Origin of the sequence: Amycolatopsis sp. NPDC004169 (assembly GCF_040610315.1) — a bacterium.
Taxonomy (GTDB): Bacteria; Actinomycetota; Actinomycetes; order Mycobacteriales; family Pseudonocardiaceae; genus Amycolatopsis.
In genome coordinates this window covers 1-99,382 of record NZ_JBEXMD010000039.1, presented here as the reverse complement: position 1 = coordinate 99,382, position 99,382 = coordinate 1, and the positions used below count along the sequence as shown (strand labels likewise).

Annotated in this window: 99 protein-coding genes and 1 pseudogene; 42 read left to right on the top strand and 58 right to left on the bottom strand. The window is 72.6% G+C overall.

Annotated features, from left to right (window positions below):
- Window positions 1-419: 419 nt before the first annotated feature.
- Window positions 420-1,103: an envelope integrity protein Cei gene (gene cei / locus ABZX11_RS37610; RefSeq protein WP_176176103.1), complete on the bottom strand. Its 684-nt coding sequence runs from the start codon at window positions 1,101-1,103 to the stop codon at window positions 420-422.
- A gap of 520 nt (window positions 1,104-1,623) precedes the next feature.
- Between cei and ABZX11_RS37605 the strand changes: the two genes are divergently transcribed.
- Complete coding sequence (locus tag ABZX11_RS37605; protein WP_013224476.1) at window positions 1,624-1,932, top strand: DUF4193 domain-containing protein; 309 nt, start codon at window positions 1,624-1,626, stop codon at window positions 1,930-1,932.
- 136 nt (window positions 1,933-2,068) lie between these two features.
- On the opposite strand, the gene ABZX11_RS37600 is transcribed toward ABZX11_RS37605, so the two are convergent.
- A complete protein-coding gene (locus ABZX11_RS37600) occupies window positions 2,069-2,551 on the bottom strand; it encodes a DUF3093 domain-containing protein (protein WP_354922493.1) in 483 nt (160 codons plus the stop codon).
- 24 nt (window positions 2,552-2,575) lie between these two features.
- On the opposite strand from ABZX11_RS37600, the gene dut reads away from it, so the two are divergent.
- On the top strand, window positions 2,576-3,079 hold the full coding sequence (gene dut, locus ABZX11_RS37595) for a dUTP diphosphatase (protein WP_176176105.1): 504 nt from the start codon (window positions 2,576-2,578) through the stop codon (window positions 3,077-3,079).
- Window positions 3,079-3,741 carry a DUF3710 domain-containing protein gene (locus ABZX11_RS37590; RefSeq protein WP_176176106.1) on the top strand — a complete coding sequence of 221 codons (663 nt, stop codon included), beginning with the start codon at window positions 3,079-3,081 and terminating at the stop codon, window positions 3,739-3,741. The genes dut and ABZX11_RS37590 overlap by 1 nt, the downstream gene beginning before the upstream one ends.
- Window positions 3,742-3,783: 42 nt before the next feature.
- Here the strand turns inward: ABZX11_RS37590 and ABZX11_RS37585 are convergent, their stop codons facing one another.
- The gene (locus ABZX11_RS37585; RefSeq protein ID WP_354922490.1) at window positions 3,784-4,497 is read right to left on the bottom strand and encodes an alpha/beta hydrolase; all 714 of its coding nucleotides are present in this window, start codon (window positions 4,495-4,497) and stop codon (window positions 3,784-3,786) included.
- A gap of 105 nt (window positions 4,498-4,602) precedes the next feature.
- Here ABZX11_RS37585 and ABZX11_RS37580 point away from each other — a divergent pair, with 105 nt between their 5' ends.
- Together ABZX11_RS37580 and ABZX11_RS37575 are read left to right on the top strand one after the other, a co-directional pair.
- Window positions 4,603-4,983, top strand: a complete 381-nt coding sequence (locus tag ABZX11_RS37580; protein WP_003074944.1) for an OB-fold nucleic acid binding domain-containing protein — start codon at window positions 4,603-4,605, stop codon at window positions 4,981-4,983.
- Window positions 4,984-4,992: 9 nt separating this feature from the next.
- A complete protein-coding gene (locus ABZX11_RS37575; protein WP_176176107.1) occupies window positions 4,993-5,712 on the top strand; it encodes a DUF3159 domain-containing protein in 720 nt (239 codons plus the stop codon).
- 539 nt (window positions 5,713-6,251) lie between these two features.
- Here the strand turns inward: ABZX11_RS37575 and ABZX11_RS37570 are convergent.
- Window positions 6,252-6,908: a TrkA family potassium uptake protein gene (locus ABZX11_RS37570; protein ID WP_354922486.1), complete on the bottom strand. Its 657-nt coding sequence runs from the start codon at window positions 6,906-6,908 to the stop codon at window positions 6,252-6,254.
- The gene (locus ABZX11_RS37565) at window positions 6,905-7,570 is read right to left on the bottom strand and encodes a TrkA family potassium uptake protein (RefSeq protein ID WP_254897245.1); all 666 of its coding nucleotides are present in this window, start codon (window positions 7,568-7,570) and stop codon (window positions 6,905-6,907) included. Before ABZX11_RS37565 ends, ABZX11_RS37570 begins: the two co-directional genes overlap by 4 nt.
- A gap of 93 nt (window positions 7,571-7,663) precedes the next feature.
- Between ABZX11_RS37565 and ABZX11_RS37560 the strand changes: the two genes are divergently transcribed.
- Genes ABZX11_RS37560 through ABZX11_RS37550 form a run of 3 tightly spaced genes read left to right on the top strand, consistent with a single transcriptional unit; the run spans window position 7,664 to window position 11,478 of the window.
- Complete coding sequence (locus ABZX11_RS37560) at window positions 7,664-9,697, top strand: APC family permease (protein ID WP_176176109.1); 2,034 nt, start codon at window positions 7,664-7,666, stop codon at window positions 9,695-9,697.
- On the top strand, window positions 9,694-10,881 hold the full coding sequence (locus tag ABZX11_RS37555; RefSeq protein WP_354922483.1) for a class I SAM-dependent RNA methyltransferase: 1,188 nt from the start codon (window positions 9,694-9,696) through the stop codon (window positions 10,879-10,881). Before ABZX11_RS37560 ends, ABZX11_RS37555 begins: the two co-directional genes overlap by 4 nt.
- Window positions 10,882-10,914: 33 nt before the next feature.
- On the top strand, window positions 10,915-11,478 hold the full coding sequence (locus tag ABZX11_RS37550; protein WP_354922480.1) for a TIGR03086 family metal-binding protein: 564 nt from the start codon (window positions 10,915-10,917) through the stop codon (window positions 11,476-11,478).
- 268 nt (window positions 11,479-11,746) lie between these two features.
- Here ABZX11_RS37550 and ABZX11_RS37545 read toward each other — a convergent pair whose 3' ends face one another.
- A complete protein-coding gene (locus ABZX11_RS37545) occupies window positions 11,747-12,184 on the bottom strand; it encodes a hypothetical protein (RefSeq protein WP_176176112.1) in 438 nt (145 codons plus the stop codon).
- Window positions 12,185-12,229: 45 nt separating this feature from the next.
- Complete coding sequence (locus ABZX11_RS37540; protein WP_354922476.1) at window positions 12,230-13,699, bottom strand: aldehyde dehydrogenase family protein; 1,470 nt, start codon at window positions 13,697-13,699, stop codon at window positions 12,230-12,232.
- A 175-nt stretch (window positions 13,700-13,874) separates the two neighbouring features.
- On the opposite strand from ABZX11_RS37540, the gene dxs reads away from it, so the two are divergent.
- Entirely contained in the window at window positions 13,875-15,785 is a 1,911-nt protein-coding gene (dxs, locus tag ABZX11_RS37535) for a 1-deoxy-D-xylulose-5-phosphate synthase (RefSeq protein WP_354922473.1), read from the top strand.
- 212 nt (window positions 15,786-15,997) lie between these two features.
- Here the strand turns inward: dxs and ABZX11_RS37530 are convergent, their stop codons facing one another.
- The 5 genes and pseudogenes from ABZX11_RS37530 to ABZX11_RS37510 form a co-directional block, all read right to left on the bottom strand.
- Entirely contained in the window at window positions 15,998-17,449 is a 1,452-nt protein-coding gene (locus ABZX11_RS37530; protein ID WP_354922470.1) for a cytosine permease, read from the bottom strand.
- The gene (locus ABZX11_RS37525; RefSeq protein WP_354922467.1) at window positions 17,446-18,804 is read right to left on the bottom strand and encodes an aminobutyraldehyde dehydrogenase; all 1,359 of its coding nucleotides are present in this window, start codon (window positions 18,802-18,804) and stop codon (window positions 17,446-17,448) included. Before ABZX11_RS37525 ends, ABZX11_RS37530 begins: the two co-directional genes overlap by 4 nt.
- Window positions 18,801-20,444, bottom strand: a complete 1,644-nt coding sequence (locus tag ABZX11_RS37520; protein ID WP_354922464.1) for a thiamine pyrophosphate-binding protein — start codon at window positions 20,442-20,444, stop codon at window positions 18,801-18,803. The genes ABZX11_RS37525 and ABZX11_RS37520 overlap by 4 nt, the downstream gene beginning before the upstream one ends.
- A complete protein-coding gene (gene speB / locus ABZX11_RS37515; RefSeq protein WP_176176118.1) occupies window positions 20,441-21,385 on the bottom strand; it encodes an agmatinase in 945 nt (314 codons plus the stop codon). Before speB ends, ABZX11_RS37520 begins: the two co-directional genes overlap by 4 nt.
- Window positions 21,378-22,824, bottom strand: a pseudogene (locus tag ABZX11_RS37510) (sodium:solute symporter). Before ABZX11_RS37510 ends, speB begins: the two are co-directional and overlap by 8 nt.
- 152 nt (window positions 22,825-22,976) lie before the next feature.
- Between ABZX11_RS37510 and ABZX11_RS37505 the strand changes: the two are divergent.
- From ABZX11_RS37505 to ABZX11_RS37495, 3 genes are read left to right on the top strand one after another with little or no spacing between them, the layout of a single operon-like run.
- Window positions 22,977-24,419, top strand: coding sequence for a PucR family transcriptional regulator (locus tag ABZX11_RS37505; RefSeq protein ID WP_354922460.1), 1,443 nt, complete (start codon window positions 22,977-22,979; stop codon window positions 24,417-24,419).
- Between the two features lie 35 nt (window positions 24,420-24,454).
- The gene (locus ABZX11_RS37500; protein ID WP_167441650.1) at window positions 24,455-25,132 is read left to right on the top strand and encodes a response regulator transcription factor; all 678 of its coding nucleotides are present in this window, start codon (window positions 24,455-24,457) and stop codon (window positions 25,130-25,132) included.
- Complete coding sequence (locus ABZX11_RS37495; RefSeq protein WP_354922457.1) at window positions 25,129-26,253, top strand: HAMP domain-containing sensor histidine kinase; 1,125 nt, start codon at window positions 25,129-25,131, stop codon at window positions 26,251-26,253. Before ABZX11_RS37500 ends, ABZX11_RS37495 begins: the two co-directional genes overlap by 4 nt.
- 92 nt (window positions 26,254-26,345) lie before the next feature.
- Here the strand turns inward: ABZX11_RS37495 and ABZX11_RS37490 are convergent, their stop codons facing one another.
- Complete coding sequence (locus ABZX11_RS37490; protein ID WP_354922454.1) at window positions 26,346-27,422, bottom strand: alpha/beta hydrolase; 1,077 nt, start codon at window positions 27,420-27,422, stop codon at window positions 26,346-26,348.
- On the bottom strand, window positions 27,416-28,945 hold the full coding sequence (locus ABZX11_RS37485) for a PHP domain-containing protein (RefSeq protein ID WP_354922451.1): 1,530 nt from the start codon (window positions 28,943-28,945) through the stop codon (window positions 27,416-27,418). Before ABZX11_RS37485 ends, ABZX11_RS37490 begins: the two co-directional genes overlap by 7 nt.
- Before the next feature lie 70 nt (window positions 28,946-29,015).
- Here ABZX11_RS37485 and ABZX11_RS37480 point away from each other — a divergent pair, with 70 nt between their 5' ends.
- Complete coding sequence (locus ABZX11_RS37480; protein WP_254897246.1) at window positions 29,016-29,444, top strand: hypothetical protein; 429 nt, start codon at window positions 29,016-29,018, stop codon at window positions 29,442-29,444.
- Here the strand turns inward: ABZX11_RS37480 and ABZX11_RS37475 are convergent.
- The 11 genes from ABZX11_RS37475 to ABZX11_RS37425 all read right to left on the bottom strand — a co-directional run bounded on the left by ABZX11_RS37475 (window position 29,441) and on the right by ABZX11_RS37425 (window position 45,125).
- Window positions 29,441-31,552, bottom strand: a complete 2,112-nt coding sequence (locus ABZX11_RS37475; protein WP_354922448.1) for a 3-hydroxyacyl-CoA dehydrogenase NAD-binding domain-containing protein — start codon at window positions 31,550-31,552, stop codon at window positions 29,441-29,443. The two genes, ABZX11_RS37480 and ABZX11_RS37475, sit on opposite strands and share 4 nt — an antisense overlap.
- Window positions 31,552-32,742 (bottom strand): thiolase family protein, encoded by a 1,191-nt coding sequence (locus ABZX11_RS37470; protein WP_176178276.1) that lies wholly within the window; start codon window positions 32,740-32,742, stop codon window positions 31,552-31,554. Before ABZX11_RS37470 ends, ABZX11_RS37475 begins: the two co-directional genes overlap by 1 nt.
- Window positions 32,743-32,869: 127 nt before the next feature.
- Window positions 32,870-33,499, bottom strand: coding sequence for a DUF998 domain-containing protein (locus ABZX11_RS37465; protein ID WP_354922445.1), 630 nt, complete (start codon window positions 33,497-33,499; stop codon window positions 32,870-32,872).
- Between the two features lie 60 nt (window positions 33,500-33,559).
- Window positions 33,560-34,546, bottom strand: coding sequence for a hypothetical protein (locus ABZX11_RS37460; protein WP_354922442.1), 987 nt, complete (start codon window positions 34,544-34,546; stop codon window positions 33,560-33,562).
- Complete coding sequence (locus ABZX11_RS37455; RefSeq protein ID WP_354922439.1) at window positions 34,543-35,703, bottom strand: hypothetical protein; 1,161 nt, start codon at window positions 35,701-35,703, stop codon at window positions 34,543-34,545. Before ABZX11_RS37455 ends, ABZX11_RS37460 begins: the two co-directional genes overlap by 4 nt.
- Window positions 35,704-35,804: 101 nt before the next feature.
- A complete protein-coding gene (locus ABZX11_RS37450) occupies window positions 35,805-37,016 on the bottom strand; it encodes a hypothetical protein (protein ID WP_354922436.1) in 1,212 nt (403 codons plus the stop codon).
- 30 nt (window positions 37,017-37,046) lie between these two features.
- Window positions 37,047-38,651 (bottom strand): allophanate hydrolase, encoded by a 1,605-nt coding sequence (locus ABZX11_RS37445; protein WP_354922433.1) that lies wholly within the window; start codon window positions 38,649-38,651, stop codon window positions 37,047-37,049.
- A complete protein-coding gene (gene uca, locus ABZX11_RS37440; RefSeq protein ID WP_354922430.1) occupies window positions 38,648-42,181 on the bottom strand; it encodes an urea carboxylase in 3,534 nt (1,177 codons plus the stop codon). The genes ABZX11_RS37445 and uca overlap by 4 nt, the downstream gene beginning before the upstream one ends.
- Window positions 42,178-42,813, bottom strand: a complete 636-nt coding sequence (locus ABZX11_RS37435; protein WP_176176130.1) for an urea amidolyase associated protein UAAP2 — start codon at window positions 42,811-42,813, stop codon at window positions 42,178-42,180. The genes uca and ABZX11_RS37435 overlap by 4 nt, the downstream gene beginning before the upstream one ends.
- Complete coding sequence (locus tag ABZX11_RS37430; protein WP_176176131.1) at window positions 42,810-43,643, bottom strand: urea amidolyase associated protein UAAP1; 834 nt, start codon at window positions 43,641-43,643, stop codon at window positions 42,810-42,812. Before ABZX11_RS37430 ends, ABZX11_RS37435 begins: the two co-directional genes overlap by 4 nt.
- A 12-nt stretch (window positions 43,644-43,655) precedes the next feature.
- Window positions 43,656-45,125, bottom strand: a complete 1,470-nt coding sequence (locus ABZX11_RS37425; protein WP_354922425.1) for an amino acid permease — start codon at window positions 45,123-45,125, stop codon at window positions 43,656-43,658.
- Between the two features lie 175 nt (window positions 45,126-45,300).
- Here ABZX11_RS37425 and ABZX11_RS37420 point away from each other — a divergent pair, with 175 nt between their 5' ends.
- Together ABZX11_RS37420 and ABZX11_RS37415 are read left to right on the top strand one after the other, a co-directional pair.
- Window positions 45,301-45,966, top strand: a complete 666-nt coding sequence (locus tag ABZX11_RS37420) for a helix-turn-helix domain-containing protein (RefSeq protein WP_354922422.1) — start codon at window positions 45,301-45,303, stop codon at window positions 45,964-45,966.
- Complete coding sequence (locus ABZX11_RS37415) at window positions 45,963-46,997, top strand: hypothetical protein (protein ID WP_354922419.1); 1,035 nt, start codon at window positions 45,963-45,965, stop codon at window positions 46,995-46,997. Before ABZX11_RS37420 ends, ABZX11_RS37415 begins: the two co-directional genes overlap by 4 nt.
- 55 nt (window positions 46,998-47,052) lie before the next feature.
- On the opposite strand, the gene ABZX11_RS37410 is transcribed toward ABZX11_RS37415, so the two are convergent.
- From ABZX11_RS37410 to ABZX11_RS37395, 4 genes are all read right to left on the bottom strand, one after another.
- On the bottom strand, window positions 47,053-48,207 hold the full coding sequence (locus ABZX11_RS37410; RefSeq protein WP_354922416.1) for a toll/interleukin-1 receptor domain-containing protein: 1,155 nt from the start codon (window positions 48,205-48,207) through the stop codon (window positions 47,053-47,055).
- A 103-nt stretch (window positions 48,208-48,310) separates the two neighbouring features.
- Window positions 48,311-49,564 carry a ribonuclease D gene (locus tag ABZX11_RS37405; protein WP_354922413.1) on the bottom strand — a complete coding sequence of 418 codons (1,254 nt, stop codon included), beginning with the start codon at window positions 49,562-49,564 and terminating at the stop codon, window positions 48,311-48,313.
- Between the two features lie 68 nt (window positions 49,565-49,632).
- Window positions 49,633-50,349 carry a response regulator transcription factor gene (locus tag ABZX11_RS37400; RefSeq protein ID WP_033261886.1) on the bottom strand — a complete coding sequence of 239 codons (717 nt, stop codon included), beginning with the start codon at window positions 50,347-50,349 and terminating at the stop codon, window positions 49,633-49,635.
- A 726-nt stretch (window positions 50,350-51,075) separates the two neighbouring features.
- Complete coding sequence (locus ABZX11_RS37395; RefSeq protein WP_176176135.1) at window positions 51,076-51,639, bottom strand: DUF3000 domain-containing protein; 564 nt, start codon at window positions 51,637-51,639, stop codon at window positions 51,076-51,078.
- A gap of 88 nt (window positions 51,640-51,727) precedes the next feature.
- Here ABZX11_RS37395 and hemE point away from each other — a divergent pair, with 88 nt between their 5' ends.
- The 5 genes from hemE to ABZX11_RS37370 all read left to right on the top strand — a co-directional run bounded on the left by hemE (window position 51,728) and on the right by ABZX11_RS37370 (window position 56,770).
- Window positions 51,728-52,798: a uroporphyrinogen decarboxylase gene (gene hemE, locus ABZX11_RS37390; protein ID WP_176176136.1), complete on the top strand. Its 1,071-nt coding sequence runs from the start codon at window positions 51,728-51,730 to the stop codon at window positions 52,796-52,798.
- A complete protein-coding gene (gene hemG / locus ABZX11_RS37385; protein WP_354922408.1) occupies window positions 52,795-54,195 on the top strand; it encodes a protoporphyrinogen oxidase in 1,401 nt (466 codons plus the stop codon). Before hemE ends, hemG begins: the two co-directional genes overlap by 4 nt.
- Window positions 54,196-54,252: 57 nt before the next feature.
- A complete protein-coding gene (hemQ, locus tag ABZX11_RS37380; RefSeq protein WP_176176138.1) occupies window positions 54,253-54,945 on the top strand; it encodes a hydrogen peroxide-dependent heme synthase in 693 nt (230 codons plus the stop codon).
- Complete coding sequence (locus ABZX11_RS37375) at window positions 54,945-56,288, top strand: CoA transferase (RefSeq protein ID WP_354922404.1); 1,344 nt, start codon at window positions 54,945-54,947, stop codon at window positions 56,286-56,288. Before hemQ ends, ABZX11_RS37375 begins: the two co-directional genes overlap by 1 nt.
- A gap of 200 nt (window positions 56,289-56,488) precedes the next feature.
- Window positions 56,489-56,770 carry a hypothetical protein gene (locus tag ABZX11_RS37370; protein WP_354922401.1) on the top strand — a complete coding sequence of 94 codons (282 nt, stop codon included), beginning with the start codon at window positions 56,489-56,491 and terminating at the stop codon, window positions 56,768-56,770.
- A gap of 3 nt (window positions 56,771-56,773) precedes the next feature.
- On the opposite strand, the gene ABZX11_RS37365 is transcribed toward ABZX11_RS37370, so the two are convergent.
- Window positions 56,774-57,130 carry a VOC family protein gene (locus tag ABZX11_RS37365; protein WP_354922398.1) on the bottom strand — a complete coding sequence of 119 codons (357 nt, stop codon included), beginning with the start codon at window positions 57,128-57,130 and terminating at the stop codon, window positions 56,774-56,776.
- Between the two features lie 118 nt (window positions 57,131-57,248).
- On the opposite strand from ABZX11_RS37365, the gene ABZX11_RS37360 reads away from it, so the two are divergent.
- Entirely contained in the window at window positions 57,249-57,431 is a 183-nt protein-coding gene (locus tag ABZX11_RS37360) for a hypothetical protein (protein WP_354922395.1), read from the top strand.
- Here the strand turns inward: ABZX11_RS37360 and ABZX11_RS37355 are convergent.
- From ABZX11_RS37355 to ABZX11_RS37320, 8 genes are all read right to left on the bottom strand, one after another.
- Window positions 57,428-57,766, bottom strand: a complete 339-nt coding sequence (locus ABZX11_RS37355) for a hypothetical protein (protein WP_354922392.1) — start codon at window positions 57,764-57,766, stop codon at window positions 57,428-57,430. The genes ABZX11_RS37360 and ABZX11_RS37355 overlap by 4 nt on opposite strands.
- Window positions 57,763-58,563, bottom strand: a complete 801-nt coding sequence (locus ABZX11_RS37350; RefSeq protein WP_176176143.1) for a DUF692 domain-containing protein — start codon at window positions 58,561-58,563, stop codon at window positions 57,763-57,765. The genes ABZX11_RS37355 and ABZX11_RS37350 overlap by 4 nt, the downstream gene beginning before the upstream one ends.
- Entirely contained in the window at window positions 58,556-59,476 is a 921-nt protein-coding gene (locus ABZX11_RS37345; protein ID WP_354922389.1) for a TIGR04222 domain-containing membrane protein, read from the bottom strand. Before ABZX11_RS37345 ends, ABZX11_RS37350 begins: the two co-directional genes overlap by 8 nt.
- Before the next feature lie 66 nt (window positions 59,477-59,542).
- The gene (locus ABZX11_RS37340; RefSeq protein ID WP_354922386.1) at window positions 59,543-60,439 is read right to left on the bottom strand and encodes a TIGR04222 domain-containing membrane protein; all 897 of its coding nucleotides are present in this window, start codon (window positions 60,437-60,439) and stop codon (window positions 59,543-59,545) included.
- An 89-nt stretch (window positions 60,440-60,528) separates the two neighbouring features.
- Entirely contained in the window at window positions 60,529-60,951 is a 423-nt protein-coding gene (gene msrB / locus ABZX11_RS37335) for a peptide-methionine (R)-S-oxide reductase MsrB (protein WP_176176146.1), read from the bottom strand.
- Between the two features lie 19 nt (window positions 60,952-60,970).
- Window positions 60,971-61,276 (bottom strand): hypothetical protein, encoded by a 306-nt coding sequence (locus tag ABZX11_RS37330; RefSeq protein ID WP_176176147.1) that lies wholly within the window; start codon window positions 61,274-61,276, stop codon window positions 60,971-60,973.
- Window positions 61,277-61,329: 53 nt separating this feature from the next.
- Window positions 61,330-63,003 carry a protein kinase gene (locus ABZX11_RS37325; RefSeq protein WP_354922500.1) on the bottom strand — a complete coding sequence of 558 codons (1,674 nt, stop codon included), beginning with the start codon at window positions 63,001-63,003 and terminating at the stop codon, window positions 61,330-61,332.
- Between the two features lie 118 nt (window positions 63,004-63,121).
- On the bottom strand, window positions 63,122-63,784 hold the full coding sequence (locus tag ABZX11_RS37320; RefSeq protein ID WP_176176148.1) for a TVP38/TMEM64 family protein: 663 nt from the start codon (window positions 63,782-63,784) through the stop codon (window positions 63,122-63,124).
- 45 nt (window positions 63,785-63,829) lie between these two features.
- Between ABZX11_RS37320 and ABZX11_RS37315 the strand changes: the two genes are divergently transcribed.
- The 4 genes from ABZX11_RS37315 (at window position 63,830) to ABZX11_RS37300 (ending at window position 67,018) form a co-directional block, all read left to right on the top strand.
- On the top strand, window positions 63,830-64,846 hold the full coding sequence (locus tag ABZX11_RS37315) for a DNA polymerase domain-containing protein (RefSeq protein WP_354922381.1): 1,017 nt from the start codon (window positions 63,830-63,832) through the stop codon (window positions 64,844-64,846).
- Between the two features lie 336 nt (window positions 64,847-65,182).
- Entirely contained in the window at window positions 65,183-65,575 is a 393-nt protein-coding gene (locus tag ABZX11_RS37310; RefSeq protein ID WP_003068867.1) for a DUF6221 family protein, read from the top strand.
- A gap of 36 nt (window positions 65,576-65,611) precedes the next feature.
- Complete coding sequence (locus ABZX11_RS37305) at window positions 65,612-66,607, top strand: LLM class flavin-dependent oxidoreductase (protein WP_354922378.1); 996 nt, start codon at window positions 65,612-65,614, stop codon at window positions 66,605-66,607.
- Between the two features lie 192 nt (window positions 66,608-66,799).
- Complete coding sequence (locus tag ABZX11_RS37300) at window positions 66,800-67,018, top strand: S1 RNA-binding domain-containing protein (protein WP_176176151.1); 219 nt, start codon at window positions 66,800-66,802, stop codon at window positions 67,016-67,018.
- A 30-nt stretch (window positions 67,019-67,048) separates the two neighbouring features.
- Here ABZX11_RS37300 and ABZX11_RS37295 read toward each other — a convergent pair whose 3' ends face one another.
- The gene (locus ABZX11_RS37295; RefSeq protein ID WP_354922374.1) at window positions 67,049-67,705 is read right to left on the bottom strand and encodes a maleylpyruvate isomerase N-terminal domain-containing protein; all 657 of its coding nucleotides are present in this window, start codon (window positions 67,703-67,705) and stop codon (window positions 67,049-67,051) included.
- Window positions 67,706-67,724: 19 nt separating this feature from the next.
- Window positions 67,725-69,278, bottom strand: coding sequence for a helix-turn-helix domain-containing protein (locus tag ABZX11_RS37290; RefSeq protein ID WP_354922371.1), 1,554 nt, complete (start codon window positions 69,276-69,278; stop codon window positions 67,725-67,727).
- 118 nt (window positions 69,279-69,396) lie between these two features.
- Here ABZX11_RS37290 and pruA point away from each other — a divergent pair, with 118 nt between their 5' ends.
- Both pruA and ABZX11_RS37280 read left to right on the top strand, forming a co-directional pair.
- Window positions 69,397-71,025: an L-glutamate gamma-semialdehyde dehydrogenase gene (gene pruA / locus ABZX11_RS37285; protein ID WP_354922368.1), complete on the top strand. Its 1,629-nt coding sequence runs from the start codon at window positions 69,397-69,399 to the stop codon at window positions 71,023-71,025.
- A 13-nt stretch (window positions 71,026-71,038) separates the two neighbouring features.
- Entirely contained in the window at window positions 71,039-71,968 is a 930-nt protein-coding gene (locus tag ABZX11_RS37280; protein ID WP_354922365.1) for a proline dehydrogenase family protein, read from the top strand.
- Window positions 71,969-72,041: 73 nt separating this feature from the next.
- On the opposite strand, the gene trxA is transcribed toward ABZX11_RS37280, so the two are convergent.
- The gene (trxA, locus tag ABZX11_RS37275) at window positions 72,042-72,413 is read right to left on the bottom strand and encodes a thioredoxin (RefSeq protein ID WP_176176156.1); all 372 of its coding nucleotides are present in this window, start codon (window positions 72,411-72,413) and stop codon (window positions 72,042-72,044) included.
- A gap of 85 nt (window positions 72,414-72,498) precedes the next feature.
- Between trxA and ABZX11_RS37270 the strand changes: the two genes are divergently transcribed.
- The 3 genes from ABZX11_RS37270 to ABZX11_RS37260 all read left to right on the top strand — a co-directional run bounded on the left by ABZX11_RS37270 (window position 72,499) and on the right by ABZX11_RS37260 (window position 74,507).
- A complete protein-coding gene (locus ABZX11_RS37270) occupies window positions 72,499-72,741 on the top strand; it encodes a DUF2630 family protein (protein ID WP_176176157.1) in 243 nt (80 codons plus the stop codon).
- Window positions 72,742-72,878: 137 nt separating this feature from the next.
- On the top strand, window positions 72,879-73,289 hold the full coding sequence (locus ABZX11_RS37265) for a YciI family protein (protein WP_176176158.1): 411 nt from the start codon (window positions 72,879-72,881) through the stop codon (window positions 73,287-73,289).
- A gap of 78 nt (window positions 73,290-73,367) precedes the next feature.
- The gene (locus ABZX11_RS37260) at window positions 73,368-74,507 is read left to right on the top strand and encodes a DUF6596 domain-containing protein (protein WP_354922360.1); all 1,140 of its coding nucleotides are present in this window, start codon (window positions 73,368-73,370) and stop codon (window positions 74,505-74,507) included.
- 126 nt (window positions 74,508-74,633) lie between these two features.
- Here ABZX11_RS37260 and ABZX11_RS37255 read toward each other — a convergent pair whose 3' ends face one another.
- The 11 genes from ABZX11_RS37255 to ABZX11_RS37205 all read right to left on the bottom strand — a co-directional run bounded on the left by ABZX11_RS37255 (window position 74,634) and on the right by ABZX11_RS37205 (window position 81,501).
- Window positions 74,634-76,181, bottom strand: a complete 1,548-nt coding sequence (locus tag ABZX11_RS37255; protein WP_354922357.1) for an alpha/beta hydrolase — start codon at window positions 76,179-76,181, stop codon at window positions 74,634-74,636.
- A 72-nt stretch (window positions 76,182-76,253) separates the two neighbouring features.
- Window positions 76,254-77,333 carry an ATP-dependent DNA ligase gene (locus ABZX11_RS37250; protein WP_176176161.1) on the bottom strand — a complete coding sequence of 360 codons (1,080 nt, stop codon included), beginning with the start codon at window positions 77,331-77,333 and terminating at the stop codon, window positions 76,254-76,256.
- A gap of 26 nt (window positions 77,334-77,359) precedes the next feature.
- A complete protein-coding gene (locus tag ABZX11_RS37245; protein ID WP_354922353.1) occupies window positions 77,360-77,959 on the bottom strand; it encodes an alkaline shock response membrane anchor protein AmaP in 600 nt (199 codons plus the stop codon).
- On the bottom strand, window positions 77,956-78,492 hold the full coding sequence (locus ABZX11_RS37240; protein WP_354922350.1) for a DUF6286 domain-containing protein: 537 nt from the start codon (window positions 78,490-78,492) through the stop codon (window positions 77,956-77,958). The genes ABZX11_RS37245 and ABZX11_RS37240 overlap by 4 nt, the downstream gene beginning before the upstream one ends.
- Before the next feature lie 2 nt (window positions 78,493-78,494).
- Entirely contained in the window at window positions 78,495-78,845 is a 351-nt protein-coding gene (locus tag ABZX11_RS37235; RefSeq protein ID WP_176176164.1) for an Asp23/Gls24 family envelope stress response protein, read from the bottom strand.
- Complete coding sequence (locus ABZX11_RS37230) at window positions 78,842-79,018, bottom strand: hypothetical protein (protein WP_013224542.1); 177 nt, start codon at window positions 79,016-79,018, stop codon at window positions 78,842-78,844. The genes ABZX11_RS37235 and ABZX11_RS37230 overlap by 4 nt, the downstream gene beginning before the upstream one ends.
- 29 nt (window positions 79,019-79,047) lie before the next feature.
- The gene (locus tag ABZX11_RS37225; protein WP_176176165.1) at window positions 79,048-79,281 is read right to left on the bottom strand and encodes a hypothetical protein; all 234 of its coding nucleotides are present in this window, start codon (window positions 79,279-79,281) and stop codon (window positions 79,048-79,050) included.
- Entirely contained in the window at window positions 79,278-79,715 is a 438-nt protein-coding gene (locus tag ABZX11_RS37220; protein ID WP_176176166.1) for an Asp23/Gls24 family envelope stress response protein, read from the bottom strand. The genes ABZX11_RS37225 and ABZX11_RS37220 overlap by 4 nt, the downstream gene beginning before the upstream one ends.
- Window positions 79,716-79,796: 81 nt before the next feature.
- Complete coding sequence (locus ABZX11_RS37215; protein ID WP_176176167.1) at window positions 79,797-80,210, bottom strand: hypothetical protein; 414 nt, start codon at window positions 80,208-80,210, stop codon at window positions 79,797-79,799.
- Window positions 80,210-80,764, bottom strand: coding sequence for a sigma-70 family RNA polymerase sigma factor (locus ABZX11_RS37210; RefSeq protein ID WP_176176168.1), 555 nt, complete (start codon window positions 80,762-80,764; stop codon window positions 80,210-80,212). The genes ABZX11_RS37215 and ABZX11_RS37210 overlap by 1 nt, the downstream gene beginning before the upstream one ends.
- Window positions 80,761-81,501 (bottom strand): pyrimidine reductase family protein, encoded by a 741-nt coding sequence (locus ABZX11_RS37205; RefSeq protein WP_354922343.1) that lies wholly within the window; start codon window positions 81,499-81,501, stop codon window positions 80,761-80,763. The genes ABZX11_RS37210 and ABZX11_RS37205 overlap by 4 nt, the downstream gene beginning before the upstream one ends.
- An 89-nt stretch (window positions 81,502-81,590) precedes the next feature.
- On the opposite strand from ABZX11_RS37205, the gene zapE reads away from it, so the two are divergent.
- Complete coding sequence (gene zapE, locus ABZX11_RS37200; protein WP_354922340.1) at window positions 81,591-82,610, top strand: cell division protein ZapE; 1,020 nt, start codon at window positions 81,591-81,593, stop codon at window positions 82,608-82,610.
- Here the strand turns inward: zapE and ABZX11_RS37195 are convergent.
- Window positions 82,564-83,121 (bottom strand): phosphatase PAP2 family protein, encoded by a 558-nt coding sequence (locus ABZX11_RS37195; RefSeq protein WP_354922337.1) that lies wholly within the window; start codon window positions 83,119-83,121, stop codon window positions 82,564-82,566. The genes zapE and ABZX11_RS37195 overlap by 47 nt on opposite strands.
- A gap of 83 nt (window positions 83,122-83,204) precedes the next feature.
- On the opposite strand from ABZX11_RS37195, the gene ABZX11_RS37190 reads away from it, so the two are divergent.
- A complete protein-coding gene (locus tag ABZX11_RS37190; protein WP_354922334.1) occupies window positions 83,205-84,086 on the top strand; it encodes an FAD-dependent oxidoreductase in 882 nt (293 codons plus the stop codon).
- Window positions 84,087-84,094: 8 nt separating this feature from the next.
- Here ABZX11_RS37190 and ABZX11_RS37185 read toward each other — a convergent pair whose 3' ends face one another.
- Both ABZX11_RS37185 and rocD read right to left on the bottom strand, forming a co-directional pair.
- Complete coding sequence (locus ABZX11_RS37185; protein WP_354922331.1) at window positions 84,095-85,453, bottom strand: DUF2252 domain-containing protein; 1,359 nt, start codon at window positions 85,451-85,453, stop codon at window positions 84,095-84,097.
- Between the two features lie 181 nt (window positions 85,454-85,634).
- Complete coding sequence (rocD, locus tag ABZX11_RS37180) at window positions 85,635-86,867, bottom strand: ornithine--oxo-acid transaminase (RefSeq protein ID WP_354922328.1); 1,233 nt, start codon at window positions 86,865-86,867, stop codon at window positions 85,635-85,637.
- A 144-nt stretch (window positions 86,868-87,011) separates the two neighbouring features.
- On the opposite strand from rocD, the gene ABZX11_RS37175 reads away from it, so the two are divergent.
- From ABZX11_RS37175 to ABZX11_RS37150, 6 genes are read left to right on the top strand one after another with little or no spacing between them, the layout of a single operon-like run.
- A complete protein-coding gene (locus tag ABZX11_RS37175) occupies window positions 87,012-87,332 on the top strand; it encodes a metalloregulator ArsR/SmtB family transcription factor (protein ID WP_354922325.1) in 321 nt (106 codons plus the stop codon).
- Window positions 87,329-87,796, top strand: coding sequence for an SRPBCC family protein (locus tag ABZX11_RS37170; protein WP_354922322.1), 468 nt, complete (start codon window positions 87,329-87,331; stop codon window positions 87,794-87,796). Before ABZX11_RS37175 ends, ABZX11_RS37170 begins: the two co-directional genes overlap by 4 nt.
- 17 nt (window positions 87,797-87,813) lie before the next feature.
- Complete coding sequence (locus ABZX11_RS37165; RefSeq protein ID WP_354922319.1) at window positions 87,814-88,665, top strand: PPK2 family polyphosphate kinase; 852 nt, start codon at window positions 87,814-87,816, stop codon at window positions 88,663-88,665.
- 20 nt (window positions 88,666-88,685) lie between these two features.
- Window positions 88,686-90,785, top strand: coding sequence for a prolyl oligopeptidase family serine peptidase (locus ABZX11_RS37160; protein WP_354922316.1), 2,100 nt, complete (start codon window positions 88,686-88,688; stop codon window positions 90,783-90,785).
- On the top strand, window positions 90,782-91,732 hold the full coding sequence (locus ABZX11_RS37155; protein ID WP_354922313.1) for an LLM class F420-dependent oxidoreductase: 951 nt from the start codon (window positions 90,782-90,784) through the stop codon (window positions 91,730-91,732). The genes ABZX11_RS37160 and ABZX11_RS37155 overlap by 4 nt, the downstream gene beginning before the upstream one ends.
- Before the next feature lie 55 nt (window positions 91,733-91,787).
- Window positions 91,788-92,165, top strand: coding sequence for a hypothetical protein (locus ABZX11_RS37150; RefSeq protein WP_354922310.1), 378 nt, complete (start codon window positions 91,788-91,790; stop codon window positions 92,163-92,165).
- Here ABZX11_RS37150 and crcB read toward each other — a convergent pair.
- The 3 genes from crcB to ABZX11_RS37135 are packed head-to-tail and all read right to left on the bottom strand — an operon-like array spanning window position 92,162 to window position 93,266.
- Entirely contained in the window at window positions 92,162-92,536 is a 375-nt protein-coding gene (gene crcB, locus ABZX11_RS37145; RefSeq protein ID WP_354922307.1) for a fluoride efflux transporter CrcB, read from the bottom strand. The two genes, ABZX11_RS37150 and crcB, sit on opposite strands and share 4 nt — an antisense overlap.
- Window positions 92,533-92,865 carry a DUF190 domain-containing protein gene (locus tag ABZX11_RS37140; protein ID WP_354922304.1) on the bottom strand — a complete coding sequence of 111 codons (333 nt, stop codon included), beginning with the start codon at window positions 92,863-92,865 and terminating at the stop codon, window positions 92,533-92,535. Before ABZX11_RS37140 ends, crcB begins: the two co-directional genes overlap by 4 nt.
- Entirely contained in the window at window positions 92,865-93,266 is a 402-nt protein-coding gene (locus tag ABZX11_RS37135) for a CrcB family protein (protein WP_354922301.1), read from the bottom strand. The genes ABZX11_RS37140 and ABZX11_RS37135 overlap by 1 nt, the downstream gene beginning before the upstream one ends.
- Window positions 93,267-93,409: 143 nt before the next feature.
- Between ABZX11_RS37135 and ABZX11_RS37130 the strand changes: the two genes are divergently transcribed.
- From ABZX11_RS37130 to ABZX11_RS37115, 4 genes are read left to right on the top strand one after another with little or no spacing between them, the layout of a single operon-like run.
- Entirely contained in the window at window positions 93,410-94,978 is a 1,569-nt protein-coding gene (locus tag ABZX11_RS37130; protein WP_354922298.1) for an aminotransferase class V-fold PLP-dependent enzyme, read from the top strand.
- Window positions 94,975-96,252, top strand: coding sequence for a SidA/IucD/PvdA family monooxygenase (locus tag ABZX11_RS37125; RefSeq protein WP_354922295.1), 1,278 nt, complete (start codon window positions 94,975-94,977; stop codon window positions 96,250-96,252). The genes ABZX11_RS37130 and ABZX11_RS37125 overlap by 4 nt, the downstream gene beginning before the upstream one ends.
- On the top strand, window positions 96,249-97,979 hold the full coding sequence (locus ABZX11_RS37120; RefSeq protein WP_354922292.1) for an IucA/IucC family protein: 1,731 nt from the start codon (window positions 96,249-96,251) through the stop codon (window positions 97,977-97,979). Before ABZX11_RS37125 ends, ABZX11_RS37120 begins: the two co-directional genes overlap by 4 nt.
- The gene (locus tag ABZX11_RS37115; RefSeq protein ID WP_354922497.1) at window positions 97,976-99,283 is read left to right on the top strand and encodes a glutamine synthetase; all 1,308 of its coding nucleotides are present in this window, start codon (window positions 97,976-97,978) and stop codon (window positions 99,281-99,283) included. The genes ABZX11_RS37120 and ABZX11_RS37115 overlap by 4 nt, the downstream gene beginning before the upstream one ends.
- Window positions 99,284-99,382 lie beyond the last annotated feature (99 nt).

The window sequence follows — 99,382 nt, the reverse complement described above, 5'->3', positions numbered from 1 at the left end:
GTCTGGCCGGCGAGGAACCGGCAGACGCGGATGAGGAAACCGCGGTTCTCGAACGCGAGGTCCTGCGCCTCCGGGGAGGCACGCAGACCGACCCTTCGAGTACGCGGGCCGACCCTCCGAGTACGTGAACGGCCCCTTCCGGACGAGGCCCGCGACATGCGGGACCGCCGGTCCCGGCGGCGAGGATCTACCTCGGGCGGCCAAAACTGTCGGTGGCTGCCGGTAACGTAAGAACCGGGGGTCCCCTACGCGCGGGGGTTGTGGCGCTTCGCGAGCACGCGCGGAGGGCGGCGGGAAGAGCCGATCACGGCTGTGCCGGCGAGGCGGCAGCGTCCGGCCGGCCGAAACTGTCGGTGCTCTCCGGTAGCATGGAAAACGGGGGGCGCCCCCGCGGCCGGGGTGCGAAACAGCGGGCCGGGTCAGCAGGCGACGTCGCGGGCGGAGGCCAGCAGTGTCTGGTCCACCACCGGTGCCTTCGCGCCCGCCGACTGCTCGTTCCCGCCGCCGCCCTGGTGGGTCTTCGACCAGTCCGCCAGCTGCGTGATGATCTGCCGGGCCTCCGCGCGGGGCCGGAGGTCGCCGAAGAGCGTGCCCGTCACCACGTCCACGCTCGCGTCCTTGCGGTTGTCCTGGACCAGCTCCGCGCACGGCACCACGAGGCTGAGCGTCCGGGCCGCGGTGACGCCGTTCTCGCCGAAGCGGATCTGGCCGCGGCACTTGGCTTCGCGGTTCTCGTACGCCGGGTCGTTGGCCGGGTCGGCCGCGCTGGTGAAGCCGAGTTCGCGCAGCGCCGTCGTGGTGATGCCGCCCTGGCCGCGGCTGCCCGAGGCGTTGAGGACCCGGTAGGCGACCTTGTCCGGCGGGATCGGCGCGCGGTCGTCGAGCGCGTTGTGGGGCAGGCTGCTGAACGTCACGCCCGGCGGCGGGCTCGCGGGCGGGTCGCACTTGACCGCCTCGTCGATGTCGCCCTTGCCGACGGCGGCGTTCACCCAGACGACGATCGCGCCGATGGCGAGCACCCCGATGACGATCAGCGCCGGGAGCGGTTTGTGCTTGCGATACGGCCGCGCCCCACGGTCCCCGATGCCGTTCCCCGACGCCACCTGCCCGTCCCTTCCCGAACACCGAACCCGGCCGGTGCGGACCCGAGCACCGTCGTGGCCGCTCAGCCTAGGCGCTGCAGCCGGCGCGCGTCGTCCAGGGTCACCCGGCCGGTTCCCCGTGCTCAACCAGTGGTCCGCGGGCCCCGCCCGGGACCGATCCCCGTGGCAGCGATCGCACCACGCGGGGGCCGGCCGGGGCAAGCGGACACGGGTCGCGCGTGAGGTTCTCCACCCGCGGGCAACCCGAACGGACGACAACGCGTCTTACCTGCGGGTTCCCCCTGTCGGGTGACGATTCCCCGGCAATGTCTGACTCGTTGCAGAACCCGGACAGCGGTGAGCTACCCTTCCCGGGCTCCGGCCGCAGGAAGAGGCCCATAAAGAAGAGACCTCGGTCACTTCGGCCGTCGGGCACAAACAGGGGCCCTGGAACGTTGACCAGCGGCACGGCGGACTCACGGGCGTATCCGGGAGTCCGGGAAAACGACTACACAAGCTGATCGCAGGGGTGAGGGACAACATGGCTACCGACTACGACGCTCCGCGCCGCAGCGAAGCCGACGAGCTGGCCGAAGACTCGTTGGAGGAGCTCAAGGCCCGGCGGAACGAGAACCAGTCCGGCGTCGTCGACGTCGACGAGGACGCGACCGCCGAGAACTTCGAGCTGCCGGGTGCCGACCTTTCCGGGCTTTCCGGTGAGGACATGACCGTGAAGGTGGTGCCGAAGCAGGCGGACGAGTTCACCTGCTCCGTGTGCTTCCTGGTGCACCACCGCAGCCGGCTGGCCGAGGACAACGGCGGACGCCTGATCTGCCGCGACTGCGCCTGACAAGCGCGGAGGGGTTCTCGGACAGGGGACGAACAGACGCGACGGAGAGCCTCGAGGGCGACGACGGGGAGGCTCGAAGCGCGCTGGGGACAAGGGGGCCGGCCGGCAGGCCGGCCCCCTTCCACATGTCCGGGGTTCAGGCGCCCTTGAGCAGCTCGGCGACCTTTTCCGGGTGCCGGGTGCTGAACAGCCAGTACGGCGTCGGGTCGTTCGCGTCCGTGAGGTGCACCTTCACGACCGGGCCGACCCAGCCGCGGTGCAGCACGTACGCGGCTGGGTCGCCGTCGCGGCCCAGCGCCTTGCGCTTGGCCTCCTTGTCGAAGACCTCCACCTCGCCGGCGAACCGCAGCGGCAGGTGGGCGTCGCCGACCCACAGTTCCGGCTCGTCGCCGCCGGTGATCCGGACCTTCGACCGGCCCAGCGACAGCAGCAGCGCCGCGACGACCGGCAGCGCGATCACGTACGGCAGCCACGCCCGGACCCCCGGGTACCCGAGGTCGATCTCGGCCGCCAGCAGGACCGCTCCCAGCACCGGCAGCAGCCAGCCCCACCACGGGACGTACAGCCGTTCGGAGTGCCGGACCGCGGCGTTCGCGGCCGTCTTCGCTGATTCACCCACGGGTAGAGAGTAATCTCGCCGCCCGTGTCCAGCGTTCAGGTACTCCTCTCCCGGCTCGATCCGGATGTCCCGCTGCCCGCCTACGCCCGACCGGGCGACGCGGGGGCCGATCTCGTCACCACCTCGGATATCGTCCTCGGACCCGGGGAACGCGGCGTCGTCGGCACCGGCGTCGCGATCGCGCTCCCGCCCGGGTACGCGGGGTTCGTCCACCCGCGGTCGGGTCTGGCCGCCCGGGCCGGCCTCTCGGTGGTGAACACCCCGGGCACGATCGACTCGGGCTACCGCGGCGAGATCAAGGTCTGCCTGATCAACCACGATCCGGTGCACCCGCTGGAGCTGACGCGCGGCGACCGCATCGCCCAGCTGGTCGTCCAGCGGGTCGAGCACGCGGAGTTCGTCGAGGTCGCTCGGCTGGACGCGACCGAGCGGGGCGACGGAGGCTACGGCTCCACGGGTGGACACGCCACACTGGGAGCACCGGCGCTCGCCGCGAGCGCCGCCACGGGGGAAGGAACGGAGAAGTAGTGGGGATTTTCGGACGCAAGCGGCGGACCGAGGGCGGGTCCGCCGGACGGCACGCCGCGCCCGAGGCCGAAGACACTTTCGAGGACGACGCGTACGACGAGGAATCGGAGCTTTCGGACGTCTCCGACGGCCCGTTCGACGTCGCGGACTTCGAAGACGACGGCATCCCGCGGATCGACCTCGGCTCGGTGAAGGTGCCGGTGCCCGACGGGTCCCAGGTCCAGGTCGAGATGGACCCGGAGGCCGGTGGCGTGCGCGCCGTGCACGTCGTCACCGAGCAGGGCCAGATCACGGTCAGCGCGTACGCCGCGCCGCGGTCGGGTGGCCTGTGGCGGGAGGTCAGCTCCGAGCTGGCCGACCAGCTGCGCTCCGACGGCGCCAAGGTCACCATCGGCCGCGGTGTGTGGGGCCTGGAGATCTCGGCGATCATCGGCGACGTCGCCCTGCGCTTCGTCGGCGTCGACCGGCCCCGCTGGATGCTGCGCGGCGTCATCGCCGGCCCCCAGTCGGAGGCCGCGGCGGCGGTCGAGGTGCTGCGCGAGATCGTCCGGCGGACCATCGTCGACCGCGGCGACGCGCCGATGCCGGTCCGGACCCCGCTGACCATCACGCTGCCCGAGGCGGTCGCCGAGCACATCGCGGCCCAGCAGCAACAGGGCTGACCCCGCCCGCCGAAGGCCGCCACCGGCACCCGGTGGCGGCCTTCAGCGCGTCCGGAGGGCCTTGAGGAAGGCGAGGACGGTCGCCCGGCCGAGTGATTCGCGGTCGGTGCCCAGCGCCGCGAGCGTCGTCTCGCCGAGGGCCGCGCGGGGGAGCGCGCCCGCCCACTCCGCTGCGACTTTCGTCGGGTGTACCGGATCGTCGGTGCACGTGCCGACCCCGGCCGGGACGGCCAGTCCCGCGAGTTCGGCGAGGGTGGGTGACGGCCGCCCCGCCGCGACGCGCAGGCCGTCCGCCAGCCGGCCGCCGTGGCGGCGCCACGCCCGGTCCAGTTCGGCCCGCAGCCAGTCCGGGCTGCCCGCGGTCTGCGCCAGCGCGGCGTCGACGCCGGAACGGGCCACCAGATCCGCTGTCAGCGTCGCGGCGAGCGCGGCGGGTGCCGGGCCCGGGTCGCCGTTCCAGGCCGGGAGGGCGGCCAGCAGGCCCCCGCAACGGGCCGGGTGGCGGACCGCCCACTCCGCGGCGAGGTGGGCGCCGAAGGAGATGCCGCCGACGAGGAGGGTGCCGTGCTCGTCCGCGAGCGTGTCCAGGGCCGCCAGGTAGCCGTCCGCGAGCGCCCCGCCCGGGGGCGGCGGTGGCGCGATGAGCGGGACGCCGATGGCGCGCAGGGGGCCCTCGAAGACGGACCGGACGAACACCTCGTCCGAGCCGGTACCGGGCAGCAGGACCGCGGCGGGAACTCTGATTGCGGACGTCACGTTGCGATCTTTGCGCAAAGGCGTTTCCCTGGCGGGGACCGCAGCTACGCTGGAAATCGCACGGGCCGCATGCACAGTCGGGGGCCCCGGAGCACAGGAGCACCTATGTCCGCCAAAGACGGCGGCTACTTCAGCCGGTTGGTTCGCAAGCTGACCAGCGACGTCGAGGACCTCGACGCCGACGAGATGTCGATGAGGTCGGGCGCCGAGGGGGCGCAGCGGGCCTGTGACTGCCGATCCGGCGAAGAGGTCACCGTGATGGGGCGGCTCCGCAGCGTCGAGCTCTGCCCGACCAACGAGGCCGCCACGCTGGAGGCCGAGCTGTTCGACGGAACACAGGGCGTGACGCTAATCTGGCTCGGCCGCCGCCGGATCCCGGGCATCGAGCCTGGCCGGACGATCAAGGTGCGCGGCCGGATGGCCGAGCGTGACGGCCAGAAGGTGCTGTACAACCCCTATTACGAGCTCCAGAGCCCAGTGAGTTGATCACCCATCGTGACTGAACCCGCCCCGAGCGAGAAGAAGACCGACGGCGAAGAGCCGCAGCCGACCCTGCTCGAGCAGATGGGCGGGGTGTCCGGCCTGATCTACTCGTCGGTCCCGGTGATCGTGTTCGTGCTGGCGAACTCGTTCTTCGGCCTGACCGCGGCCATCTGGACCTCGATCGGCAGCGCGGTGGCCATCACCGTGCTGCGCCTGGTCCGCAAGGAGCCCCTGCAGCCGGCGATCTCGGGGTTCTTCGGCGTCGCGATCGCGGCGTTCATCGCCTACCGCACGGGGTCGGCGAAGGGGTTCTTCCTGTTCGGGATCTACGCGAGCCTGATCTACTGCGGCATCTTCGTGCTGTCGGTGGTGGTCCGCTGGCCGATCGCGGGCGTGGTCTGGAACATGCTCAACGGCACCGGCCAGGCGTGGCGGCGCGACAAGCCCTCCCGCTACGGCTACGACATCGCCACGCTGGCGATGGCGGCGATCTTCGCGGCGCGGTTCGTGGTGCAGCGCTGGCTGTACCAGGAGGACTACACGGGCTGGCTGGCCTTCGCGAAGATCGCGATGGGGTACCCGCTGTACGCGCTGGGCCTGCTGGTGGTCGTGTGGGCGGTGCGGCGGTCGGACAAGCGCCTGAAGGCGATGGCCGAGGCCGAGCCGGCCCCGGAGACCGACGCGGAGGTCGAGGCCCGGCTGCGCGAGAAGTACGCGGCCCCGGAAGCCTGACAACCCGCGCGCGTGGGGGCGCCCCCCGTTTTCGACTCTACCGGCAGGCACCGACAGTTTCGCCACACCGGCGCTCGGGACGCTGTGATGCCCCCGCAGTCACGCGTGATGCCCCGCTGATCACGCTTGATGCCCCACCAGTCACGGGTGATGCCCCGCCGGTCACGCGAGATGCCTTTCCCGTCACGTCAGATCCGGTTCTGATCACGCGAGTTCCGGGCTGAATCACGCGAGGTACGTGCTCGATCACGCGAGCCGCGCCCCTGAGCGCATGGGGCCCGCGCTGGATCAGCGCCGTCGCCGCCCGGGGCGCGCGAAATCCATGCCGTCTTCGGGCGCAGAGGGATTCCGGGCGCAGGCATGCCGGCTGCGAAGCGACACAACCCGCGCGCGAAGGGGACCCCCCCGGTTTTTACGCTACCGGCCACCACCGACAATTTCGGCCACCGCAAGCCGCGAAAAGGGCATCCGAGCCCGCGAAAGTCCCAAAATCTCGCCACGGAAAAGGCCCCCGGCGCACGCCAGGGGCCCATCCGGGCTCAGTAACCCAAAGCCGTCCGGATCTCCGGTTCCACGTCCGCCGTAGCCACGAACAGCAGCTCGTCCCCGGGCTCCAGCGGGTCCTCCGGCTGCGGCACGATCACCCGGTCACCCCGCAGGATCGTCACCAGCGCCGCATCCCGCGGCAGCGTCAGCTCGCTCACCGGCTTCCCGGCCAGCGGGGTCTCCGCCGGCAGCGTCAGCTCGACCAGGTTCGCGTTGCTCTGCCGGAACGTCATCAGCCGCACCAGGTCGCCGACGCTCACCGCTTCCTCGACCATCGCCGCCAGCATGCGGGGGGTCGAGACCGCCACGTCGACGCCCCACGCGTCGGTGAACAGCCACTCGTTGGCCGGGTTGTTCACCCGGGCCACCACGCGCCGGACCGCGAACTCCGTCTTGGCCAGCAGCGAAACCACCAGGTTCGCCTTGTCGTCGCCGGTGGCGGCGATGACGACGTCGCACTGCTCGATCCCGGACTCCTCCAGGATCGACACCTCGCAGGCGTCGCCGAGCACCCAGTCGGCCTGCTCGACCGTGTGCGGGTCGAACTGGTCGGCCTCGCGCTCGATGAGCATCACCTGGTGCCTGCCGTCGATCAGCTCGGCGGCGATGGAGCGGCCGACCGCCCCGGCGCCCGCAATCGCGACCCTCATGCCTCGTCCTCCGGTTCGCGGTGGGCCACACTGGTGACGTCGGTGACGGTGCCCGAGCGCGCGGCCACCCACACGACGTCGTCGGCCTGCAGCACCGTCTTCGTGTCGGGCAGCACGCCGGTGCCGAAGCGCATGATGAACGCCACCCGTGCGCCGGTCGCCTCCTGCAGCGACTTCACCGAGTGCCCGACCCAGCCCTCGTGCAGCGGCAGCTGCAGCAGCGCCACGTTGCCCGACGGGTCCCGCCACGCCGACGCCACGCCGTCCGGCAGCAGGGTGCGCAGGAACCGGTCGGTCGTCCACGGCACGGTCGCCACCGTCGGGATGCCCAGCCGCTCGTACACCGCCGCGCGCTTGTGGTCGTAAATGCGCGCGACGACGTGCTCGACGCCGAAGTTCTCGCGCGCGACCCGGGCCGAGATGATGTTCGAGTTGTCGCCGCTGGACACCGCCGCGAACGCGCCCGCCCGCTCGATGCCGGCCTCGACCAGCACCCGGCGGTCGAAGCCGACGCCGACGACCTGCTGGCCGTGGAAGTCGCTGCCGAGCCGGCGGAACGCCTGCTGGTTCTTGTCGATGACGGCCACCTCGTGGCCGAGCCGCTCCAGCGCAGCGGCCAGGGACGCGCCGACCCGGCCGCATCCCATGATCACCACGTGCACGCCCTGCCTCCTCCTCGGCGGTTCACCCGTCCGTCTTACCCCCGACATACCAGCGCCGAACCTACCGTGCGCCCCGACCGTTACGCTTCCGTGGTGTCGAAGTTCCCGACCGTGCTGAAACGCCTGGTCCTCGGACGTCCGTTCCGCAGTGACCGGCTCTCTCACACGCTCCTGCCCAAGCGCATCGCGCTGCCGATCTTCGCGTCCGACGCGCTCTCGAGCGTGGCGTACGCACCCGAAGAGATCTTCCTGACACTGAGCGTGGCGGGCCTCTCGGCGTACGCGCTCGCGCCGTGGATCGGCGTCATGGTCGCCCTGGTCATGCTGGTCGTGGTCGCGTCCTACCGGCAGAACGTGCACGCCTACCCGAGCGGCGGCGGCGACTACGAGGTCGCCAACACGAACCTCGGCGGCAAGTTCGGCCTGACCGTCGCCAGCGCCCTGCTCGTCGACTACGTCCTGACCGTCGCGGTGTCCACTTCGTCCGGTGTGGCCAACATCGGCTCGGCCGTCCCGTGGGTCGCGCAACACAAAGTGCTCGCGTCGATCGTCATCGTGGTCGTGCTGACGTCGCTGAACCTGCGCGGCATCCGCGAGTCCGGCAAGGCCTTCGCGATCCCGACGTACGGGTTCATCCTGGGCATTCTGGTCATGGTCGCCTGGGGCCTGGTGCAGGCGGCCACCGGCACCGAGATGAAGGCCGAAAGCGCCGGCTTCACGCTGACCGCCGAAGGCACCTTCGCCGGTGTCGGGTACGCGTTCCTGGTGCTGCGGGCGTTCTCCTCCGGCGCGGCGGCGCTGACCGGGGTCGAGGCGATCAGCAACGGCGTCCCGGCGTTCCAGAAGCCGAAGTCGAAGAACGCGGCCACCACGCTGCTGATGATGGGCCTGCTCGCGGTCACCATGCTGGTCGGCATCATCACGCTGGCCACCATCACCGACGTCAAGTTCGCCGAGGACCCGGCGCGGCAGCTCGAAGGCGCGCCCGCCGGCTACGAGCAGAAGACGATCGTCGCGCAGATCGCGCACGCGGTGTTCGCCGACTTCCCGCCGGCGTTCTACTACATCTCCTTCTCCACCGGCATCATCCTGCTGCTGGCCGCGAACACCGCGTTCAACGGCTTCCCGGTGCTGGGCTCGATCCTGGCGCAGGACCGCTACCTGCCGCGCCAGCTGCACACCCGCGGCGACCGGCTGGCGTTCTCCAACGGCATCCTGTTCCTGGCCGCGTTCGCGCTGGTCCTGATCATCGCCTTCGACGCCGAGGTCACCCGGCTCATCCAGCTCTACATCGTGGGCGTGTTCGTGTCGTTCACGGTGAGCCAGGCGGGCATGATCCGGCACTGGAACCGGTTGCTGGCCAGGGAAACCGACCCGGGCGCGCGGCGGCGGATGCGGCGCTCGCAGACCGTCAACGCCATCGGCCTGACCATGACCGCGACCGTCCTGGTGATCGTGCTCATCACCAAGTTCCTGCTCGGCGCGTGGATCGCGATCGCCGCGATGGTGGCCATCTTCGCGCTGATGACGGCGATCCGGCGACACTACGACCGCGTCGCCGACGAGCTGAAGGAGCTCGGCGACACCCCGACCGTGCTGCCGTCGCGCAACCACGCGATCGTGCTCGTGTCCAAACTGCACCGTCCGACGCTGCGCGCGCTGGCCTACGCCAAGGCGATGCGCCCGGACGTCCTCGAGGCCGTGACGGTCAATGTGGACGATGCCGACACGCGGAGGCTCACCGCCGAGTGGGACGCGCACAACTTCAAGGTGCCGCTCAAGGTCGTCGAGTCCCCCTACCGCGAAATCACGAAGCCCGTGCTCGACTACGTGAAGCGCGTGCGCGGTGACAACCCGCGCAACGTGGTCACCGTGTTCATCCCGGAGTACGTGGTCGGCCACTGGTGGGAGCAGGTGCTGCACAACCAGAGCGCGCTGCGGCTCAAGGGCAGGCTGCTGTTCCAGTCCGGGGTGATCGTGGCGAGCGTGCCGTGGCAGCTGCAGTCGTCGGCCAAGGCGGCCGCGCGGGTCCGCAACGAGCGCCCCGCCGCCGGCGACGTCCGCCGCGGGTTCTCGCCCAACGGGCAGCCGGTCGCGGCGCCGAAGCCCAAGGAGCCTGCCGAATGACCAGCTGGCTGGGCCGTGTTCTCGAAGTCGAGGTCGGGGCGGTGGCGCACGGCGGCCACTGCGTCGCCCGCGCGGAGGGCCGGGTCGTGTTCGTCCGGCACGCACTGCCGGGTGAGCAGGTCCGGGTCGAGGTCACCGAGGACAACGGCGGTTCGTTCTGCCGCGGGGACGCCGTCGAGGTGCTGTCGCCGTCCCCGCACCGGGTGGAGCCGCCGTGCCCGCTGGCGGTCCCGGGAGGCTGCGGCGGCTGCGACTGGCAGCACGCCTCGCCGGACTACCAGCGTTCGCTGAAGGCGTCGGTCGTGGCGGAGCAGCTGCAGCGGCTGGCCGGCATTGAGCGGGACGTCGTCGTGGAGGCACTGGACGGCGGGCCGCTGGACTGGCGCAGCCGCGTCCGGCTGGTCGCCGGGCGCGACGGGCGTGCCGGGCTGCGTGCCCACCACAGCCACCGGGTGGTGGCACTGGACGACTGCCCGATCGCGGTGCCCGGCGAGCTCGACGACGTCCTGGCGCGGCGCTGGCGGCCGGGCAGCGAGCTGGAGGTGACGACCGACGGCGACGGCGACGTGCACGTCCGCGAGCTGTCGACGGTGCGCGGCAAGGTCCGCGCCCGGCAGCTGACGGGCGGCGTCGCGGTCCAGCACGCGGCGGGCCGCGACTGGCGCCTCGACGCGCACGGGTTCTGGCAGGTCCACCCGGCGGCGGCGTCGACGTTCGCGGCGGTCGTGGGGGAGTGGGCGGAAGCGCCGTCCGGTGGCACGGCCTGGGACCTCTACGCGGGGGTCGGGCTGTTCGCGTCGGTGCTGGCCGCGCAGGTAGGTCCTTCGGGGCACGTGCTGGCGGTCGAATCCGGCCGCCGTGCGGTCGCCGACGGCGAGCGCAACCTCGCGGACCTGCCGCAGGTCTCGTGGCACGCGGGAAGGGTGGAGCACGTGCTGGCGTCGGCGGCCAAGCCGGTCGACGTGGTGGTGCTGGATCCGCCCCGCAAGGGTGCAGGCAAGGCGGTCGTGGAGTCGATCGTGGCGGGTGCGCCGGACCGGATCGTGTACGTGGCTTGCGACCCGGCGGCACTGGCGCGGGACCTGGCGACCTTCGCCTCCCACGGGTACTCGCTGACGGACCTGCGGGCGTTCGACGCGTTCCCGATGACCCACCACGTGGAGTGCGTGGCGCTGCTGTCGTGAGTTTTTGTCGGTGGTGGTCGGCACACTGTGCCCATGACTGCTCTCGACGACTTCGACCTCGCAGCTTCGACGGTGACCGGCCTGGTCACCGCGGTCCGTGCGGACCAGTGGGCACTCCCGACGGCGTGCACGGAGTGGGACGTGCGCGCGGTGGTGAACCACTTGGCGCACGGCAACGCGAAAGTGGCCTTCTGGGCGGGAACGGGCCCACCGGCCCCGGACGGTGACTACGTGGGTGACTCGCCGGCCGAGGCGTTCGTGGCATCGGTGGCGGCGGCCCGGGAGGTGCTGGCCGAGCCGGGGTTGTTCACGCGGCAGGTGACGACGCCGCTCGGCGAGGTGCCGGGGGTGTTCTTGGTGCACATGAGGGTGAACGAGTACCTGGCCCACGGCTGGGACATCGCGGACGCGACCGGGCAGCCGAGGGATCTGGCGCCGGAGCTGGCCGCGCGGGCGCTGGAGCAGTGGCGGTCCCGGTTCGGGACGGCGCCGAGGCAGGCGGGCGGGCCGTTCGGGCCGGAGGTGGAGCCGGAAGGGGAGGCAACGGCGGCTGATCGGCTGGCGGCGTTCCTCGGCCGGAAGGCGGTGAGGGGATAGGCGGTGTGACGGCGGCCGGGCGGTTCGCGGGCGCGGGTGACTCAGCGGCGGCGGCCGGTTGGGCGGTTGGCGGCCCATGGGGTGCTCGGCGAACGGTGCTGCGCGGCGGCCGGTGAGCAGTGGGCCGTGTGGAGGGTGACCCACTGGGGTGAGGCAGCGGTCGGCGCGTTCGGCGGTCGCTGGGTGACTGTGGGCGCGGCTGACGGCTGCGTAGCTGCATGGCCGCCGCGGAGCGGCGGCGGCTCACCGCGGCGGCATACCGCGTTGCTCAGCCTGCCCGGCGTACCGCGAACGCCGCCGCGAGGCCGGTTGCCGTCATCGCGACCCCCGACACCAGCAGCACCCAGGCCCCGGAACCCGGGACCACCCGGGCCGCCGGCTGGATGCGGGTCACCCCCGGCAACGTCACCACCAGGTGCCGCAACACCACCCCCGTCACCACCAGCCCCGGCAAGCTCGCCATGGCCAGGGGCTCGTCCTGGTGGCGGGCGAACGTCAGGTACGCCAGCGTCACCGCGATCAGCACCGCCGCCGCGCACACCAGGCGCAAGCCCAGGTCCAGCTCCGGGTCCGGCGTCCCCGGCGGGAGCACCCCCGGGTACTCCGCCGTGCGCAGGGTCAGGCCGGCCAGGACACCCAGGGCCGCCACCCCCACCAGTACGGCCCGCGGGCCGCGGAGCCGCTTCCGTGGTCGCTGTTCGTCCACTCCGGCCTCCCCTGCTTCGCCCGTGGACGCAGCATAAGGCGGCTTTCAGCCCGAGAACCAGCGTTGCGGCGCCGGCCGGAGGTTCTGGTAGATGTGCTTGACCTCGGTGTACTCCGCCAGCCCTGTCGGGCCCAGCTCGCGGCCGAACCCCGACTGCTTGTAGCCGCCCCACTCGGCCTGGGGCAGGTACGGGTGGTAGTCGTTGATCCACACCGTCCCGTGGCGCAGCCGGCCCGCCACGCGCTGCGCCCGCCCCGCGTCCTGGGTGAACACCGCGCCCGCCAGGCCGTAGTGGGTGTCGTTGGCGATGCGGACCGCGTCGTCCTCGTCGGTGAACGTCTCCACCGTCAGCACCGGGCCGAACGACTCCTCGCGCACCGCCGACGAGCCCTGCCGCACCTGGTCGAGGATGGTCGGCAGGTAGTAGAAGCCGTCGGCGAGCGCCGGGTCGTCCGGGCGACGGCCGCCCGTGCGGAGCACCGCTCCCTCGGCCAGCGCGGCCGCCACGTACGCCTCCACCTTCGCCCGGTGAGCCTCCGAGATCAGCGGGCCCGTCTCCGCCCGCGGGTCGAACGGGCCGCCCAGGCGGATCCGCTCCGCCCGGCGCACCAGCTCGGCCACGAACTCCTCGTGCCACTCCCGCTGCACGATCAGCCGCGCGCCCGCCGAGCACACCTGGCCGGAGTGCAGGAACACCGCCGTCAGCGCGTAGTCGACCGCCGTCTCGAAGTCGGCGTCGGCGAATACCACGTTCGGGTTCTTTCCGCCGAGCTCCAGTGCCACCTTCTTGACCGTGCCCGCGGCCGCCGCGGCGATCACCCTGCCGGTCGCCAGGCCGCCGGTGAACGACACCAGGTCGACGTCCGGGTGCGACGCCAGCGGCGCACCCACCTCGGCGCCCACGCCGAGCACCAGGTTGGCCACGCCCGGCGGCAGCCCGGCCTCGGTGAGCAGCTGCAGGAACCGGATCGCCGTGTGCGGGGTCAGCTCGCTGGGCTTGAGCACGAACGTGTTGCCCGCGGCCAGCGCCGGCGCGATCTTCCACACCGTCTGCAGCAGCGGGTAGTTCCACGGCGTGATCAGCCCGCAGACGCCGACCGGCTCGTGCACGATCCGGCTGATCGCGTCCGGGTTGCCGGTGTCGACCACGCGCCCGGCGTCCTGCGCCGCCAGCTTGCCGAAGTAGCGCAGGCAGGCCGCGATGTCGGCCATGTCGTACCGGCTCTCCACCAGGCGCTTGCCGGTGTCGAGCGACTCGGCGCGGGCGAACGCCTCCGCGTCGCGGTCCAGCAGGTCCGCGGTGCGCAGCAGCAGGTCACCGCGCAGGTGGGCGGGGGTGCCGGGCCACGGGCCGGTGTCGAACGCCCGGCGCGCCGCCGCGATGGCGGCCTCGGTGTCCTTGGCCGTGCCCTCGGCGACCGTCGCGACCAGGGAGCCGTCGGCCGGGCAGCGGATCTCGCGCCGGCCGCCGTCCACCGCGTCCACCCAGTCGCCACCGATGAGGAAGTCCGCCATGCGGCCCATTCTCGTGGCCACGCCGCGTGACCGCCACAGCGCCGCGGCGGGCCCCGGTTCACCCCGGCTGCTGACCTGCGGTCGCGCTCCGGTTGTGACGCCGGACGCGGCCTGCGGTGATGCTCTAGCAGGTCTCCGTAGACTGGCCGGAACCGAGCGAGTGAGGTGGAGACGAGTGACGATGCTGGAGTCCGTTGGCGGACCGGCGGACCTGAAGCGCATGAGTGTCGAGGACCTCGGCGAACTGGCCGCGGAGATCCGGGACTTCCTCGTCGACAAGGTGCGCCGGGCGGGTGGCCACCTGGGGCCGAACCTCGGCGTCGTCGAGCTGACCCTGGCGCTGCACCGCGTGTTCGACTCGCCGCGCGACGCGATCGTGTGGGACGTCGGTCACCAGGCGTACGTGCACAAGCTCGTCACCGGCCGCGCGGCCGGGTTCGACCTGCTCCGCCAGACCGGCGGGGTCACCGGTTACCCCTCGCGCGCGGAGAGTGAGCACGACTGGGTGGAGAGCAGCCACGCGTCCTCCGGTCTGTCCTATGTGGACGGCCTGGCGAAGGCGTTCGAGCTGGCCGGCGGCGGGCGGCACGCGATCGCCGTCGTCGGCGACGGCGCGCTCACCGGCGGCATGTGCTGGGAGGCGCTCAACAACATCGCCGCCCACCGCGAGCGCCCGGTCGTCATCGTGATCAACGACAACGGCCGCTCGTACTCGCCGACCATCGGCGGCCTGGCCGACCACCTCGCGGCGCTGCGCCTGCAGCCCGGCTACGAGCGGCTCCTCGACGGCGGCCGCGAGATCCTCAAGCACACCCCGGTCGTCGGCAAGCCGATCTACGCCGCCCTGCACGCGGCGAAGGCCGGGCTGAAGGACGCGCTCAGCCCGCAGGCGATGTTCTCCGACCTGGGCCTGAAGTACCTCGGTCCGGTCGACGGCCACGACCAGGTGGCCCTGGAGAAGGCGCTGCACAGCGCGAAGGCCTTCGGCGGTGCCGTCATCGTGCACGTGGTCACCGAGAAGGGGCACGGCTACGCGCCCGCGGTGAACAACCAGCACGACCAGATGCACCAGACCGATCCGATCGACCCGGAGACCGGGCTGCCGCCGGTCAAGGGGCCGAGCTGGACGGGCGTGTTCGGCTCCGAGCTGGCGGCCATCGGCGCCGAGCGCGAGGACGTCGTCGCGATCACCGCGGCGATGCTGCGGTCGACCGGGCTGGACAAGTTCGCCGAGGCGTTCCCGGACCGGTGGTACGACGTCGGGATCGCCGAGCAGCACGCGGTCACTTCGGCGGCCGGGCTGGCCATGGGCGGGTTGCACCCGGTCGTGGCGATCTACTCGACGTTCCTCAACCGGGCGTTCGACCAGGTGCTGATGGATGTGGCCCTGCACCGGCTGCCGGTGACGCTGGTGCTCGACCGGGCCGGGATCACCGGGCCCGATGGGCCTTCTCACCACGGTATGTGGGACCTGTCCCTGCTCGGGATGGTTCCGGGGATGCGGGTTGCCGCCCCTCGGGACCCGGCGACCCTGCGTGAGGAACTTCGTGAGGCTGTGGCCGTTTCCGATGGGCCTACTGCTTTGCGGTTCTCCAAGGGGAAGGTCGGGACCGATGTTGCCGCCGTCGAGCGGGTCGGGACCGTTGATGTGCTGCGGCGGCCGGCTGAGGGAGCGGACGTTCTCCTGGTGACCGTCGGTGCGTTCGCGACGCTGGGACTTGCTGCTGCTGATCGGCTTGCCGATCAGGGGATTGGGGTTACCGTGGTGGATCCGCGGTGGGTTCTTCCGGTCCCTGCTGAGCTTGTTGCGCTGGCCTCTCAGCACAAGTTGGTGGTCACTGTCGAGGACAGCGGTCGTCACGGTGGGTTCGGGTCTGCCTTGGCCGGCCTGTTCCGGGATGCCGAGTGTGATGTTCCGTTGCGGGATCTGGCTGTTCCTCAGGCTTTCCATGATCATGGGAGCCGGGATGAGGTTCTGGGGCGGATCGGGTTGACTGCTCAGGATGTTGCTCGGCGGGTTACCGAATGGGCCTCTGGGCGATTGGGGACTGCTGAGGAGCCTGCCGCGAAGAACGCTGATCGGTAGTTTTCTGCCGGGGTTTCAGCTCGCGTCGGGTTTCTGCCGTGGCTTTAAAGATTGTCCTCGCCGGACGGGCAGGCTCTGGGATGACCCTCCGCTGGTCGGTCATCCCGTCGCCTGATTGAGGCCTATCACTTTGAGCCAGGCCCGCAAGGTTGCGTAGTCTTCTCGCCTTGTGCTTTGGGTTGCGGGCCTGGCTCAAAGTGATTTTTGCGGCCTCAGGCGACGGGATGACCAACCAGCTCGGTTTGTGGGTTCCTCGTTGGGGGGAATACCTGTGGGGGCTCTGGGAACAGCTTCACCAGGAGGGGGTAGGTGATTGCGGCCGTCAGCAAGGTTGCCAAGAGGCTGATGTCCACGCCTCCTGCGATGTCTTTCAGGGGGCCGGTGATCATCGGTGTGTTTGCGCACAACAGGCCCAGTGTTGTTGCCGGGAGCCATGCTGCCATTGCTCGCCAGTTCACCCCCTTTGCGAACCAATAGCGGCCGCCCTTGCGGCCCTCGTTGAACACCTGCAGGTCCGCTACGTCGTACCAGCCTCTTCTCTGCACGAAGCCGATCATCATGATCACCATCCAGGGGCTGGTGCACAGGACGATCAACGTTGCGAACGCGTTGATGCTCGACACCATGTCCAGTACGAAATTGCCCACGAAGATGAAGGCCACGCTCAACGTCCCGATCAGCAGCGTTGCCCGGACGCGGGAGAGCTTCGGGAAGATCGAGCTGAAGTCCAAGCCCGTTCCGTACAGCGATGTCGTTCCGGTGGACAGGCCGCCGATCAAGGCCACCACGATCAGGGGGATCGCGTACCACAACGGGGAAATCGCCGTCAGGCCCGTGATGTAGTCGGCCGGGTTTGCCACCAGGGTTGCCGTGGCGATGCCGAAACCGAACGGGAGCAGCGTGGCCACCTGGGCCAGGAACGGCGCCGTCAGCAACGAGCGTTTGCTGAACGACGCCGGGATGTAGCGGGCCCAGTCGCCGAGGAAAGCTCCGAACGAGATCGGGTTCGCCAGGGCCGTCAAGGCCGCCAACGTGAACGTCGGCCAGAACGTTCCCAGTGCGTACGCTCCCGTTCCCGGGTAGCCCGCGTCGAACGTTCCGCCGTAGGCCACGATGCCCAGGAGCATGATCGCCGTGCCCAGGACCACCGCGATGCGGTTCACCAGGAGCATGAACCGGTAGCCGTAGATGCACACCACCAGCGTGGCGATCGCGATCACGCCGTAGGCGATGCCGCGCAGGAGCGCTCCTCCGTCGAAACCGAACAGGCGCTGGGCCGCCCCCGCCACCGCGTCGCCGCTCACCCACACCGAGATCGCGAAGAACGTTATGGCCGTCAGCAGGGACAGGAACGAGCCGACGCACCTGCCGACCACGCCGAAGTGCGCACCCGATGACACCGCGTTGTTCGTGCGGGTTCTCGGGCCGAACAACGCCATCGGGGCCAGGACCAGGCCGCCCACCACCACTCCGAGGGCCGTTGCCAGTACCGCGTCGCGGAAGCTCAAGCCGTACGCGATCGGGAGGGTGCCCAGGATGATCGTCGCGAACGTGTTCGCGCCGCCGAACGCCATGCGGAACAGGTCGCGGGGGCGGGACGTCTGGTCCTCCGGCGGGATCGGGGCGATGCCGTGCTGCTCGACCTCGGTGATCTTCTCGCTCATGCGAACCTCGTCATCACGTGCTTGACGCGGGTGTACTCGGCGAACGCGTACGCCGAGAGGTCCTTGCCGTGGCCGGAGTGGCCGAAGCCGCCGTGGGGCATCTCCGCCACCAGTGGCCCGTGCGTGTTCACCCACACGCAGCCGAAGTCCAGGTCCGCCGACACGCGGGCGGCCACGGCCAGGTCGCGCGTCCAGACCGACGACGCCAGTCCGTACGGGACGCCGTTGGCCAGCGCCACGCCCGCCGCTTCGTCCGGAAAGGACTGCACGGTGATGACCGGGCCGAAGATCTCCTCCTGGACGATCTCGTCGTCCTGGCGCACGCCCGAGATCACCGTGGGGGCGTAGTGGAAGCCCCGGGAACCGAAGCGGGTGCCGCCGGTTTCGATCCGGGCGTGGGACGGCAGCCCGGCGATGAGGCCTTCGACGCGGGCGAACTGGGCCGCGCTGTTCAGCGGTCCGTAGTCGACGCCCGGTGTCTGCGCCGCGGCCGTCTTCGCCAGCTCCGCCAGGAAGTCGTCGTGGATCGAGTCGTGGACGAGCACCCTGCTGCCCGCCGTGCAGTCCTGGCCGGCGTTGTAGAACGCCGCGCCCACGATGCCCGCCGCCGCCGCCGCGATGTCGACGTCCGGGAAGACCAGCAGGGGTGCGTTGCCGCCCAGTTCCAGGTGGGTCCGCTTGAGGTCGGCGGCCGCCACCGTCGCCACGTCGATGCCCGCGCGCGTCGACCCGGTGATCGAGACCAGGGCCGTGATGGGGTGCTTGACCAGGGCCCGGCCGGTGTCGCGGTCGCCGGTCAGCACGGTGAACGCCCCCGGCGGCAGGTGCTCCGCGGCCACCGAGGCCAGCAGCAGCGCCGTCGACGGGGTCGTCTCGGCCGGCTTCAGCACCACCGTGTTGCCCGCCGCCAGCGCCGGGGCGATCTTCCAGACCGCCATCATCAGCGGGTAGTTCCAGGGCGCGATCTGCGCGCAGACGCCGACCGGCTCGCGGCGGATCACCGACGTGTGCCCTGGCGTGTACTCGCCGGCCGCGGTGCCCTCCAGGTGCCGTGCCGCCCCCGCGAAGAACCGCAGGGCGCTCACGCACTCCGGGATCTCCTCCTCGAGCACCACCGACCGGATCTTGCCCGTCTCGCGCACCTCGAGGTCGGCGAACTCGGCCGCCCGGGCTTCGAGCGCGTCGGCGATCTTCAGCAAGGCCAGCTGCCGCTGCGCCGGGGTGCTGCGCCGCCAGGTCGCAAACGCTTGCGCGGCCGCTTCCAGCGCCGCGTCCACTTCGGACCGGCCGGCGACGGGGCTGGTGCCGAACACCTCGCCGGTGGCCGGGTCGGTCAGGTCGAGCGTGCGGGTCATGCCTTCTCCAGGTGGGTCGGCGCGAACAGCTTGAGCAAGGCGGGCAGGACGACGACCGACGGCCCGGGCGTGCGCAGCGCCGCGGCCAGGTCCGCCCCCACGGTGTCGAGGGAAGACAGCCGGGCGGGTACGCCGAAGGAGGACGCCAGCGCCACGAAGTCCGGCCGGGTCAGCTCGGTGGCCGTCGTCCGGCCGAACGCGTCGGTCAGGTACTCGCGCAGGACGCCGTAGCCGCCGTCGTCGACGATCAGCCACGTGACGTCGAGGCCGTGCTGGACCGCGGTCGCCAGCTCGGCGACGCCGTACATCGCGCCGCCGTCGCCGGACACCGCCAGTGCCGGGCCGCCGGCGGCGGCACCGCCGAGCGCGGCCGGCAGCCCGTAGCCCAGCCCGCCCGCGCCCTGCGCGGTGTGGATCGGCGCGCCCTCGGGGTTCCACGCCGACCAGGCCCAGTACGCCGCGATCGTCATGTCCCAGAACGTCTGCGTGCCCTCGGGCAGGGCCGCCCGGATGTCGTCCACGAGCTTCCGCTCGACGGCGAGGTCCTGACCGTCCAATCGGGACTCGACCCGCGACAGCAGCTCCGAGACGGCGGCCTCGGCCCGGCCGTCGGACGCGCGCATCGGCACCCACTCCAGCAGCGCCTGCAGGGTGAGCCGCACGTCGGCGTGGATGCCGAGGCCCGGGTAGTTCGACTCCAGCTTCCCGAGGTCGGCCTCGACCTGGACCACCCGGCCGCGCGGGGCGAACTCGCGGTAGTTGCTGGACAGCTCGCCGAGACCGGAGCCGAGCACCAGCAGCACGTCGGCGGCCGCGAGGAACTCCGTGGTGTGCCAGTCCTCCAGCCACGACCGCCCGGACAGCTCGTGCGCCCAGGGGAACACGCCCTTGCCGCCGAAGGTGGAGATCACCGGCGCGCGCAGGGCCTCGGCCAAGGCCAGCAGCTCGGCCTGCGCGCCCGACCGCAGCGCCCCGCCGCCGGCCAGGATCACCGGGTTCGCCGCCGCCTCGAGCAGCCGGGCGGCCTCGGTGACCAGCTCCGGAAGGGGTTCCAGCGGCGGAGCAGTGGCCGACACCGACGTGATCGGCGGGATCCCGGCCGGCCCGAGCAGCACGTCCTGGGGGATCTCGACCCACACCGGGCCGTAGGGCGCGGTCGCCGCCGACGTCCACGCCTCGCGCAGCGCCGACGGGAGCTGGCTCGCCCGCCGCACCACGTGCACCGACTTCACCACGTCCCGGAAGCTCGCCTGCTGGTCGGGCAGCTCGTGCAGGTAGCCGTGCCGCCCGCCGCCGAGGCCGGCGACCGGGACCTGGCTGGAGATGCCCAGCACCGGCACCGAAGCCGCCCGGGACTCCTGCAGCGAAGCCAGCGTCAGCAACGCGCCCGGCCCGGTCGAGACGATCAGCGGCGTCACCGGCACCGGGCCGTCCGGGGCCGCCGCGAGCCGGGCGCGGGCGTGCCCGTCGGCGGCGAAGGCGAGGTTGTTCTCGACGCGCCCGCTGACCACGCGCAGGTCGCCCGCGCGCCGCAGCGCCTCGAACAGGCCCAGCGCGTGCTGGCCCGGCAGCCCGAACACCGTGTCGGCGCCCAGTGCCCGCAGGGTCTCGACGACGACGTCACCGCCGATGCGGGTCATTCGCCCTTCCCCAGTGCCAGCAGGCTCACCAGGTCGTAGGCGACGTGGGAGGCCGCGATGGCGGTGATCTCCGCGTGGTCGTAGGCCGGGGCCAGCTCGACGACGTCCGCGCCGACCAGGTTGAGGTCGCGCAGCCCGCGCAGGATCTCCAGCAGCTCGCGGCTGGTCATCCCGCCCGCTTCGGGGGTGCCGGTGCCGGGCGCGTGGGCCGGGTCGAGCACGTCGATGTCGACCGAGACGTACAGCGGGCGATCGCCGATGCGCTGCCGCAGTGCGTCGACGGTCTCGGCGACCCCGCGGCGCATGACGTCGCCGGAGGTGACGATGCCGAACCCGAGCCGCCGGTCTTCTTCGAGGTCGCGCTTGCCGTACAGCGGCCCGCGCGTGCCGACGTGCGACAGCGCGCTCGTGTCGAGGATCCCTTCCTCCGACGCCCGCCGGAACGGGGTGCCGTGGGTGTACGGCTCGCCGAAGTAGGTGTCCCAGGTGTCGAGGTGCGCGTCGAAGTGCAGCAGGGCAACGGGTCCGTGCTTCTTCGCCGCCGCGCGCAGCAGCGGCAGCGCGATGGTGTGGTCGCCGCCGACGGTGACCAGCCGCGTCCCGTCCGCCTGCAGCGCTTCGGCTTCCTGCTGCAGCGTCTCGATCGCCTCGCCGATGTTGAACGGGTTGACCGCGATGTCCCCGGCGTCGACGACCTGCTTCTCCTCGAACGGCGAGACGTCCAGCTCCGGGTGGTACGGCCGCAGCAGCCGGCTCGCCTCGCGCACCGCGGCCGGGCCGAACCGCGCGCCGGGCCGGTAGGACACGCCGGAGTCGAAGGGCACCCCGACGACGGCGACGTCGGCGCGCTCGACCTGGTCGATCCGCGGCAGCCGCGCGAAGGTCGCGAACCCGGCGAACCGGGGGACGCGCGACGAGTCGAGGGGTCCGATGTTAGGCACTGGTGGGCTCCTGTTCCCGGGTTTCGATGGGTGCTTCCCGGCCGCTCAGGCGGTCGGTCCAGACGGAAAGGATGGTCTCGGAGGTGCGGGGCGTGGCCAGGCTGACGGCGAGGTAGACGACCAGGCTCGCGCCGAGGCCCCAGTAGATCGGGGTGTTGGCGTCCACGCCGTCGATGATCATGAACGCGATCACCGAGAGCGTGCCGGCCACCATCGACGCGTACGCGCCCTGCCGGGTGCCGCGCTTCCAGAACAGCGCGCCGACGATCGCCACCAGCAGGCCGCCGACCAGGATGTCGTAGGCGATGGTGAGCGCGTTGACGACGTCGTCGACCACCATCGCGATGCCGATGGCCAGCAGGCCGAGCAGCAGCGTGGCGAGCCGGTTGCTGCTGACCTCGCCGCCCTTCTTCAGGCCCAGCTTGGTGAGCAGGTCCGACGTCGTGGTGGTGGAGCAGGCGATCAGCGCGCCGCTGGCCGTCGACATCATCGCCGAGAGCGCGGCGGCCAGGACCAGGCCGCGGACACCGGTCGGCAGGAGGCGCTCGACGATCGTCGCGAACGCGTCCTGCGCGCTGGCGATGTCCGGGTAGAGCGCGTGCGCGGCGGTGCCGATCAGGGCGCCGGCCAGGCCGTAGACCAGGCAGTAGACGCCGGAGGTGATGCCGCCGGACGTCGCGATCGCCGGGGTGCGGGCGGTGAACATCGCGCTGCCAGATGTCCTGGCCGATGAGCAGGCCGAAGGTGTAGATGACGAAGTAGGTGACGATCGTGTCGGTGCCGATCGAGGTGAAGCTGAAGAAGCTCGCGTCCAGCTTTTCGCTCATCCCGCTGAAGCCGCCGGCCGAGCTGATCGCGACCGGCAGCAGGATGGCCAGGATGCCGATGGTCTTGATGACGAACTGGGCGATGTCGGTCAGCGTGATCGACCACATGCCGCCGAGCACCGAGTAGAGCACCACGATCGAGCCGCCGATCGCGATCCCGGCCCAGTTCGGCAGGTCGAACAGCACCTTGAAGATGGTCGCGAAGGCCAGCGTCGAGGTCACCGTGAGCATCAGCGTGTAGCCCCACATCACGACGCCGGACACCGCGCTGGTGCGGCCGCCGTAGCGCAGGTCGAGCATCTCGCCGACGGTGTAGACCTTCAGCCGCACCAGCCGCCGCGCGAACAGCGCGTGCAGCACCAGGATGCCGACGCCGATGCTGACCACCAGCCACATGCCGGAGATGCCGAACTTGTAGCCGAGCTTCACGCCGCCGACGGTGGACGCGCCGCCGAGGACGACGGCCGACATCGTGCCGGAGTACATGAACCAGCCCAGCCGCCGCCCGGCGACCAGGTAGTCGGACTTCGTCTTGGCGAGCTTGAGGCCGTACCAGCCGACCCCGAGCATGCCCGCGATGTACAGCGCGATCACTGCGTAGTCGCCGGTCACGGTGTCCTCCTCACGTCGGTTTCGGGTCACCGTAAGTTCGCCCGCCACCCCCTCGGCATGGGATGATTCATCCCCTTGTCGACATGGTGGGGGATGGAATGACCCGTAGCCCGGATGCAGCGCACGCCGAGGTGAATGTCCCGTTACGGGACGTGGTCGGCAACCGGGAGCTCGCGCTCGAGGTCGTCGGCGAGACACTGCGGCCGGGCGCACTGGACCTGCCGGTCCGCTGGGCCCACGTCAGCGAGCTGCAGGACCCCGCGCCCTACCTGGTCGGCGGCGAGCTGATCCTCACCGCGGGCGTCAACCTGCCCGAGCGGATCGACCGGTACGTGCGCGGGCTGCGGGACGCCGGCGTGACGGCGCTGGGCTTCGGGCTCACCCCGAACGTGCACGAAACGCTGCCGGAGTCCCTGCGCCGGGCCTGCGCGCGCCGCGGGCTGCCGCTGGTGGTCGTGCCGCCGCGGACGCCGTTCCTGGCCATCAACCGGGCGGTGTCGGTCGCGTTGACCGAGGCCGGGCAGCGCGACCAGCGCCGGATCACCGCGGCCCGCGAGACGCTGACGCGGGCGGCGGGTGGCGGGCTCGGCGAGCTGACGTCGGCGCTGGCGGCGGTGCTGCGGTCCTGGGTCGCGCTGGTCGGCGCCGGGGACGTGCTGGCCGCGGCGCACGACGCGCCCGCGCCGCTGCCGCCGGAGGTGCGGGAACTGATGGCGACCGTGCGGGCGGGCAGCGGGATCCGGAGCGCGACCACCGAGACCGGCGGCGGGTTCGTCGTCGTCCAGCCGGTGTACCCGCAGGCCACCGCGTCGCACCTGGTGGTCGTCGGCCGGTCCCGGCGGCTGGCGGGGGCCGACCGGGCGATCCTCGCCGTCGGCGCGGCCCTGCTCGGCCTGGTCGGCCGCGCGGGCTCGGACGCGGCCGAGCTGGGCGCGGCCACCACCGGCCTGTTGCTCGGGAGCGCGTCTTCGGCGGAAGTGGCCCGGTCGCTGCTGGGGTCGGAGGTGGTCCGGCTGGTCGCCGGGGCGGCGTACCGGCGGGGCCCGGACGAGGTGGCCCAGCGCCCGGACTGGCTGCGGGCGCGGCTGGACACGCCGCTGGTTTCGGTGTCACCCGGGCGGTTCGTGGCCATCGCGGGGTCCGCGCCGCCGCTCGCGGTGCTGGAGGACCTGCGCGGGCACGGGTGGCTGGCGGCCGTGGGCTCGCCGGCCCCGGCCGGGCAGCCGTCGGACGGCGAGGTCGACCTGCTGCTCGCACGGGCGCGGGCGCTGGGCCGCCCGGTGGTCGCCGGGGACTCGCCGCTGGACCTCGACGCGTGGGTGGACCCGGGCGCCTCCCGGGAGTTCGCGGCCAGGGCGCTGGCGCCGCTGGTGGCCCTCGACGAGGCCGGCGACCGGTCGCTCGTGCTGACCCTGCGGACGTGGCTGGCCCACCACGGCGGCTGGGAACCGACGGCCACGGAGCTGGGCGTGCACCGCAACAGCGTCCGGCACCGGATCGCGCAGGTGGAGAAGGCACTGGGGGTGGATCTGGGCGACCCGGAGGTCCGGATGCGACTGTGGTTCGCCCTCCGGTGGGTGGCCCTGCATCCTTAAAGGGCACTCTCAGGAAAATATGGGATTGTGGGCTCGTGCGAGTTTTGGTAGTCGAGGACGAAGAACCCCTGGCCGACGCGATCGCCCGCGGGCTGCGCCGTGAGGGGATGGCCGTGGACGTCGCGCTCACCGGCGACGACGGGCACGAGAAGGCTGCCGTCACCCGGTACGACGTCGTGCTGCTGGACCGGGACCTCCCCGGGATGTCCGGTGACGAGCTGTGCCGGGAGATCGTCGCGTCCGGGGAGCTGACCCGGGTGCTGATGCTCACCGCGAGCAGTTCGGTGTCCGACCGCGTGGACGGGCTGTCGCTGGGTGCCGACGACTACCTCGCCAAGCCGTTCGCCTTCCCCGAGCTCGTCGCGCGGGTGCGGGCGCTGGGCCGTCGCGCCACGCCGGCCGCACCGCCGCTGCTGACCGCCGGCGACGTCGAACTGGACCCGGCCAAGCGCACGGTCCGCCGCGCGAGCGGGCCGGTCGAGCTGACGCGCAAGGAGTTCGGCGTCCTCGAGGTGCTGCTGCAGGCCGCCGGATCCGTGGTCAGCAGCGAGGAACTGCTGGAACGCGTCTGGGACGAGAACGCCGACCCGTTCACCACGACCGTCCGGGTCACCGTGATGACGCTGCGGAAGAAGCTCGGCGAGCCGGGGATCATCGAGACCGTCGTCGGTTCCGGGTACCGGGTGCCGGAGCCCGGCGCTTCCCGCGCGTGAACCTGCCGGGCACCCGCACCCTCCGCGCCCGGATCACGCTGCTGGCGACCGTGCTGGTCGCCGCCGTCAGCCTGCTGCTGCTCTGGCTGGCCTGGACGCTGGTGCGGGACTCGCTCGACACCGTCCCGCAGATGCCGCCGGGCAGCGTGGTGGTCGTCGACGGCGTCACGGTCGACGCCTCGACGCTCGCCGAGCACCTGCGCGTGCACGCCCGCGACCGGATGCTGCTGTTCGGCTCGATCGCGTTCCTGCTGGTGGTCGCGGCCGCGGCCATCCTCGCCTGGACGTTCACCTCGCGCGTGCTGCTGCCGCTGCGCGAGATCACCGGCACCGCGCGGCGGCTGTCGGTCGAGTCGCTGGGGGAGCGGATCGGCGAGCTCCGCTCCCGCGACGAGCTGGCCGAGCTGGCGAGCACGTTCGACGACATGCTCGACCGGCTCCAGGCGGCCTTCGACGCGCAACGCCACTTCGTCGCCAACGCGAGCCACGAGCTGCGGACGCCGTTGTCGGTGATCCGCACGGAACTCGACGTCACCCTCGCCGACGACGAAGCCGACGAAGCCGAGCTGCGGCGGATGGCCGGCGTGGTCCGCGACGCGACCGAGCGCGCCGGGCAGCTGGTCAATTCCCTGCTGCTGCTGGCCCGCACCGACGGCGCCGGGCTCGGCGTGCGCGAGCCGGTCGATCTCGCGGTCGTCGTCGACCGGGCGTGGCGCGCCGTGCACCGGGAAGCCGCGCAACGCGGCATCCGGGCGACGTTCACGACGCCGCCGGCGTCGGCGTTCGGGGACCCGGCGCTGCTGGAGCGGATCGCGGGCAACCTGCTGGAGAACGCGGTCCGCCACAACGTCGAGGGCGGCTGGCTGGAGGTCGTGACGCAGCCGGGGCCGCGGTGGTCGATGCTGCGGGTCCGCTCGTCGGGCGGTCTGCTTGACCCGGCGGCGGTGCCGGAGCTGTTCGAGCCGTTCCGCCGCGCCGGCGTGGCCCGCACCGCCCGCCACGGCGCGGGCCTGGGCCTCTCGATCGTCCGGGCCGCGGTGTCAGCCCACGGCGGAACGGTGACGGCCGAGCCCATCGTGGGCGGCGGCCTCGCCGTCACGGTCCACCTCCCGCCCCACTGACCGAGCGCCAAGAGGCATCTCGCGTGACTGCAGGGGCATCACGCGTGATCAGAGAGGTATGACCCCGCCAGTCACGCGTGATGCCTGCTCAATCACGCGTGATGCCCCAGGGCGAGGGCGGCGCGGAGGACTCCGGCGGCGTGGAGCAGGGCCGCGCGGGCGTCCGGGTCCACGCCTACTCGGTTGGCGAAGCCGTGGAGCTGGCCGTCGTGACGTCGGTGGACCAGCGGGACTCCCGCCGAAGCCAGGCGGTGAGCGTAGGCCTCGCCTTCGTCGCGGAGGAGGTCGAAGCCGCACGTGGCCACGTACGTCGGGGGCAAGCCTTCGAGGGTTTCGTCGTAGAGGACCGACGCGCGGGGGTCCTGATAGGACTCCGGGTCGCGGAGGTACTGCGCGCGGTACCAGGCCCACTCGTCGTGGTCGAGGCGGAAGCCCGAGCCGAACTGCCGGTGCGAGCGTGACGAGCCGAGTGCGTCCGTCGCCGGGGTGAGCAGGAGGCTGAACGCCGGCCGGGGCAGCTCGCCGCGGGCGGCCGCGTGGGCCACCACCGCCGCGAGGTTGCCGCCGCTGCTGTCGCCGCCCACCGCCAGCCGGGCCGGGTCGATGCCGAACTCCTCCGCGTGGGAAACGACGAAGGCGAACGCCGCCACCGCGTCCGAAGCCGCCGCCGGGAACGGGTGTTCCGGGGCGAGCCGGTAGCCGATCGACACCACCCGCACCCCGGCCTCCTCGGCCAGCAGCCGGCACGCGCCTTCGTGCGTGTCGATGCTGCCGAGGACGAACCCGCCGCCGTGGAAGTACACGATCGCCGGCGCGGGCGCCGGGACGCCGGCCGGCTCGTACAGCCGCAGCGGCAGCGGTCCGCCCGGCCCGGGCCACGACCGGTCGCGGGTCCGGACGCCGGGGCAGACGCCGGCGCCGGCCAGCGCCCCGGCCAGGTTCAGCTCGGCCCGCGCCCGCACCAGGCTGCCGTTCCGGTGCGGGGCGTCGAACGGCGCGAGCCGCGACACCCGCATGAGCACCTGGGCGGTGAGGACCGGCTGACGGCCGTCGACGACGACCGGGCGCCCGGCGATCACCCGCAGCACCGGTGCGGGGAGCCGGAGCAGGAAGCGCAGTCCGGCCATGATCGACCGCACGAGCAGCCGCCGGGACAGTCCATTCAGCACAGGTCCACAAATATCGGATTCCCGTACAACCACAAGTCCTCGAACGGGTCCGCCTGCCCGACGACGTCCGGCGTGGGCTCGGCATTGCCGTTCGAACCCCGGACACGCAGGTAGAACGGGTCACGCACGTTCCGGAACGTGTGCCGGAAGGTGACCTGCCGTCCCGGGGCCCACCGCGGCTCGAACGACTCCACGACCCGCGTACCCGGCGCGGTCATCGTGTCGCGGTCGGCGACCGGGCCGGTCACCGGGCCCGAAACGACGTCCAGGCGCGCCAGCCGCGGCACCGAGCCGCCGCCGTTCGGCCGGTCCGCCAGCCGCGCGCGCACGACGACCGTGACGTCGGAGCCCCGCCGCACCCGCAGGCGCCCGCCGAGCGTCGTGGCGGAACCACCGCCGTGCGCCTCGACCTCGAGGCCCTGGACGAGACCGCCGTGCGCCAGCCAGATCCGCCCGGCCCGCAGGCCCTCCAGCACGCCTTCGAGGCTGCGCCGCGTGACGCCGACGTACGTCCGGCTGAACTCGCCGGGGTAGAAGTCGGCGTACGGCGCGGACAGCTGCGGCCGTCCCGAGTCGACCGGGTCGGGGAACCTGCCGTGCGTGTCGTACCAGTCGCCCGGCACGTCCGGGCGGACCAGCGTGTCGCCCCGGTTGTAGTGCGAGTCGGAGTTCGTGGTGATCCACCACGGCTTGCCCTCGGCGAGCAGCGAATCCCACAGCCCGCCGACCTTCGCCGTCGCCCAGTCCCAGCCGCCGTGCGTCCGGTAGGCCTCGGCCGGGTAGCCCGGCCACGAGTTCGGGCCGGGGTTGTTGGCGTAGCCGCCGCGCGCGCCGCCGTTGCCAAGCGGCTGGGGGAAGCCGTCGGCCTGGGCGCCGGGCGCGCCCTCCATGCCGATGACGATGCCCGGCGCGGCGTCGCGGTAGGCCCGCAGCTCGTGCGGGGCGACGCGGCCGTTGCGCAGCGGGTGGTTGATCAGCACCACGGGCGCGTGGATGCGCTTCGCCCGTTCCTCGGCAGCCAGCCAGCGCAGGGCCCGCAGCGCGAGGGCCTCGTTCGCCGGGCTCGACGCCTCGGAGTTCGTCAGCCGCCAGTCGAAGGTCCGCTCGAACTCGCGCAGCTTCGCCGCCTGCTCCGAACCGGCCTGGAAGAACACGGTCGCGTGCTCGGCACCCGGGACGTTCCACTCCATGCCGTGCCACAGCAGCAGATCGGGGTACTTCCGGCGGGCGGCGAGGAAGTCGGCCTCGGTCGGCTCGACCGACACCTTCTCGTGCTCGGCGTGGCCGTGGTCGGTGAAGACGATCCAGTCCGCGCCGTGCGCCCGCCCGCCGCGCGCGATGTCGTCGATCCGGTACATCGCGTCATAGGAGTACTGGCTGTGCGTGTGGTGGTCGCCCACCAGCCACTGGTAGCGGCCGCACACGCGGCCCGGGTCGAGGTCGGCGGGAGCCGGGAGGGGCACGCTCGCGGCGGCGGCCGCGAGGCCGGCGCCCTTGAGGAACCGGCGTCGATCGGTGGTCACGGCGGGGGACGCTAAGCCGCCTGAGTGAACGGGCGGTGTCCGGCGGCCGACGTGTGCTGTGATCTTCGGTGTGGAGGAGAAACGCCTGACCCGGGTGGTGCCGCCGGTGATCGCGCTGGCACTGGCCGCGGGCGCCGGGCTCGCGTTCTTCATCGCCGCGCTCGTCCGGCCACCGGACCTGCCGGTGGACACGAACCCGGCGCCGCTGGCCGGGCACACGTTGTGCGCGGCGGTCGTCGTGGTCTTCGAGTCCGACGCCGGGATGCGGTCGGCCGAGACGGCGATCCGAGCCGAGCCGAAGGCCCGGCGGGTGTTCGTCGACCCGCCGTCGGTGTCCCTGCTCGCCGTCCCGGGTACCGACCTTAAGGCGTGGGCGCAGGAGCTGCACGCCCGCTACCGGACCGCCGAGCGGGTGACGGTGATCGACTCCGACGCGACGGCGGCGCAGCTGAAACTCACCGCGCCGCCGCCGAAGTGCCCTCGTGAGGGCGAGTACTAGCGCGTCGGGACCGAGGCCACGCCCGGGGCGAGGAACGGCTTGCCGTTGACCCGCTCGGACACGCCGGAGCGGTCCAGGTACGGCGTGATGCCGCCGTTCCAGAACGGCCAGCCCGCGCCCAGGATCAGGCACAGGTCGATGTCCTGCGCCTCGGCGACCACGCCCTCGTCGAGCATGATCCGGATCTCCTCGGCGATTGCGGCCAGCGCGCGCTCGCGCACCTGCTCCGAAGTGGACGGCCGGTCGCCCTGGGTCCAGAGCTCGACGACCTCGGGGTCGGCCGACTGGTTGCCCTGCGCGTCCCAGATCCAGACGCCCTTCTTGCCCGCCTTGACGAACTTCGCGAGGTTCTCGGACACGGTGAACCGGTCCGGGAAGGACTCGTGCAGCGTCTCGCCGACGTGCAGCGCGATGGCCGGGCCGACGAGCTGCATCAGCGTCAGCGGCGTCATCGGCAGGCCGAGCGGCTCCAAGGCCTTGTCGGCGACGTCGAACGGCGTGCCCTCGTCGACGGTGACCAGCACCTCGCCGAGGAAGCGCAGCAGCAGCCGGTTGACGACGAACGCCGACGCGTCCTTCACCAGCACGCTGGACTTCTTCAGCTGCTTGCCGACCGAGAACGCCGTCGCCAGGGCGGCGTCGTCGGTCTTCTCGCCGCGGACGATCTCCAGCAGCGGCAGCACAGCGACCGGGTTGAAGAAGTGGAAGCCGACCACGCGCTCGGGGTGCTGCAGATTCGACGCCATCGCGGTGATCGACAGCGACGAGGTGTTCGTCGCCAGGATCGCCTCGGGCTTGACGTGCTGCTCCAGCTCGGCGAACACCTGCTGCTTGACGCCCAGTTCCTCGAAGACGGCTTCGATGACGAAGTCGGCGTCGGCGAACGCGGCCTTGTCGAGCGAGCCGGTGACCAGCGCCTTGAGCCGGTTCGCGCCGTCCGGGGAGACGCGCTTCTTGCCCAGCAGCTTGTCGATCTCGGCGTGGACGTACCCGACGCCCTTGTCGACGCGCTCCTGGTCGACGTCGGTCAGCACGACCGGCACCTTGAGGCGGCGGACGAACAGCAGCGCGAGCTGGCTGGCCATCAGGCCGGCGCCGACGATGCCGACCTTGTTCACCTTGCGGGCCAGCGACTTGTCCGGCGCGCCCGCCGGGCGCTTGGCGCGCTTGTTGACCAGGTTGAACGAGTACAGCCCGGCGCGCAGGACGTCGGACATGAGCAGCTCGGCGAGGCCGTCGGTCTCGGCCGCGTAGCCGCGGTCGAGATCGTTTTCCTTCGCGAGCTCGAGGAGCTCGACGGCCTTGGTGGCGCCCGGCGAGGCGCCGTGCGTGCGGCCGTCCACAATGGACTTCGCGCGGGCGATCGCCGCGTCCCACGCCGAACCGCGGTCGATCTCGCGGCGGGCCGGGGTGATCTCGCCGTTGACCACCTTGGCCAGCCAGAGCAGCGACTGCTCGAGGTAGTCGGCCGAGCCGAAGACCGCGTCGACGATGCCGAGCTCGGCCGCCTGCTTGACGTTGAGCATCTTGTTCTGCGCCAAGGCGTTTTCGATGATCACCGTCACGGCCGCGTCCGCGCCGATCAGGTTCGGCAGCAGCTGCGTGCCGCCCCAGCCCGGGAACAGGCCGAGGAAGACCTCGGGGAAGGCGATGGCGGCGGTGTTCTCCGACAGCGTCCGGTAGTGGCAGGACAGCGCCAGCTCCAGGCCGCCGCCCATGACCGCGCCGTTGACGAAGCCGAACGTCGGGATCTTCGACTCGGTGAGGCGGCGGAACACGTCGTGCCCGGTCTGGGCGATCTCGCGCGCCAGCTTCGGGTCGCTGACCTGCTCGACGCCGGAGAGGTCGGCGCCGACGGCGAAGATGAACGGCTTGCCGATGACGGCGATCGCGGCCGGCTCGGCGGCGAAGGCCTCGTCCAGCGCGGAGTTCAGCGACACCAGGCCCTGCGGGCCGAAGGTGTTCGGCCGGGTGTGGTCGTGGCCGTTGTCGAGGGTGATCAGCGCGACCTGCTTGGTCAGGCCGGGCACCTTGATCAGGCGGGTCTTCGCGTGGGTGACGACCTCGTCCGGGAACGCGGCCTTCGCCTCTTCAGCGGTGAAAGTCATTACTTCGCCCCCTCGAACGCCGGGTTCTCCCAGATCACGGTGCCGCCCATGCCGATGCCGATGCACATCGTGGTCATGCCGTAGCGCACGTCGGGCCGCTCGGCGAACTGGCGGGCCAGCTGCGTCATGAGCCGGACGCCGGACGAAGCCAGCGGGTGACCGCACGCGATGGCGCCGCCCCACTGGTTGACGCGCGGGTCCTCGTCGTCGATGCCGAAGTGGTCGAGGAAGGCCAGCACCTGCACGGCGAAGGCTTCGTTGATCTCGAACAGGCCGATGTCGTCGATGGTCAGGCCGGTGCGCTTGAACAGCTTCTCGGTGGCCGGCACCGGGCCGATGCCCATGACCTCCGGCTCGACGCCGGCGAAGGAGTAGCCGACCAGCCGCATCGCGACCGGCAGGCCCAGCTCGCGGGCGGTTTCCTCGTCGGCGAGGATCGACGCGGTGGCGCCGTCGTTCAGGCCGGCCGCGTTGCCCGCGGTGATCCGGCCGTGCGGGCGGAACGGCGTCTTGAGGTTCGCCAGCTGCTCGACGGTGGTGCCCGGCCGCGGCGGCTCGTCCTCGGTGGCCAGGCCCCAGCCGAGTTCGGCCGACCGGGTGGCGACGGGCACGAGCTCCGGGCCGATCTTGCCGGTCTTGACGGCTTCGGCGTAGCGCTCCTGGCTGCGCGCCGCGTAGGCGTCGGTGCGCTGCTTGGTGATCGCCGGGAAGCGGTCGTGCAGGTTCTCGGCGGTCTGGCCCATGACGAGCGCCGTCGGGTCGACGAGCTTGTCGGCGATGATCCGCGGGTTCGGGTCGACGCCCTCGCCCATCGGGTGGCGGCCCATGTGCTCGACACCGCCGGCGATGGCGATGTCGTAGGCGCCGAAGCCGATGCCGGACGCGGCGGTGGTGACGGCCGTCATGGCGCCGGCGCACATGCGGTCGATGGCGAAGCCGGGCACCGACTTCGGCAGCCCGGCCAGCAGCGCGGCGGTCCGGCCGATGGTCAGGCCCTGGTCGCCGATCTGGGTGGTGGCGGCGATGGCCACCTCGTCGACGCGCTCGGGCGGCAGCTCGGGGTGCCGCCGCAGCAGCTCGCGGATGGCGTTGACGACCAGGTCGTCGGCCCGGGTCCCGGCGTACATGCCCTTGTCGCCGGCCTTGCCGAAGGGGGTGCGGACCCCCTCGACGAAGGCGACGGTGCGCACGCCCCGCGCGGTCGGCGCGAGCGGCGTTGCTGGTGCGGCCACGAATGCTCCATGAAGTAGACGTTGTTAGCCGCACGATAGCCCTTGTTACCCACCGGTAACCAGTGGTGTGGCCCGGTCGAGTGGGCTACGGCACACTCTTGGGCTTCAGCGTCCCGCCTTTGACGGCCCAGGCGACGCCGAACGCCTCCACGGCGACGGCCTCCAGCCACAGCGCCGGGTGCAGGTCCGGGGTGAGCCCGAGGTACTTGGCCCCGGCGATGAGCACCAGGCAGACGAGGATCACGCCGCCGCAGACCCGGTAGAGGGCGCCGAACTTCTCGGGCTGTTCGCCGTCGTGCGGGAAGAGGCGGAGGCAGAAGTACGCGAGGGAGAGGAAGAACACGGCCGCGAAGGCGAGGTGCAGGACGCCGGCCGTCCGGTCCCACGCCGTGACGTCGCGGTCGGGGGTGGTCGGGAACAGCGCGAGCCCGATCGCCCCCAGCCCGGCGACGGTGCTGACGATGTTGTCGATGTAGTCGTGGCCGTAGTAGGCGAGGAGGAACACGCCGACCGCGCACATCGCGCCGACCAGGACGTCCCGCAGGTCGGTGTAGTAGTAGCTGCTCAGCGAGCCGAGGAGGTCGCCGCCCTGAACGAGCTGCTTGCCGAGGATGAGCACGAACGGCAGCGCGAGGCCGATGAGGCCGATGGCGCGCCGGAGGAACAGGTACGAGTGGACGAGGGTGTTCTGCGGGGATCTGGTCGCCGTGGTCATGGCCGCCTCCGAGGGTTCACTCAGGTGGATCGGCGGCGAAGTGCCCAGGGGTGAGGCTTGTTACCGCGCAGTTGTCCAAGTTCTCAGCTGATCGTTACGGAGTTCGGCGAAGGTGCCGTCGCGGTGGGCGGTGGGGGTGAAGCCTTCGAGGAACCCGATTCGGGCGCCTTCGGCCGGGTCCCAGACCTCCAGCCCGGCTTCGGCAGCCACGTACAGGAGGCTGCCGTGGCCCCACATGCGTCCGGTGGGCCCGGCGAACATCCCGGTGCGGCGGCCGGTCCCGGCGTCCCAGAGCTCGACGCCGTTGGCGTCCTGCAGGGCGACGGTGTTCTCGTCCACCCAGGCGATCGGGGTGTCCCAGGTGTCGTCGCGGTCGGCGAGGTGGCGTGGGTGTTCGGCCGCGTACCGGTCGCCGCCCAGCCAGGCGGCGAGGTCGATGGCCAGGGGGATGCCGACGGGGTGCCAGACCCAGCCGTCGGTGACGAGCAGGCGCTCGGACGGGCTCGGGTGGAGTGCGCCGAGGAAGTAGCCGAGGTAGTGCTCGGGATACGGCTGCCCGCGCTCCGGGAACGGGATTTCCCGGTCGGTCAGCAGCTCTCCGCCGGGCAGGGCGAACACATCGAGGCGGTCGCAGTCGGTGGCCGCGACCACTTTCGCCGTTTCGCCTTCGCCGACGAAGGCCAGCGGGTACCGGGTGAGTTCGTTGTCGTTCCAGTCCCGGTCGAGATCGAGCACGGTGACCCACTCGTCGAGGTCGACGACGGTGGCGAACTGGCCGTAGTCGGAGACGACCGCGGCGAATCGCCCGTCGCGCGAGGTGTGCAGGCCGCGGCGCGGGCGGTCGGGGATGTCGCGGATGTCTTCGCAGGTTTCTTCGGGCAGCTCGACCGGGCCGACGAGCCATTGGTCGTCGTCGGTGATGCGGACGAAGCCTTCCTCGGTGAGGGCGAGCCAGTGGCCGGGCATGGGAGCCAGGCAGCCGTCGTTGAGGGGACGGACGGGGCAGGCGCGGGAGGACCAGGTGCTGCCGAGGTCTTCGGTGGTCATGCTGCCGGTGTCCCCGAGTCGGCGGTCCAGGTGCGGAGCTGATCGTTACGGAGTTCGGCGAAGGTGCCGTCGCGGTGGGCGGTGGGGGTGAAGCCTTCGAGGAACCCGATTCGGGCGCCTTCGGCCGGGTCCCAAACCTCCAGCCCGGCTTCGGCAGCCACGTACAGGAGGCCGCCGTGGCCCCACATGCGCCCGGCGGGCCCGGCGAACATCCCGGTGCGGCGCCCGGTCCCGGCGTCGTAGAGCTCGACGCCGTCGAGCATCCGGTCGTCGGCGATGCCCATCTTCTGGATCGCGACGGTGTGGTCGTCCACCCAGGCGATCGGCTGGTCCCAAACGTGCTCTCGGCCGAGCGTGAGGCTTCGCCCGTGCTCGGCCGCGTGCCGGTCGCCGCCCAGCCACGCGACGAGGTCGACGGCCTCCGGCGCACCGATGGGGTGCCAGACCCAGCCGTCGGTGACCAGCCATCGCTCGGTCGGGCTCGGGTGCAGCGCGCCCTGGAAGTAGTCGAGGTAGTGCTCGGGTTCGGGCTCCCCCTTCTGCGGTGCCGCGGTTTCCCGGTCGGTCAGCAGCTCTCCGCTGGGCAGCGCGAACACGTCGAGGCGGTTCCAGTCCGTGCCCGCGACGACCTTCGCCGTCTCGCCTTCACCGAGGAAGGCCAGCGGGAACCGGGTGAATTCGTTGTCGTTCCAGTCCCGGTCGAGGTCGAGCACGGTGGCCCACTCGTCGAGGTCGACGACCGTCGCGAACTGGCCGTAGTCGGAGACGACCGCGGCGAACCGCCCGTCGCGCGAGGTGTGCAGGCCGCGGCGCGGGCGGTCGGGGATGTCGCGGATGTCCACGGGATTCTCTTCGGGCAGTTCGACCGGGCCGACGAGCCATTGGTCGTCGTCGGTGATCCGCATCAAGCCCTCTGCGGTCAGGGCGAGCCAGTGGCCGGGCACGGGTGCCAGGCAGCCGTCGTTCAGCGGGCGCACCGGGCAGGGGCGGGTGGACCAGGTGCCGCCGAGTTTCCGGTCCCGCACCAGGATTTCGGGCTCGCCGTGCCAGCCCGAGGGGAAGCTTTTCTGGTCGGCCCGATCGGCGCAGGCTTCGCAGACCTCGACCAGCGCGGCCGGCGTGCACTCGGCGCAGACGAGGTCGTAGTGCGTGCCCACGCCGGTGAGGTGGCGGGTGGACGAGGGAGGTTCTTCGACAGCCAGATGCAAACAGGTGCGCAGGGTGCCGATCGGGCCCGGGTGTCCGCAGGGGAGGGGGGTCACGCTGCTGGTGTCCAGGTCCGGAGCTGATCGTCGCGCAGTTCGGCGAAGGTGCCGTCGCGGTGGGCGATGGGCGTGAAGCCTTCGAGGAGCCCGACCCGGGCGCCGTCGGCGGGGTCCCAGACTTCGAGCCCGGTTTCGGCGGCGACGTAGAGCAGGCCGCCGTGGCCCCACATCCGTCCGGCAGGCCCGGCGAACATCCCGGTGCGGCGCCCGGTCCGTGCGTCGTGCAGCTGGATGCCGTCGATCGGCAGGTCGTCACCGATTTGTTGCAGGGCCACCGTTTCGTCGTCCACCCAGGCCATCGGCACGTCCCATGAATCGCGGAAAGCCAGCGCCTGACCGTGTTCGGGTGCGTGCCGATCGCCGGCGAGCCAGGTCGCGCAGTCGAGCACCAGCGGAATCCCCTCGGGCTGCCAGACCCAGCCGTCCGCGAGCAGGAACCGCCCGGACGGGCTCGGCAGCAGCGCGCCGAAGAAGTAGTCGAGGTAGTGCTCCCGGTTCTCCTCACGGCTCGTCACGCGTTCGGTGAGCAGGCGCCCGGTGGCCGCTTCGAAGGCATCCAGCCGGTTCCAGTCGGTGGCGGCGACGACCACGGAGCCGAGGAACGCGACCGGGAAGCGGACTGTCTGGGGGTGGTAGCCCTGCCGGTCCAGCGCCAGGGGCGCCGCACCCGAGGCGAGGTCGACGACCACGCCGTGGCGGCCGTAGTCGGTGACCGCTGCGGCGAACCGGCCGTCGGCGGCGGTGTGCAGTGCCGGTTCGGGTGCCTCCCCCGGTCCCGTCGGCGGGGACTCCGGCGGGAGGTCCACGACCGAGATGTGCCGAGGCTCCGGGTCGAGCGCGACGAGGCCGTCGGCGGTCCAGGCGAGCCAGCCGGCCGGCAAGGCTGCGAGGCACCGGTCGTTGAGCGGGGTGACCGGGCAGGCCGTGGTCGTCCAGGCGCCGCCGAGGTCCCGGTCTCGCCGGAGGATCTCGGGACTGCCGCGCCAGCCGAGGTCGGCGCCGCCTTCAGCGCGTTGGAAGCAGCCGGCGCAGGCGTCGAGCAGCTCCGGGGCGTCCGCGTCGGCACAGGACTTGCACAGCAGGTCGTACCGGGTCGCGACGCCGGTGAGCACGCGGAAGCAGTCCGGGCCGTTGTCGGTGGTGAGGTGGGCGCAGACACGCGCCCCGGCGGCCGGTGCGAGATGGCCGCACGGAAGAGCTTTCACCACTTCAGTGTCACCCCGCCCCGCAACCCATTATCCGGCGCCGAGGTGCGCCAGCCACCCGCCCTTCGCCGAAATGTCCTCCGCTCCCTCCGTGGCCGACGGCTCGCAGAGGAAGCCCGGCACCCGGGTGCCGTCGGCCAGTTCGAGCTTGCCGATCGCCAGTGGCGCCGGGATTCCGGCCACGAACGAACCGAACCCCGCCGCCGGCAGGTCCCACACCTCCGCGGCGACCGAGACCCCGCCGGATGCCACCCGCACCAAGCCCGGCTTCGGCGGCACCGTGTCCAGCGCGTACAACCGGTACGCCGCCGCCGTCGAGACCGCCGACACGAACCGGCCGCCGCGGGAGGTCAGCTCGTGGTTCAGCGGCTGGCCCCTCAGGTGCGCGCCCACCACCACGATCGGGATGCGTTCGGAACGCAAACCCGCCAGCGCCGCCAGCTTCAGGTCGTCGTGCGGGGCGCCGAGGAGCATCACGCCGAACGGGCGGCCTTCCACCGTCCCCGCCGGGACCGCCAACGCGGACAGCCCGAACAGGTTGGTCGAGTTGGTGAACCGGCCCAGCCGGGCGTTGACCGCCACCGGGTCCGCCGCGACCTCCGCCAGCGTCGGGTGCTCGGTCGTCGTCGGGAGCAGGAGCGCGTCGACGCCGGCCAGCGCGACCAGCGCCTCCGCCCGCAGGCCGGCCAGCGTGGCCTGGTCGGCGAACAGCCGGTGCGCGGGGATGTCCCTGGCCGGGGCGATGATCGAACGCACCACCGGGTCGACCGCGTCCGGGTGCGCGTCGATGAACTCGCCGACCGCCGTGTACCGCTCGGCGACGAACGCGCCGCCGTACAACAGCTGCGCCGCCTCCAGGAACGCCGCAATGTCCACAGTGGTCACTTCGGCGCCCGCGGCCGCGTACTCCGCGACGGCCGCATCGAACGCCTCGGCCCAGCCCGGCGCCAAGGGACCCAGCTGTTCCGGGGCCGGGACGCCGAGCCGGAACCGTCCCGTGTGGACCTGCGCGGGCTCGGCCAGGCAGGTCAGCGCGAACGACGCCTCCTCGACCGTCCGGGCGAACAGCGACACGCAGTCGATGCTGGCGCACGCGGGCACCACACCGGCTGTCGGCAGCAGGCCCGGCGTCGGCTTGAGCCCGACGATCCCGTTGAACGCCGCCGGCACCCGGCCGGACCCCGCGGTGTCCGTGCCCAGCGCCAGGTCCACGATGCCGAGGGCGACCGCCACCGCGGACCCCGAGCTCGATCCGCCGGAGACGTAGGCCGGGTCGACGGCGTTGCGGACCGCGCCGTACGGGCTGCGCGTCCCGACCAGTCCGGTCGCGAACTGGTCCAGGTTGGTGGTGCCGAGCACCAAGGCGCCCGCCGCCCGCAGCCGCGCCACGACCGGCGCGTCGGCCTCCGGTTTGTAGGCGTATTCGGGGCAGGCCGCCGTCGTCGGCAGCCCGGCGACGTCGATGTTGCCCTTGACCGCCACGAGCTTCCCGTACAGCGGCAGGCCGCGTGACTCCGACGCGGCGGCCTCGGCCAGGACGTCGGCTTCCGGCCGGAGGTCGATCCAGATCTCCGGCCGGTCCACCTGCTCGATCCGGCGGTAAGCCGCCCGCACCCGCTCTTCGGCGGCGCTCATCCCAGCACCACCAGCGGGGTGCCGGGGGCCACCTGGTCACCGGGGGACACGAGCACCTCGACCACCTCTCCGCCCGCCGGCGCGGGGATCCGCGCCTCGGTCTTCATCGCTTCCAGCGTCACCAGGGACTGCGCGTTCTCGACGCGCTCGCCCGCGGTGACGTCGACCCGCCACACCGTCGCCGCGAACGGCGCCTCGACGACGTGCCCGCCCGGCGGTGCCTCGACCCGCGCCGGGGGCCGGGTGACCGGCTCGGGCTTCGGGTCGAACTCGCCCGCCGCCGCCCACGCCTGCCGTTCCGCCTCGAACGCCGCCGCCTGCGCCGCCCGGAACCCGGCGATGCTCTCGGCGTTGTCCGCGAGGAACTTCTGGTAGTCCGCCAGGGCGAAGGTGCCCTCGGTGGTGTCGAGTTCGAGGGTCCCGGACGCGCTCTGCGCCCGCAGGTCCAGCAACTCCTCGGCGGACACCGGGTACCAGGAGATCCGGTCGAAGAACCGCAGGTTCCACGGCTGCTCGCCGCCGCGCCAGCTGTTCCACACCTGGACCGTGCGGCCGACGAACTGGTAGCCGCCCGGACCCTCCATGCCGTAGATGCACAGGTAGGCGCCGCCGATGCCGACGGAGTTCTCCGCCGTCCACGTCCGGGCCGGGTTGTACTTGGTCGTCACCAGGCGGTGGCGCGGGTCCAGCGGCGTCGCCACCGGCGCGCCGAGGTAGACGTCGCCGAGGCCGAGCACCAGGTACTCCGCGTCGAACACCGTCCGGTACACGTCGTCCACAGTGGACAGCCCGTTGACCCGCCGGATGAACTCGATGTTCCACGGGCACCACGGCGCGTCGTCGCGGACGCCGGTCATGTACCGCTCGATCGCCTCGCGGGTGGCCGGGTCGTCCCACGACAGCGGCAGCCGCACGCTGCGGCTCGGCACGACCAGGTCGTGCGTCGGCGGCAGGTCCCGCTCCAGCTCGCGCACCAGCCCCAGTGCCTTGCCCACCGGCAGCGCGTCCGGGTCGACGTGCACCTGCAGCGACCGGATGCCCGGCGTCAGGTCCACGATCCCCGGCACGCCTTCGGCCGTCAGCCGCTCGGCCAGCGCGTGCACCCGCATCCGCAGCGCGAGGTCGAGCTTCATCTCGCCGTACTCGACCAGCAGGTTGTCGTCGCCGCTGCGGCGGTAGGTGACCGACGGCTCTGCATCCGAAGAGGACAGTCGCGCGAGGACACCGCCGTCGTCGCGCACGGGACGGCTCGGCTCGACCGCCGACGCCGGCCGCGTCCGCAGCGCCGCCGCGTGGTCGGTGCCGATCGGCACGAACCGCACGGTGTCGCCCGGCCGCAGCTGCCCGAGCTTCCACCGCTCCCCGGTGGCGACCGTCGCCGGGCAGACGAACCCGCCCAGGCTGGGCCCGTCCGGGCCGAGCAGGATCGGCAGGTCGCCGGTGTAGTCGACGGCGCCGATCGCGTACGGCGTGTCGTGGATGTTCGACGGGTGCAGGCCCGCCTCGCCGCCGTCCGGACGCGCCCACTGCGGCCGCGGCCCGACCAGCCGGACGCCGGTGCGGGCCGAGTTGAAGTGCACCTGCCAGTCCGTGGCGTAGAACGTGTCGACGTCTTCGGGGGTGAAGAACTCCGGGGCCGCGTGCGGGCCTTCGAGCGCGCCGACCGTCCAGTGTGGAGCGAAGACCGGGCGTTCCGCGCCGGCGACCGGGCCGAGCGCCGTGTCCGCCGGGGCCGGTCCGGGCCGCAGGACGTCCCCGGCGGCCAGCGCGCGGCCGCCGTGGCCGCCGAACTTGCCCAGCGTGAACGTCGACGCGCTGCCGAGGAACGCCGGCACGTCGATGCCGCCGCGTACCAGGACGTAGCTGCGCAGCCCGGCCGTGCACGCCCGGACGTCGAGCACCGCACCCGCCGGGACCTCGACGGGTGTCCACAACGGAACCTGCGCGCCGTCGACGAGCACGGTCGTCGGCGCGCCGGTGACGCACACCTCGGTGGCGTGCGAGAACCGCAGCGCCACGCCGTCCACAGTGCACTCCAGGCCAGGGGCGCCTTCGGGGTTGCCGAGCGCGAGGTTGCCCAGCCGCAGCGAACGGTCGTCCATCGGGCCGCTCGGCGGTACCCCGACGGCCCAGTACCCGGTGCGGCCCGGCCAGTCCTGCACGGTCGTCATGGTGCCACCGCGCAGGACGTCGATCCGCGGCTCCGCGTCGGCGACGTCGTCCAGGGTGGCCGTGTCGTGCGCCGCGGCACCGAAGGCCGCTTCCGCGGCCGCGGCCCGCAGCTGGCCGAGGTTGGTCTGGACGCCGTCGAACCGGGTGACGGCGAGCGCTTCCCGGAGGTGCGCCAGCGCGTCGGCGCGGTCGGTGCCGGTGCAGATCACCTTGGCCAGCAACGGGTCGTAGTGCGTGGTGATGGTCGCGCCCGGCTCGACCCACGTGTCCACGCGGGTGCCTGCGGGCAGCGTGACCCGGGTGACCAAGCCCGCGCTCGGCCGGTGTCCGGCGCCCGGGTCCTCGGCGTAGACGCGGGCTTCGACGGCGTGCCCGCGCGGGACCGGGACCGCGCGGAACATCGCGCGGTCGCCCTGGGCGAGCCGCAGCATCCAGGCGACCAGGTCGACGCCGTAGACCGCCTCGGTGACCGGGTGCTCGACCTGCAGCCGCGTGTTGACCTCCAGGAACGCCGCCTCGCCGCGTTCGGGGTCGTAGACGTACTCGACCGTGCCCGCGGACCGGTACCGCACCGACGAGCACAGCGCGACGGCGGAGTCGACCAGCTGCTTGCGGACCTCCTCGGGCAGGCCGGGCGCCGGGCACTCCTCGACGACCTTCTGGTTGCGCCGCTGCAGGGAGCAGTCGCGGGTGCCGAGGGCGAGGACCTCGCCGAAGCCGTCGCCGAAGACCTGGACCTCGACGTGCCGCGCGCGGGTCACCAGGCGTTCCAGGAAGACGCCGGAGCTGGCGAAGCTCTTGGCCGCGACACTGCGCACGGTCTCCCAGGCGGCGCGCAGCTCGTCCGGCGACGCGCAGGCGCGCATGCCGATCCCACCCCCGCCGCCGGTCGCCTTGAGCATCACCGGGTAGCCGATGTCCTCCGCACTGGCCAGTGCTTCGTCCACATCGGACAGCAGGCCGGTGCCGGCCAGCAGCGGCACGCCCGCGGCGATCGCCGCCTCGCGGGCGGTGTGCTTGCTGCCGAACACCTCCAGGTGCTCCGGCGACGGCCCGGCGAAGGCGATCCCGGCCTCTTCGCAGGCCCGCGCGAACGCCGCGTCCTCCGACAGGAAGCCGTAGCCGGGGTGGATCGCGTCGGCGCTGGTGTCGAGCGCGGCCTGGATGATCGCGTCCGCCCGCAGGTAGCTCTCCGCGGCGGGCGCCGGGCCGAGCCGGACGGCCCGGTCGGCGAGCCGCACGTGCGGGGCGAGGCGGTCGGCGTCGGAGTACACCGCGACGGTTTCGAGACCGAGTTCCCTGGCGCTGCGCAGGATCCGGACCGCGATCTCGCCGCGGTTGGCGACGAGCAGCCTCACGCGCCGACTCCCGGGGAGATGACGACCATCCGCACCGGCGTCGGGTCGAAGCCGTTGCACGGGTTGTTGATCTGCGGGCAGTTGGACACGAGGACCAGCACGTCGGTCTCCGCGCGCAGCCGGACCTCCAGGCCCGGGGCCGAGATGCCGTCGACGATGCCGAGCGTGCCGTCCGCCTCGACCGGCACGTTCATGTACCAGTTGACGTTGCTGACCAGGTCGCGCTTGCCCAGGCCCCACTTGGCGCCCTCGATGAGGAAGTTCTCGACGCAGGCGTGCTGGTACCGGGTGTGCTGGCCGTAACGGAGGCTGTTGGACTCCTTGCTGCACGCGCCGCCGATGGTGTCGTGGCGCCCGCAGGTGTCGGCGACGACGGTCAGCAACGGCGCGCCCTCCTGCGTGCGCAGCACACTGCCGGTGGTGAGGAAGATGTTGCGCTGCGCGGCGATCGTCGCGGCCGCGCTGTAGCGCTTCGACGTGTCGTTCGCGTCGTAGCAGAGGAAGTCGACGGCCTGGTTGCCGCCGAGGTCGATGATCGCCAGCTCCTGGCCCTGCTGCAGCACCGTCGAGTACGGCGCCCGCGCGGGGACGTCGACGCTGACTTCCAGCTGGGATTCGTAGGCCGTGCTCATGCGATCCCCCGTGCGGTGAGGTAGTCGGCGGTGTTCTCGAACGCGCGCTGTGCCTCCGGTGTGTGTGTCCACTCCGGACTGTCCGGGGTGGTCGGCCGGTCGCGCCAGGCCAGCACTTCGAGCTTCGACACCGTGTAGTCCGGGCGCGGGTCGACCGGGTGGGCGACGTTGGCGATCAGGACGATCGAGGGGATTTCGATCCGGAGGTCCACGGCCTTGCCTGCACCCGCGGAGCCGGTGAACTCCAGCCCGCCTTCCGGCTGGACCCGCACTCCTTGGAAGAACGACAGGCTGGGCGGCAGGTCCCGCGGGCCGAGGCCGTTCTTCGCCGCGGCCAGGGTGAACAGCCCCAGCCCCGCGGGGGAGGGGCCCTGCGGCGAGCCGTCGCCGTAGCGCTCGGCGTTGCCGTCCACAGTGGACGTCCCGCAGAGGGCGTCGTGGCGCCCGCTCGAGTCCGCGACGATGGTGGCCAGTACCCGCGCTTGGTCCGACAGCAGCGCCACCGACTCGCCGAGGTAGGCGTTCCACTGCACCTTGACGGTGTCCGCGACGTTCAGCCGCTCCCACGGCGCCTCGGCGTTGAACAGCAGCAGGTGCGCGCAGGCGTCGCCGTCGACGTCGGTCAGCCGCAGCCGCGTGCCCCGGGCCAGCACCTTGTGCGTGTACCCGCCGCCGGCCACGGTTTCGGCCCAGGTCAGCGCCTCGGGAGCGACCTCGGCCGGCGGCGCGGGCCAGGTGCTCGCCGGGATCGACGGCATCGTGTCGACCACGGTGCCGGCCTGGGCGCGGGCGTGGTCGCGCGCTCCGTAGGTCGTCGCGGTGGTGCTCATGGTCGTCCTCTCTCAGGTCGCGGGTTCGAGGGCGGGAGCGGGGCGCAGGCGCAGCCAGCAGAGCCAGCCGATCACCAGTGCGCCGCCGACGAACTCTATCGGGAACAGGAGCATCCAGGGGGAGCCCGAACCGGCGAGATCGTAGATCTCCGCGCGGGGCCAGGCGATGTTGACGATCATGGCGATGCCGTACAGAACCGCTGCTCCGTTCAGCGGTACGCCCCAGCGGCCCAGGGAGAACCGGCCCGGCTCGGCCGGGAACCGCCCGCGCAGCCGGTGCACCAGCAGCGGGCCCGTCACCAGCAGGTAGGCCAGGTAGACGATCACCACCGACGTCCCGGTGATCGTGCTGAACAGCGTCGGGTTGCCGACGTTGAGCAGCAGCAGCCCGATGGCCAGCGCGCCGGACAGCAGCGCGGGCGCGACCGGCGTGCCGGTGCGGGGGCTGACCCCGGCGAGGCGGGCGGAGGCGGGCAGCGCGCCGTCGCGGGCCATCGCGTAGATCAGCCGGACGGTGCCGGTCTGGATGGTGAGGGTGCAGACGACGACGGCGATCGCGACGTCGGCGAGGAAGACCCGGCCGAGGGTGTCACCGAAGACGGCGGTGATCACGTACGGCAGGCCCTTGCCGGCGAGCTGCCCGTCGGTGAGGCTCGGCGCGGCCATCAGGGCGGTGACGACCACGGCGAGGCCGCCGATGCCGGAGACGAGCACGGCCCGCAGCACCGCCCGCGGCGCCGTCCGGCGCGCGTTCTTCGTCTCTTCGGCGACCGACGCGGCGGTGTCGAAGCCGTAGAGGACGTAGGCGGCCATGAGCGCCGAAGCGAGCACGCCGCCGATCCCGGCGCTGGTGCCGGGTGCGTCGTGCAGCACCACCTGCGGCCCGCGCACGGCGAACAGGAGCAGCCCGGTGACGAGGACGACGACCCCGAGCAGTTCGGCGGCGACGCCGACGTCGTTGATCCGCGCCATCAGCCGGACGCCGCCGGCGTTGACGGCGGTGGTGAAGACGAGCAGCACGGTGCCGAGCAGCACGGCGTTGGCCGCGCCGGTCGGCGACGTCACCGACGGGTCGCCGCCGACGAACTGGAAGCCGTCCCACACCGACGGCAGCACGACCTGCAGCGCGATCGCCGCGGCGGCGAGGGCGACGATGCAGCCGAGCAGCATCATCCAGCCGGCGAGCCAGCCGAGGAAGCCCTTGGTCAGCTGTTTCGCCCACTGGTACACGGATCCGGCGAGCGGGTAGCGGGCGGCGAGTTCGGCGAAGTTGAGGGCGACGAGCAGCTGGCCGGCCAGCACGACCGGCCACGTCCAGAAGAACAGCGGGCCGCCGAAGGTGTAGCCGAAGCCGAAGAGCTGGAAGACGGTGGTGAGGATGGAGACGAAGGAAAAGCCGGCGGCGAAGGCGGAGAACCCGCCCAGCGACCGGCGGAGTTCCTGGCGGTAACCGAAGGCGGTGAGTTCGTCGGGCGGTGTCATGCGGTCTCCTTGTTTCGATCGCTTGACAGAAATTAGGTCGCCGTCACGACGCGGCGGTCTCCGTCGTGTTAGGGGTGCGTTAACGGCCGGAGCGACCCGGCGTCAATGGCGACATCCGGGCGTAACCGCACCTGCCGTGCGCGTGTCGCGCCCGCAGACCTGGCAAGATCACGGGGTGGTCAAAGGGTCGGGAGTCGGCAGGCCGAGGGCGAGCGGGGCGGCGGCGAGCCGTCCGGACGCGCGCCAGGCCGTGCTCGACGCGGCGGGGGAGTTGTTCACCGGAGCGGGGTACGCGGCCACGACGACGCGGGCGATCGCCGAACGCGCGGGCCTGCGCCAAGCCTCGCTGTACTACCACTTCCCGGCCAAGGAGGACATCCTCGCGGCGCTGCTGGCCGAGACGGTCCGCCCGTCACTGGCACTGGCGGCCCGGCTGGTGGCCGGCGGCGCCCCGGCGGCGGTCCGGTTGTGGGCGCTGGCGTACGCGGACATCGGCTTGCTGGGCGGCGCCCGGCACAACCTGGGCGCGTTGTACCTGCTGCCGGAGGTCGGCTCGCCGAACCTGGCCCGCTTCCGCACGGAACGAGCGGAGCTGAAGGCGGCGTACGGCCGCCTGGTGGCGGCTTCCGGGGTGGCGCCCGCGGCCGTCGCGATCCGGACGGACCTGGTCTTCGGGCTGGTGGAGAGCATCGCGGTGATCCGCCGCGACGACCCGGCACTGGACGTCGAGGCCCACGTCCGCGAGGGCGCCGACGGGGTGGTCCGGCTGGTGGGCCTGCCCGAGCCGACGGACGAGCTGCGGGCGGAGGCGCACGCGCTGCTGGCCGCCCTCGCGGAATGAGCGTGGATCGCCTCCGCGGCGAGATCGCCTGGCTGCACGCGAAGCTGCAGCGGCGTCGCCGCCAGGACGACCTGACGGCGCTCGAGCTGCGGGGTGAGATCGCGGACCGGCTGGCCGAGCTGCGCGACCCGGGGGCGGAGGCTTGGCTGCGTGCGCTGGTAGCGGACCAGACCCGCGTGTTCGGCGCGCGCCACCACGCGACGCTGGCGTCCTGGTTCCTCATCGCCGTCCGCTGCTCGCAGACCGGGCGCGTGGACGAGGCGGTGGAGCTGTTCTCGTCGGTGCGCTCGGCGTATGCGTACGTGCGCGGGCCGGACCACGACGCGGTCAAGCACTGCGGCCGCGGGATCGTGACCGCGCTGTTCGACGCGGGCCGGTACGCGTCGGCGATCGACGCCTGCCGGGCGCTGGGTGAGTTCACGTCCGAGCTCGTCCGCGCCCAGGTGGAGCTGGCGAGGTTCGACGACGCCGAGCAGTCCCTCCGCGCGGCCCCGCCCGAGTGGGCGCCGGTGGTCCGGTTCCTGCGCACGACGATCCAGGCCGAACTGGGTGCCCCGGGCCCGTTGATCGAGGCGATGCGCGAAGAACTGGCCGACGGCACAGGTGATCAGGAGGCGGCCCGGATGTGGCTGGCGTACGGGTTGCTGCTGGCGGGCGAGCCGGCGGAAGCGGCGGACCTGGCATCGTCGGTGGTGGCGGCCCGGGTGGTCCACCCCGGCCCGGAGGACCGGTTGACGTGGGAAGCGCGGGTGCTGCTGGGCCGTGCGCTGGCGGAGACGGACCGCTTGGCGGACGCGGAGCACTACGCACAGGCGGCGCTGGTCTCGGCACCGTTGCCGCCGGGGCACCCGGACTTGCTGCACGCGTTGGCCACGGTGGCCCGCGTCCAGTCCCGCCGCGGGGAGTGGGCGGCGGCGGTGGAGACATACGAGTTCGCGGTCGAGGGGTTCGCGGCGGTGCTGGGGGCGGAGCACCCGCAGACCATGAAGACGGGGGAGGCCCTGGCAGAGGCGCGAAGCCGAGCCTCCTGACAAGCCCGGCCACGAACGGCACCCAGGGCCCCCGCGAGGCCGTCCGTGGCGACGGTCACGGCTTCGGGGTGGCGGAAACCGGCAGAAGCGGGCCAACCGGCGTCGGCTGCAGATCCTGAAGACCACGAAGCGTCCGGATGCCCAGCTGGATCGACTGAGCCCCCACGCGAAGAGGCCTGATCGCGGCCCGCAGCGGGGCGTTGATCACTTCCACCGGGCGGATTTGGTCTAGGAAGGTGGTGATGGCGGTCTCCACCTCCTCCAGCTCTCCCAGCATTTCGACGAATTCCGCGTATTCCTTACCGGCCTGGGCCACCATCTCGGGACTGCCGTGCGAGGTCATGAGCTGCATGTACGAGCGCATGATGCTGTCGGTTTCGGCGATTGTGGCTTCGAACGCCGTACCTACCTGCTGGATGTTCACCGACAGCGGCTTGACGGTTTCGGCGGTACGGGCCACTCGTTCCTTGATGAAGTCCTGGGTTTGGCCCTCCATGTCCGCGGTCGCCTGCTGCATTTCGGCGGCGAGTGCGTGCAGTGAGACGGTGATGCTGCCGAGTTGCTGTTCGAGAATCCCGCCGACCTCGGTGAGCCTTTCGACGTACTCCTGGAGGCCGGGCGTGTCCTCGTCCGGCGCGTCGGCGGCCGGGATCGGTGACTCGGTCTTCTGCATTTCCGCCAACCGGCTCTCGGCCGACTGGATCGCCTTGATCAGCTTCCCGGCCACGACGGCCATCATCCGGCGCCACTCCGCGGTCCCGGCGCCGGCGAGCACCGCCTCCTCGATGTCGATGTACTGCAGCTTCTCGATGATGCGGATGTTCGCGTCGTCGCTGTTCTCGGTGATGAGGTTCTTCCCCAGCACGATCAGGGGAAGGATGAGCTGGGTGAGACCCAGTTCGTTGGCCTTGGCGTAAAACGCGGTGAGCTCTTCCCGGCAGGCACTGCTTTCGTAGAAGTAGTTCATGGAGATGACTGGGATGAAGACCATTGCGGCATTGATCCCGTCCTGGATCCGGGTACGCCAGTCTTCGCCCCACCCGATGCTCTCGCGGTCGACGAAGACTTCGATCTTGCGTCCGTGCGCGGAGGCGCAGAACTGTTCGAGGGAAGCCTTCAGCGGGGTGACGAAGTTCAGGAAACTGTCGTCTTCGTGGGTGAAACTGAGAAAACACTGGACCGCGGGCTGGTCGGACATGAAGTCGGTCATCGAGCGCACTTTCGCCGAAGATCTGGATTTCGGCGAGAGTAGATCAACGAGCGCGCGAACCCCGGTCCCCGCGCGACACTGGCCGGGGACTGTCGTGGATCTGTCAGGAAGCCGTGGCCTGCAGGGCCTTGCTCAGTGCCGCCGCTGTCAGTTCCACCTGCCACGGCCGGGCCCCACCCGCGCGGAGCACCTCCGCCACCGAATCCTCGTCCGTCTCCGCCGGTGGCCGCCAGCACGTTCGGCGTACCAGGTCCGGCAGCAGCAGGTTCTCCACCGGCAGCCGGCGGTCCTCCGCGATCGCCGTCAGCGCCGCGCGGGCCGCCGAGAGGCGGGCCGCCGCGTCCGGGTCCTTGTCCGCCCAGCGGTTCACCGGGGGCGGGCCGTCCGTCGGCTGCGAAGGCGACGGGAGCTCCGAAGCGGGCAACGCGCGAGCCGCCTGCAGGTGGCGGAGCCAGCTCGCCGTGTACTTGCGCTGGACGCGGCCGCTGAACACCGGCAGCGCCTGGAGCTCCTCCACCGTCTTGGGGTCGGCCGTGACCGCGTTGACGATCGCGCTGTCCGGCAGGATGCGGCTGGGCGCGCGGTCGCGCTTGCGGGCCAGCTCGTCGCGGGCCTGCCACAGCTCGCGGACCGCCGCGAGGCCGCGCGGGCTGCGGATCTTGTGGACGCCGGACGTCCGGCGCCACGGCTCGGCCCGCGGGGGCGGCGGCGGGGCCGTCCGCACGAACTCGAACTCCTGCCGCGCCCACTCCAGCTTGCCCTGGGCGCCCAGCTCCGCTTCCAGCTTCTCCCGCAGCTGGACGAGCAGCTCGACGTCGAGGGCGGCGTAGTTCAGCCAGTCGACCGGCAGCGGCCGCTTCGACCAGTCGGCCGCGCTGTGGCCCTTCTCGAGGGTGTATCCCAGCAGCAGCTCGACCAGCGTCCCCAGCGCGACGCGTTCGTAGCCCGCCAGCCGGCCGGCCAGCTCGGTGTCGAACAGCGCCGCCGGGCGCAGGCCCAGCTCGGCGAGACAGGGAAGGTCCTGGGAGGCCGCGTGCAGCACCCACTCCAGGTCGTTGAGGACGTCGCGCAGCGGCTGGAGGTCGTCGGCCAGTGCGATCGGGTCGATCAGCACCGTGCCGGAACCCTCGCGGCGCAGCTGCACGAGGTAGGCCTTGGGCCAGTACCGGTAGCCGGACGCGCGTTCGGTGTCGACGGCGACCGCTCCGGAGCCCGCGGCGAGCTTCGCGCAGGTCTCGGCCAGCGCGGCAGCGTCGGTGATCACCGGGGGCGTGCCCTCGGCGGGTTCGCGTAGCAGCACAGGGCCGCCCGTGGACTCGATCTCCATCCCGGTGTCCTCGGCCTCTGCACTTCCCATGGTTGACGACCCTACGGGACGGGCATACCGCGCCTGGTCTGCCCGCCCCGCAGGGCTGTTCGCTTGCGTCAGCGGATCACGCCGGCTCGCATGGCCAGCGCCACCATCTGGGCCCGGTCGCCCGTGCCGAGCTTGCGCCCGATCCGGGACAGGTGGGACTTGACGGTGAGGGCGGAGAGCGAGAGCTCTTCGCCGATCTCCTTGTTGGACTGCCCGTCGGCGACCAGCTGGAGCACCTCCACCTCGCGAGCGGACAGCTCGCGCGGGGTGTTGTCGGTGCCCGCGACGCGGGTCCCGGTGGCCAGCACCGGAGCCACGCTCGGGTCGGCGTAGACGCCGCCCTCGAGCACGCGCCGCACGCCGTCGGTCACCACGACCGGCGACGCGGACTTCAGCAGGTACGCCTGGGCCCCGGCCTGGAAGGCCGAGCGGACCGCGTACGGGTCGTCCGAGGATGCGAGGACCACCACGCGCGGCCAGCCGTGGCTACGGAGTTCCGTGACCAGCTCGATGCCGCTGCCGTCCGGCAGTCCGAGATCGAGGATCGCCAGGTCACAAGGCCCGGTGGCCTGTGCTCGCGCCCTCGCCTCGGCCACCGTGGCGGCTTCGTGGACGGTGCCCGCACCCATCTGTGCGAGTCTTGCTGCGATTGCCTCCCTCAACAGCGGGTGGTCATCGACCACCAGTACCGAAAAGAGCTCTTCCCGCGGGTGCGGAACCATGCTCGCCGGCAACGCGCCGGCTGGCGTGGATCGGACGGCCTGAGAAATGCCGACGGTAGCCACGTCACTACCTCCCTGGAGTCGGTCGTGCCCCCCGACCGGCACCGGGACCTTCGGCCGTTCAGCCGCGCCAGCTTTAGACCGAAAGTGGTGTCGTCGAAGGCACTGTAGCCGTCCTGAGGCCGTTGCGGGGGGATCGAATGGGTATCTATCTCAAACGAACAGTCACTCAGTGGGTTCGTCGTAACACGATCGGGCTAGTACACGGCCGGTTGCTAACGGATAGCCGAGCGAACACGATGCTAAGGAGTTACCGGCGTCCAAATGGCCGTGCAGATGAAGCGTGCAGCTTCCGGTGCGCCTAGTGACCAGGGGCCGGATGGGCTCCCCCAACCCTCGGAATGTGGCTCCGGCCGGGGCATGATCAACTCTGCCGACCGGCCGCGCGAGCGCTTGCCGAGGCCGGTCGTCGTCACGGTCCGTGTCCGTTTCGGGGTGCCGGTGGCGGCCCGGAGCGTGATTTGATCTTGTTGCGGTGCGTGACCGCGTGGAGTCACGAACGAGGAGACGTGAAACGCCCTCGTAGTCCGTGACGGACACCCGGGCGTCCCGGGACACCATCCCCGCTGTTCGGCGCGTCTGGGGGCGTCTCAGGGCTCGGCACCGCGAGTGAACGGCGTTCAGCGGACGTGAATTTTGCTCACATCCGTACAAGACGGCTTCCCGGGACGGCCGGTCACGGCCCGCCGTTGCCGATTCGTTGCCGAAGATCGCCCGGTCGGCCGGGGTTCAGGAGCCCTGGCGCTGCCCGAAGAGGGTCACCCCGACCGGGGGCAGCCCCACGACGCTCGCCATCACCTGGCAGAAGGCCTGCCCGTGGGGCAGCAGCCCGGAGTCCGTCGGCGTCCACGACGCCCGCAACTCGAGGTCGTCGGTCCTGGCGGGGCCGGAGATGTCGCCGAAGCGGGCCGACGAGGTCTCGGTCACCGTGCCGCCGAGGGCCTTCCAGCTCGCGCCGGACACTTCCAGCGCGTCGGTGAGCCACGACCAGCCGACCGCCGGCAGGAACGGGTCGGTCGCCAGCTCCCGGTCCAGCTCCGCGCGCACGTACATGACGAGCCGCAGCACGCCGTCCCAGCCGTCCTGGCCCTCCGGGTCGTGCAGCAGGACCAGCCGGCCCGAGGCCAGCACGTCGGCCGGCCCGGCCACTTCGCAGCTGACCGCGTACGACCACGGCGCGAGCCGCTGCGGAGCGCGCATCGGCTCCAGCAGCACCTCCCGGCGGGGCCGGACGGACTGCAGCGCCGCGACTGCTTCGCGGAAGAGTTCGGGCACTGGCGTCATCGCGGTCACGCACCGACTTTAGGGCGGGCACGCCCTGTTGCGGGCGCAGGCGCGCCGAGAGAACGGCCCGACCGGGCTCGTGGCACGATTGACGGCGATGTCTCAGACCACGCCCCTGCCGCGCCAGGCCGCCCCGTCCGGCCGCCGCGAGCTGCCCGAAGCCCCGTTCCTGGCCGCCGCGCGCGGCGAACGCCCGGCCCGCACGCCCGTCTGGTTCATGCGCCAGGCCGGCCGCTCGCTGCCCGAGTACCGCGCGCTGCGCGAGGGCGTGCCGATGCTCGACGCCTGTTTCGACCCGGAGATGCTCGCCGAGATCACGCTGCAGCCGGTCCGCCGCCACGGCGTCGACGCGGCGATCCTGTTCAGCGACATCGTGGTGCCGCTCAAGGCGGCCGGGGTCGACATCGACATCGTGCCCGGCACCGGCCCGGTGGCCGCCGCGCCGGTGCGCGACCTCGCCGCCGTGAAGGCGCTGCCGGAGCTGGCGCCCGAGCAGGTCGCGAAGGTCGCCGACGGCGTCCGGCTGCTGGTCGAGCGGCTCGGCGAGACCCCGCTGATCGGCTTCGCGGGCGCCCCGTTCACGCTGGCCAGCTACCTCATCGAGGGCGGCCCCAGCCGCAACCACGAGCACACCAAGGCGCTGATGCACTCGGAGCCCGCGCTCTGGCACGAGCTGGCCGGCCGTCTGGCCGACGTCGCGCTGACGTTCCTGCGCGCCCAGCTCGACGCCGGCGTCGACGCGGTCCAGCTGTTCGACTCCTGGGCGGGCGCGCTGTCGGAGCGGGACTACCGCGAGTTCGTCCTGCCCCACTCGGCGAAGGTCCTCGCCGGTGTCGCGGAGTACGGCGTGCCGCGGATCCACTTCGGCGTCGGCACCGGCGAGCTGCTCGCCGCGATGCGCGACGCGGGCGCGGACGTCGTCGGCGTCGACTGGCGGATCCCGCTGGACGAAGCGGTGCGGCGCCTCGGTGGCCGCGCGGTCGTGCAGGGCAACCTCGACCCGGCGCTGCTGCACGCGTCCTGGCCGGTCCTCGAAGCCGAGGTCCGCCGGATCGTCGAAGAGGGCAAGGCGGCCGACGGCCACATCTTCAACCTGGGCCACGGCGTGCTCCCGGGCGTCGACCCCGACGTGCTGACCCGCGTGGTCGGGCTGGTGCACGAGCTGTGAAGCGCGTCGCGGTCGTCGGCGGCGGCGTCTCCGGGCTGACCGCCGCGTACCGGCTGCGGCAGCTGCTCGGCCCCGAGGCCGAGATCACCGTCTTCGAGAAGACGACCGCGCCGGGCGGCAAGCTGCGCACCGCCGAGCTCGCCGGGGTGCCTTACGACGTCGGTGCCGAGGCGTTCCTCGTCCGCCGTCCCGAGATGCTGGGCCTGGTCCGCGAGCTGGGGCTCGACGTCGTCCACCCGACGAAGGCCCGCGCGAAGATCCACGCCGGCGGCGCCGTCACCGGGCTGCCGCCGGGCACGGTGATGGGGGTGCCGGCGTCCGCGGAGTCGGTGGCCGGGGTGCTGTCGGAAGCCGGCCGCAAGGCGGTCGAGGCCGAGCCGTCGCTGCCCGAGCTGCGGCTGCCGGGCGGTGACCTGCCGCTGGGGCCGCTGCTGCGCGAGCGCTTCGGCGACGAACTGGTGGACCGGCTGGTCGACCCGCTGCTCGGCGGCGTCTACGCGGGCGGCGCCGACGGCCTCGGCCTGCGCGCGACCATGCCCGGCCTGGCCGCCGCGCTGGCGGCGGGCGCGGGCTCGCTGACCGCGGCGGCCGCCGCCCAGCTGCCGTCGAACCCGTCGACGGCGCCGGTGTTCGGCACCGTCCCCGGCGGCCTCGGCGCGGTGATCGACCGGCTCACCGCGGCGTCCGGCGCCGAGCTGCGGACCGGCCTGCCGGTCTGCGAGATCGCGCGGCACGGCACCGCCTGGCGGCTGCGCATCGGCGCGGCGCCGACCGCGCACGCCCCCGCGGACAACCTCGCCGAGGTGGACGCCGTGCTGCTCGCGGTGCCCGCGCCGTCGGCCCGTCGGCTGCTCGCCGACGTCGTCCCGGCCGCCTCGGCCGCCTTCGGCGAGGTCGAGCTGGCGTCGATGGCCGTGGTCGCGCTGGCGCTGCCGCCCGGCACCGCGCTGCCCGAGGCGTCGGGGATCCTGATCGGCCAGGGCGAGCGGGACGCTTCCGGCGTGCCGTACGCGTCGAAGGCGTTCACCTTCTCTTCCCGGAAGTGGGGCCACTTCGGCCGCGGCCCGGTCCTGGTCCGCGGCTCGGTCGGCCGGTTCGGCGAGCCGGGCGCGCTGCAGTTCGACGACGTCGAGCTGGTCCGCGTGGTCCGCGACGACCTCGCCCGGCTGACCGGCGTGACGGCGGCCCCGATCGAGACGCTGGTGACCCGGTGGGGCGGCGGCCTGCCGCAGTACGGCACCGGGCACCTGGAGCGGGTCGAGCGGATCGAGAAGGCCGTGGCGGCCGTGCCGGGACTGGCGGTCGCCGGGGCGACCCTGCACGGCGTCGGGTTGCCTGCCTGCGTGGCCACCGCGGAGGCGGCGGCGCAGCGGATCGCGGCCCACCTCTCTTCGTGAGTGCGCCTCACCTGACCCGTGAGGGCGGCCCGGCGCCCGCGGTGACAGGATGGACTCATGGCGCGGGTCAACTACAACGAGCTCAACGACACCATCCGCTACACGACCTGGTCGGTCTTCCGGATCGAACCGGGCAGGCTGGGTGAGGACCGGGGAACCGCCGGCCGTGAGACCACGGAGTACCTGGACGGTCTCGAAGCCAAGGGCGTCGCCGTGCGCGGCGTCTACGACCTGTCCGCGCTGCGCGCCGACGCCGACTACATGATCTGGTGGCACGCCGAGGAGATCGAGCAGGTCCAGGCCGCCTACGCCGGGTTCCGCCGGACGCCGCTGGGCCGCGCGTCGACGCCGGTCTGGAGCCAGACCGCGCTGCACCGGCCCGCCGAGTTCAACAAGAGCCACATCCCGGCCTTCCTGGCCGGGGAAGAGGCGCGCAAGTACGTCTGCGTCTACCCGTTCGTGCGGTCCTACGAGTGGTACCTGCTGCCGGACGCCGAGCGCCGCAAGATGCTCGCCGACCACGGCAAGGAAGCCCGCGACTACCCGGACGTGCGCGCGAACACCGTCGCGTCGTTCGCGCTGGGCGACTACGAGTGGATCCTCGCCTTCGAGGCCGACGAGCTGCACCGGATCGTCGACCTCATGCGCCACCTGCGCGGCACCGAGGCGCGGCTGCACGTGCGCGAGGAAATCCCGTTCTACACCGGCACCCGCGTGCCGCCGGCCGAGCTCGTCGCGGCGCTCCCGTAGTGCGCGACATCGTCTCGGGGGTCTGGGACGCCCTCACCGGGTCCGCGCCGGGGCCCTTCGAACTGACCGGCACCGAGGACGTGCTGCCCGGCCCGTACCGGGTGGCGGCGGCCGCCACCGCGTCGATCGCGGCGGCCACCCTGGCGGCCGCGGAGATGCTCCGCCTGCGCGACATCGAGCCGGGCGTGGTCACCGCGGACACCCGGCACGCGGCGGCGGCGTTCCGCAGCGAGCAGCTGCTGAAGGTGGACGGTGCCGGCGCGGAGTCCGTCTGGGCACCGCTGTCGGGCGACTACCGCACGGCGGACGGCTGGGTGCGCCTGCACTGCAACTACCCACGGCACGAAGCGGCGGTGTGCTGGGGCCTCGGCGTGCCCGGGACGCGCGGCGCGGTCGAGAAGGCGGTCGCCGGGCGGAGCGCGCGGGAGGTCGAGCACGCGGTCGTCGCCGCCGGGGGAGCGGCCGCCGAGCTGCGGTCCCCGGCGGAGTGGGCGGCGCACCCGCAGGGGCAGGCGGTGGCTTCACTGCCGCTGGTTTCGCTTTCCCCGGTCGCCGACGCGCCGAAGAGGACGTTGTTCTACTCGGACCGGCCGCTGGGCGGCATCCGGGTGCTGGAGCTGACGCACGTGCTGGCGGGCCCGGTGGCCGGCCGCGTACTGGCAGCGCACGGCGCGGACGTCCTGCACGTCGGGGCCGCGCACCTGCCGCGGGTCGAGGCGCTGGTGCGCGACACGAACCAGGGCAAGCGCTCGACGTTCGTCGCCCTGGACACCGAGGGCGGCCGCGCGCGGCTGAAGAAGCTGATCAGCCGGGCGGACGTGCTGGTGCAGTCGTTCCGGCCGGGCGCGCTGGCGAAGATCGGCTTCGGCACGGAGGAGCTGGCCGAGCTGCGGCCGGGCCTGGTGGTCGCGGACCTGAGCGCATACGGCTGGGAGGGCCCGTGGGCCCGCCGGCGCGGGTTCGACAGCCTGGTCCAGATGTCGAGCGGCCTGGCGTTCGGCGACCCGCCGTCGCCGCTCCCGGTCCAGGCTTTGGACCACGCCACGGGCTGGCTCACGGCGGCGGCGGTGATGACGGCGCTGCACCGCCAGGTGACCGACGGAGGCACGTGGCGGGCCCGGCTGTCCCTGGCCGGGACGGGCCGGTGGCTGGATTCTTTGGGGCGCAGAGATTCGGCTTTGGCTTCGGCCGGCGTCGACTTCGGCGACCTGCTGGAGGAGGCGGACAGCGGGTACGGGCGGCTGACGCGGGTGAAGATGGCGGGTGGGTTGCCGGGGGCGCAGCCTTACTGGGAGTTCGGGACGCGGGAGCCGGGAGTCGACAAACCGACCTGGACACCCTAGCGGCGCCGCAGCCGGTCCCGCCCCGGAGCAGCCCCGCCCCAGAACAGAGCCCACCCACCCCAGGGGGCCGGTCCCAGTTCCAGTCTATCGGCGGTGGCCGACAAAAGGCCTGGTCACAGCGTGGTTGTCCACACCCCGGCGGAATTGTGGACGGGCAGGAAGGCGGCCCGGCCGCGGTCCGATCCGAAACCGCTGGAGTGATGCTCTACTGGCTGCCCGGCACCGGTGCCTCATCCGCCCGGCTGTACCGGGAAAGCCTCCGGCAGGTCAACGAATGGATCTCCGGCTCGGCCGGCGCGCCGGTGACCGTACCCACCGGCTGTTCGGTCTTCCCCGAGGAGCTGCAGTGCCCGTCTCGGCGATTGGCGGAGCGCCGGTTCCCGAACATCCGGTGCTGGAACGAGCCCGGCCACTTCAGGGCGTTCGAGCAGCCGGCGTTGTTCGTCGAAGAGGTCCGGTCATTCTTCCGGCTGGTCCGCTGATGGTCACCCGTTTTCGGTGAGCGGCTGGCTGAAGATCAACAAGTGCCCATCGGGTGTCCGTACGTTGAAGTCGCGCATCCCGTAGGGCCGGTCAGCCGGTGGCTCGACGATGTCGGCGCCGCGGGCGCGCAGCTCGTCGTGGCAGGAATCGACGTCGTCGACGATAACCGTCACCCTGGCCGGGCCGACGCTGCTTTCGGCGTACAGGTGGAACTCGGCGGTGTCGCGGATCACGGCCGCGTAGCTCGGTGGGGTTTCCCAGGTGAATATGGTGTCGAATCCGAGCGTGTCCGTGAAGTACGACCGCGCTGCCTGCACATCTCGGCACGGCAGCACGGGAATCGCCACCCGCATGACCATTCCGTCACCTTACCTGACTTTGGCTCAAGATCGCTGATCTTGGGCGCGGTCCAGGTCGGGGCCGACATGGTGCCGTCTACACCGCTGGAGGCCATGAGGCGACCTATACCAGCTGCTGATGAAATACAGTGACATCGACGACGAATCCGGCCAGCTGTATCGCGCACAGCGGGATCAACACTTTCTGCATCCTTTGATTCCAGAAGCCACGTCTGAACTTGCGCATGATTTCCTTCAGGCGGGCGTCATCACCGATGACAGCACCGAAGCCTGCCGCGGCGGTGACCCGAGGCCGCCCTAGCGGCGCCGAAGCCGGTCCACCAGCCGCCGCTTCGGCTTTGGCAGGTGGCCGCCCTCGATCAGCCACCTCATGAACTCGTCCGCGTACGCTCCCGATCTCTCCGCCGCCTTCTTCGGGCGGCCCCGGTTGAACTGCGCGAACAGCGGCCCGAACCGCTCGCCCAGCGCCTCCGCCAGTTCGGGCCGCTGGTAGGCCAGCACCCGCCCGTGCTTGCGCCGCAGCACCGTCGCCTCCACCCGCAGCCGTCCGGCGTCGAAGCCCTCCGGTGGCGGCCCGCCGGCCAGCAGCGCGTGCAGCAGCTCCGCCTGGCGGCGAGCCAGCTCCTCGCGGCTCACGCCGTCACCGCCGCCCGCAGCGCTGCCAGTTCCGCCGCCAGCTCGGCGTCGGTCGGGTAGTCGTCGTCGCGTTCCAGCAGCACGCCCGGCGGGTCCGTGCGGCGGCGGAGCTCCGTCAGCAACGCCAGCACCTCCGGCAGCACCGGGTGCGCGTGCGTGTCGTGGTAGACGCCGTCGCGCTCGATGCCGCCCGCCATGTGCACGTACGCCAGCCTCTCCCACGGGATGCCGTCCAGGAACGCCTCCGGGTCCGTGCCGATGTTGCGGGCGTTGGCGTACAGGTTCGCCACGTCGATGATCAGCAGGCAGCCGGTCCGGTCGGTCAGCTCGGTGAGGAACTGCTCCTCGGTCAGCTCGGCGTCCGGCCAGTCGAGCACCGCGGCGATGTTCTCCAGCGCCAGCGGCACGTCCACGATGGACTGGGCCAGCCGGACGTTCGCCACCAGCACGTCCAGCGCCTCGCGCGTGCGGGGCAGCGGCATCAGGTGCCCCGAATCGAGGCCGCCCGCGCGCACGAAGCAGACGTGGTCGCTGACCAGCGGCGCGTCCAGGGCCCTGGCGATCTCCGCCAGGTGCTGGACGCGGCCGGTGTCCAGGGGCTCGGCCCCGCCGAGGGACAGCGAGACCGCGTGCGGCAGCACCGGCAGGCCCCGCTCGCGCAGCGCCACCAGCGTCTCCGGCAGGTGGTCGGCGTGCAGGTTCTCGGCGACGACCTCGACCCAGTCCACGCCCGGCAGCCGCGCGATGGACAGGTCCAGCTCGTGCCGCCAGCCGATGCCGATGCCCAGCTCACCCACCGCAACCCCCTCCGCCGCAGCCGCCGCCTCCGCACGACGAGCCGCTGCTGCACGACGAACTCGAGCACGACGACCCGCTGCTGCACGACGACCCGGACGACCCCGACGAGCCACCGCCGCCGTAGGTGACCGGCGGGGCCAACGCCGCGCTGAGCTCCTCGTCCGGGTACATCGCCCAGCCGCCCAGCGCGACCGCGGCCGCCGCCCCGCCGAGCAGGACGCCGCCGGCCAGCATGCCCGCCGGGACCGGTCCGCTCGCCGCCGCCCGGGCCTGGCCGAGCAGGCGGTGCCCGGCGGCCGACGGCTGCCGGGGCCCGGTCTTCGACCGGCGGACCGCCGACGCGACCGTCAGGACCGCCGCCACGAGCACCAGGAACACCAGGATCCCGACCGGGCGGCCGAGCGAGATGCCGTTGACCAGCCGGGCCACGCCGAGCGCCAGCACGGCCAGCTGCAGGAGGAGCACGAACGTCCGCACCTGCCGCTTGGCGGCCGCCGAGGCCAGCAGGCCGCGCTGGTCCAGCCCCTCTTCGAGGGCCCGCATCGCCGCCGACTGGCGGCCGTACGCCCGCAGCGTCGCCGTCGTCTTCAGCTGTGCCGCGTCGAAGACCGCCTGCTCCAGCGGCTCGTACGGCCGCGTCCCGGCCTGGCTGACCTGCTTGTAGCTGTTGACGCGCAGCTGCCCGCGCTCGACCAGCGCCGCGATCGCCGCGTCGGTGGCCCGGTCGGGGCCGCCGGCGAGGAAGGCGAGCTGGTAGACGGTCGGCGGCGGACCGGGCGGCACGTCGTCCGCCCGCCTCGCCCGGCTGTTCACCACCCCGGACGCGACGACCCTGATCAGCAGGACCGCGCCGAGCAACGCGATGTAGAGGACCACGAAATCCGGTCCGGAAATGCCCCACGGGTCGTCCATCGCCCGTCTCCCCTCAGTGTGTCGCGGTTACCGTAGCTGTGAGACGCACGTGCTCGCGTCGGCGTTTCAACCGCCGCAGCCCCCGCCGCCCCCGCCTCCGCCGCAGCCGCCCCCACCCCCGCAGGAGCTGCTGCCCCCGCCGCACGAGCTGCCGCCGTAGAAGCCGACGGCGGTGCCGCCGCCGGCCCCGGCCAGGCGGGTGCGGCGGTTGTGGAGGCGGGTGGTGGCGTGCTGCGCGGCCCGGGTGACGGCGGCGCGGACGTCCTGGTCGGGGTGCCCGGCCAGCCCGTCCGCGGCGACGGCCGCGGTCGCGCCGGTCGACAGCGTGCCGGCCCGGCGGGCCGCCGCCCGGCCCGCGAAGGTGGCCTTGACCGCCGGCCGGTTCCGCGCCTTGACCGTGGTGGCGATCGCGATGACGGTGCCCACGGCGAGCAGGCCCAGCAGGATCCCCACCGGGTGCCCGGTGCTCGCCCCGGCGATCAGCCGGACCAGGCCGAGGGCGACCACCGCCCAGTAGGCCACCGCGGTGGCGATCCAGGTCGAGCGCAGCTTCCGCGGATCGGCGAGGAGGCCGCGGCCGATGAGCGCAGCTTCGAGTTCACGGGCGGCTTTGTGGTCCGCGGCGGCGTCGCACACCCGCTCGATCGAGGAGCCGTTCTTGCCGATCCGGCTCAGCGCCTCGCGGCCGACGGGGTCGGCGGCCGTGCCCTTGACGCGGCTGAGCCTGCCGTTGCCCGCCAGGCGGATCACCTGCTGCTCCAGCAGGCCGGCGACGACGTACTCGCCGAAGCGGCGGCGGCCGCCGGTCAGCACGGCCAGCTCTTCGGGCCGGTTCGGGCCGTCGCCCGCGCGGCCGCGCAGCACCAGCGCACCCCGCACCGCGGCGGCCAGCGCCGTCAGGAGCAGCAGGCCGCCGTAGAGCCCCGCGAACACCGGTCCGGGAATGCCCCAGGTGTCGGTCATGAGTCCGCCCTCCCTCGTCCGTGTGCGGAGACTACGTTCGAGGAAGGGCGGCGGGTTGCTCGCTTAAGGGAGATTTAGGCTGGGCGTTCTCACGCCTGGGGGACCAGCTTCAGCGAGATCGAGTTGATGCAGTAGCGCTGGTCGGTCGGGGTCGGGTACCCCTCGCCTTCGAAGACGTGCCCGAGGTGGCTGTGGCAGGAGCCGCAGAGCACCTCGATGCGCTTCATGCCCATGGTGCGGTCTTCGCGCAGCAGCACGGCGTCGGAGTCGGCCGGGTCGTAGAACGACGGCCAGCCGCAGTGGCTCTCGAACTTCGTGTCGCTGCGGAACAGCTCGGCACCGCAGGCGCGGCACTCGTAGACGCCGGTGGTCTTGGTGTCGGTGTACTCGCCGGTGAAGGGCCGTTCGGTCCCCGCCTGGCGGAGCACGGCGTACTCGTCGGGGCTGAGCTGCGCCCGCCACTCCTGCTCGGACTTCACGACGCGCGGGGTCGCGCCGACAACGGGTTTCATACCTTTCACCCGCCCCACGTTACGCCGCGAGCCAGGCGAGGGCGTGCACCACGATGTCCCATGCGGCCACGATCACGCCGAGCACGATGAGCACGACGATCAGGGCGGACACCCAGTAGCGCAGCCCGCCGAGCCGGTTGCTGGAGTCGGCGAAGTCGGCCACGCCGTCGAGGGCGGCTTCGATGGTGAAGTTCGGGCCGCACCGTTCGATGCGGTCGAGGTGCTCGGCGAACGCGCGCGCCTCCGGGTCGTACGGGTCCAGGCCGACCAGGTCCTCGTGGAAGCGAGGATTCTGGCCCGGCAGCGAAGCTCCGTCGTCGGCCATGCCACCACGGTAGGCCATCCGGGCCCCTCAGCCCACCGGACGCGCGTTAAGTCTCACTGCCCGGTGGCGGACGCGTCGAGCTTGGTGTTGCTGTCGATCAGCATCTGGCCGCCGACCATAACGATCCGGAAGGGGCGGCGCGACTGGCTGCCGAGGTCCATGTTGATGGTGATCGACCCGTCGGCGTTGGCGCCGCCGGAGTCGGCTCGCGCCTTGCCGTAGGTGGGCACCGTCTGGCCGGACCAGTAATCCTGGAACTGCTGCTCGCTGCCGTAGACCTGCTGGGCCGCCGGGGTCAGCAGGCTCCAGTTCCCGGCGGGGTTTGCGTAGAACCGGTCGGCGAGAAGCCGCCCGGCGGAACCGTAGTCGCTGATCTTGCCTTCGGACGGCGTCTGGCCGAGCTTGGCGGAAGCCGGTGCGTCGTCGCTCGGGCTGTTCGTCTTGGAGGAGCTGTGGCCCGTGGTCGGCTGGTTGCCCGGCGACTGGGCGGTCGTGGTGCCGCCCGAACCGCCGTTGCCGGAGTTCAGGACCAGGAACACGATCACCGCGACCACGACGACCGCCGCGCCGGCCCCGGCGAACACCGCGTACTTGCGCTTGTTGTCCGGCTTCGGCGCGTTCGACGAGTACTGGGGCGCCCTGGCCGACGGCGCGGCCGCGGGCATCGGTCTCGGCGGGGTGTTCGGCGGCGCGGCCGGGGACCGCATCGGCATGAACGCCGCGGTCGGGCGCGGCGGGTTCGACGCCGCCTTGGCCGCGGGCTTGTTCGCCGGTACGGGCGTGCCGACCGGCGGGGACGACGGTGCCGCGCCCGCCGTGCGCTGCCACGGCGGCCGCTCGCCGTCGTCCGAAGACGCCGGCGCCGCGGGCTTGCGGCCCCCGCCACCCGACAGCAGCGGCGGGGACGCCGTCATGCCGCCCGGCTCGGTGCGGGCCAGCGCGGCCAGCCGCTCGCGGGCCTCGGCCATGCTCGGCCGCTCGCCCGGCTCGCTGCGCAGCAGGCTCATCAGCAGCGCGGTGGCCGCGCCCGCCTGCACCGGCGGGTTGATCTGGCCGTTCGCCGCCGCGTAGAGCAGCGCGAGCTGGTTGGTCGTGTTGCCGTACGGCGTGGTGCCCTCGATCGCCTGGTAGAGGGTCGCGCCGAGGGCGAAGACGTCGGAGCTGGGCACCGGGTCGGCGCCGCGGGCCAGCTCGGGCGCCAGGTACGCGGGGGTGCCGCCGATCAGGCCGGTCGCCGTCAGCGTCATGTCGCCGGCCGCGCGGGAGATGCCGAAGTCGGTGATCTTCGCGGTGCCGGTCTCGTCGATGAGGATGTTGCCCGGCTTGACGTCGCGGTGCACGATCCCGGCGCGGTGCGCGGCGACCAGCGCGGACGCGACCTGCTCGCCGATCCGGGCGACCCGGCCGAGCGGCAGCGTGCCTTCCTCGGCCAGGATCGTGGAGAGGCTGGGCCCGTTCAGGTACTCCATCACCAGGCACGGGTCGCCGTTGTGCTCGGCGATGTCGAAGACCACGATGGCGTTCGGGTGCTGGAACCGGGCGGCGTTCTTCGCCTCGCGCATGGCGCGCTGGCGCATGTTGTCGCGCTCGGTCTCGGAGACGCCCGGCTGCGGGAGGATCTGCTTGATCGCGACGGTGCGTTCGAGGCGCACGTCGGTCGCGCGCCACACGACACCCATGGCACCGCTACCAATGTGCTCGACGAGGCGGTAGTGCCCCGCGATCAGCTGACCGGTGTCGATGGCGACTGCTCCTGACGAAATTCCCGGTGGTGGTGGCCCTGCTCAGCGCGGTACCGCTTCGCGCACCCGATCGAGTGTAGCGGTCGGCCGCGTGCTCTTCCCGTCAGCCAGCCGGTCCGGCGGGCTGCGGTTCGGCCGGTGCCCGCTTCTTGAACACCTTGACCAGGCCGATCGCTCCGGCCAGCGCGAACACGCCGTAACAGGCGAGCAGCGCGGGCGGCGTGTCGCCGGTCAGGACGTCGCCGAGGACGACCACGGCGACCGTGCCGGGCACGCTCCCGAGCAGCGTACCGGCCAGGTAGGGGGCGAGCCGCACCGAGGACACCCCGCAGAGGTAGCTGAAGGGGGCGAACGGCACCACCGGGATCAGCCGCAGCGACGTGATGGCGAGGACGCCGCCGCCGGAAAGGCGGTCGTTGACCGTTTTCACCGCCGAGCGGTGCAGGTGCCGGGTGACCAGGTCACGGCCGAGCAGCCGGGCCAGCCCGAAGGAGAGGGCGGCCGCGATGGTGGTGGCGACCAGGCCGATGGCGATCCCGGCCGCGGTGCCGACGAGCAAGCCGGCGGCCAGGTTGAACACGGTCCGCGGGATGGGCGCCACGGTGAGCAGCGAGTACGCCACGAGCAGCACGAGCGGCGTGGCGGGGCCGGTGGCGGCGGCCCAGGCCCGCAGTTCGGCAGGCCCGGGGATCGGCAGCAGCACCGCGGCCGCCGCGAAGACGGCGAGCACGGCGAGCGCGACGATCGTTTTGGTGCGGCCGGACACCCGTTCGAGCCTACCGGGGGGCCTCCGGGCGGCTAGCGTGGCCGCATGCCCAAGAACGGTGATCCGGTCGAGTACGAGGTGGGCGGGCGCACGGTCCGCGTCTCGAGCCCCGACAAGGTGTACTTCCCCCAGCGCGGCATCACGAAGCGGCAGGTCGTGGAGCACTACATCACGGTCGCCGAGCCGCTGCTGCGCGCGATCGGCGAGCGCCCGACGACGTTGAAGCGCTACGTCGACGGCGTCGAGGGCGAGTGGTTCTACGCCAAGCGCGTGCCCAAGGGCGCACCTCCGTGGATCGAGACGGCCGAGATCACGTTCCCGTCGGGCCGCAAGGCGGCCGAGGTGTGCCCGACCGAGCCCGCGGTGTTCGCGTGGGCGGCCAACCTGGGCACGTTCGACTTCCACCCGTGGCCGGTCCGCCGTCCCGACGTCGACCACCCGGACGAGCTCCGCATCGACGTGGACCCGCCGGACCGGGCGGGCTTCGCGGACGCGGTCGAGGTGGCCAGGGTGGTCCGCGAGGTGCTGGCGGACGCGGGCCTGACGGGCTGGCCGAAGACCTCCGGCGGCCGCGGGGTGCACGTGCTGGTCAGGATCCGCCCGGAGTGGGACTTCATCGCGGTCCGCCACGCGGTGATCGCACTGGGCCGCGAGGTTTCCCGCCGGATCCCCGACAAGGCGACGGTCGCGTGGTGGAAGGAGGAGCGCGGCGGGAGGGTGTTCCTGGACTACAACCAGGCGGCGCGGGACCGCACGGTGGCCTCGGCGTGGTCGGTCCGGGGGACACCCCGGGCGACGGTGTCGACCCCGCTGACGTGGGAGTTGCTGGACGAGGTGGACGCGGACGACTTCGACGTGCTGACGATCCCGGCGTTCTTGAAGGAGCACGGAGACCTGCACGCGGGGATGGACGCGTCGCCGTTCGGCCTCGAGACGGCGCTGGAGTGGTACGAGCGGGACCTGCGGGACCACGGGCTGGGGGAGCTGCCGTATCCGCCGGACTACCCGAAGATGCCGGGGGAGCCGAAGCGGGTCCAGCCGAGCAAGGCCCGGCCGGAGTAGGGGTCACGGCTCGCGGCCGGACCGGATCGCGCCGCCGGTGGCCGCTCCGGTGCCCGGTGTTACGCAGTGGTGTGAACCACTGCGAATCCGCCACCCCTTGTAACCACGACCACAGCCGTGGCGGTCCTCACCAAAACCCCCGCCCCACCGCGCAATTCCGCTCCGCCGAAAGAACCAATCCGAACAGCGAGTGATCACTCAAGCGCCCGCTGTCGCCTTTCCGGTTACAAATGTTGCACGGCCGAACTCGATGTCACGATCTTGGTCTCCGACGGCGTAACGTGCGGTCCCTGACTGGCGACCATCGGGCAGCGGGTTCGAGGAAGGAGGCCGTTCGTGGACGACCTGATCGCTTTCCTCGCGGCGCGCGTGGGCGCGCGGCAGGCGTTGATCATGCAGGCCGTCAACAAGGCGAAGGCCGGCGAGGCGATGAACCGCGGCGAGACGAAGGTCGCCGTGGAGCAGAAGATCCGGGGGCTCACCGATCTCGAGCTCGACGTGGTCAACCAGATGATCAACGAGATCGAGGCGACCCGGCGGATCCTGCTCGCCCACCGCACCACGGTGTCGGAGAAGGTGCCCGGTTTTCCGCTCTACGGCAGCGAATACTGGTGTGAAACCTGCCACGTGCCCGCCGACGAGGCCGGCTCCAACTGGTGCCTCACCCTGCGCCTGCTGGCCCTGCCCTACGCCGACCACCCGGAGTACAGCGAGCGCTGGCGGCCCTGACGGGAATCCCGCCGCGCGCCGGGCGTTGCACCCGGCGTGAGGTTCTCCGTGCTCGACCGCTCGCCCGTGCGGCGGGATCGCGGGCCCGCGCAGGCGCTGCGGGACACCGTCGCCTTCGCCGCGGGCATCGAACGGCTGGGCTACCACCGGTTCTGGGTGTCCGAGCACCACGGCGTGCCCGGCGTTGCCGGCTCCGCGCCGACCGTGCTCGCCGCCGCCGTCGCGGGGGCGACCAGCCGGATCCGGGTCGGGACCGGGGGCGTCATGCTGCCCAACCACCGGCCCCTGGTCGTCGCGGAGCAGTTCGGCGTACTGGAAGCGCTTCACCCCGGCCGGATCGACATGGGGCTCGGCCGGTCCGTCGGCTTCACCGGCGGCGTCCGATCGGCGCTGGGGCACGGCAAAGAAGCCGCCGACGACTTCGGCGCGCAGGTCCGCGAGCTGCTCGGGTTCTTCACCGGGGAACACGCTTACCCCGGCGTGCACGCCTACCCCGCCGAAGGCCTGCGCGTGCCGCCGTTCCTGCTGGCCACCGGGTCCGGTGCGGACCTCGCCGCGGAGCTCGGGCTGCCGCTGGTGATCGCGCCGGTGCGCGGTGAAGCGGCACTGGCCGAGGCTGTGACGCGGTACCGGGACGGGTTTCGCCCGTCCGAGTGGGCGCGCGAACCGTACGTCGTCGTCTCCTCGGCGATCGCGGTGGCGGACTCCGCGGCGGCCGCCCGCCGCCTGCTCGTCTCGGAGGCCTGGGCGACGGTCTATTCGCGCTCCCACGGCGTCTTCCCGCCCCTGGACCCGCCCGGCGACGTCCTCGCGGCACCGATGACCGACCGCGAACGACGGCGGCTCGAAGAGACGCTGGACAGCCAGATTTCGGGCACGACCGCCGAAGTGGCCGACCGGCTGGGCCGGCTCGTCGCGCTCACCGGCGCGGACGAAATCCTGGCCACGACCGCCGCCCACGACCAATCCGCGCGGTTCGATTCCTTCGCCGCGCTGGCCGAACTGGCGGGGCTGCGTCAGCCCATTTCCTGATCCGCCGATATCGCGTCAAAGAATTTCGGCGCGCATTCCGGTGGTACGATTTTCCGCGTGACTGCCGGGTCGGCCTCGAGCCGTGAGCAGACGGGGTACCCGGCTGTGCCGTGACCTCCGGGCGGCCCCGCGGGCCGCCGCCTCCTCGCCCACACCCTGATCGGGACGTGCGCGGAAGGGAGGTGAAACTGCATGACCCCGTGGCAGGAGTTCCTCGCGGCCCACGCCGAGGGCGGCGTCCTCGACGGCGTCGTGGTCCGGGTGGTGCCGTTCGGTGCGTTCGTCGAGGTCGCGGACGGCATCCACGGCCTGCTGGTGACCGACGCGGCACCGGAAGCCGGAACGCGGCTGCCGGTCCGCATCGAAGCCGTCGACGTGGAGCGGCGCCGGTTCAGCTTGGTGAAGGCGTGAGGTGAGCCGGGTGAGGCAGGGCGCCCTGCCTCACCCGAGCACCAGTGGCAGCCGCGCGGCCAGGCCGCCCAGTGCGGCGCGCTCGGCGTCCGTGGCGTTGCGGCGCCCGGTGGCCACCAGCAGCACGTCCTCGTCCGGCATCGACGCCGGGAACTGCGCCCCCGCGATCTCCTCCACCATCGCCCGCGTCCGCGCCAGCCCCTCGGACGGCGGCCCCGCCACCGACGGCACGTGCGCCACCAGGTCCAGGTGGTGCAGCGTCCACTCCAGCACGTACGCCGCCAGGTAGTCGCCCGCGGTCAGGACCATCTCCTGCGTCGACACCCGCATGCCCGGGTCCGCCAGGTCCGCCGCCCGGCCGGCCGCCGAGCCCACGTCGTCCAGGTGGAACTTCAGCAGCGCCGGGTCCTCGTACGCCGCCGCCAGCCGGACGATCAGCGCCGACAGCGGGTCTTCGCCCGAAGGGAGCGAGGAAGACACCGCCCAGTACGTGATCGCGTCGTGCGTCACCGCCGAGGACGCCGGGGTGGCTAGGGTGATCAGCACGTCCTGCGCGTCGATCACCAGGTGGCAGACCAGGTCCCGGACCAGCCACCCGCGGCAGCCGGACGGCTTCGCGAATTCGGAGCCGGGAAGGGCCGCGACCGCGGCGCGCAACGCCGCCCACGTGCGCGAGAAGAGATCCACGTGCGCGAAGCTAGCAGGGTCACAGCCGCAACTGCAGCTCGGTCAAGAGCCGTTGGGCCGGGTCGTCGAAGTCCACTCCGGACACTTCGGCCGCGCGCCGGACGCGGTACCGGACGGTGTTCGGGTGGATGTTGAGCACCCGGGCCGCCGCGCGGACGTCGCCGAACGCGTTCAGCCAGGCCAGCACGGCCGGCACCAGGATCCCGCCGTGCTCCGCGTCGTGCTCCACCAGTGCCGTCAGCCGCGGGTCGCGGATGCGCGGCTGCGCGCCCAGGTAGGCCAGCACCTCCGACAGCAGCACCTCGGCGCGGACGTCGGCCAGCGAAGCGACGTCCGCGGCCCAGTTCCCGCGGGTCATCGCGGCCAGGACGCGGTCGGCGTCGCCGCGGGACGCCGCCGCCTCCGACAACCGGGGGACGACGCCACCGAGCGCCGCGCGGACCGGGACGTCCAGGTGACGGCGGGCCGTCGCGGTGATCTCGCGGGCCAGCGCCAGCACCGCCGCGTCCGAGTGCTCGGGCAGGTCCGGCAGCAGCGCGTAGACGCGGCCGCCGATCACGCTCACCAGCGCGCTGCGCCGGTAGGCCGCCGTGTGCACGGCGATCAGGTGGACCAGCTCGGCCCGCCGCAGCTGCCGGTTGTCGGACCGTTCCAGCGAAAACGCCAGCACCTGGGCGGGCCGCGCCGGGTCCGCCCCGATGTCGTCGGCGACGGACTCCGCGTCCAGCCGGCCTTCCAGCAGACTGGCCAGGAGGTCTTCGCGCAGCCGCAGCTCCGGGCTGGGCAGCGTGCGGGCCCGGATCAGCTGCGGGGCCAGCGTGCGGCTCGCCCCGAGCAGCGCCGTCTCGGCTCGTTCGGTGAGCGGCTGCGCGCCTTCCTGGACCCAGATGGTGCCGAGCGGCTGCTTGCCCGCGTGGATGCCCGCCGCGATCCGCCGCCGGATGCCGAGCTCGGGGCGCTCGTCGATCCGGACGATCCCTTCCCCGGCGCGAAGCCGCTGGTAGACGCCCCATTCGCGGAGCATCGCGAGGTAACGCTCCGGGCCCTCGCGGCCGAGGATGGACAGCCGCCGCAGCTCGTCGACCTCGTCGCCCGCCCGGGAGTACGCGAGCACGCGGTTCGCCGTGTCCTCGATGCTGACCAGGCCACCGGTGAGCGTCGCGATCGTCTGGGCCAGCGCGAACAGGTCGCCGAGCACCTCGCCGCTGGCCGCCTCGCCGCCCGCGCGGGCGGCTTCGACGACCCCGCGCGCCAGCGACTCCACCTGCTCCCAGCGCGCCTCCGCGCCGACCGTGAGCAGTGCGACGCCCGCGTCGGCGGCGACGTCGGCACCCGTGGCGCCCTTGACCGCCACCGCGGCCGCGCCGCCGCGCCCGGCCGCGCGGATGGCCGGGGCGGCCGCCCGGCCGCGGGCGCCGATCACCAGCACCAGGTCGCCTGCCGAGGCTTCCAGCGGGTCCTCGGGGTCGAGGATCACGACGTCGGAGACCGGAACGCCCAGGCCGTGCGGGGCCACGACGACCTCGACGAGCGGCTCGCCCAGCGTCGCCAGGACGTGGCGCAGCGACGTCACGGCAGGGTTATCCGATCAGCCAAGCTCACCCGGGCGATTTTAGCCGATCGGACAAGCCGCCGGAGCGTGTCCGGAGTTACCGTTCGGGGCATCTGAACGACGAAGCAGAGGAGCCGCCGTGGACGCCGTGACCCAGACCCCCGCCCCGAAGAACGAGCCGGTGCTGACCTACGCGCCGGGCAGCGCTGAGCGCGCGGAACTCGAGGGTGCGCTCAAGCGGCTGGGCCAGGCGGAACCGGTCGACCTGACCGTCACCATCGGCGGCGAGCAGCGTCCCGGTGGCGGCGAGAAGATCGACGTCGTCCAGCCGCACAACCACGCGCACGTGCTGGGCACCATCCACAGCGCGACGCAGCAGGACGCGACCGACGCCATCGCGGCCGCCGCGAAGGCCGCGCCGGAGTGGCGTGCGCTGTCCTACGACGACCGCGCCGCGATCCTGCTGCGCGCCGCCGACCTGCTCACCGGCAAGTGGCGCGCCACGCTGAACGCGGCCACCATGCTCGGCCAGTCCAAGACCGCGACGCAGGCCGAGATCGACTCCGCCTGCGAGCTGGCCGACTTCTGGCGCTTCAACGTCGAGTTCGGCCGCCGCATCCTCGCCGAGCAGCCGATCAGCTCGCCGGGCGTGTGGAACCGGATGGAGCACCGGCCGCTCGAAGGCTTCGTCTACGCGATCACGCCGTTCAACTTCACCGCGATCGCCGGCAACCTGCCCACCGCGCCCGCGCTGATGGGCAACACCGTGCTGTGGAAGCCGTCGCCGACGCAGTCGTTCGCCGCGCACCTGACCATGCGGCTGCTCGAAGAGGCCGGGATGCCGCCGGGCGTGATCAACCTGCTGCCGGGCGACGGCAAGGCCGTCTCCGAGGTCGCGCTGACCCACCGCGACCTGGCCGGCATCCACTTCACCGGCTCGACCGCGACCTTCCAGCACCTGTGGGGCACGGTCGGCGCGAACATCGCCGGCTACCGCGGCTACCCGCGGCTGGTCGGCGAGACCGGCGGCAAGGACTTCGTGCTCGCGCACCCCTCCGCCGACGTCGACGTGCTGCGCACCGCGCTGGTCCGCGGCGCCTTCGAGTACCAGGGCCAGAAGTGCTCCGCCGCTTCGCGCGCGTACATCCCGCGCAGCGTCTGGAACGAGCTCAAGGACGGCCTGGTGGCCGAGACCGAGGCGCTGTCCTACGGCGACGTCACGGACCTCTCGCACTTCGGCGGCGCGGTCATCGACCGGCGGGCGTTCACCAAGCACGCCGACCTGTTCGACCGCGTGAAGAACGACGCGTCCGTCGAGGTCCTCACCGGCGGCACCGCCGACGACAGCGTCGGTTACTTCGTGAAGCCGACGATCCTCGTCTCGGACGACCCGAAGCACGAGATCTTCTCGACCGAGTACTTCGGCCCGATCCTGTCGGTGTTCGTCTACGAGGACGGTGGCTTCGACGACGTCCTGAAGCTGATCGACACCTCCGCCGCGTACGCGCTGACCGGCGCGGTCATCGCCAACGACCGCACGGCCGTGGCGAAGGCGTCCGAGGCGCTGAAGTTCGCCGCGGGCAACTTCTACGTCAACGACAAGCCGACCGGCGCGGTCGTCGGCCAGCAGCCGTTCGGCGGGGCGCGGGCCTCGGGCACCAACGACAAGGCCGGCTCGGTGTTCAACCTGCTCCGCTGGACGAGCCCGCGCTCGGTCAAGGAGACGTTCGTGCCGCCGACCAGCGTGCGTTACCCGCACCAGGGCTGAGAGGGAGACCGTCATGCTGCGTGCCCCGCTGCTCGCCGCCGCCCGTTCGCAGGGCATCCGGCGGCTCGTCGAGGCCGTGCCCGCCACGCGATCCGTGGTGCGCCGGTTCGTCGCCGGGTCCGAGACCGCCGACGCCGTCCGCGTGGCCAGGGAACTGGCCGCCGACGGGCGCCGGATCACCCTCGACCACCTCGGCGAGGACACCACCGACGCCGCGCAGGCGGCCGCGACCGTGGCGGCCTACGAAGCCGTGCTGTCGGCGCTGGCGGCCGAGGGGCTGGCCGAAGGGGCCGACGTCTCGGTGAAGCTGTCGGCGGTGGGGCAGTTCCTGCCGTCGAACGGCGAGGACGTCGCCCTGGAGAACGCGCGCAAGATCTGCGCGGCGGCCGAGGCGGTCGGCGCGACGGTCACGCTCGACATGGAGGACCACACCACCACGGACTCGACGCTCGGCATCCTGCGCGAGCTGCGCGGCGAGTACCCGTGGGTGGGCGCGGTGCTGCAGGCCTACCTGCGGCGCACCGAGCAGGACTGCCGGGAGCTGTCCGGGCCCGGCTCGCGGGTGCGGCTGTGCAAAGGTGCCTACGCCGAGCCGGAATCGGTGGCGTTCCCGGAGAAGTCCGAAGTGGACAAGTCCTACGTCCGCTGCCTGCGCGTCCTGATGGCGGGCCGGGGCTACCCGATGGTGGCCTCGCACGACCCGCGGATGATCGAGATCGCCGCCGCGCTGGCCGAGCAGAACGGCCGGACCGACGACGACCACGAGTTCCAGATGCTCTATGGCATCCGGCCGGAGGAGCAGGCGCGGATCGCCGCCTCGGGGGCGCGGATGCGCGTCTACGTGCCCTACGGCGACGAGTGGTACGGCTACTTCATGCGGCGGCTGGCCGAGCGGCCTGCCAACCTGGCGTTCTTCCTGCGCGGGCTCGCCACCCGGTCCTGAACACGGCTGTCTCGAACACGGCGAAGGCCGCCCCTGTGGTTTCCCGGGGGCGGCCTTCGCCGTGTGGTGGTGGTCAGGCCTGTTCGGCCTCGGCTTCGGCGGCCTTGCGCTTGACCTCGTCCATGTCGACCTCGCGGGCCTGCTTGATCAGGTCCTCGAGGGCGGCTTCGGGCAGCGCGCCGGGCTGGGCGTAGATCAGCGTCTTGTCCCGGATGATGGCCAGCGTCGGGATCGAACGGACGTCGAAAGCCGCGGCGAGCTGCTGCTGCGCTTCCGTGTCGACGCTCGCGAAGACGATGTCCTCGTGCTTCTCGGAGGCCTTTTCGTAGACCGGCGCGAACTGGCGGCACGGCCCGCACCAGCTCGCCCAGAAGTCGATCAGGACGAACTCGTTGTCGGTTACCGTCTGGTCGAAGTTCTCGGCGGTCAGCTCAACGGTGCTCATGCCCTGGTCAACGATCCGCGCCCGGCGGGAATTCCCGGGTCCGGGGTAGCGTCTGGACGAGCGCACCCGCGAAGAGGAGGAACAGATGGCCGACGGTGAGATCCTGGGCCGGATCGACGAGCTGATCGCGGAGGAGCACGAGCTCCGCTCGCGGTCGGTCGGCGTGGGCCTCGACGGTGACGACCGCACCCGGCTCACCGCGGTCGAGCAGCAGCTCGACCAGTGCTGGGACCTGCTGCGCCAGCGGCGCGCGAAGGCGGAGTTCCACGAGAACCCGGACGAAGCCGAGGCCCGTCCGGTGTCCGAGGTGGAGTCCTACCGCCAGTAACCGGGCTTTCGCGGCCGTCCCGCCGATCAGGGCGGCCGCGAAAAACCTCTTCCGGTGATGTCGAAACGCCGGAACCGGCTCCGTCCCCGGGGTGAGAGCGGCCAGAATGGGCCGTCCGACCCCGAGGGAGCACCACGATGGCCAAGTACCTGCTGCTGAAGCACTACCGCGGCGCGCCGGCCCCGGCCAACTGCGACACGACGATCGACCAGTGGACGCCGGAGGAGATCGCCGCGCACGTCGAGTACATGCGGGACTTCGGGGACAAGCTCGTGGCCACCGGCGAGTTCGTCGAGCACCAGGCACTCGCCCCGGAGGGCACCTTCGTGCGCTACGACGGCGAGGGACGGCCGCCGGTGACCGACGGCCCGTTCCCCGAGACCAAGGACCTCATCGCCGGCTGGACGGTGATCGACGTCGACAGCTACGAGCGGGCCCTCGAGCTGGCCGCCGAGCTGTCGGCGGCGCCCGGCCCGAACGGGGAGCCGATCCACGAGTGGCTCGAGCTGCGCCCGTTCCTGGCCGCGCCGCCCACCATCACGGAATGACGGTGGGCACCATGGTTCCGCCACGGCTCTTCGTCCGCGGGATCGTCGTCGCGCCGGCCGAGCGGATCGGCTGAGCTCGTGGACGAATCCCTGCTCCGCAGCCTCACGCCGGGCGTCCTGGCCGTCCTCGTCCGCCGCGGCGCCGAGTTCGCGGCGGCCGAGGACGCCGTCCAGGAGGCGCTCGTCGAAGCACTGCGCGTCTGGCCGTCCGACGCGCCGCGGGACCCGAAGGGCTGGCTCGTCACCGTGGCGTGGCGGAAGTTCCTCGACGCGACCCGGGCGGATGCCGCCCGGCGGAGGCGCGAGGACGTCGTGGACGCCGAGGTGCCGCCCGGGCAGGCGACGGCCGTGGACGACACGCTGCAGCTGTACTTCCTGTGCGCGCACCCGTCGCTGACGCCGTCGTCGGCGGTCGCGCTCACGTTGCGGGCCGTCGGCGGGCTGACCACCCGGCAGATCGCGCAGGCGTACCTGGTGCCCGAAGCGACCATGGCGCAGCGCATCAGCCGGGCCAAGCGGACCGTGTCCGGCGTGCGGTTCGACCGGCCCGGCGACGTCGCGACCGTGCTGCGCGTCCTCTACCTGGTCTTCAACGAGGGCTATTCCGGGGACGTCGACCTCGCTGCCGAGGCGATCCGGCTGACCCGGCAGCTCGCGGCGTCGATCGACCACCCGGAGGTGGCCGGGCTGCTCGCCCTGATGCTGCTGCACCACGCCCGGCGGCCTTCCCGCACGACGGACGGCGGCCGCCTGGTCCCGCTGGCCGAGCAGGACCGGTCCCGGTGGGACACCGCGCTGATCACCGAAGGGGTCGCCGTCCTGCAGCGGGCGTTGTCCCGTGACCGGCTGGGCGAGTTCCAGGCCCAGGCGGCCATCGCGGCCCTACACGCCGACGCGCCGGACGCCGCGGAGACCGACTGGGTGCAGATCGTCGAGTGGTACGACGAGCTCGTCCGCCTGACCGGCAGCCCGGTCGTGCGGCTCAACCGCGCGGTCGCCGTCGGCGAAGCGGACGGCCCGCGCGCCGGGCTGGCCGCACTGGCCGAGGTGGACTCCGCGGTCCCGCGTCACACCGCGGTGTCGGCCTACCTCCACGAGCGCGACGGCGACCTGGAGACGGCGGCGAAGCTGTACGCCGACGCCGCGGCCAAGGCGTCCAGCCTCGCCGAAGCCGACCACCTCACCCGCCAGGCCGCCCGCCTCAACACCCGCAGGTGAGCGAAGGGTCGACACGCGTGATTCCGGAGTCGACACGCGTGATTGGAGGGTCGACACAGCGTCGGCGCCGTGTCGACCCTCCAATCACGTGAGATGACCCTTCAATCACGCGTGCTGACCTTTCGATCACGCGGGGCAGAGGGTGCCGTCGGCGGGGATCTTGCCGTCGACGAGGAAGGCGCGGGCCGCGTCCGTGACGCAGGGGGAGACGCCGAGGGCGCCGTGGCCTGCTCCCTGCCAGGTGATCGTCACCGCGGAGGGCATCTGGTCGGCCGCGCGGGTGCTGCCCACCTGGGGCGTGACCGGGTCGGTCGCGGTGGCCGCGACCAGGATCGGCGGGACGCCCTGCGTGCCGGGGGCCGGCAGCGGCTCGGTGCGCACCGGCCACGGGCCGCACCAGGCCAGCTGCTGGGCGACGACCGCGCCGAACTGCGGGTACTTGCCGCGCATCCCGGCCACCACCTGGTCGAGCTGGTCGGCCGAGAGCCGGGTCTGGCTGTCGTTGCAACGGGTCGCGATCGTCGCGTCGATGCGCGACGGCTGGGCCCGCGAGTCGTGCAGCACCGGCGCCGCGAACGCGGCCAGCGGGCCGGTGTTCCCCGAGCCCGCCGCGGCGATCGCGTCCGCCAGCTCCGGCCACCGCGCCCGCTGCGAGAGGCCCGCGTAGACGGCGAACATCGCGATGCCGGGGCCGAGACTGACGTTGTCGCCGATCGTCGCCGGGCTGCGCCGCAGCTGGTCGGCCAGCGCCGTCAGCGCCGCCGTGGGGTCGCCGAGGGCGCAGTGCCGCGACGCGCAGTCCGCCGTGAACGCCTCCCAGGTGGACTGGGCGCCGGCGGCGACCGCGTCGAGGACGGCGGCCGTGTCGGCACCCGGGTCGGGCACGCCGTCGAGGACCACGCGCCCCACCTGGCCGGGGAACCGCACCGCGTACTCGGCCAGCACCTTCGAGCCGTCGCCGTGGCCGAGCGCGCTCAGCCGTTCCATGCCCAGCTGCTTGCGCAGCTCGTCGAGGTCGCCCGCGGCGCGCCAGCTGTCCAGTGCCGTCTGCGAGTCGTCCAGCTCGATCGCGCACTGCTGGCCGGCCTTGCGCGCGGCGTCCAGCACGTCGCCGAGGCCGCCCTGCGCGGGGTCGGCGGCGATGAGGTCGGGCCGGATGTCGGCCGGGATGCACTGGGCGGCGCCGGAGAGCCCGGTGCCGCGGCGGTCCAGGCCGATCAGCGAGAACTTCTCCAGGAACGCCGGCGGCAGCGTGGCGGCCAGCCGCGCGGCGTACACGGTGCCCGGGTCGCCGTCGACGTCGTTGACCACGACCAGCGGCACCGGCCCGCTGCCTGCCTTCAGCGCCAGCAGCCGCACCACCGACCGCCGCGGCTCGCCGGGCGAGTCGAGCGGCGCGGTGACGCGGGCGCAGGTGAAGTGCAGGGTGTCCGGGACGCCGGGGGTGCCGATGCGCTGGCGGGTGTCGTCGTCGCAGTCGGCCCACTTCAGCGTCGGCGACTGCGGTTCGCCCAGCGGCGGCAGCGGGACGCCGGGCGTGCGGGCGGGCGTGCCGCCGGTCGTCTTCCCGTCGTTCTCGACCAGCGCCGGGCGCACCGACGGCCCGGCGGCGCAGCCCGCGGCCGCGGTCAGGACGAGCAGCGCGGCCAGGAGACGGGTACGGCGGCGGCGCACGGGCGGGATCCTCACGTCGGACGTCGATCAAGGGGGCAGGCCGAGCTTCGCACGGCCGGTGTGGGACGCGGGTTAGCGGGTCCGCACCACCTGGCCGCGGAAGACGGCGTCGAGGTCGTAGCGGGCGGGTTCGTCGAGCTGGCCGTAGTCGCACGACGCGGGTTCGCGGTCGGGCCGCCACCGCACGAACCGCGCGTTGTGCCGGAACCGCGACGGCATGCCGCCTTCGGTGTTCTCGTAGGCCACCTCGACGACCCGCTCGGGCCGCAGCGGCACCCACTCGTGTTCGGTGGCGCGCCAGCGGGTGATGCCGCCGGGGATGCGCTGGGCCTCGCCGGTGGCCCGGCCGCCCCACGGGTGGTCCTCGCCGTCGGTGATCAGCGGAGCGAGCTCTTCGGCCAGCTCGCGGCGGCGTTCTTTGGGGAACGACCCGACGGTGCCGACGTGGTGCAGCACGCCCTTTTCGTCGTGCAGGCCGAGCAGGAAGGAGCCGACCAGGTCGCCGGGTCCGCCGTCGACGTGCCAGCGCAGCCCGGCGAGCACGCAGTCCGCGGTGCGCACGTGCTTGTACTTGAGCATGGCGCGCTTGCCGGGCGTGTACGGCTCGTCGAGCGGCTTGCCGATGACGCCGTCGAGGCCCGCGCCTTCGAACAGCTCGAACCAGTGCCGCGCGGTCTCCGGGTCGGTGGTGGCCGGGGTGAGCGGGAACCGGTCGCCTGCCAGCTCGACGAGCCGTTCGCGGCGCACGGAAGTGGGCTCGTCCATCAGGACGTCGTCGTCGAGGGCGAGCACGTCGAAGGCGACGAACTCCGCGGGCTGCTCGCCGGCCAGCAGCGTGATCCGGCTCTCCGCGGGGTGGATCCGTTCGGTGAGGGCGTCGAAGTCGAGCCGCCCGCCCCGCGCGACGACGAGCTCGCCGTCGAGCACGACCCGCGGCGGCAGGATGTCCAGCAACCGCGCGACCGCCTCCGGGAAGTACCGGTTGAGCGGCTTCTCGGCGCGCGACTGCAGGTAGAGCTCGTCGCCGTCGCGGAAGACGATGCAGCGGAAGCCGTCCCACTTCGGTTCGAACAGCAGGTTCCCGGCGTCCGGGATGGCCTTCGCGGGCTTGGCGAGCATCGGCTTCAGCGGCGGCTGCAGCGGTAGGGGCATGCCCGCATTCTGCGGAAAACCGCGGCTCAGCGCACGCGTTCGGCCGGGCTCGTGTCGAGTTCCACGCGGACCGCGGTGGGCAGCGAATCCAGGCCGAGCGAGGCACGGGCCTGCTCGAGCACCCGGGCGTCCAGATCCGACCAGACCGCCTTGAGGTCCGTGCCCTCCCGCAGCCACAACGTGATGCGCAACGCCGGAGAAGTCCGCGAGCCCACCGCGCGGACCCTGGCGCGGCTCACCCCGTCGAGCCGCTCCGCGTCCGCCCGGACCGCGTCGGCGATCGCGGTCGCGGTGACCACCAGTTCCGCGCCCTCCGTGCGGTCGAGGTCCAGGTCAGGGCGCTGTTCCGGGCGCAGCGACCGCACGGCCCACCGCAGCCCGAGGACGAACAGCAGCACGCCGAGCACGATCGCGGCGATGCGGGCGGGTGTGGCGTGGCTGCCGAGCCAGCCGACCGCGATCGGGTCCAGCAGCGGGCGGCGGCCGCGGAACTCGCCGAGCCCGCCGAAGCCGACCACCAGGGCCAGCGCTCCTCCGGTCAGCGCCAGCAGCCCGACCAGGAAGGTCAGCGCGCGTTCGCCGGTGTACGACCGGGACAGTGCCTTCGCGGCGATCGACTTGCTCATCGGCGGTCCTTCGGCGAATCGACGACGACCGTCACCTTCGGCCGCCGTACCAGCGGAAGCTCGTCCAGCAGCGCCGACACCGCGGCGAGCAGGCGCGGCCGCAGCTCGCCTTCGGTCTCGAGGCTGCTCTTCGCGCGGACGCGGACGCGGCGGGCGCTCGCGGTGACCGACGCGCCCGCGACGTTGTCTTGCGCGCGCACCGTCAGCCCGACCAGCCGGGCCAGCGACCGGGGTGACGTCGAAACGCTCACGTCGTCGGCCGGGTCGGTCAGCCGCACCGCGCGGCTGCCGGCGGCGAGCGCGCACACCACCAGGACCAGGCCCACGGCGGCCACGACACCGGCCCCGACGCGCACCGCGTAGGCGTCCCAGCCCAGCGCCGCCAGCTCGGCCTGCCACCGCGGCCACGGCACCACCAGCGGCGCCGCCGAAGGACGCCACCAGTGCCAGCCGACCTCCAGGGCCAGCAGCGCGCCGGCCGCGGCGAAGGCCAGGCCCAGCAGGGTGGCGAGGATGCGGACGAACGGGCGCACGGCTACCGCACCCTCGGCGCGGCGTCCGGCAGCAGCGCCGACACCGTCACGGCCAGGGTCCGCACGCGGTAGCCGGTGAGCAGTTCGACCTCTTCGGTCACCTTCGCGCGCACGTCGCCGACGACCGCGCGGACCGCCGCCGGGTAGCGCAGGGCCAGGTCGAGCGCGAGGTCGACGTCGTTGTCGTGGCCGCCGACCTTGGCCTTCGGGCCCTTCTTGCCGTCCCGCGCGGTACCGGGCACCTGGCCGGCCGCGTGCTGGGCGACCTTGCGGACCACCGCGTGCCCGATGGTGAGGGTGCCGCGCTCGGCCGGTTCGGCCAGTTCCCGCGGCACGTCGAGGGCGGGGCTCACTTGTCGCGGCCCTTGCCGAACAGCTCGCCGAGGTCGAGTTCGCCGTCGAGGACCCGGCCGGCGACGAGGCCGATGATGCCGACGGCCAGTGTCACCAGGAACGCGGTGAACCCCTGGGTGGCGGCGAGGCCGAGGATCAGCCCGGCCAGTAGCCCGGTCTGCGTTGCGTTCACATGTCCTCCTTGGACTGGGACGGAAAAGCTCAGCGCACCCGGGGCGGGCGGCGGCGGAAGCGGGCGAGCACCGCGGCGAGGCCGCGGCGGCGGCGCACGAAGGTCACCGGGGCGTCGAAGCGGGCGTCCGGCGCGGGCTCGCGGAAGCGCGCGAGCCCGGCCGCGAACTCGGCCGGGTCGCCGCCGACGTCCGGGTGGTGCGCGCGCACGAACGCCCGGAAGGCCGCGCGGCCCTCCGGGTCCCGTGGTTCGCGGGCGGTCACTCCACCCGCGTCGATTCGGGCTCTTCCTCGCCCGGCAGGAAGATGTCGTTGACCGAGATGTTCACCTCGATCACCTCGAGGCCGGTGATCTGCTCGACGGCGGTGATCACGTTGCGCCGCACCGTGCGGGCGACGTCGGTGATGCGGGCGCCGTACTCGACGACGAGGTCGAGGTCGATCGCCGTCTGCTTCTCGCCGACCTCCACCGACACCCCGGTCGTGGTGACCGTGCCGGAGCCGGGGATGCGCTCGCGCAGCGCGCCGATCGCGCGGGACACCCCGCCGCCGCCCAGCGTGTGCACGCCGGCGACTTCGCGGGCGGCCAGGCCGGCCACCTTCTGCACGACCAGTGACGAGATCGTGGTGCGGCCGGCGGCGCCTTCTTCGTTGAGCGGGGTGACCGTACCGGGGCTTTCGGTCCGTTCCGGGTGCATGCGCGCAGGCTCCTCTCGGCGGGTTCTCGCCCTTACGATGCCCGGAGCCGCGGAACCCTCACGCAAGGTCCCCCGAACGGGTTAATCCCGGCCCGGGTGGACGTCCACGACGTGCACGTTCACCACCGCCGCGACCCCCAGTTGCCGCGACAGCTCCGCGGTGATCCCCTGCCGGAGCGCCTCGGCGGCCGCGTCGGCCACCACGCCGAACCGGACCGACACCAGCACCTGCACGGCGTCGTCGTCGACCGCGACCGCCGAGATCCGCACGCCGGCCGGGGCCCGGTCGACGGCGATCGTGCGGGCCAGCCGGTCGACGACGCCTTCGGTGACGCTGAGCCTGCCCTCCGCGCCGGGCACCTCCACCGCCGTCCGGCGGCTGCGCGCGACCGTCCGCAGCACCCGCTCGACCAGGCCGGGCGGGGTCGGCACCCGGCGCCGGGCCGCCGCGCGCACGGCGTCCCAGCGGGGGTCGGACTCGGGATCCTCGGTCATCACCGCTCCCTCAACTCGGCGAGCAGGGCCACCCTGGCCCGGTGCAGCCGGGAGCGCAAGGCGCCGACGTTCACGTCGAGCACTTCGGCGACCTCTTCGTAGCTCAGCCCTTCCAGCTCGCGCAGCACCAGCGGCACCCGCTGGGACACCTCCAGCCTGCCGACCGCCCGCAGCACGGCGTCGACCTCCTCGGCCCGCACGACCCGGCCTTCGGGGCCCGGCACCGCCGCGGCGAGCAGCGCGTTGTCCACAGTGGACTTCGGGTCCGGGTCGTCGAGCGAGACCGTCGGACGGCGGCGGCGCAGCACGGCGAGCGCGCTGTTGGTGACGACGCGGTAGAGCCACGTCGACACCGCCGACTCCTGCCGGAACCCGGCGAGGGACCGCCAGGCGGCCAGCCACGCCTCCTGGACGACGTCCTCGGCTTCGGCCGCGCTGCCGGTGATCCGCAGCGCGACCCGGTACATCCGGGGTGTGTGCTCGCGCACCAGCGTGCCGAACGCGGTGTCGTCGCCGCCCGCGGCCCTGGCGAGCAGTTCGGTGTCGTCGCTCACCCGGCGTCCCGGCGGTAGCGCAGGAACGTGAAGCCGTCCTCGACCAGGATCGAGGCCAGGGCCAGCCGGCGCGGCGCGGCGGGCGCGGCGCCCGCGGCGATCCGGCCCGCGGTCCCGGCCACCAGCAGCGGCGCGACGGTCAGGCACAGCTGGTCGACGAGGTCTTCGGCGACGAGCCGGGCGAACAGGCCGGGGCCGCCTTCGCAGGTGACGCGGCGCAGGCCGCGCGCGGCGAGCAGGTCGAGGGCCCGGGCGAGGTCGACGTCGTCGGTACCCGCGCGCAGGACTTCGGCGCCGGCGGCTTCGAGCGCGCGCGTGTCGGCGGTGTCCGTGGTGACCACGATCGGGGGAACGACGGTTTCGGTGAACAGCCGGGAAGCGGGGTCGAGCTCGGCGGTGCGGGTCACCACGGCGATCGGCGGGACGGTCGTGAAGCCGAGCCGCCGCCGGCGCTCCAGGCGCTTCGGGCCCGCGACGACGCCGCGGTAGTTCTCGGCGCGGGCGGTCCCGGCGCCGACCAGGACGACGTCGGCGAGGTCGCGGCCGAGCAGGAAGACCCGCCGGTCGGCGGCGTGCGAGAGCCCGGCGGACGTCGTGTCGATCTCCACGGCGCCGTCGGCGGACGCGACGAAGTTCACCTGCACCCAGGGCCGGTCCAGGCCATCGGGGTAGGCGTAGATCTCCTCGAGGTCCGAACTGCTCAGTTCGCCCGTCCGTTCGGGCCACGCACGCTGCACCCGATCATCCCAGCACGGACGTGAATCGCGTCTCTACCGGGGGATATGCCCGCTCGTCGGTACCCGGGGCGTGGCTAGGCTCTGCGACCATGCCCGCGCACCTGACCGGCCGCCGTCCCGAGCTGTCCGCCGACGAGCTGATCGGCGCGCTGGTGCCGCCGCCGCGCTTCGACGCCGTCCGGTTCGACACCTACCTCCCGAACCCGGACGAGCCGAGCCAGGCCGCCGCGGTCGAGGCGTGCTCGGCGTTCGCGGGCAAGGTCGGCGCGCGCCGGGAGAAGAAGCGGTTCAAGCTCTTCGGCGGGTCTTCCGAGCCGGCCGGGCCGATGGGGCTCTACCTCGACGGCGGCTTCGGCGTCGGCAAGACCCACCTGCTCGCTTCGACGTGGCACGCGGCGCCGTCGCCCAAGGCGTACGGCACCTTCGTCGAGCTGACCCACCTGGTCGGCGCGCTGGGCTTCGCCGAGGCCGTCCGGCGGCTCTCGGAACACCGGATCCTGGCCATCGACGAGTTCGAGCTGGACGACCCGGGCGACACCACGCTGGTCACCCGGCTGCTGCAGGAGCTGATGGACGCCGGGGTGTTCGTCGCGGCGACGTCGAACACGCTGCCGGAGAAGCTCGGCGAGGGCCGGTTCGCCGCCGAGGACTTCCTGCGCGAGATCCAGACGCTGTCGGCCCGCTTCGGCGTGGTCCGCGTCGACGGCCCGGACTACCGCCACCGCGGCCTGCCGGACGCGCCGCCGCCGGTTTCGCCGGAGGAGCTGGAGTCCTCGGCCGCGGCCCACGAGGGGTCCACTGTGGACGACTTCGACGCGCTGTGCGCGCACCTGGCGGAGCTGCACCCGTCCCGCTACGGGCGGCTGCTGGACGGCGTCACCCGTGTGCACCTGCGCGGCATCCACCCGGCGCCGGACCAGAACGTGGCGCTGCGGCTGGTCGCCTTCGCCGACCGGCTCTACGACCGGGCCATCCCGCTGGTGGTCTCGGGCGAGCCGCTGCCGTCGCTGTTCACCGAGGAGATGGTGAACGGCGGCTACCGCAAGAAGTACCTGCGCGCGGTCAGCCGGTTGACGGCGCTGGCTCGCGATGCGGTGCCGGCCAGCTGACCAGCACGACCGCGACGGCGAACAGCGTCCCGCCGACGACGTCGGTCAGGTAGTGGTAGCCCATGCCGACCAGCCCGGCGGCCGCGGCGAGCACCGTCACCGCGGCCAGCACGCCGACGAAGACCCGGCGCGTGACGAGGACGAGCACGGTCAGCACCGCCACCAGGCTCACCGTGTGGCCGCTCGGGTAGACCAGGGTGTCGTTCTTCCACCGGTCGTAGAGCGGTTTGAGCACCCAGCTCGTCAGCAGGATCGCCAGCACGGGCACGGCGAGGGCGAGCGCGGCCTCCAGCCGCCGTCCGGCACGCAGGCAGAGGACGACCGCGAGCAGGCCCAGCGCGAGCACGACGTACGGCTCGGTCGGGAAGACGAGCGCCCGCAGCACGCCGGGGCCCAGGGGCGCGACGGCCGCGTCGGCGGCGCGGTCGACCGCGCCGGGCGTGGTCCCGCCGGCGAACGGCAGGCCCAGCAGCAGCGCGAGCAGGCCACAGACGGCGGCGGTCGTCCTCACCCGGCCGAGGGTAGCCGGGGCCCCGGGAGGCGCCGGGCACCGCGGGTGCGTCACGATGCGGGGGAGCGACCTGGGAGGAGCGGATGCGGGTCACAGTCGCCGGAGCCGGGATGGTCGGGCTGACCAGCGCGTACCGGCTGGCGGAAGCGGGACACGAGGTGACGGTGGTGGCTGCGGCCCCACCCGCGGAGACGACGTCGGCGGTGGCGGGCGGAGTGGTGTACCCGCCGGGCCGGAGCCCGGACGAGCGGCTCGTGCGCTGGACCGCGGCGAGCCTCGAGGTGTTCCACGGGCACGGCGCGCCGGGCGTGCGCTTCCGCCGCGGCCGGATCCTGCTGCCCCCGGGCGCACCGGACCCGCGGTGGCTCGCCGCGGTCGGCGACCCCGTCCGCGACGGCGACCGCGTCGAGCTCACCACGGCGGTGATCGACACGCCGGTGTACCTGGCGTGGCTGCTCGCCGGGGTGCGCGCGCTGGGCGTGCGGGTCGAGCACCGGACCCTGACAACGCTGTCCGGCCTGCCCGCGGACGTCGTGGTCAACGCGGCGGGCCTCGGCGCGGGCCCGCTGGCGGACGACGCCTCGATGGTCCCGGTGGGCGGCCAGGTCGTGCACGTGACCGACCCGGGCGTGCCGGGGTTCGTGGTCGACGAGACGGGCCCGGGCGTGACGTACGTGATCCCGCACGGAGACCACGTGGTGTGCGGCGGAACGGAGGAGCCGGGCCGCGACGACACCGACCCGAACCCGGGCGTGACGGCGGACATCCTGCGCCGCTGCCGCGAACTGGAACCCCGGCTGGCGGGGGCGGAGGTGCTGCGGTCACTGGTGGGGCTGCGCCCGTTCCGGCGGGAGGTGCGGCTGGAGCGGGTGGGCGACGTCGTGCACTGCTACGGGCACGGGGGAGCGGGGATCACGCTGTCCTGGGGCTGCGCGGCGGACGTCGCCTCGCTGGTCGCCGGCTGATCTGTCCGTCAGCTGCGCGCGAAGGCGGCGTGGTCGGCCTCCGTCCGGTCGGCGTACCGCACGGCGTACGCGCCCATCGCTTCGTCCAGCTCCGAGTCGTCCGCGAAGTAGCCCGCCAGCAGCTTCGGGTGCAGTGACCTCGTGTGGGCGCGGGCGAGCAGTGCGCCGGCCAGCCTGCCGTAGTCGTCGAGGTGGTCCCGCTCCAGCTGCGCCGGGTCGATGTCGCCCTTGAGGTTGCGGAACTGGCGGACGATGAACGGGACGCCGTCGATGGTCGTCCAGCCGAGGAGGATGTCCGTCTCGGCCTGGACCAGGCGGGCGCCGTCGACGATTCGCCGGCCTTCGTGTGCCGCCTGCGGCAGGTCGAGGTACGGCGCCAGTGCGGGCCGCTGGGCCTGTTTCACCTGCAGCACCAGGTCTTCGTCGTCGTTGCCGTGCAGCAGGGCGACGTAGCTGCGCAAGCCGACGCTGCCCGTGCCGACCACCCGGAAGGCGACGTCGGCGAGCCGGTACCGCGCGATCAGCGTGCGCCGCGACTCGCGCAGGGTGTCCACATAGGACGCCAGACCGGCGGCGACGGCTTCGGCGGTCGCGGTGCCGACGGGCGTCAGCACCGGCGGGTCCGCGACGAACCGGTGGCGGGACAGGCCGGTCTCGTGGTCGTCGACGCGTTCGGTCCACTTCGCCGACACCTTCGCGCTGTCGTTCTTGCGGGCTTTCTCGGCCGCGTCGGCGAAGTCGTCGATCAGCTCGTCGGCGCGCGCCTTCGACAGCACCGACGAGTCCGGCAGCGCGTTCCAGCTGCGCAGGAACGGCAGCTCGGCCAGCGCGCGGACGGTCCGGCGGTAGGACTTCACGGCGTCTTCGGCGGCTTCCCGGCAGCCGGACTCGCGGATGCCGCCCTCGCGGCCGGCGAGCACGAGGCTGGCCGCGAGCCGCTTGAGGTCCCACTCCCACGGGCCCGGCACGGTCTCGTCGAAGTCGTTGATGTCCATCACGATCTTGCCTTCGGGGGTGCCGTAGAGCCCGAAGTTCGCCGCGTGCGCGTCACCGCAGAGCTGCGCGGTGAGCCCGGACGACGGCGTGCCGGCGAGGTCGGCGCCCATCAGCCCGGCCGCGCCGCGGAAGAAGGTGAACGGCGAGGCGAGCATCCGCTCCCGCCGGAGTTCGACCAGCTCCGGCAGCCGGCCGGCGTTGGTGGCGTCGAAGTACGCGCGCGGCGACGGCCGGTCATCCGCCGCGGCTTCGTGATCGTGCACGGCGGCCGGGGTTTTCTCCCGGAGCCGCTTCCCCTGTTCGTACAGCTCGGCCGGCGTGACGCTGTCGGTGCCGGCCAGCGGCCGTTCTGCCCACTCCCCTGATCCCATACCGGGCACAACGTCCGAAGCGGACGTTGTGCTCCCGGAAGCCGGGCCGCTCGCCGGTCGGGGGGTCTCAAGCGGCACCCCCGGGCCGGCGGCGGTCAGCCCGGCAAAGCCGGAGCGGGTGCCGGACGTTGTGCCCGGACGCCGCCGGGGCGGGAGGCTCACCCGGCGGCGTCCGGGGGGTTCAGGGGCGGATCACCTCGGCGATCGCGTCGATGCCGCGGTCCAGCTCCTCGCGGGTGATCACCAGCGGCGGCGCGACCCGCAGGGTGCGCTCGTGCGTCTCCTTGCACAGCACGCCCCGCGCCATCAGGGCCTGCGACGCCGCCCGGCCCGACGGGCCGCCCGGGGCGATGTCGATGCCCGCCCACAGGCCGCGGCCGCGGACCTCGGACAGGCCATGGCCGACCAGCTCGGCCAGCCGCGTGTGCAGGTGCGCGCCCAGTTCGGTGGCCCGCTGCTGGAACTCGCCGGTCGACAGCAGCCGGACGACCGCCCGGCCGACCGCGCAGGCCAGCGGGTTGCCGCCGAAGGTCGAGCCGTGCTCGCCCGGCTTCAGCACGCCCAGCACGTCACGGCGGCCGGCCACCGCGGACACCGGCAGGATGCCGCCGCCGAGGGCCTTGCCGAGGGTGTAGACGTCCGCGCGGACCCCTTCGTGGTCCAGCGCCAGCACCGTGCCGGTGCGGGCCAGCCCGGACTGGATCTCGTCGGCGATCAGCAGCACGCCGTGCTCGTCGCACGCCTGCCGGACATCGGCGAAATAGCCCTCCGGCGGCACGATCACGCCGGCCTCGCCCTGCACCGGCTCCAGCAGCACCGCGGCCGTGCGCGGGGTGATCGCGTCACGCAGCGCGGCCGCGTCGCCGTACTTCACCGTGACGAAGCCCGGCGTGAACGGGCCGAAGTCGGCGCGGGCGGTCTCGTCGGTCGAGAACGACACGATCGTCGTGGTCCGGCCGTGGAAGTTCGAGCCGGCGACGATGATCTCGGCGGTGCCGTCCGGCACGCCCTTGACCCGGTGCGCCCACTTGCGGGCGATCTTCACCGCGGACTCGACGGCCTCGGCGCCGGAGTTCATCGGCAGCACCAGGTCGGTGCCGGTCAGCTCGGCCAGCTCGCGGCAGAACAGCCCCAGCTGGTCGTGGTGGAACGCCCGCGACGTCAGCGTGACGCGCCCGAGCTGTTCGACGGCGGCGGCGACCAGGTCCGGGTGGCGGTGGCCGAAGTTCAGCGCCGAGTAGCCGGAGAGGAAGTCGAGGTAGGACCGGCCTTCGACGTCGGTCACCGAGGCACCCGAGGCTTCGGCGATCACGACGGGCAGCGGGTGGTAGTTGTGCGTGCTCCACCGCTCGTCGAGCTCGATGAAGCTCGCGGCGGTGGGGGCGGCGGTCTCCCGGCCGGCGAACGTCGTCATGCGTTCAGGTTAGAGGCAGAACACGCAGACTTCAGCCGGGATTCATTGCTTTCACCCGTTGTTCGTTGCGCAATATCCCGTTCACGCCAGCGAAACATTGCGTGACGGTTGACGGCGACATCGGTAAGCCGTAACTTACCGTTCGTGGCGACTTACGGAAGCGACCAGCTGGCCGCCCTCGCCGACCCGTCGCGCCGCGCGATCTTCGAGGCGCTGCGCGACGGGCCGCGCGCGGTCGGCGAGCTGGCCGCGGACCTCCCGATCAGCCGCCCGGCCGTCTCCCAGCACCTCAAGGTGCTCAAGGCGGCCGGCCTGGTCAGCGACCGGGCCGTCGGCACCAAGCGGCTCTACCGGCTGGAACCGGCCGGGATCGCCGCCCTGCGCGCCTACCTCGACGGGATGTGGTCGGACGCGCTGAAGTCCTTCGCCGAACTGGCGGAACGAACCGAAGAGGAGCAGCCATGAGCCTGGAACCGATCCGCAAGACCATCACCGTCGCGTGCTCGCGTGAGCACGCGTTCAAGACCTACACCGAGGCCTTCGACAGCTGGTGGCCGCGGCAGCACCACATCGGGGCGGCCGAGCTCGCCGAAGCCGTCCTGGAGCCGAAGCCGGGCGGCCGCTGGTACGAGAAGACCGTGGACGGCGCCGAGTGCCAGTGGGGCGAGGTGCTCGTCTGGGAACCGCCCGCCCGGGTGGTCCTGTCGTGGCGGATCGACGGCGACTGGAAGATCAACGCCGACCCGGCGTACGCCAGCGAGATCGAGGTCGGATTCGTCGAGGAAGGACCGCGTTCGACCCGCGTCGAGCTGGAGCACCGGGGCTTCGAACGGCACGGCGAGACGGGCCCGAAGGTCCGCGAAGGCGTCTCCGGTGAGGGCGGCCACGGCGCGCTGCTGAAGTTGTTCGCCGAGAAAGCCGCCGCCTGAGCGGGTAGCTTCGCGGGATGGCGAAGAAGGACGCAGGAAGCCGGGTCCGGGACGCGCTGCGCGCCGGCGCGCAGCTGCCGGACCCGGGTTCGGCCCCGGTCGGCCCCGGCAAGAAGCCCAAGGCGCTGGCCAAGCTCGAGGGCGCCGGCGAGCGGCTGTCGGCGCTGCAGGAGTCGCTCTACGCCGAGGGGGTCGGCGGCGGTGGCCGCAGCGTCCTGCTCGTGCTGCAGGGCATGGACACCTCCGGCAAGGGCGGCACGGTCTCGCACGTGCTCGGCCTGGTCAACCCGATGGGCGTGCGGTACGCGGCGTTCAAGAAGCCGACCGCGGCCGAACGGCGCCACCACTACCTGTGGCGGATCCGCAAGCAGCTGCCCGCGCCCGGGCAGATCGGCGTCTTCGACCGGTCGCACTACGAGGACATCCTGGTCCCGCGCGTGAGCAAGCTGCTGACCCCGGCCGAGCGGCGCCGCCGCTACAGCGAGATCAACGCCTTCGAGGAGGAGCTGGCCGAGGCGGGCACCACCGTCGTCAAGGTGTTCCTGCACATCTCGCCGGAGGAGCAGCTCAAGCGGCTCAAGGCCCGGCTCGTCACCCCCGAGAAGCGCTGGAAGTTCAACCCGGCCGACCTCGACGCCCGCGCGCACTGGGCCGCCTACCAGGAGGCCTACGCCGACATCTTCAAGAAGACCTCGACCGCGCACGCGCCCTGGTACGCGGTGCCCGCCGACCACAAGTGGTACCGCAACTGGGCCGTCGCCGAGCTGCTGATCGAGACCCTCGCGGACCTGGAGCCGCGGTTCCCGGAACCGGACTACGACGTCGACGCGGAGCTGGCGAAGCTGAAGGGCGTTGGCGTATCCGCGTGACCGTCTGAAAGAGTGCGGGCGTGACCGATGTCGACGACCTCCCGTTCCTCCGCAAGCAGGCCCGGACCCAGCGCTTCACCCTCGGCGCGCCGAAGGAGTTCCGGGTCGCCCCGGACGCCTCGCGCGTGCTGTTCCTGCGCGCGGAGTCGGGTACCGACCCCCGGCACAGCCTCTGGTCGGCCGACCTGGCGACCGGCGCCGAGACCAAGCTCGTCGACGCCGCCGAGCTGCTGCCCGGCGAAGAGGAGCTGCCGGCCGAAGAGCGCGCGCGGCGCGAACGGGCCCGCGAGACCGGCGGCGGCGTCGTGCACTACGGCGTCGACGCGGCCTTCACGGTCGCGGTGTTCTCGCTCTCGGGCAAGCTCTACACCCTGGACCTCGCCTCGGGCGAGGTGACGCTGCGCGTCGACGGCTCGGTCATCGACCCGCGGCCCAACCCCACCGGAACGCACGTCGCCTACGTGCAGAACCGGCGGCTGCACGTGCTGGAGCTGGCCACCGGCGACGACCGCGTGCTGGTCGAGGAGGAGGGCGAGGACATCGCCTGGGGCCTCGCCGAGTTCATCGCCGCCGAGGAGATGGACCGCACCCGCGGCTACTGGTGGGCCCCCGACGGCCGCAGCGTCCTGGCCGAGCGCTCCGACCGCGGCCCGGTCCCGCGCTGGACCATCGCCGACCCCGCCAACCCGCAGCACCCGGCGAACGTCGTCGCCTACCCGGCCGCGGGCACCACGAACGCCCTGGTGTCGCTGGCCGTGCTCGGCCTGGACGGCTCGCGCGTCGACGTGGCGCCGGGCGACTGGGAGTACCTGGCCTCGGTGCACTGGTCGGCAGGCGGCGCGCCGCTGCTCGCCGTGCAGCCGCGCGACCAGAAGCGGATGGACGTCCTCGCCCTCGACGTCACCGACGGCTCGACGTCGGTCGTGCACACCGCGAGCGACCAGCACTGGATCGACATCGTCGGCGGCGTGCCGGCGTGGACGCCCGACGGCCGTCTGGTCGTCGAGGGCATGGTCGACGGCGACCACCGGCTCTTCGTCGGCGGCGAGGCCGTCACGCCGGCCGGGCTGCAGCTGCGGGCCGTGCTCGACGTCGGCGCCGAGATCCTGTTCAGCGCCTCGGAGGACGACCCGACGCAGATCCACGTCTTCCGCACCGAAGGCGCGTCGGTGCGCCGCCTGTCCACTGTGGACGGCGTGCACGTCGGCGCCGGGTCCGCCGCGGTCACCGTGCTGTCGTCGTGGAGCCTGGAACACAGCGGGCCGCGCGTCTCGGTGCTGCGCGACGCCGAGCCGGTCGCCACGATCGAGTCGTCCACTGTGGACCCGGACATCGTGCCGAACCTGACCTGGCTGACGCTGGGGGAGCGCGGCCTGCGCGCGGCGCTGCTGCTGCCGCGCGGGTACGAGCCGAGCGAGGGCAAGCTGCCGGTGCTGCTCGACCCGTACGGCGGGCCGCACGCGCAGCGCGTCCTGCAGAGCCGCAACGCGTTCCTGACGTCGCAGTGGCTGGCCGACCAGGGCTTCGCGGTGCTGGTCGCGGACGGCCGCGGCACGCCGGGCCGCGGGGCGGTGTGGGAGCGCGAGATCCACGGGCGCCTCGCCGACGTCACCCTGCAGGACCAGGTCGACGCCCTGCAGGCGGCGGCCGCCCGGTTCCCCGAGCTGGACACCGAGCGCGTCGCGATCCGCGGCTGGTCCTACGGCGGGTACCTGTCGGCGCTGGCCGTGCTGCGGCGCCCGGACGTCTTCCACGCGGCGGTCGCGGGCGCGCCGGTCACCGACTGGTCGCTCTACGACACGCACTACACCGAGCGCTACCTCGGGAAGCCGCAGGACGAACCCGAGAGCTACGCGCACAACTCGCTGATCGAGAGCGCGGCCGAGCTGAGCCGGGCGCTGCTGATCGTGCACGGGCTGGCCGACGACAACGTGTTCGTCGCGCACGCGCTGCGGCTGTCGTCGGCGTTGCTGGCCAAGGGCCGCCCGCACGTGTTCCTGCCGCTGGCGGGCGCGACCCACATGACACCGCAGGCCGAAGAGGTCGCGGAGAACCTGATGCGCACGCAGGTGGACTGGCTGCTGCGCGAACTGTCGGCCGTGGACAAGGAGAACGCATGAGCCGCTGGGGACTCACGATCCCGCTGACCGGGGTGCCGCTGACCGCGCACCGCGAGCTGGTGGAACAGCTGCCGGACCTGGGCTACACGGACGCGTGGACGGCGGAGACGGCGGGCACGGACGCGTTCACGCCGCTGGTGCTGGCCTCGCAGTGGGCGCCCCAGCTGCGGCTGGGCACGGCGATCGTCCCGGTGTACACGCGCGGCCCCGGCCTGCTGGCGATGCAGGCGGCGACGGTGGCGGAGCTGGCACCCGGCCGGTTCGTCCTCGGCATCGGCGCGTCGTCCCCGGTGATCGTGTCGAGCTGGAACGCGGCCGCCTTCGAAGAGCCGTTCGCCCGCTCCCGCGACACGCTGCGCTTCCTGCGTTCGGCGCTGACCGGGGAAAAGGTCAGCGAGAAGTACGAGACGTTCGCGGTGTCGAAGTTCCGCTTGGAGCGGCCGGCGGACCCGCCGCCGTCGATCATGCTGGCGGCGCTCCGCCCGGGCATGCTCCGCCTGGCGGCGCGCGAGGCGGACGGCGCGATCACGAACTGGCTCGCCGCTTCCGACGTCCCGAAGGTGCGTTCGGTGGTGGGCCCGGACGTGGAGCTGGCGGCCCGCATCTTCGTCTGCCCGACGGAGGACGCCGAAGCGGCCCGCGGCCTGGGCCGGATGTTGATTTCGAGCTACCTGACGGTCCCGGTGTACGCGGCGTTCCACGAGTGGCTGGGCCGCGGCGAGGCGCTCGCGCCGATGCACGAGGCCTGGGCGGCGGGGGACCGGCAGAAGGCGAACCAGGTGATCCCGGACGCGGTGGTCGACGAGCTGGTGATCCACGGCAGTGTCGAGTCGTGCCGCGAGCAGGTCCAGGCCTATGTGGACAACGGGCTGACCACGCCGATCATCGCCCTGCTGCCGACCGGGGACGACCCGTTCGAGCAGGTGCGCGGCCTGGCGCCGCGCTGATATTGCGTTGCCCTCCTCCGGGGCCGGGTGTTTCCTGGCTCCGGAGGAGGGACGGATGCGACGGAAGACGCCGCCGGAGAAGAAGCGGCTGAGCTACCTGAAGGACCGGCGGGACGACTACGGCGAAAACGCCAAGTCGAGCCGCAAGAACCTGCCGCGCAGCAAGGCGTTCGCGCGCCGCGCGAACCGCGCGCGGGAGAGCCTCGCCCTGCGCGCGGCGACCGGCGTGCCCGACGAAGCCCGCGCGGAGGCGGCCGAGCTGCGGTTGCTGGGGCGCCGCCGCCGGGGGAAGCGCAAGTGGGCCGGCGCCAAGCTGGGCGAGTACGTCGAGTGGAAGCTCGAGCGCCGCGCGGGCCGGGAAAACGGCGAGGCCCGGCGGCTCGAGGAGGCACTCGGCCGGGTGCGGGAGCGGCTGGGGCGTCCGGACCGCTAGGCGAAGACCGCGGTCGCGAGGAGCAGTCCGAGCGCCCCCGAGGCCAGGCCCGCGAACACCGTCACCAGCACGTTGAGCGCCGCGTACAGCCGCGTCTTCTCCAGGAACAGGCGGACCGTCTCGTAGCCGAACGTCGAGAACGTCGTCAGGCCGCCGCAGAAGCCCACCGCCACCAGCGCTCGCACCGATGACGGCTCTGCGCCGTGCAGGAGCCAGCCGCTGAGGAAGCCCAGGATGAACGAGCCCGCGATGTTCACCGTCAGCGTCCCGAACGGGAACGGCGAGTCGCGCCACTGCTGGACCTTCCGGTCGGTCAGGTAGCGCAGGATCGAGCCCGCCGCGCCGCCCAGGGCCACCAAAACGAGGGTCACTCCGTCCGCTCCCTGTGGCGGACCACCTCGACCTGGTCGAGTGTCACCAGCCCTTCGCCGACCAGCTCGTCCAGCTGGGGCAGGAACGCGCGCAGCTTCGGCTCCTCGTCGATGATCACGATCACCACGGGCAGGTCCTCCGAGAGCGACAGGATCTGCGTCGTGTGGATCAGCGACGAAGCGCCGTAGCCCTCGACGCCGCGAAGCACCGAAGCGCCGGCGAGGCCGGCATCGCGGGCCCGGCGGACGATCTCGTGGTAGAGCGGCTTGTGGTGCCAGTGGTCGTCTTCGCCGAGGTAGATCGTGAGGCGGGTGGCAGGTCCTTCCATCAGCGTCCCTTTCGCACCGCGCGCGTCGCTGCCAGGCCGGCCGCGACGGCCGTCAGGCACAGCACCACCGAGGCGGCCACGTACGCCAAGGATCCCATGAGACGCCCGGTCGTCGCGGCCTCGAGCGTGTCGGTGACGAACGTGGAGAAGGTCGTGAAGCCGCCGAGGATGCCGACGCCGAGGAACGGGCGGAGGAGGTGGTGCGGGCGCGCGGTGGTGGTCAGCACCGCCATCAGGACGCCGATGAGCAGGCAGCCGAGCACGTTGGTGAGCAGGGTGGCGACGGCGAACTCGCCGCGCGCGTGCGGGATCGCGACGGACAGGCCGTAGCGGGCGAGGCTGCCGAGCGCGCCGCCGGTGCCGATGGCCGCCAGGACGTCCCACCGGGGCACGCTGATCACCTCCTCGCGGTGAACCTACTCCCGATGGCCGACGCGTCGCCGCCACCCGGTCGAGCATGCTGGACGGGACCGGATGACAGGCAGCCGTCGGTCGCCGTAGTGTTGCTCAGTGTAGGCAAGGCAACCCTAAGAAAGGCGGGCACATGCGGGCAGACGGGCTGGCCGGAGGCGACGGCGGCGCGGACCGGCTCGGCGAGCTGATCCCGGTGGCCCTGCGCGGAATGGCGGCCGGCGTGGCAGAACGCGGCGGCCCGATCCCGGCAGGCGGCCCGGCGGCCGTGGCGGCGGCCCTGGTGGCGGAGCGTGGCGAGCCCGCGCAGGACATCGAGCCGGACACGGTCCCGCCCGAGCCGACCGCGGCGCACGCTGGGCCGGACCACCCCGAACCCGCGCAGACCGGCAGCCGGGAGCCCGCCGCAGCCGGGCCGGGCGCCGGACCCTCTCGAACCGGTGCCCTGCCCCGCCGCGGTGTCGGGGCCGAAGCCGCGCTCGAACAGCTCAGCCGGCTGCTCGCCGCCGGGTCCGCGGATCCCGCCGATCCCGCCTGCGCCGCCCACCTCCACTGCCCCCCTCTCGCCGTCTCCGTGGCCGCCGATGTCGTCGCCGGGGCCCTCAACCCCTCCATGGACTCCTGGGACCAGGCCCCCGTCGCCGGCGAACTCGAACGCGAATTCACCACCGGGATCGCCCGGCTCTGCTACCCCGAGGCCGCGCACCCCGACGCCGTCGTCACCACCGGGGGCACCGAATCCAACCTCCTCGGCCTGCTCCTCGCCCGCGAAAACGGCGTCGTCCAGCCCGTCTGCGGGGCCAACGCCCACCACAGCGTCGCCAGGGCCGCCTGGCTGCTCGGCCTGCCCGCCCCGATCGTCGTCCCCTGCGAGGGTGACCGCCTGCTCCCCGAGGCGCTCGACCGGATCCTCACCCCCGGCTGCGTCGTCGTCGCGACCGCCGGGACCACCAACACCGGCACCCTCGACCCGCTGCCCGCAATCGCCGAGATCTGCCGTCGACACGGCGCAAGGCTGCACGTCGACGCGGCCTACGGCGGGCCGGCGCTCTGCAGCGACACGCTCAAACCCAAGCTCGCCGGGCTCGACCTGGCCGACTCCGTCGCGCTCGACCTGCACAAGTTCGGCTGGCAGCCGGTCGCCGCCGGGCTCTTCGCCGCCCGCGAGGCCGCCGACTTGGCCGCGCTCACCGTCCGGGCCGAGTACCTCAACGCCGACGACGACACCGAGGCCGGCCTGCCCGACCTGCTCGGCCGCTCCATCCGGACGTCCCGGCGGCCGGACGCCTTCCGGATGGCCGTCACCGTGCACGCGCTCGGCACCGACGGCCTCGGCGCGCTCGTCGAACGCTGCTGCGCCACCGCGACCGAGCTCGCCCGGCACGTCGACGCCCACCCCGGCCTGCGGCTCTGGGGTCCGCCCGAACTGTCCACAGTGGTCCTGCGGCCGGTCGCCGCCGACGAGACGGGCGGTGACGAGCTCGTCGCGCGCGTCCGCCGGGCCCTGCTCGAGGCGGGCACCGCCGTGATCGGCCGGGCCGCGCTGCCGACCGGGCCCGGCGGCGCGAACCAGCTGTGGCTCAAGCTGACGCTGCTGCACCCGCACACCACCGCCGCCGACTACCTGCCGCTGCTCGACCGGATCGTCGCCACGGCCGGTGCCGAGCTCGTCGCCGTCCGGGAAAGCCCGGTCGCTTCGTGAGGCGCCACCACCTCGCCGGGGTCGGGATCGGGCCGTTCAACCTCTCGCTCGCCGCCCTCGCCACCGGCGTCGACGGCCTCGACGCCGTCTTCTTCGACGCGCGCCCGGAGTTCCGCTGGCACCCCGGCCTGCTCGTCGAGGGCGCGACGCTGCAGGTGCCGTTCCTGGCCGACCTCGTCACCCTGGTCGACCCGACGAACCCGTTCTCCTTCCTCAACTACCTGCGCGACCGCGGCCGGCTGCTGCCGTTCTACTTCGCCGAGCGGTTCCACCCGGCGCGCGAAGAGTACGACGACTACGGCCGCTGGGCCGCCGCGCGGCTGCCGTCGTGCCACTTCGGGCACGAAGTGACCGGCATCCGCTGGGCCGGTGACGCCTTCGAGCTCACCATCGCCGGGCGCGAGCCGGTGCTGGCGGACCACGTCGTGCTCGGCGTCGGCTCGGTGCCGTCGGTGCCGGAGCCGCTGCGCGAGCCGGTCGCCGACCCCGGTGTCCTGGCCCTGCACTCGGCCGACTACCTGACGCACCGGGACGCGCTGCTCGCCGCGGACAGCGTCACCGTGGTCGGCTCCGGGCAGTCGGGCGCCGAAGTCGTCCTCGACCTCCTCCGCAGCCGATCCACTGTGGACGGCCTGCGCTGGCTCGCCCGGACACCGGCGTTCGCGCCGATGGAGTACTCGAAGCTCGGGCTGGAGCAGTTCACCCCGGACTACACCGCGTACTTCCACGGCCTGCCCGAAGCCGTCCGCGACCGGCTGCTGCCCACGCAGTGGCAGCTGTACAAGGGCATCGACACCGAAACGATCGGCGCGATCCACGACGAGCTCTACCGCCGCAGCATCACCGGCCCACCCGGTGCGGTGCTCACGCCCGGCGTCGAAGTCATCGGATCGTCCAGAGTGGACGACGAGATCGAACTGGTCGTGCGGCACGCTCAGCAAGGCCGTAACGGGAAGGTGCGCACCAAGGCCGTCGTCGCGGCCACCGGGTACGCCGAGGCGCCGACCGGGCCGCTGCTGGCCGGGCTCGGCGACGCCGTCCGCCGCGACCGGCAGGGCCGCCTCGACGTCGGCGCCGACTACCGCGTCGCGCTCGACGTGCCCGGCTCGCTGTTCGTGCAGAACGCCGAACGGCACACCCACGGGCCCGGCGCGCCCGACCTCGGGCTCGGCGCGTGGCGCGCGGCCGTGATCCTCAACGCCGTGTGCGGCAAGACCGTGTACGAGCTGCCCGACCGCACCGCCTTCACCACGTTCGGCCTGGAGGACAAGTGAGCACCGACGAGGCGGCCGCCTGGCGCGCGGCCGGCGCCCTGATCACGCACAAGATGCTCGGCGAACTGTCCTACGAGCACATGCTGGAGCCGGTCGCCGACGGGGACGCCTACCGGCTGGAGCTGCCCGGCGCGGTCTACACGTTCCGGGCCCGGCGGGGCGCCTTCGACGCGTGGACGGTCGAACCCGGCAGCGCGCGCCGGTCCGGCGAACCGGTCACCGACCCGCGCACCCTCGTCGTGGACGCCCGCGAAGTGCTGGGGCTGAGCGGGCTGCGGCTGGCCGACGTGCTCGCCGAGCTGACCTCGACGGTCGCCAACGAGGCCGCCCGCCTGCGCCGCGCCCCGACCGCGGCCGCACTGTCCACGATGGACTACAACGTCGCCGACGGGCACCTCACCGGCCACCCGCGGCTGGTGCTCAACAAGGGCCGTGTCGGGTTCTCCGCGCGCGACCGGGCCCGGTACGCGCCCGAGGCGGGCGCGGACGTCCGGCTGCGCTGGTTCGCCGTCCACCCGGACCACGCCGAGTTCCGTTGCGTCGACGAGCTGAGCCGGGACGCGCTGCTGGCCGCCGAACTCGGCGAGCAGCGCGAAGAATTCGCCGCCAAGGCACCCGGGGACTACGTCTGGGTGCCGGTGCACCCGTGGCAGGCCGACGAAATCCTCGGCACGCTCTACGCCGCCGAGCTGGCCACCGGCGTCGTGATCGACCTCGGGGAGAGCGCCGACGCCTACCGCCCGCACCAGACGGTCCGGACCCTGGCCAACGTCAGCACCCCCGGCCGGCACGACGTCAAGACCGCGGTGTCGGTGCGGAACACGCTCGTCTACCGCGGGCTCAACTCGGCGGCCACGCTCGCCGGGCCGTCCGTGACGACGTGGCTGCGCCGGGTCGGCGCCGCCGACCCGCTGCTGACCGGGAAGTACCGGTTCGGGCTGCTCGGCGAGGTGGCCAGCGTCTCGGTGCAGCACCCGCTGTTCGGGCACCTCGAGGAACTGCCGTACCGGTTCCACGAAACCCTCGGAGCGCTGTGGCGCGAGCCCATCCGGCTCGAGCACGGGGAACGCGCCATCTCGTTCGCCGCGCTGCCGTACCGCGGCCCGGACGGCGGCTCCGTGCTGGCGCACCTGATCGGCGGCGGCGACCCGGTGGCGTGGCTGACGCGGCTGTTCGACCTGCTGCTGACGCCGTTGCTGCAGTGGCTGCTGCGCCACGGCGTCGGGTTCTGCCCGCACGGCCAGAACCTGATCCTGGTGGTCGACGCGGCCGGGTTCCCGCAGCGGGTGCTGATCAAGGACTTCGCGCAGGGCGTCGATCTGCTCGACGAGCCGCTGGAGAGCTACGCGTCCCTGCCGCCCGAAGCGGCCGCGGACATGCTGCGCTGGCCCGCGCACCTGCTGGCCCAGTCGCTGTTCAGCTCGGTGTTCTCCGGCCAGTTCCGGTTCTGGGCCGAGGTCCTGCTCGACGAGCTGGGCCTGCCGCGGGCGGCGTTCTGGGCGCCGGTGCGGGAGATCGCCGTCCGGTACCGGGACGAGAACCCGGACCTGGCGGCCCGGTTCGACGCGTGCCGGCTGTTCGCGCCGGACGTGGAGCGGGTGACGCTCAACCGGGAGCACTTCGCCGGGCAGGGCTTCGACAAGGTGGAGCGGGACGACGAGTTCGACGTGCGCTGGGGGCGGGTGCCGAACCCGCTGCACGCGCCGGATCCGGGCGGCGCGTGGTGACGGCGTTCGCGCGGCCGGTCGGGCCGCGGTCCCTGGCCGCCCGGCGCGCGGCGGCCGTGGTGGGGGAGGGCGTGCTGCGCGGGGTGCTCGGCGAGGAGGGGGCCCGGTTGCTGCTGCTGGTTCCCGATCCGCACGCGCGGTTCGCCGCGGTGGAGCTGGCCGGGCCGTTTGCCGCCTCCGTCCTCGACGACGGTTACGGGGTCTGCAGCTACGTCCTCGCTTGGTCGCCGTCCCGCGATCCGCTGCCGGCCTCCGGCGTGCTCGGCGGGTACCTCGAGGGGTTCGGTGATCTGCGGGTGCGGCCGGATGCCGCTTCGGCCATCCCGCTCGGCGAGGGCACCTGGGCCGTTGTCGGTGATGTCGAATGGCCTTCGGGCGTGGCCGCCGAGCTGGCGCCCCGGGAGGTGTTGCGGACTCAGCTCACCGCCTTGGAGGGGCTGGGTCTCGTTCCTTCGGTGGGGATCGAGCACGAGGTCGTGTTCCGGGATTCCTCCGGGGTGCCGCTCACCTCTCATGGTGTCGACTACGCGGTGGGGGGTACCGAACGGCTGGCTCCGCTGCTGGGGGAGCTGCGGCGGGAGCTGGCCGAGGCGGGGCTCGGGGTCGAGTCGGCTCGGGCGGAGTGTCATCCGGGGCAGTACGAGATCGTTCTGCGGCACCGGGATGCTCTGGCTGCTTGTGATGATGTCCTCCTGCAGCAGCTGGTTGTCCGGCGGGTTGCCGCTCGGCATGGGATCGTTGCCGACTATCTCGCTGCTCCTGAGCCCGGGCAGGGGAACTCCGGGCACGTTCACCTTTCCCTGTCTGCCGTGGATGGCTCGGAAGCCGATCTGCTGGGTGGTTTTCTGGCCGGTGTCCTTCGGGATGCTCGGGCGCTGACCGCTGTTTGGTCGCCTACCTGGAACGGGTTCGTGCGGTTGCGGACTTCGCCGTTTTCCCCGCTGGATGTCCGGTGGGGTCATGATGATCGGACTGCTTCGGTTCGGGTTGCCGGGCCCTCCTCGGAGCCTCGGCTGGAGTTCCGGTTTGCCGGGGCCGATGCTCAGCCTCATCTTGTGGTTGCTGCTCTTTTGGCCGCTGGGCGGTTCGGGTTGGAAGAGGGGTTGAGGGCTCCGGAGGCCGGGGTTTCGCTGGGGTCTCTTGCCGGGTCGCCTTGGGAGGCTTTGTCGTTGCTGGACCGGGTGGGGGAGTTGCTGGGTTCGGATGTTGCTGCTCAGCTTTCCGCTCTTCTTGGTGAAGAGATTGATTCCGGGTTGTCCGCTGTTACTGATTGGCAGCGGTGGCGGGGGTCTCTTCGTTCCTGATTCAGGTTTCAGGTTGGTGTTTTCTCCGCCACCCCGATGCCCGATTGTGACTACGGCCGGCGGCAGGTTGTCAAGGCGGGAAAGCGTGCCTTGACAACC

Bases quoted from the DNA above. Each gene is read 5' to 3' on its own strand.
- ABZX11_RS37605 (WP_013224476.1), top strand. From the start codon at position 1,624: ATGGCTACCGACTACGACGCTCCGCGCCGCAGCGAAGCCGACGAGCTG.
- ABZX11_RS37580 (WP_003074944.1), top strand. From the start codon at position 4,603: ATGTCCGCCAAAGACGGCGGCTACTTCAGCCGGTTGGTTCGCAAGCTG.
- ABZX11_RS37570 (WP_354922486.1), bottom strand. From the start codon at position 6,908: ATGAGGGTCGCGATTGCGGGCGCCGGGGCGGTCGGCCGCTCCATCGCC.
- ABZX11_RS37555 (WP_354922483.1), top strand. From the start codon at position 9,694: ATGACCAGCTGGCTGGGCCGTGTTCTCGAAGTCGAGGTCGGGGCGGTG.
- ABZX11_RS37550 (WP_354922480.1), top strand. From the start codon at position 10,915: ATGACTGCTCTCGACGACTTCGACCTCGCAGCTTCGACGGTGACCGGC.
- ABZX11_RS37540 (WP_354922476.1), bottom strand. From the start codon at position 13,699: ATGGCGGACTTCCTCATCGGTGGCGACTGGGTGGACGCGGTGGACGGC.
- ABZX11_RS37530 (WP_354922470.1), bottom strand. From the start codon at position 17,449: ATGAGCGAGAAGATCACCGAGGTCGAGCAGCACGGCATCGCCCCGATC.
- ABZX11_RS37525 (WP_354922467.1), bottom strand. From the start codon at position 18,804: ATGACCCGCACGCTCGACCTGACCGACCCGGCCACCGGCGAGGTGTTC.
- ABZX11_RS37520 (WP_354922464.1), bottom strand. From the start codon at position 20,444: ATGACCCGCATCGGCGGTGACGTCGTCGTCGAGACCCTGCGGGCACTG.
- ABZX11_RS37475 (WP_354922448.1), bottom strand. From the start codon at position 31,552: ATGACTTTCACCGCTGAAGAGGCGAAGGCCGCGTTCCCGGACGAGGTC.
- ABZX11_RS37465 (WP_354922445.1), bottom strand. From the start codon at position 33,499: ATGACCACGGCGACCAGATCCCCGCAGAACACCCTCGTCCACTCGTAC.
- ABZX11_RS37460 (WP_354922442.1), bottom strand. From the start codon at position 34,546: ATGACCACCGAAGACCTCGGCAGCACCTGGTCCTCCCGCGCCTGCCCC.
- ABZX11_RS37445 (WP_354922433.1), bottom strand. From the start codon at position 38,651: ATGAGCGCCGCCGAAGAGCGGGTGCGGGCGGCTTACCGCCGGATCGAG.
- ABZX11_RS37435 (WP_176176130.1), bottom strand. From the start codon at position 42,813: ATGAGCACGGCCTACGAATCCCAGCTGGAAGTCAGCGTCGACGTCCCC.
- ABZX11_RS37430 (WP_176176131.1), bottom strand. From the start codon at position 43,643: ATGAGCACCACCGCGACGACCTACGGAGCGCGCGACCACGCCCGCGCC.
- ABZX11_RS37425 (WP_354922425.1), bottom strand. From the start codon at position 45,125: ATGACACCGCCCGACGAACTCACCGCCTTCGGTTACCGCCAGGAACTC.
- ABZX11_RS37415 (WP_354922419.1), top strand. From the start codon at position 45,963: ATGAGCGTGGATCGCCTCCGCGGCGAGATCGCCTGGCTGCACGCGAAG.
- ABZX11_RS37410 (WP_354922416.1), bottom strand. From the start codon at position 48,207: ATGACCGACTTCATGTCCGACCAGCCCGCGGTCCAGTGTTTTCTCAGT.
- ABZX11_RS37405 (WP_354922413.1), bottom strand. From the start codon at position 49,564: ATGGGAAGTGCAGAGGCCGAGGACACCGGGATGGAGATCGAGTCCACG.
- hemE (WP_176176136.1), top strand. From the start codon at position 51,728: ATGTCTCAGACCACGCCCCTGCCGCGCCAGGCCGCCCCGTCCGGCCGC.
- hemQ (WP_176176138.1), top strand. From the start codon at position 54,253: ATGGCGCGGGTCAACTACAACGAGCTCAACGACACCATCCGCTACACG.
- ABZX11_RS37370 (WP_354922401.1), top strand. From the start codon at position 56,489: ATGCTCTACTGGCTGCCCGGCACCGGTGCCTCATCCGCCCGGCTGTAC.
- ABZX11_RS37365 (WP_354922398.1), bottom strand. From the start codon at position 57,130: ATGGTCATGCGGGTGGCGATTCCCGTGCTGCCGTGCCGAGATGTGCAG.
- ABZX11_RS37360 (WP_354922395.1), top strand. From the start codon at position 57,249: ATGAAATACAGTGACATCGACGACGAATCCGGCCAGCTGTATCGCGCA.
- ABZX11_RS37345 (WP_354922389.1), bottom strand. From the start codon at position 59,476: ATGGACGACCCGTGGGGCATTTCCGGACCGGATTTCGTGGTCCTCTAC.
- ABZX11_RS37340 (WP_354922386.1), bottom strand. From the start codon at position 60,439: ATGACCGACACCTGGGGCATTCCCGGACCGGTGTTCGCGGGGCTCTAC.
- msrB (WP_176176146.1), bottom strand. From the start codon at position 60,951: ATGAAACCCGTTGTCGGCGCGACCCCGCGCGTCGTGAAGTCCGAGCAG.
- ABZX11_RS37330 (WP_176176147.1), bottom strand. From the start codon at position 61,276: ATGGCCGACGACGGAGCTTCGCTGCCGGGCCAGAATCCTCGCTTCCAC.
- ABZX11_RS37315 (WP_354922381.1), top strand. From the start codon at position 63,830: ATGCCCAAGAACGGTGATCCGGTCGAGTACGAGGTGGGCGGGCGCACG.
- ABZX11_RS37300 (WP_176176151.1), top strand. From the start codon at position 66,800: ATGACCCCGTGGCAGGAGTTCCTCGCGGCCCACGCCGAGGGCGGCGTC.
- ABZX11_RS37280 (WP_354922365.1), top strand. From the start codon at position 71,039: ATGCTGCGTGCCCCGCTGCTCGCCGCCGCCCGTTCGCAGGGCATCCGG.
- trxA (WP_176176156.1), bottom strand. From the start codon at position 72,413: ATGAGCACCGTTGAGCTGACCGCCGAGAACTTCGACCAGACGGTAACC.
- ABZX11_RS37270 (WP_176176157.1), top strand. From the start codon at position 72,499: ATGGCCGACGGTGAGATCCTGGGCCGGATCGACGAGCTGATCGCGGAG.
- ABZX11_RS37265 (WP_176176158.1), top strand. From the start codon at position 72,879: ATGGCCAAGTACCTGCTGCTGAAGCACTACCGCGGCGCGCCGGCCCCG.
- ABZX11_RS37250 (WP_176176161.1), bottom strand. From the start codon at position 77,333: ATGCCCCTACCGCTGCAGCCGCCGCTGAAGCCGATGCTCGCCAAGCCC.
- ABZX11_RS37245 (WP_354922353.1), bottom strand. From the start codon at position 77,959: ATGAGCAAGTCGATCGCCGCGAAGGCACTGTCCCGGTCGTACACCGGC.
- ABZX11_RS37220 (WP_176176166.1), bottom strand. From the start codon at position 79,715: ATGCACCCGGAACGGACCGAAAGCCCCGGTACGGTCACCCCGCTCAAC.
- ABZX11_RS37215 (WP_176176167.1), bottom strand. From the start codon at position 80,210: ATGACCGAGGATCCCGAGTCCGACCCCCGCTGGGACGCCGTGCGCGCG.
- zapE (WP_354922340.1), top strand. From the start codon at position 81,591: ATGCCCGCGCACCTGACCGGCCGCCGTCCCGAGCTGTCCGCCGACGAG.
- ABZX11_RS37190 (WP_354922334.1), top strand. From the start codon at position 83,205: ATGCGGGTCACAGTCGCCGGAGCCGGGATGGTCGGGCTGACCAGCGCG.
- ABZX11_RS37185 (WP_354922331.1), bottom strand. From the start codon at position 85,453: ATGGGATCAGGGGAGTGGGCAGAACGGCCGCTGGCCGGCACCGACAGC.
- rocD (WP_354922328.1), bottom strand. From the start codon at position 86,867: ATGACGACGTTCGCCGGCCGGGAGACCGCCGCCCCCACCGCCGCGAGC.
- ABZX11_RS37170 (WP_354922322.1), top strand. From the start codon at position 87,329: ATGAGCCTGGAACCGATCCGCAAGACCATCACCGTCGCGTGCTCGCGT.
- ABZX11_RS37165 (WP_354922319.1), top strand. From the start codon at position 87,814: ATGGCGAAGAAGGACGCAGGAAGCCGGGTCCGGGACGCGCTGCGCGCC.
- ABZX11_RS37155 (WP_354922313.1), top strand. From the start codon at position 90,782: ATGAGCCGCTGGGGACTCACGATCCCGCTGACCGGGGTGCCGCTGACC.
- ABZX11_RS37150 (WP_354922310.1), top strand. From the start codon at position 91,788: ATGCGACGGAAGACGCCGCCGGAGAAGAAGCGGCTGAGCTACCTGAAG.
- ABZX11_RS37140 (WP_354922304.1), bottom strand. From the start codon at position 92,865: ATGGAAGGACCTGCCACCCGCCTCACGATCTACCTCGGCGAAGACGAC.
- ABZX11_RS37130 (WP_354922298.1), top strand. From the start codon at position 93,410: ATGCGGGCAGACGGGCTGGCCGGAGGCGACGGCGGCGCGGACCGGCTC.